The organism is Rhodococcus sp. ARC_M6 (genome assembly GCF_022810305.1).
GTDB lineage: Bacteria > Actinomycetota > Actinomycetes > Mycobacteriales > Mycobacteriaceae > Rhodococcus_F.
Genome location: NZ_JALGQH010000020.1, coordinates 1 through 111,757, shown reverse-complemented (window position 1 = coordinate 111,757; position 111,757 = coordinate 1). Strand labels below are relative to the sequence as shown.

The window sequence follows — 111,757 nt, the reverse complement described above, 5'->3', positions numbered from 1 at the left end:
ACTTCACCGACAAACGTATCCATCGATTCTCCGACGCGGTTGAGGGTGTGTGCATCCATGTGGGCATGGTCTCGAGAAATCCGTCGAAACTCGAGCGGACACGCCGAGGTAACAAAGTACTACTAGCATCCAGTTAGGTTGGTGAGCAGCAAACCCGCCCTTTAGGGCCAGGTAGTTGATTAACATGACAAAGCCACACTGCCCGGGCAGCAGCGGTTCGCATTCTTTCGATTCGCCTCTGCCGAGTGGACTTCCGGTTCCCACTTGCCTGCGCGACGGCGTGAGCACGTTCGCTTACCGAATCACCGAACCGGGCACAGTCCTCCGAAATCAACACGGTCGTCGCAACCCCTCATGTGAGAATGTCGCGACCACCGTGTTAACCACAATTCACACTGTGGGGCCTTCATCGTTCTCGTCCGACTAGTTCTGAGTCCGACTAATCAAGTTCGGAAATCGCGACCAGTCCGCCGAGATACTCAGCATCCGAATACGCCTTGGCGAGAAGGATTCCGAGCTCACTGAGCGCTTCGTGGTCGCCGCCGTATGCAACAAACATCCCGGCTTCGGGATCGGTGCTGAATCGGCCTTCCAGATTCGGCGCATCGCGTCCGACCACTGCGTGAGCCACCGAAGCCCAATCGTATCCACCCCCCTCGAACCCTTCAACTTGCTCGAATACAGCTGCGACTCTGCCGAAGTGCTGGTCCGTGAGCATCAGTGACCATTTTCCCGGTGACGTCTCGAAAAGCTGCAGAGGTTCGATCGAAGGCGATGTCATGCGTGCATTGAATCAGATCCGACTGACAGTGTGTTTCGATTGCCCACGGATTGAGCGAATGCACCGGCGAAGAGGGAGAGTCGTTCTCGGGTATAGGTTTCCGGATCATTGACAGTCAACCCGCCCGAGCGTTGCCACGAAAGCAACGTGGGGTGATGCGCTCAAACTCGCCCCACCTACCGCGCCGCGATCTGCCTCGCAGCGACCCTGACCTGGATCAACTCTTCTGCTTGATCGCGGAGCCACGTGGGTGATGCGTCAAGGTACGCCTCACCATCAGGTGCCACTACCGATATCCAGTCGGGGCCATGCACATATGAGATCACCTGACCGACCTCACCCCCAGGACCCGGGTTCGTCGCGACCATGTGCGTTTTCAGCACGGCAGAAGTCGATCACCCGTCGAGACGAACCGACGGTTCGAGACCCAGACAGCGATGATGGAGCCGAGCTGGCGATTGTCGACGACATGCTCTACGAGTTGCCTTCCCCACGATTCCAGTCGGCAGACGCGCTTGCGCCGGAACTACGCCAGTGAGCGTGCCGCCCGCAGCCCGGCATGCAGACGGCAGTCGGGAGCCAACCCGGCTCCTCAGCCCTCACGCCTCGCCACCTCAGTCAGTTGGTCGAAAGTTCGCACGAGGACCTCGCGTCGTTGCACCTTGTAGTCAGGCTTAGGTTCCAATCCATCGATCGCCCCGTCCCACACGGCCAGGAACCGGTCTTTCCATCCGACGATGGTCTCCGGGTCGGGCAGGCTGACCCCGACATAGCGCTGCTGCGCGATCAAGTGGAGCAACTCCAGGTTGCACGGCACTGCAACGCCCCAGTACTCGTCCGGCTCGATATCGACCAGGTCGCCGGACATAGCCGTGGTGACCTCGTCGACGAGCCTGCCGGTCAGGTCCGAAAGATGATCGGCGGCGGTGTCGTCGTCGAAGTTGCCGCTGCCCCAGGTCCCCATGGTGTCCATTCCCTCCCGCGTCCGATTCTGGCGATATTAAACCAGACGACCCCGACGTTCGGCTGATCTGCAGGCTCGGCCCGGAGCGAATCGAACAGGTCGTCACCTCGGTGTCGGGGCGTCGACCTCTAGCCTTCCGATTACACCGGACGCGGCGCACACGATCACAGACCGAACCGTCTACGACGCGGCGAAGCGATCCGACTTGGCCGAACAGGCATCCTGCCTGCAGGACCTCGTACATGCGAGTGTGCGCGACGCTTGCAGGGGTGCCGGCAAAGCTGCGTCCACACGTGCGGACCGGCGCCTTTGCGTGGGCTGACTGCAGAAGTGGATCCCACGGCAGAAATCACAGTTCAGCCAGCGAGACCTTTGCTGCCACGAACTCTTCTCGATCCCGTACGTGAAGCCCGGCGGGTGCTCGGCGGGTACTCGGGCGGTGTGTCCCCACCAAGGGAAGGCCGTGGCTGGTCCGCGGGCGGGCCTCAACTCTCCCAGCTGAGACTTCTCACCGTCCGATCCGGCATGAACGTGACTGTCAAAACTTGGTCCGACTCGAACGGCGGAAGGATGAAGTCGATCCAGCAGGCCACTTGGTTTGAATCATCACGCATCACGACGAACTCGGGCGGAGCGAACTGTGTGATGAGTTGCTTTGCGCTGATCTTGCCGGTACCGAACTTCTGCAGGAAAGAGCCCCGATCGGGGCGGGGAAGTTCCTCGGTGTGGAACTCGACCAAGGGAAGTGCGTGGCCACCATTGGCGATATCGCTCTCGAGAGCTCCCCTACCGGTTTGAAGTAGTTCAGGGAACGCATCCAGAACACCACTGACCCGGCCAAGAAGGGTGTCGTCTGCGCTGGCATTTTCGAAGATATGCACCCAAACCTGCACAGGACCATGATCGGTGTGGAAGGTGACATCACCTGCATACCCCTCGAAAGTGTCGAACGTAAGCTTTCCAGCCCGTCGCGTGGTGATAGTCGTTTCCATGCCCCACTACCCCATCGATTTCGGACAGGTGCAGCCTTTGATTCGCGAAGCACCGATCCGGACCACGACACGTTCGTCCGCGACTGAACGCGGGGCAAACGGGTCGTGCCGATCACCCTCAGCGCTACGGACCACGGCCTGGCAGTGCGGTGAATTCACACCAGACGATCTCAGACGGTTTGCGGCGCCCCGGCCCGAACTGCTGAGCCTCACACCGACGATCTAGCCCGATTCGTAGTCGGCGAGGCCTGGTGCCGTCGGACGTGCTCGCCTGGAGTTTGCGTGGCGGGTATGGCCGCCCGCGACCCGCCGATAACTCGACCGCTGATCCGAAAATCGGGGTGAGGTTCGCCGGCACGGTGATCGACAGGGTCAACGAAGCGCGGGGAAGATCCCTCCTGTCGGCAGTGTGGGCAGCGAATCGACTCGGGCAAGCGGACACATCATTGCGTCACCATCGGCCAGACGGAGACAGCGCGGCGTTCAAAACGCGTTGAGAACAACGACGTCGTGCTGCTCGATCTCATCGCAACGGTCACAGGAATCGCAGTCGGCGACAACGTCTGCTGCGCAACAGATCTCAAATCCGGTGGCACGACGTTACTGATCACCTTGTTCGCCGCCCACTCCCCGCAGTTGCTCTACGTTCCGGGAAGGATCGTGCATCACGCCGCGGCCACCTATCGTGGAGACGGTAAAATCGACACGAAAGACGTCCCGGACATCACTGATCGAGCGGCGGCTGCGACGTGCTGATCGGATGCAACACCGAAGAATTCCGCTTCTTTCCACCCGATCACCGCGCCGAAATGCGCACCCGATTTCAGGTGTGCGGTCAGGTCGCCGAGCCATTCCCGGCGCCATGAATTCCGGTCCAAGAATTCCCCTTTGCACCCGAAACCCGCTACATCCCAACAACTTTACAGTGCCTGCCGCCGCCCAGTACGTTCCGTTTCCATTCGCGGAGAATGGAAAGAATTCGTGCTCAAGCATGTCTCTCGACGCACACCGAGATCAGTTCGACCCGATCGACCGAGAAATATCGACACATTCGACACCTCGCACTGCACCCACCCGCTGCAGCTTCCCCTTGTCAATGATCCCGGATGACCTATCTACATTGAATCCTGTTCTGTAGCAACGAAACTACGGTACGCACACCGGACGTTCCCGCACAGCCACGAACACTAGGACCATCACCAAGACCATGTCCCAACCGAGCAGAGCCATTTCAGATGGCAAGTGCCAGATTTTCCAGGACAACCCAAGACAATGACCATAATTGGAACTGGCTCGCATTTTTGCAGGTCAAGCCCGATTCGATCTGTAGCGCGGGCAGGATCTTCATCTGCGATTTCTGCTCCACACTGGTTGAGGTTTGTTATCGTGGCACACATGGTCGCATCTGATTGCGGAGTGCCACAGCCGGGCCTGAGTGTCGGTCCCACCAGCGAGTTCAGTCTGTTCTTTCGCCTCAAACCGGGCCAGGGGCCGTCATTGCGTGCCGCCCTCGTCGACCTGCAAGAAACGCCTGGGTACCGCCCCGGTGACTACGGGATGGCGGTCCAGACAATCCACGAGGCGCGGTTCGTCATGTTCGACGACGACACGCGTCTCGCGTTCGTGACCAGCTTCGATGGCCCGTGGGACGCCTACATGGAGGACTTCTTCACCTCCGGGCCCGCTTTCACCGATCCCGGGTCGATCTTCCTGGACGGCAAGAACGTGCTCAGTATCGTCGTCGAGATCGACACCAGCTTCTTGTGGGGTCGGGATCTCGTGGGCGCCGTCGCCGAGACCCTCACACGGGGAACGTTCAACGTCAGGATCGAACGGGTGGGCCGCCCCGAGGTGAAGAACATGATGCTCGCCCCGAAAGAGTTCGACCCCGTGAACCGGGATCTGGAGATCCGCGACCTGTACAACATGGAGGACGCGTTCCACCTCGGCGACTCTTACCAAGGCGCCTACCGCGCGCGACTGGACGCCAACCTCGCCTTCTGGGATGGCTTGGACGGAAAGGTGGACTGGCCTGCCGAAGCGAACGGCAGCCACCCGCTCACGGACCTGGTCCTCGCCGACTACCTGATCGTCGACGTCACGAAGCCCTACGTCGAGCACGGCACGTTCCTCGAGATCGAGCTCGCCGCGCGGCGAGGCGAGGCTCACCAGACGTGCGGGGGGCGGACGTTGAACGACGACGTGATGGACACGATCTTCACCCAGCTGGTCAACGCCGGCCATGGCCCCACCATCCGCGACGGCGTCGACTCCGCCACCAGACCGGCCACCAGCACCTTCCCCTACCTGGCAACGCCGAACCCGAACCCGCCCGAACCCCCTGAGCACCACTGAGAACTAAGAGCGGATGAGACGGTGGCCGACATGACAGGCGTAACCCTTGAACTCGACGACATCCAGGCCGGCGTGTTGTCCGAACGTCCCTCCCCGTACGTCGGAACCTACCTCCTGCTACGTATCGACGACCGCGCCGACGGCCGTGAGCTCGTCCGACGGCTGCACGGGATCGTCAACCTCGCCGGAGCCGCCGACACCTCACTCACCGTCGCCTTCACGTACCACGGACTGAAAGCCCTCGGGGTACCGCAAGGGTCGCTGGATAGCTTCGCACCGGAGTTCAGGCAGGGGATGGCTGCCCGCGCAGCGGTGTTGGGCGACGTCGGCGAGAGCGCCCCCGACCACTGGGAGAAACCCCTCGGCTCCGCCGATGTGCACGCTGCCGTCCTGGTCCAGCGCGTCACGTGGGTTTGCCCTGCGTGCGTGGGCTCCCACCGGGCACTTGAAGCCGCGTGGGTCATCGGCGAAGAGGAAGTCGTTGTTGCGCTGTGGGTCGCTTCCCAGCTCGGGGTCGTCCTGGTCGGGGGAGAGTGCGAGCGGGGCGCCGCTCTGCCAGCGCCCGACCATCTTGGCGCCGAGGAGGTTCTCCTCTTCACGGCTGGCAGCCTTGGCGTGGAGGTAGGTCCGGTAGGCCGCTACCTTCGTGTGCAGCTTTCGGAACACAACATAGGTGCCGTTGCGGCCCAACACCTCGGGGGTGGGCATCGGCGGCAGCTCGCCCGTCTCGTCGGGATAGCCCAAGACGATCTCGCCGGCGTTGAGTGGTCGCTCACGGGGATTGGTGGGAGGGCGACCCCGCTTCCCTCGACGGAGGGTTGGCCGATCCCGTCCTTGAAGCCGAAGGAGGTTCGGCCCGTAGCGAGCTGGTAGCAGTCCTGACGCCAGATCAGCTGAACGCCCGGAAGCTCGATCTGGGCGCGGCGGGCCTTCTCGGCAGCTGCCTCGAGCTGCTCCTTATCGGATGAGAGAACAGCGACCCACATTGGCACTGTTCGACGTTATATTCCGCCACGTCGAGGGATACGACGGGCTTCCCGATCTGGCCGCCCTGCGCGCCTTTATCCTCGACGCCGAGCAGTCGGCAGTCGCATACGCCCGGAACTACGGCGGCACCGTCAAAGAAATTCGGAAGGCTCAGCGCGTGAACAACGCCTTTCAACAGGTGCTCGACCACCCCCAGGCCGCAGAGATCCTCCAGCACCCGGCGCTAAAGCCGCTGATGGACGAGGCCGGCGACTAACCGCTTCAGAGACGGGAACCCCATGTCGGACCACATCTCGGGGCCGCGCGCCCTGTCCAATCCGATCGCGGACATCACGGACGTGTACGCATTCCCGAGCCCCGAGAAGTCGGGTTGTCTCGTGCTTGTCTTGAATACCATGCCGATGGCCAAGCCCTCCGACTTGTTCTCCGATGGTCTGCTGTACCGCTTCCGGTTGCGGCCACTCCATCCGCCGAGTCCGAACGATGCCGGGTGGGGGTTCGTCCCCGGGGAAGAGGAGATCGTTGTGGATTGTGTCTTCGCCACCCCGGACGCCGGCGCCGGGCAGCAGCAGGGCACCTGCGTCAGTCCGTCGGGAGAACCGATCCCCTTCCTCGTCAACGATTCGGAGGGCGGCTCTGGCCCGTGGCGTGCGAGTCTTCGCTGGCACACGCTGGGATCCGTTCATCATGGATGCCCGCGCCGCCTTGGCGACGATCGCGACCCGGGAGCCAGCCGCAGGCGAGTTCTCATGCTGGTGGTGGCCGCCAGAATCGCTACGACTATCCCGACAACTAACTCGGCGCTATGCGGACTCCGAATCTCGGATGTACCTCAGTCAAGGTGGGGGCAGATGCGCCGTCTCGGGCCGGCGAACGATGTTCGTGAGACACCGAGTATCAACGAAAGCATCGAGCCGAGGGCTGCAACGACAGCGCTGGATCCTCTCCTCCGTAGGTCGTGTAGGCGCAGCAGCCGGGCACCGCGTGCGGTCCGGCGACGCCCCCGCTGGACGAGTGGGAAGGACCCGCCCTCCGGCGAGTGACAACCGGAGAGCGGGTCAGGCGCGGCGGAATCTGCCCACAGATTCGCCGCAGCAAGCCTTAGGTGCCCAGCAGACTGACTGTGTAAACCCGTTGCACGACAGAAGCCCCCAACCTTTCGAGGCTGAGACATTTGCCGCTTCCAGGAAAAGGTAGGCCAACCGGTACGTTCTATGCTCGCAGATGCCCCGGGTGGCCTAACATTCTGGCGACGAACGCACGCGGCGAGTTCGCGCAACCACTGTCGAAAACCTACACCGGAACTCTGGCACCGCTTTCGCGGTGAACTCCTCCCAGCGCCAACCGGGCGGTGATTGTCATCAGCCCGAGTACCGCGAACAGCACTCCGGCCCAAACCAATTGACGCGTTCCCAGGTGTCCGAGAAACCATCCGCCGACCATCGTCCCCACCGTGATCCCCAGATTGGAGAACGAGATGAACAAGCTGTTGCCGAATTCAGGTGCATCTACGGCATCCCTTCCCATCCAACTCTGCGAGACGACCAGCCCGCCCGAATGCACCACTCCCCAGATCAACACACCGACAATCATCGGGACGGAGTGCGGACCCACGAGATAAATCAGCACGTACACCACGACGTACAGAACCGGAAAAGCTACAACCGTTCGTACAACGCTCTTCCCGAGCATCGCTCCGAACACGAAGTTCCCGAAGATCATCACAACACCGAAAGCCAAGAGCATCGCGCTGATCCACGATCCACTCATCCCCGTCACGTCACCGAGATACTCGGCGAAATAGCCGTACACCGAGAACATGGCAGAAAAGACGAACATAACCGAAATAACCGTCAACCACACTCGCGGCCGTCGTAGGATCCCGACCTGCGCACCGTACGACATCTGTTGCGTCACAGGCGACGAGGGCAGGAGTGCCATGATTCCCACGAACGCGAGAACGTTGATTCCGGCACCGAAGACAAACGCCGTCGACACCGAGAAGTTCTCGGCCAGATACGACGTCAACGGCACACCGAAGGCGAATCCGACTGTGACACCGGCAAACACCTTCGTCGTCGCAGCGGCGGCCTTCTCCGGCGGCACCGAACGAACCGCACTCGCAAGTGCGACCGCGAAGAAGACCGGATGCGCGACGGCGGGAATGATCCGGAAAGCGAACATCACCTCGAAACTCGATGTCGTCGCGTAAACCAGATTGGATACCGCGAACACCGCAATCGCCACCAGCAGAACGGTTTTTCTGTTGATTCCCGATGCGACGAGCGTCATGAACGGACCCGTCACTGCCACGACAAGTGCGAATACACCAACCAACCATCCCGCAGCGGATGTGCTGATGCCGAACTTCTCGGAGATCTGGGGCAGAACACCGATGATCCCCATCTCGGTCGTGATGATTCCGAAGACGCCCAATGCCAGGACCGGAATCAACAATTTCGACTTCACGACAATTTCCTCCCACCGTGCCACACCGGGCACTTCAAAGATAAATATCTAGATATGTAGATATGTTTGCTCCAAAACTTGTCAACACAAAGACCGCCGACGGAAACGAACTGTCACAGTTCGTCGCGAACAAATTTCCGAAACTCGTCGATCACGGCTTCGTTCCGCCGGTAGTACGTCCACTTCCCGACACGGTCGGACTCAAGCAGGCCCACGTCCTTCATGGCCTGCAGATACCCAGAGATCACCGACTGCGCAAGGCCGGATCGAGCCTGGATATCACCGACGCAGACGCCGATATGGAAGCCGAGATCCTGCTGGGTGTACGAATCCTCGTCGAAGTACTTCGCTGGATACTTCAGCCACTCCATGATCTGCAGGCGGGTGGGGTTGGACAGCGCTTTGAAGATCGCTAATGCATCCATTGACCACATCTCCTCGCCACTGATCGGAACGAATCTACTTTCATAGATATGACTGACGAAGTCAAGCCTGAAAGGTGCACTGAGGGATGTGCATCACGCGACAGGCAATGAAGTGGGCTACGACACTTGCACTTCGGCAAACCTACGAGAAAAAAGTCGTGGCCCTTCGCCGGCGCCGGGGAAGACCGGCCTCGGTCGTGCACGATGCGCGTGTGCCGGTCGACCAAGGCCGCCGCCGACCGCCGACTGCAGTAGCACTGGGATACCACGTCGCCTGACCGGGGATTGGATGAGATCGCCTGGTCGCCAAGTAAGCCAACGCGATTGACAGGCGATTACGGAGACGCCGACACCTCGAGGGACACGACGCGCAGCAGTGCACGGAGATCACTCTCGATCCGTCGAAACAGTTGGTATACAACGCTGAATCCAGCGATCCCGCCCAGACACAACGCACGGACGGTTGCGTTGAGTTCCTCTCCGGCACCCGAACCGACAAAACTTAGCCCCGCGATTCCCACCAGAGGAACCGACGCCGCCACCGCGAGGTACCGTGTACTGCTCCGACCCAGCGATCGAATATCGCGTCCGTCGTCGCTTCGTAACTCGCCGTGCGACAACAAGATCGGATACAGACAGCGAACCGAGTAGTAAGTCAGGATGAAGAACGGATACGCGACTGCGACGGCGCCGCAGACGGCCAGCGACGACATCAGGTGCACGTAGGCGCGCTGCGGAATACCCCCGGCAGCAATCTGCAGTGCTACTGGATATGCGATGCCGGCCAGGACCCACAGACCGAAAGCGATCACCACCGCACGGTGGCCGACATTCAGCGTCGCGGTACGCGCCTTGTTCAAGACCTCCGCGCTGTACGTCTGCCCGTTACGCAGTCCGTGAGGCACGGGTGAGCGCGAGCCAGCACCAATACAGAATCGCTGCGGCGCCGAGAGAGAACGCAGCCACCCCGATGACCACATGAACCTGCTCGAGGTGCTGCTGAGCCTCCGGCGAGAGCCCCGAGATGATCAGCATCTTGTTGTAGTAGTAGTTGTAGCCCGCCGCTAGGAGGTTCGGAATTCCGATCGCGGCCAGACGGATCGGCAGCGCCCACTTCCACAATGTGGAACGTGGGCTCCCTTCCGGTTGGTCGACCAGATTGCGGGCAGATCGGTCCAGACATAGAGCGAACTGACGGGCTAGCTTTCGTCCACCCGACCACCTTCTATCTCTCTCGGGAGACAGCGACTTCACCAGAACTCGACGCAGCGCCGGCGGACAGTCATCAGGTAACCGGGCCTCGGGATCAACTCCGCGGCGGCGGGCCTCAAGTGCCTTCTGGGGCGACGGCGGATTCTCCCCGGTTCCGTCGTCCGTGAAAGACCGTCGCGCGTTCACGTTGCACCATTCGGTCTACACCCCGATCAAGGCGCTCGGGTTGTCGGCGCAGCCAGCGGTTCGTGTGATCAAGAAAGTCTCCGACGCGTACACCACTCGGACAGCGAACCTCAAAGCCGGAAACTACGGCCGACCCGGAACGAAACGATATGCGAGCGTCGCTGATACAGCAGTTCGCTTCCGATCGCTGGCGGCGCAACCGTTCGACGATCGGTGCTTGTCCTGGCAACTGGACTCGTCGACCGTCTCCATCTGGACGACATCGGGCCGAATGAGGGGTGTGCGGTTCGTGTGCGCGCCGTGGCAACACGAACTCCTTGCGGACCGCAAAGGTGAGAGCGATTTGGTGTTCCGCGACGGCTCGTTCTACCTGTATGCCACCGTCGATCAACCGGCACCGGCACCTATTGTGCCGGCGGAGGATCCGGCGGCGGGCTGGCTGGGCGTGGATTTGGGGATCGTCAACCTGGCGGTCACCACGGATGATGATCCGAAGGCTCTCGATGTTCGGTGGTCCGGTGGTGCCGTCACCGTGCGCCGTAAGAAGAACCAGGTGATGCGGACCGCGCTGCAGAAGGTGGGGACGAAGTCCGCGAAGCGGAAGTTGAAGACTCGGCGACGGAAGGAACAACGGTTCGCCACCGACATCAACCATCAGTTGTCGAAAACAATTGTTGCTCAGGCGCAACGCACCGACCGGGGTATCGCGATAGAGGATCTGTCGGGCATCCGTGATCGGGTACGGCTGGCCAAGAAACAACGAGCACAGGTGCATAGCTGGGCCTACGCCCAGTTGCGGGACTTCGTCACCTACAAAGCGGAGAGGGCGGGAGTCCCTGTGCAGGTGATCAACCCGCGCAACACCTCCCGCACCTGCTCACAGTGCGGATACTGCGATGAAAAGAATCGCCGCAGTCAAGCTAGGTTCGAGTGCCGGGAATGTGGGTGGACCGCGCATGCGGATCACAATGCTGCCCGCAACATCGCCGCGCTCGGGCATGAAAAGTATTGGGCCGCTCAATCAACCGTGCCTATCGCAGCCACCGCTCTAGCATCCAGTTAGGTTGGTGAGCAGCAAACCTGGTCCTTTAGGGCCGGGTAGTTGATCTCTCCCTTCCTCGCCAAAGTTTGATCGATGGCATCGAGAAGAAGTTGTCCGGATCGCTGCGCCGGCGGTGTCAGGCGGACAAGTTTGACCACATCGAGCAGGGTCCCACCTGGCACGTATTCCATGAACAGGACTCGCAGTGCGCGTTCCTCGAGCAGTCGTTGATCGAAGACGCGAACGATGTTGGGATGGTCTAGTTGGGCGAGAGTCTGCGGTTCGACTCCGACGTTGCGCGAGATCTTCAACGCAACCCATCGCTGCATCGAGAGTTGCCGAGCGAGGAACACTCGGGCGAACGCGCCGTGCCCACGTTCCAACACCAATTCGAAATCGTCCAAGTGCTGCCCGATCTCGAATTCGCCGAAACCCGAGAGTCCCAACATCATGACGTCTTCCCGACCAGCCAACGAATCACGGTCGAACATCTGCTCGAAACTCTCTGCCTGCAAAGGGAACTCGGTGAGATACTCGGCCGCCACGACGTCCTCGCCGCTCTGCTTCCGTAGCCGGAACTCCTCGTACAGGAGCTCGGCCGGTAGTGGCACTTCAAGCAATTCCGGATACTCGGCGCAATATTCCGTGAGTCGTTTCGGGCGATCACTTTTCAGCCAGCGGTATTCCATATCGATACCGACCAGTTCGATCAGCGCGGCCAGGCGAATCTTGGCGGGGTCGGGCAAATAGTCGCTCAGGTCGGACGGAGTTCGTCCGGCCTCCCAGTCCCCGACCAGCCGACTCAGTCCGTCGGATCCGTTGAGCCCGTCAGTATCGACAAGTCCCGAACTCACCGCTGTCGGTGTGGACAGACGCAACTCGGTGACGGTGCCCCGTTCGGTCACCGGCCCGCTCCGGACTGTCGCGTCACCGGCCTGCGCACCACGTTCATTCATGACACTTCTGTTCCGCACCTCGAGCACGATGAATCGAGATAACTCACTTCAGCGTAACCCCGGCTGTACCGTGACCCCAGCGAATCTATTCGGCGTGATCCGGCAGATTCGTGCCGATGCGAACGAGTTCTTCGCGATCTTTGATCTTGATCCGATCACGCCCGTGCCTCACACCGAGGTCACCTTCGGCAGCATCGATGCGAAGCCGTCCTTGTAGAGATTGGGACCGGCCTATCCCCCAAGGATCTACGTTCTTCGGGGCGCTAGTTCGTCATCGCGCCGATGGCCCCGGTGAAGTAGGGAACCAGCCAGATCGCCCAGACGACCAGGCTGAACTTGTGGAACTTCGCCTTCTCGGCGGGGCGATCCCGGAGCAGGACAATGACAGCCCACACCAGGTGAATGGCCATAAGCGCGATGGCTATTGCCCCGGTGACGATCATGATGTTGTTGAAGGTGGACGTTCCGGTATCCGGCGACTCATCGGAGATTCGGCTCATCAATACAGTCCCGGTTGCGTCGCAAATCAGGCCGAGCGCGAATGCACCGGCATGCCACCACTTCAGGGTCTTCTGGATACGTTCAGACCACACACCGATCGAGTAGAAAACCAGGGCAAACGTAATGACGATGATCGCTGCGGCCAACATGCCCTGAGATTAACTCGGGGCGATCTGCAATGCGCGGATGCACTCGGGCATGCGTGTCGAATGGGACAAATCCCCTCCGACAAAAAAGTCAACGCTGGACTAGAGCGCATGAAGGTTGTTCACCGCGCCCTAGTCCAGCATCGAATTCTCTACTGCTACAGATTGATTACGTCGCCCACGAAGATGCTGTCGGGGTGATCGATCTGCGGGTTCATTGCCCAAACTTCCTGCCAAGTGAGCCCTCGTGATGCACCGAGGTCGAACAACGTGTCGCCGGCTGAAACAACGACCGCTTCGCCCGACACAACAGTCTCCGCCTCCGGAATGCTCTCCACCGGTGACGCCTCAGTCGGACCAGGCTCAAAAACGGGAGCGATTTCAGCTGCTACTGCAGGCTCAGGTGCAACTGCAGTTTCAGGTGCAACTGCAGTTTCAGGTGCGGATTCAGGTATTACTGCAGGTGCAGGCTCAGACACTGCTTCAGGCTCAGGTACCACTGCAGGTGCGGGTTCAACCGCTGCCACAGGTTCAGGTGCTGCCACAGGTTCAGGTGCAACGACACTACTCGAACCGGTGTTGCATGCGCCGACCGATTTCAGGAAGGACATGGGATCGACCGCCCCGGAACCGTGAATGCGGAGATGCAAATGTGGTCCGGTAGAGCTGCCGGTGTTACCCGTGGCCCCGATCTGCGCGCCGACCTCCACGTGCTGCCCCACATTGACCCAGGTTTCGGAGAGGTGACCCATCTGGATCTGCTCGCCTGAATCCGCTTCCAGCTGGATGTAGGTTCCGTATCCGCCGGGATCGTTCGGTCCGGCAACAGAAATTGTTCCTGAGGTCGGCGCATTGAGCACGGTGCCAACATTAACGGCGAAGTCAACGCCATCATGTCCTCCGTGGTAGCCCTGCGACAGTGATCCCTCAACAGGCCACTCCCAGCTGCAACTCTCTGACCAGCCTTGTGCGGCGGCCGTACCAGCGTTCACTACTACGCCGGCGCCTACGAGAGAACCCAATCCTGCAGTGACTGCGATGAATCGTTTCGTGTTGGAAGCCTTGCTATTGCTGTGTTTACTCATGTTTCCTTGACTGATTTGACCGGGGCAGTTGCAGTCTTGATCACGCTGACACAACTGAGTACGTGCTCCGCCTCATGGGCGTACAGCACGGGACCCCGTGGGATGAACAGTGAGAACGCGCCGTCGCAACGACGGCTCTCGCGTGCCACTGACACTTGGATATCTGCGATTTCCGACGCACAGCCCGAATCAATTACGGGCGGGTGCCTACCGGGTTGTCTGGAACGACGGGTTGGAACATGCAGATCCTTGCGTTGCGAATGGCAAATTACCTACACACCATCTCGCGGCGCGACCCCTGCACGCGACGGCCGAATTACCCGAAAACATACCTAGATCGGATTCCCGCCCGACCGGTCGATATCAAACTTGCGGCATCCGCGACTATTGCGGTGGACGTAGTTCACCAAGTTGCCCGGTGAGGGCTGCCAATCCCACTCCGAGCAGGCCGACGGCCATGAACCCGCAGATCAGTGCCAGCACACTGACGATCAGAAACTGAGCAACTATCCCACGCGCCCGTGTTGTGCCGAGCGGACCCAACTCGCCTTTGCAGAATCCCTGGGCCGGCGCCGAATACTCCACTATCCGAGCGGGCCCGGGAGCAATGACGTCGGTGCAACGTCCGATAGTCGATTTCAGCGATCTCGACCTTCGTTCATTGACATAGACATCAATCGACAGATGCTGTGCGTCCGGAATCGTCAGACGATGCTCGCCCCAGGGAAGAACTTCGGTTTTGCCGTTGATCGTGACTATCGGATGATGCGATGTGCCCCACAAGAGCGCAATCTTCGACCGCTTCAAAACAATCAGGACGGTCCCGGGAACTGCTCCAACCAGTGGATGCGACTCGGTCTTGCGCACGTCAGCGTTCCGTTCTGTTCTCGGGTGGTCTCGACTGGGAGGATCGGAGCCTCAACCATATCGGTGACACACGTCGGGTCGGCAACTCCCACAATAGGGAATTACCGACCCGAGTTGTCACTACCGACTACAGATACTGACCCGTGTTCGACTCCGTGTCGATTGCGCGGCTGGCACTCGCGTTCTTGCCGGTGACGAGGGTACGGATGTAAACGATCCGCTCCCCCTTCTTACCTGAAATGCGTGCCCAGTCATCAGGATTGGTGGTGTTGGGCAAATCCTCATTCTCGGCGAACTCGTCGACAATCGAATCGAAGAGATGCTGAACCCGCAACCCGGGTGCACCGGTGTCGAGGACCGACTTGATTGCGTACTTCTTGGCACGGTCGACGATGTTCTGGATCATGGCACCCGAGTTGAAGTCCTTGAAGAAAAGGACTTCCTTGTCACCGTTGGCGTAGGTGACTTCGAGGAACCGATTCTCCTCACTCTCCGCATACATCCGATCGACGACGCGCACGATCATTGCCTTGAGGCAGGCGGTACGGTCGCCGCCGAACTCCGCGAGGTCGTCGGCGTTGATCGGCAATTTGTCCACCAGGTACTTCGAGAAAATATCCTGAGCGGATTCGGCGTCGGGACGCTCGATCTTGATCTTCACGTCGAGTCGGCCCGGACGCAGGATGGCAGGGTCGATCATGTCTTCGCGGTTGGACGCACCGATCACGATGACATTCTCGAGACCTTCGACGCCGTCGATCTCACTGAGCAACTGCGGAACGACCGTCGTCTCCACGTCAGACGAAACACCCGAACCGCGGGTCCGGAAGATCGAGTCCATCTCGTCGAAGAACACGATGACGGGGGTACCTTCGGAAGCCTTCTCGCGCGCACGCTGAAAGATCATCCGAATGTGACGCTCGGTTTCACCGACGAACTTGTTGAGAAGTTCCGGTCCCTTGATGTTCAGGAAGTAGGACTTGGCGTCCTTGCTATCTTGTCCGCGGGCTTCGGCGATCTTCTTGGCCAACGAGTTGGCAACCGCCTTCGCGATGAGCGTCTTTCCACAACCGGGCGGTCCGTAGAGCAGAACGCCCTTCGGCGGCCGGAGCGAATACTCGTGGAACAGATCCTTGTGCAGGAAGGGCAATTCGACGGCGTCGCGAATCTGCTCGATCTGACGGCCGAGACCGCCGATGTCGTCGTAGTGAACGTCCGGAACTTCTTCGAGAACCAGGTCCTCGACCTCCGCCTTGGGGATGCGTTCGAAGGCATACCCGGCCTTGGAGTCGACAAGGAGAGAGTCTCCGGGTCGGAGTTTGCGGGTCGGAGAATCCGCGTCGTAGGCGATGATGTCGGCCTGGGGATCTGCGAAGACAGCGGCCAGCGGCGCCGCGAGCCACACGATCCGCTCCTCGTCCGCGTGTCCGACGACCAGTGCGCGCAGGCCGTCATCGAGCACCTCACGCAACGTGCTGATCTCACCGACCTGCTCGTACGTTCCGGCCTCGACGATGGTGAGCGCCTCGTTGAGTCGCACCGTCTGCCCGAGGGAGAGGGTTTCGGTGTCGATGTTCGGTGAGCACGTCAGTCGCATCTTGCGGCCGGAGGTGAACACGTCGACAGTTTTATCCTCGTGAACCGCGAGGAGCACTCCGTAGCCGCTGGGCGGCTGCCCAAGTCTGTCGACTTCTTCGCGCAGCGCGATGAGCTGCTGGCGGGCTTCTTTGAGTGTGTCCATCAACTTGCCGTTACGGATGGCGAGCGAGTCAAGTTTCGACTCCAACTCCCGCACCTGCTCCGGCGACTGTGCAAGCTGACGGCGCAGAACCTGAAGTTCCACTCGTAACGCGTGAAGCTCTTCTGCTGCCGCAACCGAATCCGGGTTCTCTGTCGAGCTCATGTGCGTCTCCTCCCAGTGCGATGCATCAACGCTACCGGCATCAGGGCCCAAGTGTCGCCAGACACGGTGTGGGAGTGAGATTTCACTGCCGCACATTTGTCCCGGTTGCCAGTACTGACCCTCAAGTAGGTCATGTTAGCCTTGCCTACAAGATGGAGACAGCGCCTGTCTCTACTACAACGAAAGGTCACGCTGTGATCATCCGCAAGACTCTTGTCAGTGCTTGTGCCGTCGCCGCAGTTCTCGCCCTCGGCGCCTGTGGCTCCGACGACTCGAAGGACACGGCCGCTGCCACTTCGACTGCTGTAGCTGCCGCCACGTCCGCGAAGTCGACGTCCGCATCGACTGCTGCCGCACCGACCGCCGACGAGCTGAACGCCGCACTGATCACGCTCATCGATCCGGCCAAGCCGATCGCCGAGAAGACCGCACTCGTTGTCGACGGCTCCGCACGCCAGGCCAACATCGAGACCATGGGCACGGCACTTGGCGCCAACCCCGCGTACAAGATCACGTTCACCGTCGAGAACGTCAAGGTCGACGGTGAAACTGCAACTGCTGACGTCGCTATTGTCAGCCCGCACGGCACCATGCCCGGCACGCCGTGGACGTGGGAGCTCGAAGACGGTTCCTGGAAGCTCGCCGATACCTCGGCTTGCACGCTGTTCGAAATGGGTCGCGCGCCCTGCGCATAAGGCTTTGAAACAAAAAGAACGGCGATCCGGAATCTCGGATCGCCGTTCTTTTGTTCTGTCAGTGACTATTTGGCTGCTGCGGTGTTGGAACCCTTGCCGGCGCGACGCTGCGGCTTGGGGGTCACAGTTCCCTCGGCGAGACGACGCGCACTGATCAGGAACGCGGTATGCCCCTGCATGCGGTGCTCGGGTCGCACGGCCAAGCCGACCACATGCCAACCGCGGACGATGGACTCCCACGAGCGCGGTTCCGTCCAGCATTCCTGCTCACGCATTGCCTCGACGACCTTCGACAGCTGAGTCACGGTCGCCACATAGACGATCAGCACGCCGCCGGGAACCAACGCATTCGCCACGGCCGGCAGAACGTCCCACGGTGCAAGCATGTCGAGAACAACTCGATCGACCTTGCCGCCGTGGTTATCCGGATCGAAGTCCGCGAGATCCGCGATGGTCAGTTCCCAGTTCGGGGGACGCTCACCGAAGAATGTCTCGACATTGCGAACCGCGTGTTCGGCGTGATCGTCGCGGACCTCGTAGGACATCACCTTGCCCTCGGGTCCGACTGCACGAAGCAACGAACATGTCAGGGCGCCGGAACCGGCACCAGCTTCGAGCACACGAGCGCCCGGGAAGACGTCGCCCTCATGGACGATCTGAGCCGCGTCCTTCGGGTAGATCACCTGAGCGCCGCGGGGCATCGACAGCACGTAGTCGACGAGCAGTGGGCGCAATGCCAGATAGGGGGTGCCGTTGACCGACTTGACGACGCTACCCTCGTCGGCACCGATCAAGTCGTTGTGCACGATTCCACCCTTATGGGTGTGGTACTCACGGTTGGCCTCGAGCACGATCGTGTAGTGACGACCCTTGCCGTCCGTCAACTGGACGCGGTCGCCGACACGGAACGGTCCGGACGGACGCTTCCCGGGTGCGGTGAGCTCAGGCTCAGCCGACTCAACGACCTCGAGGTCAGTTGCAATTTCAGATGTTTCAGAGACATCTGTTTCAGGGACATCTGTTTCAGGGACATCGGCGACAGCGGACTGCGCAACCTCATCCACTTCGGTTGTGATTTCTTCCGGTTGCAGCTCGTTCGCCATGCGTGAGTAATCCCTGTTCGTTTGTTCCGGCGTCCTCGCCACCGGCTCCGACGGAGTTGTCGGACCAGTCCTCTAGCCTGCCAGGTGTGAGCTCTGCAGAACCGCCAGCCCCCTCCCAAACGGGTGCAACGTCACAGGAGCGCCCGCGCAGCCGGCCAGCACTGTCACCTTCGCGTGCGGGTGACTACAAACAATGCCCGTTGCTCTACCGGTTCCGGGCCGTCGACCGAATACCCGAAGCTCCTACCCGCGCGCAGGTCAGAGGCACTGTTGTTCACGTTGCCCTCGAAGCACTCTTCGGGCTACCCACGAGCGACCGTGTTCCGGAGCGCGCAGCCGAGCTGGTCAGGCCGGCATGGGAGCGCGTGAGCACCGAATCTCCCGAGGTAGCGGAGTTGATTTCCGCCGACGATCTTGACGACTTTCTCGCCGAGGCGAGCAAGCTCGTCCAGACGTACTACACACTCGAAGATCCGACGCGATTCGACGCCGAAGCCTGCGAGGTCTACGTAGAAACCGAACTCGACAACGGTGTACCGCTGCGCGGATTTGTCGACCGCATCGACGTTGCACCCACCGGAGAAGTGCGGGTGGTCGACTACAAGACCGGCAAAGCGCCCCGTGAGTTCACCGAGTCCAAAGCACTGTTCCAAATGAAGTTCTATGCGCTGGTTCTACTACGTACCCGCGGAATCGTCCCGGCTCAATTGCGCTTGATCTACCTCGCCTCGGGATCGATTCTCACGTATGCGCCCGATCACGACGAACTGATTCGGTTCGAACGCACATTGTCCGCGATCTGGAAGGCGATCCTGGCGGCAGGTGCGAGCGGAGACTTCCGACCCAAGCCTGGCAAACTGTGCGATTGGTGCGATCACAAGGCCCTGTGTCCAGCATTTGGCGGCACCCCACCGCCGTACCCGGGTTGGCCCGATCTACTGAGCGCCGAAGTTGTTGCTGCAAAGGAGAATACGTAGATGATCGACAGTTCGTACTACCGCTTTCTGGGCACTACCGAGGAAGGCTACGAGCGGTTTGCGAGCACGCCGGCCACGGTGAGCCTCTGGGGCCCCACCCTTCAGCACGGCGCTCCCCCGTCGGCACTGTTGGTACGCGCCCTCGAGCGTTGCGGTGCCCGCGAAGGAACCCGCCTGACCCGCGTTGTCGTTGAGATTCTCGGACCGATCCCGATCGCCGATATCGAGGTTCGCTCGTGGATCGAACGTCCCGGTCGCAGAATCGAATTGATCGTTGCCGAACTGTGGGCGACTGCACCCGACGGATCGTCACGCGCAGTGGCGCGAGGGACCGCGTGGCGAATGGAAACCGCCGACACAACTGAGGTCGTTCACGTCGTGGACCCTGCTCTGGAACCCCGCGAGGGCGGAAAATCCGTCGATCTCAGCGGCATGTGGAAGGGTGGCTACCTGGACACTCTCGACTGGTCCTGGATCACCGAAATCGGTTGCGAGGGAGCAGGAAAGGTCTGGGCCAAGCCTAAGCCCGCCCTCGTTGACGGCGAGGAGTTGACGGCACTCGAACGCCTCTTCGTCATCGCCGACATCTCCAACGGCGTCGGCGCCAAACTCAATCCTGAGCATTGGACGTTCCTTAACACCGATCTGACCGTGCATATTTTCCGGGTACCGGAAGGTGAATGGATCGGAGTTTCCGCAGAAACAACTACCGGGCCGGACGGCGTCGGTATGTGCGCCGGAGTGCTCTACGACGAGCAGGGCGCCGTCGGCCGCATCGCCCAGACATTGCAGATTCGCGCCCGTTCCTGAGATAAGGAACGGGCGCGAATACGCGTGCAGTGATCGATCAGAAAGCGCGTACCGAGCGAATGTTCGACGCGAGGATGGCCCTGGCACCGAGTTCGGCCAGGGCATCCATCACCTGATTGTGATCCTTGATGGCGACCATGGCGCGTACCGCGACCCAGTCCGGATCGGCCAACGGCGAGAGCGTCGGCGATTCCATGCCCGGCGTCATCTTGATGGCTTCGTCGAGGATGCTGCGCGGGCAGTCGTAATCGATCATCAGGTTCTGCTGCGCGAATACGATTCCGCGGACACGCTCGATCAGCAAGTTGCGTGCAGCGTCGTCCTGCGGCGAACCGGTGCGCTCGATCAGGACACCTTCCGAATCGCACAGCGAATCACCGAAGGCGACCAGGTTGTGCTGACGGAGCGTGCGACCGGAACCGACGACGTCGGCGATGGCGTCGGCGACACCGAGCTGGATGGAGATCTCGACGGCACCGTCGAGGCGGATAACCGTCGCCTCGATGCCGCGAGCCGCGAGGTCCTGACGAACGAGGTTCGGGTAGGACGTGGCGATGCGTAGGCCAGCCAGATCTTCGACAGTCCAGTCCTTGCCGGCGGGAGCGGCGTAGCGGAACGACGAACGGCCGAAGCCGAGTGACAGTCGCTCGGAAACCTGAGCACCCGAGTCGCCGGCCAGATCGCGACCGGTAATACCCAGATCGAGTTCACCCGATCCGACGTAGATGGCAATGTCCTTGGGACGCAAGAAGAAGAACTCGACCTGATTAGCCGGATCGAGAACCGTCAGGTCACGCGAATCGGTGCGACGACGGTAGCCGGCTTCGCTGAGGATTTCGGCGGCAGACTCGGACAGCGAGCCTTTGTTGGGAACTGCGACGCGCAACATCAGTGAACGTCCTTTCGGAAGGTGATGGGTCAGACGTGGGAAATGTGAACTCGGAACCGTCGGGTCAGATCCGATTCACAGATGTCGGTACACGTCTTCGAGGGTCAGCCCGCGGCCGACCATCAACACCTGCGTCCAGTACAAAAGCTGGGAAATTTCTTCGGCTAGCTGCTCATCGCTCTGGTACTCCGCAGCGATCCACACTTCACCGGCTTCCTCGATGACCTTTTTGCCCTGTGCGTGAACACCAGCATCGAGGGCGGCGACAGTGCCGGACCCCTCGGGACGGGTGGCAGCACGCTCGGTCAACTCGGCGAACAAGGATTCGAAGGTCTTCACAGGTAGCCATTCTTTCACGAGAGGGGAACTGGTTTTCACAGGGCCACGCACGAGTCCGTCACAAGCCCCTGTCGAGCGCGCGGGAGCTGACAAACCGGCGTGTGTGCCCGGTGATCGGGTCCGGGTACTCCAGCGCCCGAGCCAGGAGCCGCAGAGGCGTAGTGAAATCACCCGGTGCCGACGGGCGGTAATGCGGGTAGTAGTTGTCGCCGACGATGGGGACCCCGAGCGAGTTCAAATGCAGCCGAAGCTGGTGGGTGCGCCCGGTCCGTGGGAACAACCGGTATCGGCCAAACATCGCATCGGCGGAATCGGTGACGGTGGAGACCAATTCGATGTGGGTCTCACTGTTCGGTTCACCCTCGACCTCGGTAGCCGTCATCTCGCCGTGCACCTTGTTGATCCGGCTGCGGACCGTCCGGGGAAATGTCAGCCCCGGATCAAAACCGGCGATCGCTTCGTATTCCTTGACAATTCGCTGCTCGGCAAACAACTCCTGGTACGGCCGACGCAGATCTGGCGTCACCGTGAACACGATGACTCCGGCGGTCATGCGGTCGAGCCGATGGACCGGGGCAAGGTCGGGTAGGTCGAGATCACGTCGCAACCGCACGACCGCACTTTCCACGATGTGCGCCCCACGCGGAATGGTTGCCAGGAAATGCGGCTTGTCGATCACCAGAATCTGCTCGTCGCGGTGCAGGATCTCGATCTCGTGCGGCACCGGAATCTCGGGTGCCGGCTCGCGGTAGAAGTACACGAATCGCGTGGGCTGATACCGAGTGTCCGACGAGACGGTTCGGCCGTGCTCGTCTACTACGCCGCCGGTGTCGACAAGGTCGGTCCACAGCGCCCGTTCGTCCGGAAACTCACCGATGAGGTACTCCAGAACTGTGCGCGCCTCGGATTCCCGGGGCATCCGCAGCCGATCCGGCCCGAGTCCGTTTCGGATCGGCAGCGGCGCTTTGGGCACTTCTCAGACCTGTTCGAGGTCGGGTGAGCAACCCTCGCACAGCAATTCGAGGGTGCGTCCGTCGCCGTCGATTCTGTTGCGGAATCGAGGCGTCGGTGTTCCACAATCAACACACACGCTGATAGTTTTTGCCTCCGACGAGAATTCGATGTTCATACGCTTGTCGAAGACGTACAACGAACCGTCCCACAAGCCCTTATCTCCGAATGTCTCGCCGTAACGGACGATCCCTCCGGCAAGCTGGTACACCTCGCCGAATCCACGTGAACGCATCATCGATGAGAGCACCTCGCAGCGCACTCCCCCCGTGCAGTACGTGACAACGGCTTTCCCCTTGAGGTGGTCGTACTTGCCGCTGTCGAGTTCATCGACAAAATCCCGCGTGGTCGTCACGTCCGGAACTACGGCGTCGCGGAAACGGCCGATCTCGGCTTCGAACGCGTTGCGACCGTCGAAGAACACGACGTCGTCGCCGCGACTGTCGACGAGTTCGTGAAGTTCCTTCGGCGCCAGATGAACTCCGCCGCCGACAACACCATTCACGTCGACCTCGAGTTCGTCGGGCGCGCCGAACGTCACGATCTCACTGCGCACCTTGACGGACAGCCGCGGAAAATCATTGCCGAGACCGTCCGACCACTTGATGTCGGCCATCTTGAAGGGCGCGTAACTGCGGGTGCCTTTCACGTACCGCTTGACGCCTTCGATGTCCCCACCAACCGTGGCGTTGATCCCGTGCTTCGAGATCAGGATTCGTCCGGTCAGATTGTTGGACTCGGCCAAGCTGTGCTGCCACAGCTTGATCGCCTCCGGATCAGCCAATGGCGTGAACTGGTAGAACAGAACAATTTTCGGAATAGACACCAGTTACACCAACCTAACGCGACACAGACGAGTGAACGTCGTGAAGATCATGAACAGACAAACCCGCCAACGACTCTCGGAACACCCGGCCCGGCCCGGTAGCCACATCGACCTCACACGGAACTACCAACACTGCGCATCCCGCCGCAGTCGCCGACGCCGTTCCGGTCGGTGAATCCTCGATGGCCAAACATTGCGCCGGTTCGAGCCCGAGAAGGTGAGCGCCCCGCAGATACGGATCGGGAGCGGGCTTGCCCGCCGGTACCTCGTCGCCGCACACGGAATGGTCGAAGAATTCACGGCCGAGCATCCCGAGCGCGCGTTCCACCAGTACCCGCTCGGTGTTGGTCACCAGTGCCGACCGAAGACCGCCATCCCGAACGGTTGCGAGAGCCTCCTGCGCACCGGGCCGCCACGTCACGCCGTCCTCGAAGAGATCGCCGACGCGGGTGTACATCCAGTCCTTCGCCTCGGCAACAGCCTCCGGATGCTGCTCGAGGTCGAGCGAATCGAAGAGCGTCGCCAACGCGAACGGGCTGGATGCGCCGATGACAGCAACGCGAGTCGCCTCCGTCATCGGCCCACCCAGACGCAGCGACAACTCACGAAGAGCGATGTCCCACAGCTTCTCCGAATCGAGCAGGGTGCCGTCCATATCCCACAGGACACCACCGAGCGTCGATCCGGGAACCTCGGTCAACACATCAGACATTGAAGTACTTGGCTTCCGGGTGGTGCAGGACAAATGCGTCCGTGGACTGCTCCGGGTGCAGCTGCAGTTCCTCGGACAGTTTGACGCCGATCCGCTCGGGTTCGAGTAGGGCAACCATCTTTGCCCGATCCTCGAGTTCCGGGCACGCACCGTAACCGAACGAGTAACGTGCGCCGCGGTATTCGAGGTCGAAGAAGCCGGCTACGTCCGTCGGATCCTGCTCGGCAACAGTATGCCCACCGGGCAGTACCAGTTCTTCACGAACACGTCGATGCCAGTACTCGGCCAGTGACTCGGTGAGCTGAACACCGATGCCGTGAACTTCGAGGTAATCGCGGTACGAGTTGGAGGCAAACAGTTCGTTGGCGAAGTCTGCGATCGGCTGACCCATCGTCACCAACTGGAACGGCAGGACGTCCACCTGACCCGTTGCTTCCGCATCCTTGCGCGAGCGCACGAAGTCCGCGATGCACAAGAAACGGTCCCGGTGCTGACGCGGGTACGTGAACCGGAATCGTTCCGGCGCATCCGGCCTCGGTTCGGTGAGCACGATGACGTCGTCGCCTTCGGACACTGCCGGGAAGTAGCCGTACACCACGGCCGCATGCGCAAGAATGCCCTCGGCTGTCAAACGGTCAAGCCAGTAGCGCAGGCGCGGCTTGCCTTCGGTCTCGACCAGCTGTTCGTACGTCGGGCCGTCGCCCTTACGCTGACCGCGAAGTCCCCACTGCCCCAGGAACAATGCACGTTCGTCGAGCAAGCCGGCGTACTCGGATAGTGCGACGCCCTTGACGATGCGACTGCCCCAGAAAGGCGGAGTCGGGACCGCGACGTCGGCGGCAACGTCGGAGCGTTCCGGCACAACGACCGGAACCTCCTCGGCCTTACGCTTTTCCGCAATCCGCTTGGAACGCTCGTGGCGGGCCTTGCGCTCAGCTGCCTTCTCACGCGCCGCAATTGCCTCGGGGCTGTCCGGGGCCGGGCCGCCGCCGCGCTTGGCCGTCATGATCTGATCCATCAGATTCAGACCCTCGAACGCGTCACGGGCGTAGTTGACCTCGCCGTCGTAGACCTCTTGAAGATCGTTCTCGACGTACGAGCGAGTCAGCGCGGCGCCGCCGAGCATGACCGGGAACTGCTCCGAAACTCCGCGAGCGTTCAGTTCCTTGAGGTTGTCCTTCATGACGACTGTCGACTTCACGAGCAGACCGGACATACCGATGACGTCCGCCTTGTGCTCGATAGCAGCATCCAGAATGGTCGCGATGGGCTGCTTGATGCCGAGGTTCACGACGTCGTATCCGTTGTTGCTCAGGATGATGTCGACGAGGTTCTTGCCGATGTCGTGGACGTCGCCCTTGACCGTCGCGATCACGAGACGGCCCTTGCCGTCGTCGTCGGTGGCTTCCATGTGCGGTTCGAGGAACGCCACAGCAGCCTTCATGACCTCAGCGGACTGAAGCACGAACGGCAACTGCATCTGACCGGAACCGAACAGCTCGCCGACGGTCTTCATGCCGGAAAGCAGTGTCTCGTTGATGATTTCGATCGGCGACTTTTCCTTCATCGCCTCGAGGAGATCGTCGCTCAGGCCATTACGCTCACCGTCGACGATGCGAGATTCCAGACGCTTGAACAGCGGAAGGCCCGCAAGTTCCTGCGCGCGAGATTCGCGAGCCGACGCAGCCGAGACGCCCTCGAAGAGAGCCATCAGCTTCTGCAGCGGGTCGTAGCCTTCGCGGCGACGGTCGTAAACCAAGTCGAGTGCCGTCTCGCGGTGCTCGTCCGGAATGCGAGCCATCGGCAGGATCTTGGACGCGTGAACGATCGCCGTATCCAGACCGGCTTCGGTGCATTCGTGCAGGAACACCGAGTTCAGAACCTGACGAGCCGCCGGGTTCAGACCGAACGAGATGTTGGAGATACCGAGAGTGAAATGCAGTTCGGGGTACAGGGCCTTGAGCTGACGGATGGCTTCGATGGTCTCGATGCCGTCGCGGCGCACCTCTTCCTGGCCCGTGGAAATCGGGAAGGTCAAAGCGTCGACGATGATGTCGGACTCGGCAAGACCCCAGTTGCCCTTGATGTCTTCGATCAGGCGCGTCGCGATTGCGACCTTGGTCTCGGCGGTACGCGCCTGGCCCTCTTCGTCGATGGTCAGAGCAACAACGGCAGCACCGTGCTCCTTGACCAGCTGCATGATCTTGTGGAACCGCGACTCGGGGCCGGCGCCGTCCTCGTAGTTGACGGAGTTGACCGCGCAACGTCCACCGAGGTGTTCGAGACCGGCCTGCAGGACAGCAGGTTCGGTGGAGTCGAGCATGATCGGCAGCGTCGACGCCGTCGCCAAGCGGCTGGCCAGTGCTGACATGTCGGCGGCACCGTCGCGGCCAACGTAGTCGACGTTGAGGTCGAGCATGTGTGCGCCGTCGCGGGTCTGATCCTTCGCGATATCGAGGCACTTCTGGTAGTCCTCGGAAAGCATCGCGTCGCGGAATGCCTTGGAGCCGTTGGAGTTCGTGCGCTCACCGATCATCAGGATGCTGGCGTCCTGCTCGAACGGAACAGCCGAGTACAGCGACGACGTGCTGGCTTCGTGAATCGGAGTGCGCTGCGCCTTCTCGACCTTACGGACGGCCTCGGCGACTGCGCTGATGTGCTCGGGAGTCGTTCCACAGCAACCGCCGACCAGACCGAGACCGAATTCGGAGACAAAACCGCTCAAGGCTTCGGCCAACTCGTCGGCACCCAACGGGTACTCGGCGCCATTGGGGCCGAGCTGCGGCAATCCGGCGTTGGGCATGACCGACACCGGCAAGGTCGAGTACTTGGACAGGTGACGCAGATGCTCGCTCATCTCCGCCGGACCGGTCGCGCAGTTGAGGCCGATCATGTCGATACCGAGTGGCTCGAGCGCGGTCAGCGCTGCACCGATCTCACTACCGAGAAGCATGGTTCCGGTGGTCTCGACCGTCACATGCGTGATGATCGGCAGACGCAGGCCCAACTGTTCCATCGCTCGCTGACTGCCGATTATCGCAGCCTTCACCTGAAGGAGGTCCTGGCAGGTCTCGACCAGAATGGCGTCGGCGCCGCCGTCGATCATGCCGAGGGCAGCCTCGGTGTACGCGTCACGCAACACCGCGAAAGGCGCATGGCCGAGACTGGGCAGTTTGGTTCCCGGCCCCATCGAGCCGAGAACGAAGCGGGCCATGCCGTCACGGCCCGGTCCCATCTCGTCAGCGACCTCACGAGCAAGAGCGGTGCCCTTCAGAGAGAGTTCACGAATTCGATGCGAAATATCGTAGTCGGCGAGGTTGGGCAGGTTGCAACCGAAAGTGTTTGTCTCGACAGCATCAGCACCGGCGGCAAAGTACGCGCGGTGGATGTCTTTGAGCACGTCGGGGCGGGTGTCGTTGAGGATCTCATTGCACCCCTCGAGTCCGAGAAAATCATCTAGTGTGAGATCCGCGGCCTGCAACATGGTGCCCATCGCTCCGTCGCCGATGACAACGCGCTGTTTCAACGCATCAAGCAGGGCAGAGTTAAATGAGGCAGACATGCCGTCCAGAGTAGTGGGCGTACCGACAGGCTCTGGCCGTAGGCTAGGTGGGTGAGTCCAAGTGAGTTCCCCGTCACTCCCGACGGCCCGGTCGATTTCGACGATTCCGCGGCCTTCGAGAGTCCTGATCGCCCTGAGGGCGACATCCCCGTGCTGCGTGATCCCATTCTTGTTGCGGCATTCGAAGGCTGGAACGACGCCGGTGACGCCGCCAGTGGGGCCGTCGAGCACCTCGAACTGATCTGGGATGCCCAACCGTTGGCAGAGCTCGATTCCGAGGATTACTACGACTACCAGGTGAACCGCCCGATCGTGCGTCAGATTGACGGCGTCACCCGCGAAATCGTTTGGCCTGCTACACGTTTGTCGGTGTGCTCACCTCCCGGCAGCCAGAGCGACATCGTTCTGCTTCACGGCATCGAACCGAACATGCGTTGGCGAAGCTTCTGCGAGGACCTGCTCGAACTGATCGACCAGCTCAACGTCAAGACGGTCGTCATCCTCGGCGCGCTCCTCGCTGACACGCCACACACTCGGCCGGTTCCGGTCACCGGAACGGCCTACAGCAGCGAATCCGCAGCGCGATTCAACCTCGAACAAACCCGATACGAAGGCCCGACCGGAATCACCGGAGTGCTCCAGGACGAGTGCGTCCGCGCAGGTGTACCGGCCATTTCATTCTGGGCAGCGGTGCCGCACTACGTATCTCAGCCGCCCAACCCCAAAGCTACGGTGGCATTGTTGCAGCGCGTCGAGGACGTTCTCGACATCGAGGTCCCCCTCGGCGGGCTACCGGCCCAGTCCGAGGATTGGGAAGAGGCGGTCAATGAAATGACCTCCGACGACGAGGAAATCGGCGAGTACGTCCGCACTCTCGAAGAGCGCGGCGACGCCGAAACCGACATCACGGAAGCTATCGCAAAAATCGACGGCGACGCTATCGCCGCCGAATTCGAGCGGTACCTGCGTCGGCGGGGCCCCGGCAGCTTCGGACTGTGAGCAAGAACACCACTGATGACAACGCGAACAATCCCCGGTCGCTCCGCCTTCGTCTGCAACTGATCGCGCTGTACGCCGGCGGGTTTCTCGGTCCGTTCGGCGGCGGCGTCGTCGTATCCACGCTCCCCGAGATCGGCGACGATCTCGGGGTCGGACCGTCCGCGGCCGCGTCGTCGCTCACTGCGTATCTGTTGCCGTTTGCCGCACTGATGTTGGTGTCGGGAACGCTTGGTTCCCGTTGGGGCAAGGTTCGGACCGTCCGCATCGCCTACGGGGTGTACGTCATCGCATCCGTGGCGTGCTTCCTCGCCCCGACGCTCGAAATCTTCCTCGCGGCCCGAGTTCTACAGGGCTCCGCAAATGCGTTCACCACTCCCCTGCTGCTTGCATCCTTGGCGGCCGCCACACCGCAAGCGCGCCTCGGTCGTGCACTCGGGGCCTTCGGCGCCTTTCAGGCCGCCGGTCAATCCTCAGCACCGCTGATCGGCGGCCTGGCCGCCGAATTCGATTGGCGCTTGGCATTTCTCATTATCGCGGTCGTTGCCGGCTTACTCGGAGCCATCGGGTTACCGACCGCCGACAAGGCAACCCCCACAACCCCCGCACGGCTACGTGACGCTCTCCGCCCCGAAGTTCTCCGCATCGGTATCGCCGCCCTACTGGGCTGGGGCGCACTCGGCGGTCTGAGCTTCCTGATCGCCTTCCGCTTCGAGGACGAGTTCGCACTCACACCTACCGTCAGAGGTCTCCTTCTGACGCTCTTCGGTCTGGCAGGCATCCTGTGCGCTCGGCCGATCGGAATATTGATCGACCGCATCGGCGCCCGATCTTCGGTGCTCATCGGTGCGATCGGCGGTGCGGTCCTCGTGACCATCGTCGGGTTGGCCACCGTCATCCCGGCGATCGCGATCGCCTGGTTTGTTGCCGGTATCGCAAGTCAGTTCGTACTCGTCGGAGTCAATGCGGCAGTACTGGGGTCACAAGGCCCCAACCGAGGCGGCGCCGTGTCGGTCGTCCAAGCCATGCGCTTCGGCGGCGCGGCGTTGGCGCCCATCGCCTTGACCCCCGTCTACGACGTGTCACCCGTCGCAAGCTTTTTGATTCCCGCCGCACTCCTTGCGCTGGTAACTCCCCTGGTGATGCCAAAACCACGCTCGAAGGCGGATTGAGACCCGGACCTCGGTGCGGGCTCGAAAATTTTGAGTTGCAGGTCGTGAGTTGTGTGAATTGGCGAGGATGGATGGTTGATGCCCGACGGTGAACCAAGATTCGGAAAATTTGGGGTTTCCGTCAACGACAGATATTGATATCATTGGAACATGAACGAAGCTGAGTCGGAACCGGAACGCCCCATCGACATTTTTCGTCGATCCGTCGAGATCATCGAAGAAAACTTGCCCGCCACCTGGTCTTTGTCGACGAAGCGCTCCCCCGACCTCTCCGAAGCGCCCCTTCGCCTCGATCTCCGCTCCCCGGACGGTTCAGTCGCCAAGTTCGGGGTCTACGCCGCGCATGGGGTTCTGAGTAGCGACGTTCCCGGAATCGCCGACCGCTTCCCTGCCGGGCAGTCCGGCTTCGTCTGCGCCAAATACCTGTCCGAGCCCGTGCGCCGCCAACTCGACGCCCACGCCCTCTCCTATGCCGATGCCACCGGAAACGTCTCGCTGACGGCTGACCGTCCCGCAGTGTGGGTGCGTGGTCGGGGCGCCGACGCAGATCCGTGGCGCGGCCCCGGACGTCCGTCAGGCCAGCTCAGCGGCGATCCGTCGGCTCGCGTCGTCCGAGCACTGGCCGATTTCGCTCCACCGTTGGCGATCACCGCCCTGGTGCGCTTGGCCGGCGCGTCGACCGGCGCAACATATCGAGTTGCGCAGACGCTGGCCGACCGTGAATTGGTGACCAGACTCCCCCGCGGCGGAATCGCTGACGTCAACTGGCCGAAAATGCTGCGTGCGTGGGCTCAGGAATCGGTAGCCAAAGCTCCCACACCGCACGGCTTTCATGCCCCCGACGGCCTCGAGGCTCTCTTCGGCCAACTACGCCAACTCAGCGGACACATCTACGCCGGCACCGCGTCGGTCGCCGCCGCACCCTTCGCGCGATACGCGCCCACACAGCGCGCGCATTTTCACGCGGACAACGTCGACCAATTTGCCGACGCTCTGGGCCTGCGACGCGTCGAGAGCGGCGCCGACGTCTGGGTCACCGCTCCGCTCTCTCCATCGGTATTCGACAGAATCCTCACAAGAGACGGCATCCGAATCGTCGCGCCGAGCCAGGCGTACGCCGACCTTCTCGCGGGACCGGATGCCAACGAAGAGGCTGCCGACTATCTGTTGTCCTGGATGATTGCCAACGAATCGCAGTGGCGACGCGCCGCCTCCCCTGCTGCGGACAGACCGTAGGAAAATTCGCGGGGCACTCTCGCCTACCCTGTCATGGTGAACGAAACGCCTACTCGTGATGCAACAGCGTCGACACGTGCACCGGCGTACGCCGATACAAACCGATTGAAACTGTTTTCGTTCACGGTCGCGGAGAAGCGGGCGGAGTACCTCTGGGTGCTTCGAGCTTTCGACCACGCGCGTGCCAATTACACCGTCCTGCTCCATTCGGGGACTGTGGCGCAGATTCTCGAGAAGATCGGCGGCGGCGATCCCGCCGCGCAGTTGTCGTCGGCCGAGGTCGCTCCGCTGTTGGATCAGCTGCACGTGTGGGAAATCCTCGAACGAAGCTACGACGGCACCCGCGCCGCGTCGCTGGCCGAGTACCGCAACCGGCATTTCGTTTACCAGTTCGGCCAGGCCGGCTACCAGGTGTATCGATCCGTCGAAGATGTCCTGGCTGCCCGCCTCGACAATTCGTCGCTCTCACGATTGGCGCTGGCGGATCTGCTCGCCGACATGTCGGAATTGGCCGAGGCCAATCGGACGTCGGACGGCGATCTCATCTTCCGCAAATTGAAGCGCCTGGACTCGACGCTGTCCGACATGGCCGATCGCGCCGCACACTTCTATCTGACGCTCGGCGATCTTGTCCGAACCACCGAAGTCACGCCGCAGGCGTTCTTGAGTCACAAGGACGCGCTGTTGACGCACATGCGCGAATTCAGCTCTGACCTTGCGCGTTATGCACCCAAGCTCAAAGAAGCGATCGAGCATGTCGAGTCGACCGGTGTCGATCGGATGATCCGCCTCGCGGCGGCCAGTGACGAGCGCGTATTTGTTCCGATGACCGAACGCGAAGACGACTGGATGGCTCGTTGGCGCGGTTTGACCGCGTGGTTCGTATCCGCCGAGTCCGGGATCAGTGAGTCGGAGCGTCTGCGCGAAGGGACGATGAGCGCCATCGCCGCAGTTCTCGCGTTGTTGCGTCGGGTAACGGAAACCCGCAAAGGTGGGGTCAGTCGTGAAAGCCAGTTGCGGCATCTCGCGGGTTGGTTTGCTGCCACGCCGTCGGAGGATGCGGCTCACGCACTCTTCCAGGCTGTGTTCGATCTCGGTCGCCCCCGGCACCTGTCGATGGTGCATCCGGATGCCGACATCATCTCGCACAACCGTTCCTGGTGGGACGCGCCGCCGGTCGAGATTGCGCGCACTCTCGCCGAAACGGGCCGTCCGCCGTCACCGGGCCTGCCCGGCAAGGTCGCGCGCAACGACGGTAGTATCCGTCGACTCCGCGAAGAGCAGCTGGCTACCCAGCGAACCCGCAGTGCCGCAGCACAATCGCTGGCATCGAACGGCGTCTACGAACGTGAACTCAACGAGCAGGAGACCGAAGTTTTGCTGAGTCTGCTCAACGCAGCACTGACGGCCCGCGTCCCCGTTGTCGGCCGAGTAAAGAGTTCCACCGGCAGCGAGAACGGGGTGAAGCTGACGCTGAGCCCCTCCGATGGTTCCACGACCATCAAGACTGCCCGCGGACGCATGCACCTCGACGGTATCGAGGTCAGTGTCCGATGAGAGCTCGCGAGATCACCCCCCTGGCCCTCGATTCATACCAGCGCGCGGCGCGAATCATCCTGTCCAATCACTTGGTCACCACGTCGTATCCGGATCGCGCCGCATTGCCACTCTTGCGTCGGTGGGCCACCGAACTGCGTGACGACCTCCTGGAACTATTCGGCTACCGCCTCGAAGTCACGGAGACGACGGCCCGGTTGTTCACGGTCTCGGATCGGCTCAACCCTTCGGCGCCCGCTCGCACCGCGACCGAGCGCACGTTCGACCGCACGCGGTACTCGTACCTGGCGCTGTGCCTGGCTGCTCTAGGCCGCGCCGGCAACCAGATCACGTTGTCCGAGTTGGCAGATCACGTTGCCGCCGATGCCGCTCAGGTGGACGGCGTAGAATTGTCCACCGATCGGGCGTCGGACCGAGACGCGTTTGTCGACGCGGTCGGGTGGCTCGGCGTTCGCGGCGCCATTGCTCTCGCCGACGGCGACGCCAATGGCTGGGCTTCCAATCCCGAAGCGGGAGAGGCTCTTTACGACATCGACCGATCCGTCGTCGTCGCGCTGTTCCGCCCACCTCGCGCCCTGCAACACCTGCATTCCATTCGAGGTCTTCTCGCCGCCGAGACATCCACGGCATCCGAAGAAGACGGAGTTCCCTTGGACGCCAAGGAGATCGGGCGACGGGTGCGTCGGGCGCTCGTCGAACGTCCCGTCGTACTGGCCGGCGAACTCGACGAACATGAACTGATCGCGCTTGCCCAGCCCAAAACCGCTGTGGAAGTGGAACTGCTGACCGGGCTGATCGCCGAACGTCGGGCCGAAGGTATCGCGATGATCGATCCCACCGGACGTTTGTCGGACGTACGCTTTCCCAGCACAGGCACCATCGCTCAGGTCGCGCTGCTGCTGGCCGGAGAAATTTCCGATCGAATTCTCGACGTCGACGCCCCGGACCTCGCAAAGCTTGCGATCCCCCACGAGTCCGATGAGTACCTGATCGAACAACTCGATGCCGCGATCCCCGAGGCCGGAATCTTCGAAGACCTCGCCGACGAAGTAATTCCCACAGTCGGACCCGCGCCGGAACCCGTGAATCCTCCGGAACCGGTGACGTACCCGTTGATCCAGGATGACTGGCTCACCGACAAGATCGCCGAGTTGGTCGACCGGTTCGGCCGAACATTCGCCGCGCAGTGGCAAGCCGACCACAAGGGACTGCGCACGCAGTCGCTCGGTCTGCTGCAACGATTGCGACTGACCCACGCCGTTCCCGGCGGAGTGCTGGTCCTCCCCGTCCTGGCACGCTATCGCGACGTAGTGGTCAGTGTCCGCGAGCGCGATCCTCTGATCGATTTCGCGGTCGACAACTCAGCACCAGATACAGCTACCGAATTTTCCGGCACGACAGAAGAACCAGAGGTAGAGAACGCATGAACAGCGCCCGCTTCCGACCTACTCGGGCCGGCATCATCAACCTCTGGGACTACCGCGACCAGGAATTCTCCTTCGCCGACGGCCGTCTCGTTCTGCGGGGACCCAACGGTTCCGGCAAGACCAAGGCACTCGAGGTTCTGTTCCCGTTCGTTTTCGACGGTCGTATCGAACCGCGTCGTCTCAATCCGTTTGCCGGCGAAGAGCGCACCATGAAGTCCAACCTGCTCTACCGCGGGCAGGACAGCGCGCACTCGTACGTGTGGATGGAATTCTGCCGCGGGTCGATGGAAGAGCCCGAAGCCGTCACCGTCGGCATCGGCATGCGCGCAACCCGTACCAACGACAAGGTCACTCGTTGGTACTTCGTTGCCGACGGCCGGGTAGGCGTCGACTTCTCGTTGATCGGCAACGACGATCGCCCGCTCACGAAGAAGCAGTTGGCCGAACAGCTCGGCAGTGACGCGATCACGGACCGTCCCCTCGACTACCGCACTGCAATCGATGCGCGCATGTTCGGACTCGGTGTGCAGCGCTATGACCAGCTCATCAACCTGATCCTGACGCTGCGTCGCCCGCAGCTCGCGAAAAACCTTGATCCGAAGGGACTTTCGCAGGCACTGACCGACGGTCTGCGCCCCCTCGACGATCAGTTGGTTCTCGAAGCCGCTCGTTCGTTCAGTGACATGGAAGAGGTCGGCCGCGCACTCGAAGGACTTGCCGCCGCCGATCAGGCCGCACAGAGTTTCATCGGCGTCTACACCAAATACCTCCGTCAGCAGTCGCGTGGCGAAATCGAGCAGGTGGGAGCCCGCCTCGCTGCGGTTGCCAAAGGTGTTGCCGCCATGGATCAATCATCCGTGGCTCAGATGCGCAGTCGTGAGGCACGGGCCGGCGCCGAGGAGCGGTTCAACGCGGCCGAGCAAGCTCTCGACCACGCGCGCGCCAATGTCGAAGCGCTGCAACGCTCCAGCGCCTACGAAGGCAAGCAACAACTCGATGATCTGGCGCAGGCCGTCTCGACGCTGAAATTGTCCACGGAGCAGCAGGCAGACAAGTCGCGCAAGGCGCAGGCAACTCTGGCGCAGCGCGGCGACGAAGCCGAGAAGGCCCTCGCATCCGTACGTCGCGGCGCTGAGGCACTCTCACGCGCCGAGGACGAACTGCAAGCCGCAGCGGAAGATGCAGGCATCGTCTGGACTCCCCTGCCGGACGGTTCGCGGACCGATCAGATCACCACCGCGGTGCGGGGTCATGCCGAAGAACGCGACGGTGACGTTCGCGTCGTACGCGCCGCTCTCGCAACCGTCGAGAAGGCTGCCACCGAGCGGACACGTGCCGAGAACTCGTCGCGCCGCGGTCAGGAACTGCTCGAATCCGCCAAAGCCGCTGTGCTCGAAGGCGAAGCAGCAGTGGAACTTGCGCGCAGCGAATGCGCCGCCGGCCTCCGCTCCTGGTGGACGCAGCATTCCGTGCTACTCGAAGCCGTCGGCGCTGGTACCTCCCTGTTCGACGCTCTCGACGCAGCACTGGCCGAGGTGGGAGACGAGGACGCCCCGACGTTGGCCGCCGTACTTGCCGAAAACATCGAGGCCGGAACCGAAACGCTGCGGGAGCGTCGACGCGAAGCGGAAGCAGAAATCGCGGCTTCGAAGGCTGCCGTCACGACCCTGAAAACCGAACGCAAAGCAGTCTCGGCGGAACACGACGATGCTCCACCCACGTTCCACGCACGCACCGACAGCCGAAAAGAATTGCCCGGCGCACCGTTCTGGCGCCTCGTGCGCTTCACTGATTCCGTCTCGCCCGAGGTCGCTACCGGAATCGAATCCGCGCTGCAGGCAGCCAACGTGCTGGACGGCTGGGTCAGCCCCGACGACAAGTTCCCCGAATTTGTCAGTGAACAGTTCCTCACCGCACTTGCGGTGAAGGCACGCCCCAAGGGCCGCACACTCGCCGACGTACTCGAAGTTGAAGGCAATGCCGAGGTTTCCGACGCGCAGGTCCAGGCAATTCTCGAGTCCATCAGCCTGGTCGAATCCGCCGACGAGGCCGCGGCGTCCGTCGCAATCGGAGTCGACGGCCGGTTCTGGCAGGGCGTAGTTCGCGGACGCCACGTCAAATCCGACGCAGAGTACATCGGCACCACGGCGCGAGCGCGTCGTCGCGCCGCGCGGATCACCGAGATCGACGCAGCCCTCGACGAGTTGGCTGCCGCCGTCGACGCTGCCAAGGCACTGGTCACACAGACCAACCAGCAGTTGTCTCAGATCACCCTGGCGGCAAAAGAACTCCCCAAAACCGGGTCCATCCTGCGGGCACTCAAATCCGTCGCGGAATCGGCCGGCGCCTTGCGCTCTCGGTCGGACGCCACCGAAACCGCGCAACGTGAACTCGACACGGCTATTGCCGATCTGGCCGCCAAGGAGAAGCAACTCCGGGCGACAGCGGTGGCGCATCGAACTCCGCACCTTGCCCGCGAGCTGGATTCCTTGGCAGCGGCAATTCGCCACTTCGAAAAGCAGGGCGAGTTGGCATTGCGATGCCGACGCGAACATGCCAAAGAGGTGGAACTCGAACGCGAATCGAGTGATCGTCTCGACGAATCACGCGCCAATGCCGAAGAATTCGCCGAGGAAGCCGCAATCGCGGAAGAGAGTCTGCTCGGGCAGGTTCAACGTCTCGAGACACTGCGCGACACACTCGGTTCCAGTGCCGAGCAGATCGACCTCGACCTCGCCAAGGCACGGGCGAAGATCGAGGAGTGCAAGGTCGAACAGCGCACAGCACGCAAGGCCTACGACGCAGCGGTTCTCCAGATCGGTACCGCCGAAGGCGCTTACAACACAGCCGTCGAAACCCTGCGCCACACACTGACCGAAACACGCAGCGACGCAGAACGACTCGCGCCTTATGCTCGAGCTGACCTGCTGGATCTCTTAGGGATCACGGAACACCTGAGTTGGCCGGCCAGTTCAGCCGCCTGGATGAGCCCCGATCAACTGGTCTATCGAATCCAGAACGAGGACCGTACCGACGACGCCACCCACCCGCCGGTCCTGCCCGAAGACGTGGACAAGCTGTACCGGGCTCTCGATGCAGCCACGTCGGCTGTCCGCGTCACGGACGGCGCTCGCAAGGCCACCCGCACTGCCCTGACGTCGGCATTGCAGGAATTCGATGCCCAACTCGCCGCCGCGGGACAGGATTACCGACTCCAGTGGGATGCACCCGACGGACTCACCGTCGTACGCGTTCAGGACGAGCAGGGATACTCGTCCATCGGCGAGTTCGCGACCCGAATCCACGATGCCCGCGGAGACCAGGAGCAACTGCTCACGGAATCCGAGCGTCGCATTCTCGAAGACGCGCTGCTTACCGGATTGGCGCAGCAGATCCACGAGCGCACCGTCGATGCTCGCATCCTGATCGCTCGAATGGGCACCGAGATGCGTGAGCGTCACATGTCCTCCGGCAATACCATCGGTGTCCACTGGGTTCTCGCCGACAACCTCGACGACAGCTCCCGCGCCATCTCCAAACTTCTGGATCGGGATGCGTCGGCGCTGGGGGTCGACGAATTGGCGACGCTCCGAGCACATTTCGCGACGCAAATCCGCACGGCCCGCGCTGCCCATCCCGAGCGGTCCTACCCGGAGATCCTCTCCTCCGCCCTCGACTACCGGCAGTGGCGGTTCTTCTCCTTCACACTTATCAGCGGTGAAGGAAAGGAAGACCGCCTTACCGTCGCGCGGCACAGCGCGCTATCCGGTGGCGAACAGTCGGTGTCACTGCACCTTCCGCTATTTGCCGCTGCGCACGTCATGCTCGATTCGGCAGATCCGCATGCACCGCGACTACTTGCCCTCGACGAGGCATTCGCCGGCGTCGACGACAACGGCCGGAGCGAACTGCTGGGATTGAGCGTCCAATTCGATTTGGACCTCTTCATGACTGGCTACGACCTGTGGATCACCTACGCCGACGTACCAGGTTGCGCGCATTACGATCTGGCACATTCGACATCCGAGCAGGCTGTCAGTGCGGCGCTGCTGGTCTGGTCGAACGGTGAGCTACTGGCCGAGCACGACGGAACGGATCTGGCACGCGCACTCGGTTCTCCGCTGCGGCGACGCGTCCCGGCACCGGCCGAGGGTGCGCTCGACTACGCCGAGAACGCACTGTGATGTTCCGATGACCGTCACGATTGAGAATTAGGGCCGAGACCCGGTGGGCAAGAAACCGTTCAAGACAAAACAGTTTCCCGCCGGGTCGTCCCGTCTCTGCTGCCACTGCCTGGATTTCGATGTCGCGCTCAGCTTCTCGACCAACCGAGCACGCGGTTGACCGGTCGGTCGAGGCTCGCTACCGTCGAGGTATGCGCCGAGAAGTGACCTCACGCGACCGCATCATCGGTTCGGTGACCGATATCGTCGTGGGCCTCGCGGACGTACTCCCTCGGCATCTCGTCGAATCGCTCGCCCCATGACGACCACCGTCGACTTCCATTTCGATCCTCTGTGCCCATTCGCCTACCAAACCTCGATCTGGATGCGCGATGTACGTGATCAACTCCGACTGACGGTGAACTGGCGCTTCTTCAGCCTGGAGGAGATCAACCGACGCGAAGGCAAAAAGCATGCGTGGGAACGCGATTGGTCCTACGGCTGGTCTCTGATGCGTATCGGCGTGGCACTGCGCCGCCGAGACATGGTCTTGCTCGACGACTGGTACGCGGCGGTCGGTGCCGAACTACATGAGCGCGGCGGGACCCCGCATCTACCCGAGACCGCGCGCCGACTCCTCGAGGGGCTCGGCGTCGAGGACACACTGTTCGACCAGGCCCTGGCGGATCCGACCACCCACGACGAGATCCGGGCCGATCACCAGCGGGTCGTCGACGCAGGCGGGTTCGGTGTTCCGACATTGTTCTTCCCCGGAGAGCAGTGCCTGTTCGGCCCGGTACTCGTCGATCCGCCCACCGGAGCGGAGGCATTGACACTGTGGCAAGTCGTGAGCGGAATGGCCGCGCTGCCGCACGTCTACGAATTGCAACGCCCCAAAACCAGCGCCGATGCCACCTTGATCGGGGAAAGCCTGCGGCCCTACTTGCGGGGACGAGACTGGGTCAGTATCAATCGCGGCCAAGTCATCGAACTCGACCAACTCGTCGAGCACGACGGGAAATAACCGACCACAACCACCTCCGACTGCACAGTGAATCGCTGTGCTGCGCCTGAGCGCCACGCGTCGTTGCAATTCCCAAATCCTCGACGATCGACCGATTGTGCGGAATCACACCGAAAGTACGCGATTCGGAATTCTCTCGTTTTGAGCGTGTTGCACCGAATGGTTCTTCTCTCCGACGAAAGGTTGTGCGATGACAAAGCTGTTGTTTGCCGTCACCTCTGCAGATCACTGGACACTGAACGACGGGACGGCTCATCCGACCGGATACTGGGCCGAGGAGCTGGTCGAGTCTCATCGAGTGTTCGTCGACGCCGGTTACGACATCGTGATCGCAACACCTGGAGGCAAGGTCCCTACTGTGGATGAGGGAAGTCTTGCGCCCGAGGTCAATGGCGGGCAAGCGGGTGCTGACCGAATGCGCAAGTACATCTCCGACCTGCAGCCAGCCCTCGACTCTCCGGAGGTCTTGGAAGGTGTAGACGCCGAGGACTACGACTTGGTCTTTGTTCCCGGTGGGCATGGGCCGATGGAGGATCTTGCGGTGTCCACATCTTTCGGCGAGCTATTGGTGGAGTTCTTGGACGCCGGAAAGGTTGTCTCCGCTGTCTGCCATGCGGGAGCAGCGCTGCTGCCCGCCCGCAAATCCGATGGAAGTTGGTTGTTCGACGGCTATCAGCTGACCTCGTTCACCAATGAAGAGGAGACACAGGCGGGTTTGGCGGACAAGGCTCCCTGGCTGCTCGAAACTCGACTGCGCGAGCAGGGTGGCAAGTTCGCGAATGCCGAAGCGTGGTCGCCCTACATCGTGGTGGATCGGAAGCTGTACACCGGCCAGAATCCCGCGTCATCCAAGCCGCTCGCGGAGCGAATCGTCGCCGACCTGGCCTGAAACGGTCGAGGTTGAGCGTTGACTGACACATCGGGAATACCCGTGCACCAGAGGACCTACCGTGCCGGCTGTTGCCGCCGCGGTAGGTCCAGGCGGCAGTTCGCCGACGTCCACACTCGAGGTCAGTTGACAACAGAACAACAAAGTTGAGTTGACCGAACTGTCAGGTATGACCGAAGAATCATCTTGGCACTTTCCAGCAAATCCTTCTCCTCACATCAGCAAATGTGAGTTCAGGCCAAAAAACGGCACAAAAAAGGGGTGCGACACAAGTCGCACCCCTTCCAGACTGAGAAATCAGCGGACGGAAACTCCCAACAGAGCGTCTACCGCGTCTGCGAACTTGGCCGGAGCCTGCGTATCGGAGCCGTCGCCTTCGATGGCGCGACGAGCCCACCCATCCAGTGCGTCCAATGCTTTGGGAGTGTCGAGATCGTCGGCGAGATGCTGGCGCAAGCGGGCAACCGTATCGGTGACGGGCTGAGCCGAGGTGAGTGCCGCAGCGTCGCGCCACAGCTTCAGGCGCGCCTGCGCATCGGTCAGAACCTGATCCGTCCAGGCCCGATCCTGGCGGTAGTGCCCGGACAGCAGGCCGAGGCGAATTGCTGCCGGATCGACCCCGCTGCCGCGCAACTTGGACACGAAGACCAGGTTTCCGCGACTCTTCGACATCTTTTCACCGTCCAAACCGATCATGCCGGTGTGGACGTAGTGGCGGGCGAAACGTCGATCACCCGTGGCGCATTCGGCGTGAGCGGCTGAAAACTCGTGGTGCGGGAAGATCAGATCGCTTCCACCGCCCTGAACGTCGAAGCCGGACCCGATGCGGTTGAGTGCGATTGCGGCACACTCGATGTGCCAACCAGGTCGGCCTGGACCGAACGGTGACGGCCAGGAGGGCTCTCCCGGTCGCACGGCGCGCCACACCAACGCGTCGAGAGGATTACGTTTGCCGACTCGGTCCGGATCGCCGCCGCGCTCGGCGAAGAACTTCTCCATCGTGGCGCGGTCGTAGCCGGATTCGTAACCGAATTGCTCGGTTGCATCGGCACGGAAGTACACGTCCGGGAACTCTGCATCGTCAACGACGTAAGCGGCCCCGGCCGCTACGAACTTCTCCACCAACTCGACTACTTCGTTGATCGATTCGACAGCACCGATGTAGTCCCGGGGTGGAAGGACTCTCAGTGCTTCCATGTCCTCACGGAAGAGCGCCGTCTCACGCATTCCGAGAACTATCCAGTCCTCGCCGTCGCGGTTTGCTCGCTCGAAGAGCGGATCGTCCACGTCAGTCACGTTCTGGACATAGTGGACATCGTGACCGGCATCGCGCCACAGGCGATTCACAAGGTCGAACGTGAGATAGGTGGCCGCGTGGCCAAGGTGAGTGGCGTCGTACGGGGTGATTCCGCAGACGTACATTGTTGCCGTCTTCCCCGGGGCGACGGGGCGAACCTGACGGTCGGCTGTGTCGTACAGCCGCAATGGCGGCCCCTGGCCGGGAACGGACGGGAGTGCTGTATCGGACCAAGACTGCATGCTGCCGAGCCTAGTGGAGACTCGTCGAGCGCTCGGAAGGTGCTGGCTGATCGGGTGTCGGTTCGGGCATCGACGCTAGCTTGCTCGGCCACCAGATCTTCTGACCGATGTCGTAGGTCAGCGCCGGGACCAGCAAGGATCGAACGATCAAGGCATCGAGGAGCACACCGAACGCCACGATGAATGCGAGTTGTGCGAGGAATAACAGTGGAATCACGGCCAACGCCGAGAATGTTGCTGCCAGAACAACTCCGGCGGAGGTAATCACTCCACCGGTCACCGTCAGGCCACGCAGCGTACCGGCCCTGGTCCCGATTTGGAGGGCTTCCTCGCGGACTCGGGTCATCAGAAAGATGTTGTAGTCAATACCTAGTGCTACCAAGAACACGAAAGCGAACAGTGGGACCACCGGGTCGGCCCCGGGGAAGCCGAAGATGTGATCGAACACGAGTGACGAAATTCCCAGTGTCGCAGCAAACGAGAGCACCACTGTCCCCATCAACAACAACGGTGCCAGCAATGACCGGAGTAGAAGCGCGAGGATCACGAAGACAACAAAAATAACCACGGGAATGATCACGGTGCGGTCGCGCGTGGATGTGGTTTTGGTATCCAGATCGGTAGCGGTGACACCGCCCACCAGGGCGTCGGCGCCTTCGACACCGTGAACTGAATCACGAAGTCGCACAATCGTGTTTTCAGCCTCGATGGAGTCAGCCGCATCTGTCAACGTGGCCTCCAGGGAGACTCGGCCGTCGACAACGAGAGGCACTCCCGCCTTCTGAACGACGGAGACATCGCTCACGCCGTCAACGCGACTTGCGGACAAAGCCTCGTCCAGGGAATCCGCGTTGGCGATGACGATCGCCGGTGAACCCGAGCCGGCATCGAAGTGGTCTCCGAGAATCTCCTGGCCCGCAACAGAATCGACGTCGAGTAGAAAAACGTCCGACGACGCCACTCCGTTGGCTTTGAACTGGGGCATCATCAGCGCAAAGATAACCAACACCAGTGTCGACGAAACCCAGAAGCGTCGCGGATGCCGCCCGATACGAGCCGCCAGTGCAGCCCAGAATCGGTGATCCTTCGCCTCGTCGTGGTGTGCGGCATCGACATCGAACTTCGGCATGGTCGGCCAGTACGCTGACCGACCGAAAAGCACCAGAACCGCGGGCAGGAAAGTCATCGACGCGAGGAACGACGCAGCGATGCCGATTGCCGCGACGGGTCCGAGGCCGCGATTGGAGTTCAGATCCGAGAGGAGCAGGCACAGAACGCCGGCGATGACCGTGCCCGCGGACGCTGCGACGGGTTCCAGCGTGGCACGCCACGCGACCCACATCGCGGCGTATTTGTCTTTCTCGATCCGCAGTTCCTCGCGATACCGCGAGACCAACAGCAACGCGTAGTCCGTCGCGGCTCCGAAGACGAGAATGAAGAGGATGCCTTGACTCTGACCGTTGAGAGCGATCACATCGGCATCGGCCAGCAGATAGACGAGCAAGCTGGACAACCCGAGAGCGAAGATCGCCGAGAAGATGACAACGAACGGCAGGATCGGGCTGCGATACACCACGATCAGAATCAGAATCACGACCGAACCGGCAACCAGCAGAAGGAGACCGTCGATGCCGGCAAAAGCGGCTGAGAGGTCGGCGACCTGACCGGCCGGTCCGGTCACGAACACCGTCAACCCGTCCGGCGCAGATTCCAGTGCGGCACGCAGGTCCTTGACCGATGTCTTGACCTCGACAGTGCTGTCGATCGGGAGGAACAGCTGTAGTGCCTGCCCGTCAGCAGACGGTATCGCGGGCGAACTCGCATCACCGAACCCTTCGGTGCCCACGAAGTCGTCGACTGTTGCCGTCAAGAAGGCGGAATCACCGGGCTCGATGCCGCCTTCTCTCTCGGCGACGATGATCGCCGGCACGAAGCGTGTGTCGGTGAAACCTTCCTGAAGTTTCGCCACTTCGGTCGCTTCGGCCGAAGCCGGAAGGAACGACGTATTGTCGTTCTGCTGCACCGTGCTGAGCTTTCCGGCAAATGGTCCGCCGAAGCCTCCAATAGCCAACCAGCCGATTACCAGCAGGGCTGGCACAATCCATCTCAGGCGACGACGCGTATTGACTGTTGTGCTCACTGTGTCTCCAGAGCTCGGCAGATTGACGGGTGCGACTCCTATTTTGTTCAGCGAGCTGAACAATAGCAAGTGGAAGGGCAAGAAGTGAGTGACGACGGGTTGGAAACCTGGCCGACAGGCCGACTACTGTCGACCGCCGCTCGGCTGCTGGAACACTCGTGGGAAAAGGTCTTGCGCAGTCAGGACATGACGCATGCCGGACTCATCGTGTTGCACTCCATTGCGCAAGCGCCGATGTCTCAGCGAGACATCGCCAAGAAGTCACGCGTCACCGACCAGACGATGAGTCGCACCATCGATCGACTCGAGCGGGCCGGCTTCGTCACTCGCGGCACCGACCCACGGGACGAACGCCGTCGACTGATCACGGTCACCGAATCCGGACTGATCACGTATCAACGCCTGCTCGTTCTCGAGAAGGAGGACGCGGCACTGACGGTCGGCGTCGGAGATGTCAGCGCGTTACGTGAGCAACTGTTGCGCCTCGTCCGGTCACCGGCACTAAATCCGCACTCGACCGACGGCTAAAGGCCGGCAGCTAGAACGGCGGCCACGGAATTGTGCGATGTCCGTTCGGGACCGGCATGACGGCCATCTCGACCATATTTCGTGCCCGTCCCGCAAGTGCGGCGATTTCGGAATCGGTGATCAGGTCGGACAGTTCGTCACCGAAACTGCCGTCGACAGAAGCGGCAAAGTCAGCAACGTCCGCGAGCAACGGGCCTGGCACCGTACGCCCGGCCCAGCCCCACAACACGGTTCGCAACTTGTTGTCCGTGTGCAGGCAGATGCCGTGATCGACTCCGTAGACGGAACCGTCGACGCCCTCGAGTGCGTGACCGCCCTTGCGGTCCGCATTGTTGATCAGCACGTCGAGAACCGCCATCCGTTGAAGGCGCGGATCGTCAGCATGAATGAGCGAGACAGGCTCCCCTTCGGAATCGAACGCTTGAAGAACCTCGAACCATCCCGGCGGGACATTGCCCGGACTGCACAGATCGACGATCTCGGGTTCGTTGCTCCCATCCGAAACACGATCGACCGTGTCCACCCAGCGCTGGACCATTCCCGGACCGAAAGGACCGTCCCGCAACACAGTTCGCGGAATCACGCCCCACCCCAACGTTTCCGACACTCGATACGACGCGACCTCTCGGCCCGCCAGGGTGCCGTCGGGGAAATCCCACAGCGGACGCTCACCGCGAACCGGCTTGTACACGACCCTCATCGATTGCTCGCCGAGAATCGAGTCGCAGACCAGGGTCGCGTTACTCGCTGTCGTGATCTGCCCGATGACCGTCAGGTCACCGCCCAGTAAGACGTCGGGTTCAGTCACGTCGGACACTGTCTCAGTCCTCGTCGGAATCTGCGTCGTCGATCGCGAATCCGAAGGACTCACCGCGACGATAGCCGTTGGTGCGGATACAGATATGACCCTCGGGAGCCAAAGGTTCACCGCACAGCGGACACGGTGCCCGGCCGGCTGCGATCACACGCTCCGAACGTAGCGAGAACTCACGCGCCTGCTCCGGGGTCAGGAACACGCGCACCGCGTCGGGACCGTCGTCGGAATCATCGAGAACTACCGACTCGTCGAACTCGGTTTCACTGACCGCGAGAAGTTCCACTACGACGGCGCCGGCGTCGGCATCCCAGCCCAATCCCATCGTGCCGACTCGAAATTCGGCGTCGAGAGGAGTGACGAGTGGGCTGAGGTCGGTGATATCGCCGGCTGCAGGCGGAACGTCCGTGCCGAAACGTCGGTGCACTTCCTCGAGAAGCAAACCCATGCGGTCGGCAAGGACCTGCACTTGTTGTTTCTCGAGCAACACGCTCACCACGCGTGCATCATGCACAGCTTGGAGATAGAACGACCTGTCACCGGGCTCGCCCACAGTCCCTGCGACAAAACGATCAGGGGTGCGAAATACGTGAATCGCGCGCGACATTGCACCTCCTCGAATTCGAGAACATCCCTGGATACCCATTATCTGTCACAGTTCACACCCCAACCTCTCCGCCGGGGACGGCCTCCGGCGCGGGAGCGGAACCATTGGTCGACGCTCGTGCACCGGCGATCGCTGCCAACGCATCTCCGGTGTCGTTGACCCGAAGAATGAAGGGCAGAGTTGCGGTGTACCGGATCACGCTCATGGACGCTGGTTCCGCGACAATCCGCTGAAACGAGTCGAGATGCATTGCATAGGCGTCCGCAAGCACGGATTTGATGACATCACCATGAGTACAGGCAATCCAGACGACATCATGGCCGTGTTTTTCGGCGAGTCGCGCGTCGTGCTCGCGAATAGCGGCAACCGCTCGCGCCTGAACCTGAGCCAGTCCTTCACCACCGGGAAACACTGCACCGGACGCGTGTCGCTGCACCACTTTCCAGAGCGGCTCGTCGAGCAGTTCCTTCAGGGGCCGCCCGGTCCATTGGCCGTAATCCACTTCGATCAGGCGGTCCTCGACAACCGGGGTAAGTCCGCGGTCCGCAGCAATGGGCTCGACGGTCTGCTCGCACCGCAGTAGCGGTGAGCGAACAATTTCCGCGATATCGAGACCGGCCAATCGATCCACGACGCCGGCCGCTTGCTTCCGTCCGTGATCGTCGAGTTCCACACCCGGCGCTCGGCCGGCCAGAGTATGGGCAGTGTTGGACGTCGACCGCCCGTGCCGCAGAAGGACAACTGTCATGCCACAACCCTAATGGGGCAGCGCTCCTGCGGGTGGACCGTCGACGTCCAAACGGTCGCTATGTCGCTGAAACAACCCCTGTGGCCAGCAAGGCAAGGACGAGTACGCCGAGAGCGATTCTGTATCCGACGAACCAGTACATCGAATGATTCACCACAAACTTGAGCAACCAGGCGATGGCTGCATAGCCGACGCCAAACGCAATGACCGTGGCGACGAGCAACTGCGGTCCGCTGGCGTTCAGTCCGTCACCGGCAGGCTCGAAGGCGTCGGGAAGGCTGAACAGACCGGATGCGAGAACCGCCGGAATTGCCAGCAGGAACGAATAGCGCGCAGCAGCCTCACGTGTCAGTCCGAGGAACAAACCGGCACTGATGGTTCCGCCGGAACGCGACACACCGGGAATGAGTGCGAGCGCCTGCGCCGAACCCATGATGATTCCGTCGCGCATGGTGAGGCTTTCGATGGGACGCGTCTTACGTCCGTAGTACTCCGCAGCCGCGATCACGAGGGCGAACACGATGAGCATCGTGGCGATCAGCCACAAATTGCGTGCGCCCGTACGGATCTGATCCTTGAAAAGGAACCCGAGAATGCCCACCGGAATGGTGCCGATGATGACGTACCACCCCATCCGGTAGTCGAGGTCGCCGCGATGTTCGGCGTTGAACAATCCTCGGAACCAGGCGGTGATAATCCTCACGATGTCGCGAGCAAAATAGATCAGAACGGCAAGTTCTGTACCGAGCTGGGTCACCGCCGTGAACGACGCTCCCGCATCACTTCCGAAGAATATTTCGGAGACGATCCTCAGATGTCCGGACGACGAAACAGGCAGGAACTCGGTTAATCCCTGCACGAGCCCCAGGACCATGGCCTGTAGCCATGTCATCGCCTCGCCCATCAGAGGTCAGCCTGCAATGATTCGATCTGGGCCGATTCGAATGGGATTACTACACAACGGTTTCGTGTGTCGGGTTCACTTTTCACGGGCGTCACGCTACCGGTGCGCTGTTGGGCACGCCGAGTCCGGCACGCGGATGCCCGAATACCCCGACTTAGGTCACGCGCGCACTAGTCTGCACGTGGTGACAACTCTCGGGTACGACACACGCGTACCCGAATCAGGCGCGGGAGATGCAGGGCGGCTATGAAGCACAGATCAGTCGGAACGAGCGGACTTCGAGTCTCGCGACTTGGACTCGGCACACTGACCTGGGGGCGCGATACCGACGGCGATGAAGCGGCGGCTCAGATCCTGGCTTTCGCGGAGGCCGGCGGAACGTTGGTGGACACTTCGCCCGCGTACGGCGACGGCGCGGCGCAACGGATTCTGGCCGAACTTCTCAACGACGTCGTCCCCCGCGACGAGCTGATCATCAGTTCCAGCGCCGGGATCGATCCCAAGCCGATCGGAACGGATCGGGTCGACTGCTCACGACGCGGATTACTGCGCCAGTTGGACGCCACCCTCCGCGAACTCGGCACCGACTATCTGGATATGTGGCAGGTCGCGACCTGGGACCCAATGACCCCGGTCTACGAAGTCGCGGCAACCCTCGACTACGCCGTCTCGAGCGGCAAGGTTCGCTACGTCGGTGTGCGCGGGTACCTCGGATGGCAGTTGGCTACAGCCGTCGGGTCATGTGGCGCAACAACTCTCACCGCAACTCAGGCCGAGTATTCCTTGCTCGCACGCGGAGTCGAAGAAGAATTGTTCGCAGCGGCTTCGCATCACGGCGTCGGTGTCTTCGCCGCTGTTCCGCTTGCCGGCGGCGTCCTGACCGGGAAGTACCGCGACGGCATTCCCGTCGATTCACGAGGTGCCGACGACACGCATTCGCGCCACGTGCAGAGCTACCTCACGGATTCGTCGGTGCGCGTGGTCGATGCGGTCGTTACAGCGGCCGACGGATTGGGTACCTCACCTTTGGCCGTGGCACTTGCCTGGGCCCGGGATCGACCCGGGGTTGCCAGCGCTGTGGTCGGCACACGTGATCTCGCTCAGCTCACCGGAGTGCTGGTTGCCGAGGAATTGGAATTGCCGAAAGCGATTGCCGCGGCATTGGACGATGTGAGCGCGTAACTCTCGATCTGGCTGAACCGAATACCCGGACAGACGACCAGCAGAGGACAGGCTAACCTAGTGAGCAACGCACGTCCGTAGCCCACAGGAGAATCCATGACAACGCTTGACGTAGACCACAGTTCCGCCAATGCACCAGCATTCTCCGAGCGCCTCAAAGCGGAAACCGATGCCGCTCACCGCGAGACGGAGCAGTCCGGATTCGTCGGAGCGCTCCTCGGCGGCAAACTGACGCAGGCCGCGTTGGCAGCACTACTCGGCCAGACGTACCTCGTTTACACAAGCCTCGAAGAAGCCGGCCGCACCCATGCTGATAACGCACTGGTCAGCCCCTTCCTCTCCGACGATCTCCTGCGCGTTGCCGCACTCGAAGCCGATCTGGAATTCCTGATCGGCGAGAACTGGCGTGAGGGTCTCGAAGCAATGCCGGCCACCGAACGCTACGTAGCGCGCCTGCAGGAAGTTGGCGTCGACTGGCCGGCCGGCTTCGTCGCTCACCATTACCTGCGCTACATGGGCGACCTCTCCGGCGGACAGATCATCCGCCGGATGCTCGAGCGCGCCTACGGCCTCCAAACCGACGGCCTCCGTTTCTACACCTTCGACGGCATTCCCAAGCCCAAGCCGTTCAAGGACGCCTACCGCGCCAACCTCGATGCCCTCGACATCACAGCTGAGGAACAGCAGAAGTTCATCGACGAGGTCAATATCGCGTACCGCCTCAACGGCGACCTGTTTTCCGACCTCGAGGGCAACATCGAGAGCTACCTCGTCAAATGAGTAAGCGTTGGACCGCGGCAGCATTGGTCGTGATCGCCGGGTTCGGTCTCGTCGCGTGCGGATCGAACGAGCAGCCCGGTTCGACACATCAAGCACGAACCGCCGTACTCGAAGATTCCAGCCCGACACCGGTATCGGAAAACCCCGTCGCAAGCTTGCCGACCACGGTCACAGGCTTCGACGGGGTTCCGGTCACGATCACCGACAACAGTCGGATCATCGCGGCTGACCGGTACGGAACGTACGCCGCGACCACCGTCGCGCTCGGACTCGGCGACAACCTGGTCGGCCGAGACACCTCCGCCAAGTTCCCGGCTGTAGCCGACGTCCCCGTCGTCACGGTGGGTGGACAATCACTCAGCGCGGAAGCGATCCTCAATCTCAACCCGACGGTCATTCTCACCGATACGAGCATCGGACCGCAGAGCGTGCAGGACCAACTGCGCGCAGCGGGAATTCCGGTCGTGTTCTTAGACCCCACCCGAACCCTCGAAGGTGTCCCGAGCCAGATTCAAGCCGTCGCCGACGCACTCGGAGTGCCCGAGCAAGGCAAGGCGCTGGTCGATCGAACCGAAAGCGAGATCGCGACTGCCCGCGATCTGGTGCCCGATAACGCCGAACAACTGAAGATCGCGTTCCTCTATCTTCGCGGGACCGCCATCACGATGATCGGCGGCGACGGTTCCGGAGCCGATTCACTCATCGAAGCACTCGGCGCCGTCGACGCGGGAACAGCCTCCGGAATCACGTCGAATTTTGTCGCGATAACCAGCGAGGCACTCATCGCGGCCGCTCCCGACGCGTTTCTACTGATGACGGACGGACTCGCCTCCATCGGCGGGATCGACGGCCTCGAGAAGATTCCCGGAATCGCACAGACACCAGCGGGCAAGAATCAGCGCGTCGTCGACATGGAAGACGGCGTCATCCTCAGCTTCGGTCCGAACACCGGCCGCGTCATGCAGGTGTTGGCCGAAGCCATCTACGGACCTGCAGATTCGTGAGTACCGAGACAGAAGAACACGTTGGGGCTGCTGACCCGTCGGCAACCCCCGCAGCGTCGCGCTCGCGGGTGAGCATAGTTCTCATAAGCCTTTCCGTTGCTTTGGTGATTGTCGCGCTGCTCTCGGCCTGCATCGGACAAGTTCCTACCTCGGCACTCGAGGTTCTGGGCAGCATCATGCATCGAATCGGCCTCGATATCGGCCCCTTGCCGGCCCACCCGAGCGGTGAGGTCACGCTCTGGGAAGTGCGCTTTCCCCGGGTAGTTCTCGCCATCTGTGTCGGCGCGGCACTGGGTTGTTCAGGCGCATTGCTCCAGGGAGTGTTTTCCAACCCCCTGGCCGAACCCGGAGTGATCGGCGTATCCGCCGGAGCGGCTGTCGGCGCGAGCGCCGTCATCGTCGTCGGCGGAACCTTTGTCGCCGGTTGGACCGTCGCCGCCGCCGCATTTGTCGCCGGTCTGATCACGACCGCCGCGGTGTATCTCCTTGCCCGGCACGAAGGCCGAACCGAAGTAGTCACGCTCATTCTGACCGGTGTGGCCGTCAATGCGTTTGCCGGCGGGCTGATCGCTTTCTTCACATTCATCGCCAGCCCTTCGGCTCGTGATCAGATTGTCTTCTGGCAACTCGGCAGCCTCAACGGCGCAACGTGGAGCTCGGTGATGGTCGTAGCGCCGATGGCCGTCATCGGCATCGCCGCAACCATGATGATCGCGCCCCGGCTCGACCTACTCGCTCTCGGCGAACATGCGGCGCGGCACTTGGGCGTCAATGTCGAACGGCTGCGCCAAGTGGCAGTCCTGATCGTCGCCTTGCTGGTGTCGGCCAGCGTCGCGTTCACCGGCATCATCATGTTCGTCGGACTGGTAGTTCCCCATCTGATGCGCATCGTGGTCGGCCCCGGGCATCGCGCCTTGATCCCGGCCAGTGCCCTCGGCGGCGGCCTGGTTCTGCTACTCGCAGACCTGGGATCACGGTCCCTGGTCGCCAATGCCGACCTCCCGCTCGGAATGCTGACCGCACTCGTCGGTGGACCCTTCTTCTTCTGGTTGTTGCGCCGCACCCGTGCAAGGCAAGGTGGTTGGGCATGAGCAGCATCGCACGCAACTGGCGTGAACTGTTCGGACGCACTCCCGTCGAACCGCAGAGCCCCCTCGTCGGGGACACCACACTGCGAGCACTCGACATCACCGTCGAACGCGGTGGGCGGAAAATCCTCGACAACGTCAGCGTCGACGTACGCGTCGGCGAGGTGCTTGTTCTCGTAGGTCCGAACGGCGCGGGAAAGTCGACTCTTCTCGCCGCCCTCTCCGGTGACCAACCGGTAGTCAGTGGACGCGTCGAGGTCGAAGGAACCGATCTCCTATCGTGGTCCGCGATCGACATGGCACGTCGGCGTGCAGTACTCCCCCAGAAACACACCATCGGCTTCTCGTTCACCGCCCACCAGGTCGTCACGATGGGTCGCGCCCCCTGGGCCGGGACCGCACGTGAGGATCGTGACGGTGACGCCGTTGTCGACGCCATGAAAACGTGTGATGTCGAAGCGTTCGCGCAGCGTCCGTTTGCAGCTCTGTCAGGCGGCGAGCAGGCCCGCGTAGCACTTGCACGTGTACTCGCACAGGAAACGTCGACGGTACTGCTCGACGAACCGACCGCCGCTCTCGACCTCGGTCACCAAGAAGCAGTCATGTCAGTCGCGAGGGCCCGGGCCGCCGAGGGCGGCGCTGTGGTGGTCGTTCTCCACGATCTGGCTTTGGCCGCGGCCTATGCAGACCGGATCGTTGTCCTCGAGGACGGCCGCATCGCCGCCGACGGACCTCCGGAGTCGGTTTTGCACGAGGAACTACTCACTCGGGTTTACGGTTATCCGGTCGAAGTTTTCGAGCACCCGAAGACCGGGGCGACCTTGGTCGTTCCGCGTCGCGACTTCACACCCGCAGCAAGTCGGTCAGGGTCCGGTGTCAGCGAACGGAATCGATGATCGCACCGAGTCGATCAAGTACTGCGCGTAGCGTCGTAACTCCCTCACTCCCCGACGGCTGTGATGAATCTGTCTCAGCCGAGGCGACTGCGTCGCGGACCACAGCAGAAATGCTCCGAACGTCCGTTAAGTCGATGTCCCGGACCGACCGCTCCGCAGTCGCAATCACGTCGTCCGGGCTTGGGACACTTCGCTCGCAATAGTCCCGATACACCTCGACGTACAGGATGCTTTTGCGCACGCGGAATGCAAATGTCCTACCCGCTGACCTGCCGAAACCATGCGCGTGTGCACCCACGGAGACATCTTCGATCTCGAAATTGCCGCGCTCGTAGTCGCCACAATCCTCTCCGGATCCGGAGGGTTCGACAGGAATCACGATGAGCTCCTCAGAGATTGCGTGTCAGCCACAATCGTTGTTCGTACGGTATCGCGGCGGTGCACCGGGCGGAATGGTCTGCCGTAGTCCAATGCGGTGAAAACCGTTGTGCGTCGATCAGGGATGATCGAGAGCAGACGTAGAGCGTCAGCAGTCATTTCGAGATATCAAGTGAAGACAAGTTTTGAAAAGAAAACGAGGAACCGACACATGACTCGCCTTGGGATCCGCACCACCACAGCAGCGATGGGAGCGGCTCTTCTGCTTGTCACTGGATGTTCTTCCGGTGAGGGTGGCGACAAACTCCAAACTATCGACCCGGCTACCGCGGTAGTTTCGCCGGCCACCACAACTTCTCTCGACGGCGTCGTTCGTCCGTACACCGGCCGAATCGATTCCATCACATTCGATCCGGTCACGCGCAACACTCTCGTCGTGACGCAGGATCCACGTTCGGTTCGGATCGTTCCGGCCGATTCGCTGAAGTCTGCGGATACAGCGGTAGCCGGCCGAGATATCAGCCTCGACGGAGACGTCCGCGACGTATCGATCGCCTCGGACGGAAAAGCCTTGCTGTCCATGGACGGCAAGGTCGTGACGCTGAATCTGGTCACTGGCGAGCAGAGCATTACCCCCTCCCCGGGAGTGGCCAACTCGGCAGTCGAACTTGCCGATGGCCGCATCGCAATCGGAACAGACGATGGTTCAATTCACATTGTCGACCCGAAGACCGATCAGTCACAAACGATTTCAGGTTTTGCATCGGTCGACGAACTTGCGGTGACGGGCGAGAATCTCAGCGCGCTCGATCACCAGCAAACCTCACTGACAGCAATCAACTTGGACGAAGACCGTCTCGGTGCCGCCTTGAGGGCCGGCGAAGGCGCAACACATCTCGCGACGGACCATTTCGGTCGCATCCTCGTCACCGATACCACCGGAGACGAACTTCTGGTCTTCACAGCTGATCCGCTCCTGATGCGCCAGCGCTTCCCCGTCGGTGACTCGCCGTACGCAGTGGCCTACGACGAGGGCGCAGACCGGGTGTGGGTGACTCTGACAGGCACCAACGAAGTTGTCGGCCTGGACCTCTCCTCGGGCATCCCCGTCGAAACCGCCCGGTTCCGCACCGTACGTCAGCCCAACTCGCTCGCAGTCGATTCCAGCACCGGCACCCTGATCGTCGGGTCCGCAACCGGGGACGGACTCCAGAGCATTCCCACGCGGATCAGCTGATGGCGCAGCGGCAGAGGCCTTCCTCGGCACAGACTCCCTGGGACACATCCGACGACGTGTTCGACTATCTGCCGCTGCACCTTCCGCCACATGTCTCGCGAATAACCGCGTCGATGCGCCTGTCGATCTCCGCGGAGTTCGGTGGCTGGGAGCTTTCCCAGGTGCGTCTGTATCCGGACGGCACCCGACGTGTTCTGCTCAAACGTAAGAAAACACCGCTACATGTGGAAAATCCGGACGGCATCATCCACTGATTCGCCCACCTCGACGTTCACACCACGAAGTTCACACCGAAGAAAAGCAGGAGAATTGTGTACCAGCTGCTGTTGAGCCTGATGTTCCGCGTTCCCCCGGAGCGCATCCATCATCTGGCGTTTGCCGCCATGCGTCTGGTGACGAGATTTGCGCCGATCCGATGGCTCGTCGCGAAGGTCCTCGTGGTCGACGATCCGGTCCTTCGGAGCCAGGCTTTCGGGCTGACGTTTCCCGCTCCGCTCGGATTGGCGGCCGGCTTCGACAAGGACGCCACCGGAGTCGACGCGTGGGGTCCGCTCGGATTCGGATTCGCAGAAATCGGAACCGTCACGGCGCAGGCGCAGCCCGGCAATCCAGCTCCACGACTGTTCCGTCTGCCCGCTGATCGCGCTCTGATCAACCGGATGGGTTTCAACAATCACGGTGCCGGACATGCGGCGAACTTCTTGCGCCAGCGCCGCGTCACCGTACCGATCGGCGCCAACATCGGGAAGACCAAGATCGTCGACGCCGCCGACGCGCCTGCCGATTACACGGCCAGTGCACAACTGCTCGGCCCCCTGGCCGACTTCATGGTGGTCAACGTCAGCTCCCCCAACACTCCCGGACTCCGCGATCTGCAGGCGGTCGAATCACTGCGCCCGCTACTTCAGGCAGTCCTCGACACCGTTCATGTTCCGGTTCTCGTGAAGATTGCTCCGGACCTGTCCGACGACGACGTCGACGCTGTCGCGGATCTGGCCGTCGAGCTCGGATTGGCCGGCATTGTGGCCACCAACACCACGATTCGTCGCGACGGATTGAAGACGCCCGACGCCGAGGTCGCGGCGATCGGTGCGGGCGGACTGTCCGGGGCGCCCGTTGCGGATCGCTCACTCGAGGTGCTTCGCCGGTTGTACGGTCGTGTCGGCAACAAACTGACCATCATCTCTGTCGGCGGTATCGAAACAGCCGATCAGGCCTGGGAGCGCATTCTGGCCGGCGCAACCCTGGTTCAGGGCTACACCGGCTTCATCTACGGCGGACCGTTCTGGGCTCGCAGCATTCACAAGGGCATCGCCAAGAAGGTGCGGGCTGCCGGATTCTCCTCGATCAGCCAAGCCGTGGGCGCCGAGAACCCGCGCTAGCCACTAAGCGCCTCAACGGCAGCGGCCGGTTTCCTTCATCACGAAGGAAACCGGCCGCTGCCGTTGGTCTGGCCTTACTTGACCTCGAACGTACCTGTCAGCGTTGCGCGTGCGATCGCGTGATGGAACACGTTGAACCCCAGGAACGCGGGTGACGAGTCGGCGGTAACGCCGTCGAGCTTGTCTACATCCAGTGCATGAACGGCCACGATGTATCGATGCGGTCCGTGTCCGGGAGGCGGGCCGGCACCGATGTAGCCGAAGCCTCCGCCGTCGTGGCGGAGAGTCACCGTGCCCTCAGGCAGAGCCGAACTGTCCGCAGCGCCCGCGCCGGCCGGAAGTTCAGTGACAGAAGCGGGGATGTTCGCCACTTCCCAGTGCCAGAATCCCGACGCGGTGGGGGCATCAGGATCCAACACTGTGACAACAAAGCTCTTGGTCTCGGCGGGGAATCCCGACCAGGAGAGCTGCGGCGAGATGTCCTCACCGCCGGGAACACCGAAGGCACCGCTGGCCTGAGCGAGTTTCAGCGGTTGACCCGCCGTGATGTCGTCGCTGGTCAGCTCGAAGCTCGGCAACTTCGGCAATGGTTCGTACGGATCGTAAGCCATGCGAAATCCTTTCGTGTGACTGATGTTCAAGGCTGCTGCGTGTTCAGGAATTGAGCAAGAAATTTTCCAGAACACGTGTTCCGAACAGTACGGCGTCCACCGGCACCCTCTCGTCGACGCCATGGAACAACGCACTGAAATCGAGTTCGGGCGGCAACTGCAACGGCGCGAAGCCGAAGCACCGAATACCCAGTTTCGCAAACGCTTTCGCGTCGGTCCCGCCCGAGAGCATGTACGGAACGGTGCGCGCATCGGGGTCGTGAGCGAGGATCGCGTTGTTCATCGCATCGACCAGATGGCCGTCGAATGTTGTTTCGTACGAGTCGAGTTTGGTGATCCACTCGCGGGTCACGTCGGGGCCGATCAATTGGTCGACGGTGCGCTCGAACTCGGCTTGGCGTCCGGGAAGCACACGGCAGTCGAAGACGGCTTCCGCAGTCTGCGGAATGACGTTTGCCTTGTATCCGGCCTTGAGCATCGTGGGATTGGCGGTGTCCCGGAATGTCGCGCCGATGATGTTGGCAATAGTGCCCAGCTTGGCCAAGGTTCCGTCGATATCAGGCGACGTCGGATCGAAATCGAGGCCCGTCTCTTCACCCACCGCGGTGAGGAATTCCGCGACCGAATCTGAAATCACGATCGGGAACTGATGGGCACTCAACCTCGCGACTGCCCCCGCCAAGGTCGCCACGGCATTGTCGTCGTGAAGGAAGGAACCATGTCCGGCCCGGCCTTTGGCCGTCAGCCTCATCCAGCCGAGGCCCTTCTCCGCCGTCTCCACCAGATACAGACGGCGATCGGTTCCGTCCGGACGCGGAACGGTCAACGAGAATCCGCCCACTTCGCCGACAGCCTCGGTCACACCGTCGAACAAATCCGGTCGGTGCTCGACCAGCCACTGGCATCCGTATTTGCCGCCCGCTTCTTCGTCGGCGACAAATGCGAACACCAGGTCACGCGGCGGAACAGTTCCCTCGGCCTTGAACTGGCGGGCGAGCGCCAGGATCATCCCGACCATGTCTTTCATATCGACAGCGCCGCGACCCCAGATGTATCCGTCCTGAACGGCCCCGGAGAAGGGGTGGACACTCCAGTCGGCCGGCTCAGCCGGAACTACGTCGAGGTGTCCGTGCAGCATCAGGGCACCGCGTCCGGAATCTTTACCCTTCAAACGCGCGAACACATTTCCGCGGCCAGGAGCACCCGACTCGACATATTCGGTCTCGTACCCGACCTCTTGCAGCTGCGCACCAACCCACTCCGCGCACGCACGTTCACCTTTGGTCGTTTCGAGTTCTCCGGTGTTGGACGTGTCGAAACGAATCAGAGAGCTGACAAGATCGACGACTTCTGCTTGTGAACGGCTGGGACCTGAATCTTTCGGAGATGAAGACATATCACTTTCCTACCATCGAATCACCCGAGATGGCAGACTGAAATCGTTCTCACCTGGCGATTTGGGACTACCCGTGGGATCGGATACTCTTTCCCAGCACCGAGAAATCGGGGCCGAGTCCGAGTGGCGGAATGGCAGACGCGCTAGCTTGAGGTGCTAGTGTCCTATTAACGGACGTGGGGGTTCAAGTCCCCCCTCGGACACTCGAAATACATAAAGAAAATGACCCCAGCCGAACAGGCTGGGGTCATTTTTGATGTGTGCTACACCGTGAGTTGCGCTGAAATCAGGTGCGCCTGATGTTGGAGTTGCTGTCGAAGCTTGCTTTCATGACTGGATTCGACGCCGAGTCGCTTCGGGTCGAACCGAGAGAGTGGCCCGCTCAGAGTCAATGCGCACAGAACCTGGCCGGTCGGCCGGATGACTGGAACCGCAAGCGCTGCAACACCCAGTTCCATCTCGGCCAGATTCTGGCTGAAACCATTGACGCGTGCGAGCCGCAATTGGATCTCGAGTTCCTCCAGTGAGCTGATACCGAACTGCGTTATCGGCGGCGGCAGACCATCGCCGTATCGTGCGGCCAACTCCGTCTCACTCAGGTAGGACAGGAGCACCTTTCCGGCGGCAGTGGCGTGAGCCGGCATCAACCCACCGATCCTGCTGGTAACCCGCATGATCTGTTCGGACTCGACAGCAGCCACGAACTTGATCGAAATGTTCTGCAGTACGGCCAATTGAATGGTCTCCCCCGTCAAATTTCGCAGGGCCTCCATGTGCGGCAGGGCCACGTCGACACAGTGCGCCACAGCCGCAGCATTCCTCGTCCCCGACATTGCCGGCCCAAGTCGGTACTTCCGTCCCCCGGGACTCTTCATCACATAGGTCGCTTCGAGCAGAGTTGCCGCCAGGCGATGTGCCGTGGAAGTCGCACAATCCAGCGCCTGAGCGATCTCGGTAATGCCCAGTTCCTCGTGATCCTGCAACGCATCGAGTACTCGCAGTGCTTGTCTCACCGAACTCAGAGTGTCGCTCATTTCCCCTCCAATGTCGCATAATTTCCCGCATACAGGAATCTAACACTAAGCCATTCCTATAAAAGGAATTTGATGCTAACTTCTTGAACATGCACATCGAGACGGAGATCACTATTTCTGGTCATTGAAATCCGGCGACAAAGGTATGGAATCAGACAAATGGCAAGAATTGGAATTATCGGCAGCGGTGGCATCGCACGCAGCATCGCTTCGTACATCGCTTCCAGTGACATACATAGCCTGTCTTTCGTCCAAGGTCGAGAGTTGGACGAAACAGAATTTGTCACCGCCACACAAATCACCGATCAGATGCTGCACGAAACCGACATCGTGATCGAAGCTGCGCATCCCGACGCCGTCGCAAAGTTCAGCGAACAGGTACTGCTGACGTGCGACCTCATGATCCTCTCGTGCGCTGCACTCGTCGACGACTCTCTCCGCGACCGGCTGACAAAACTCTCCGCTGACTGCGGTACCAGCCTGATCGTCCCGCACGGCGCCTTGGCCGGCGTCGAGAGTTACCTGTCCTCTCCCGGCAAATGGGCCTCGGCAACAATCGAATTCGTCAAGTCTCCGTTCAGCCTGGAACCGGTTCCAGCTGATACAAGCGAGCGGCTGGTCATCTACGACGGACCGGTGCGGGGCATCGCTGCCCTGTATCCACGCAACGTCAACGCAATGGTGACGTTCGCGCTCGCCACCGTCGGACTCGATGAATGCCGCGCCCGACTCATCAGCGATCCTGCAGCAGTGCTCGGACAGCTCAGCACCAAGGCAATCGGCCTCGACGGATCCTGCCTCGAGGTTTTCAAACAGCAGCCCATGAACGGTGTATCCGGAACTGAAATGGCCAGTTCCGTACTGAGCAGCCTTCAATCCGCTATCGAGAAACGATCGGGACTGATCTTCGGGTAACGACGAGCACCCGTGCCAGCAACCCAACGTCGCGAACCGCACCCGGCACTACACATCGGGAGCGGACCTGACATCAACTACCTTGTCCAGCAAAGAAACCGAGGTTTGCATTGTGAACAGCACTGAAACGCAAGCTCCAACTGCGCCGTCGCTCAAGCGGCTGGCAATCGCATCGTGCGCCGGAACAGCGATCGAGTACTACGATTTCCTCGCGTATGCAATCGCTGCAGCCACCGTCTTCAACGTCGTATTCTTTCCCACGGCAGATCCGCTGACAGGAACACTTCTCGCCCTGGCCACTTTCGGCACGGGCTTCATCGTCCGTCCGTTAGGCGGAATCGTGATCGGCCACTTCGGTGACCGCTTGGGTCGCAAGAAGATGCTGGTCCTGACCCTCCTCATGATGGGGGCCGGAACCGTACTCATCGGACTACTGCCGACGTACGCGCAGATCGGAATCTGGGCCCCGATCCTCCTGATCGTCCTTCGCTTGATTCAGGGGTTTGCCGCCGGTGGCGAGTTCGCCGGTGCTGCACTGATCGCCATCGAACACGCTCCGCCAGGACGGAAAGGCTTCTACGGTAGCTGGACAATCTTGGGCGTGTCCGCAGGCGCGCTTCTCGCCACCGGCGCCTTTGCGCTTCTCGGACGCCTGGACAGCGACCAGTTCTTGAGTTGGGGTTGGCGACTGCCTTTCCTTGCCAGCATCCTGATCGGGGCTGTCGGTCTCTTGGTTCGATTCGGCATCGAGGAAACCCCCGAATTCCTGGAAGAACAGGAAGCCGAAAAGAAGACCGAAAAGCCCAAGAAACTCCCGTTCCTCCAGGTCATTCGTGATCACCCGCGGGCGATCATTCTCTCAGCGGGCACCTTGATCGGTTACTCGACATTCGTCTACGTCGTGTTCACCTTCCTCCTCACCTACGGAACCAAGGAAGTAGGACTCTCACGAAGCCTGCTGCTGAACGCGTCGATGGTGGGTCTCGCAATCCAGATCATCTGCATTCCGGCCTGGGCGGCACTGTCTGATCGGATCGGCCGCAAACCAGTCATGCTCATTGGCGGCCTATCCCTACTGTTCTTCTCCTTCGCTCTGTTCCCGCTGATCCGCACCGAGAACACCACCGTCATATTCCTGACACTCATCCTCGGATACAACGGGGCAGCGGCAATCCACGCACCGATGGCCGCATTCTTCGCCGAACTCTTCGGAACCGGCGTCCGCTACAGCGGAATCTCGTTGGGCTATCAAATCGGCAACGTCCTCGGCGGCGGACTTGCCCCGGTCGTCGCGACTGCGCTCTTCGCTATGAACAAGAGCACTGTGCCCGTGTCGCTATACCTCGCTGCCGCAGCAGTTGTCAGCCTCGTGTGCCTCCTCAGCCTGCCCAACACCGGGCGCCGCAAGGACGAACTTGCCGCAGTAGCAGCGGAAACCGAAGCCGCAGCACTGGTCAAGTAGGACCGGATCACACGATTCCCAGTCTCCCAACACCCGCGCTAGGCATGCGATTTGGGAGACTGGGCAGGCATCGGATACTCTTTCCCTGCACCGCGAAATCGGTGCCGAGTCCGAGTGGCGGAATGGCAGACGCGCTAGCTTGAGGTGCTAGTGTCCTATTAACGGACGTGGGGGTTCAAGTCCCCCCTCGGACACTCTGTGTTGAGACAGACAGGAAAAGCTCCGGTTCATTGAACCGGAGCTTTTCTCGTAAGATGGCAACGTTCCCACACCGGGGAGCAGTCCGCGCGAGCGGCGATCGAGATGGAACAGAAGTTCAAGTGGATACAGATACACGGCAGTCCGACGTAATAGTTTCAGAATCTGCCTTGGCAGAACTGACCGGACTCGACCCCGCAGAACTCGCGATCTGTTTGAAGGTTCTGCGCGAAGCCGCCGAACTCGACGACGAACATCCAGACTCCGTCACGATGCAGCGTGCCGTCGGCCATCTGTTCAAGCGACTCAAGAAGAAGCGTCGACTGGCCTCCCGCGCGGCCGTCAACGAAGCCGACCGTGAGGTCGTCGCTGCTACGGCAACCGGTTCACCCGACCGCATCGACGACGAGACCGCCGGCATCGCGATCAAGTCCAACACTGCCGGTTCCATCGCAGGCACCCTCATCAAGGCGCGCCCCTGCTACATCTGCAAGCAGCGCTACACACAGGTCGACGCCTTCTATCACCAGTTGTGCCCGGACTGCGCCTTGATGAGCCGCAGCAAGCGCGACGCCAGTACCGATCTGACGGGACGCCGCGCGCTCCTTACCGGTGGCCGCGCCAAGATCGGCATGTACATCGCTCTGCGTCTGCTGCGCGACGGCGCTCATCTGACCATCACCACGCGCTTCCCGAACGACGCGATTCGCCGGTTCAAGGCGATGGAAGACAGCGCCGACTGGATTCACCGTCTGCGCATCGTCGGCATCGATCTCCGCGATCCGGCGCAGGTAGTAGCGCTCGCGGATTCCGTTGCGGCACAAGGCCCTCTCGACATCTTGATCAACAATGCAGCCCAGACCGTACGTCGGTCCCCCGGCGCTTACGGCGCTTTGGTCGACGCCGAGGCCAGTGCGCTTCCCGCGGGCGAACTCCCGGACGTCGTCACGTTCGGTAAGACCAGCGACGCCCACCCGGCTGCGCTGGCCGGTTCACTCTCGGACGTTGCTGCCCTCACAACCGGCAATCTTTCGGCCGACGCCGTCAGCTCGCTTGCCCTGGTCGCAAAGTCCGCTTCACCCGATCGCATCGAACAGGGAATCGCTATCGACGCCGGCGGACTCCTCCCCGACCTCGCGCACAGCAACAGCTGGGTTCAGACCGTCGAAGAGGTCGACCCGATCGAGCTTCTCGAAGTCCAACTCTGCAATTCGGTTGCCCCGTTCATCCTCGTCTCGCGCCTGCGTCCGTCGATGGCCGCATCCGATGCGCGTCGCAAGTACGTCGTGAACGTCTCCGCAATGGAAGGCCAGTTCAGCCGCGCGTACAAGGGGCCTGGCCACCCTCACACCAACATGGCCAAGGCCGCACTGAACATGCTGACCCGCACCAGTTCCAAGGAAATGCTCGAAGACGGCATCCTCATGACTGCCGTCGACACCGGGTGGATCACCGACGAACGGCCGCATTTCACCAAGATGCGTCTGGCTGACGAAGGCTTCCATGCACCCCTCGACCTGGTCGACGGTGCAGCCCGCGTGTACGACCCCATCGTCCAGGGCGAACTGGGCGTCGACATCCACGGCTGCTTCCTCAAGGACTACAAGCCCTCACCGTGGTGAGGTGACCACCGAGCGTCCACCGTGGTGAGGTGACCACCGAGGTGACTGCACCCACCTCGTCGCCTGGATGTGGCAATTTCGACACTGCCGCAGCGCCGTGTCGAGTCCCGCATTCCGGCAGCCGAACGCAATTGCAGGCGATAATGGTCTACGACCCTGCCATCGACTGGGCACCGGCAATCAATTCGGAGGAACCATGGCGATCGCTGTCGTACACAAGGACAGCCCGGAGGGCCGGGCTGCCATCGTCGCCGGCGCACGCGAGTCCGTGAATCGACGCGAACAACTTCTGGTTCTGCATGTCATCGACGACATCAATCTCGCAGAAACCGACGAAGACAACGCGGCATTGCGCGGAGAGGTCCAATCAGCGCTTGACGCCGGCGGATTCTCCGAGACACCGTGGGAACTACGTACGACGGAGCATGACGGTGACCCGGTCACTGCGTTGGTCCAGCTGACCGAGTCCACCGGTGCGGGGCTCTTGATCGTCGGAACGCGTCGTATGTCCCCCATTGGCAAGTTTCTCTTGGAACGGCCGCTCCAGCGACTCCTCCTCGAAGTCGAGGTACCGATCCTCGTCGTCAAAGACCCCCTACCCGAAGAGTGAGCTCCATCACATCGGATCGGAGTGCTCGTTTGTAGGCTGGTGCCATGTCTGAACCTGAGCTCGACATCATCGTCTACGGAGCCAGCGGCTTCGTCGGAAAACTCCTGGCCGAGTATCTGGTGAAAAATTCGCCGGCCGGCATCAAGATCGGTCTCGGTGGTCGCTCGATCGAAAAGCTGGCTGCCGTCCGGGCGACGCTCGGTGCCGCTGCAACTGAACTCCCCCTGGTCATTGCCGACGCCGACGACCCGACCGCGCTGAAGGTTCTTGCGACGCGAACCCGCGTCGTTGCCACGACCGTGGGTCCGTACGCAAAGTACGGACATGCACTGGCTCACGCCTGCGCTGCTGCCGGCACCGACTACGTCGATCTCACCGGCGAGGTCCTCTTTCATCGGGACAGCATCGACGCCAATCATGACCTTGCGGTGTCCACCGGTGCCCGCATCGTCCACTCGTGTGGATTCGATTCCATCCCTTCGGATCTCGGCGTTCACGTCCTGCACAAGTTGGTCCAGGCCGATGATGCCGGCGAGATGACCGACACCACGTTGGTCGTGACCTCACTGCGGGGTGGCATCAGCGGCGGCACCATCGATTCACTCCGCAATCAGATCGACGTGTCGAAAGATGATGCGCGCCTGAGGAAATTGGCCGCGTCGCCGTACTCGCTGAGCCCTGACCGCGAGCGTGAGCCGGATCTCGGGCGCCAGAGCGACGTGACGGTCGTCGACGGCCGGAAGATCAGCCCCTCGTTGAAGGGGTGGAAGGCGCCGTTCTTCATGGCGTCCTACAACACCCGCGTCGTCCGGCGCAGCAATGCGCTTCGGGATTGGTCCTACGGCAAGAAATTCAAGTACAGCGAGGTGATGAGCGTCGGATCTTCCGTCATCTCACCAGTGGTTGCCGGCGGCGTGGCGCTCGGACTCGGCGCTCTGATTGCCGGGCTGGCGCTTCCCCCGACGCGATTCCTCCTCGACAAGGTGCTCCCCGCGCCCGGCGAAGGTCCGAGCGAGGACGCGCAGAAGAAGGGGCATTTCACGCTCGACGTCTTCACCGTCACCACCACCGGAGCCCGGTACCGATCACGCGTCCGCGCGCAAGGCGACCCCGGATACAGCGCAACGGCAGTGATGCTCGGTGAATCAGCGTTGAGCCTGGCAGTCGACAGTGCTGAATTACCCGCCGGCACATCACTACCCGACGCCGCCGGCGTTCTGACCCCGGCCACGGCGTTGGGAGATGTCCTGGTCGAGCGACTGCGTAGCGCAGGTTTCGAAGTATCGGCCAAGAAACTCTGACCGGACAACTTCGATGCCTGCGTCCGCTGCGACTCGGGATATAGTTCTCGGCAGTAATGCTCGGCGAATCAGTGCCGAGTGCTGCTGTCAACAACACAGAATTGCCCCGAAAACGCAGCATTACCCAACGCTGCGGACGTCCTCACCCCGGCCACAGCCGGGGAGATGTCCTGGTCGAACGTTTGTGTCGTGCAGATTTCGAGGTCTTCGCGGGCCGAGTGTGATGATCCATCGAGGCTCTGTGCCCCCGCGAAATACTCACGAGTAACATTGATTGCGGTTCATGGCACCCGTCGCGGTGCTCCGATTTCGGAAAAGTGAGGCTATTCATGACTGAGCGCGTTCAGGTCGGCAGTCTGCAGGTTGCGAAGGTTCTCTACGACTTCGTTGTCGAAGAGGTACTTCCCGGCACCGGTGTAAACGCCGAGACGTTCTGGGCCGGCGCCGACAAGGTCATCACCGAGCTCGCCCCGAAGAACCGTGCGCTGCTTGCCAAGCGTGACGATCTGCAGGCGAAGATCGATCAGTGGCACCGCGACCACTCCGGTGCTCCCCTCGACGCCGCCGCCTACAAGGCTTTCCTCCAGGAAATCGGCTACCTCCTGCCGACCCCGGCACCGTTCTCGGTCACCACAGCAAATGTGGATACCGAAATCACGTCGACGGCCGGCCCGCAGTTGGTTGTCCCGATTCTCAACGCGCGCTTCGCACTCAACGCGTCCAACGCCCGTTGGGGTTCGTTGTACGACGCGTTGTACGGCACCAATGCCATCTCCGAGGAGAACGGCGCCGAAAAGGGTTCGGGCTACAACAAGGTTCGCGGCGACAAGGTCATCGCGTGGGCTCGTGAATTCCTCGACGCTGCAGCACCTCTCGCGTCGGGCTCGCACGCCGATTCCACGAAGTACCTGATCGACGGCGGCGAACTGAAGGTCACTCTCGCCGACGGCACGGTCACGACATTGGCTCAGCCGGAGAAGCTTGTCGGCTACCTCGGTGAGAAGGACGCACCTACCAGCGTTCTCCTCCTCAACAATGGTTTGCACGCCGAGATCCAGATCGACGCGACTTCCCCGATCGGCAGCACGGACGCAGCCGGCGTCAAGGACGTCGTACTCGAGTCTGCTGTCACCACGATCATGGACTTCGAGGATTCGGTCGCCGCTGTCGACGCCGACGACAAGGTTGTCGGTTACCGCAACTGGTTGGGCCTCAACCGCGGTGATCTGTCCGAGGAGATCAAGAAGGGCGCCAAGTCCTTCACCCGCACCCTCAACGGTGACCGTAAGTACACGGCCGTCGACGGCAGCGAACTCAGCCTGCATGGCCGTTCACTCCTGTTCGTCCGCAACGTCGGACACCTCATGACCAACCCCGCAATCCTCGACGCCGAAGGCAACGAGGTCCCCGAAGGCATCCTCGACGCCCTGATCACCAGCGCCTGCGCTGTTCACGGCCTGACGATCAGCGACGCCAACGGCCCGCACGACAACAGTCGCACGGGCTCGATCTACATCGTCAAGCCCAAGCAGCACGGTCCCGAGGAAGTTGCCTTCACCACCGAACTGTTCGGTCGTGTCGAGCAGGTCCTCGGCTTGCCCGAGAACACGCTCAAGGTCGGCATCATGGACGAAGAGCGTCGTACGACAGTCAACCTCGCTGCCTGCATCAAGGAAGCCAGCGACCGTGTTGTGTTCATCAACACCGGCTTCCTCGACCGCACCGGCGACGAGATCCACACCTCCATGGAAGCCGGCGCGATGGTGCGCAAGGGCGAAATGAAGAAGCAGAAGTGGATCGGCGCCTACGAGGACTGGAACGTCGATACCGGCTTGGCCTGTGGCCTGCAGGGCAAGGCTCAAATCGGCAAGGGCATGTGGGCCATGACCGAACTGATGGCCGACATGCTCGAGCAGAAGATCGGCCATCCCAAGGCCGGAGCCAACACCGCGTGGGTTCCCTCACCCACCGGCGCAACCCTGCATGCGACGCACTACCACCGCGTCGACGTCTTCGCTGTTCAGGACGAGTTGAAGGGCAAGCCTCGCGCCACCGTCGACGACATCCTGACCATCCCGCTCGCACCCAGCACCGACTGGTCGGACGCGGAGAAGAAGGAAGAACTCGACAACAACTGCCAGTCCATCCTCGGCTACGTCGTCCGCTGGATCGACGCCGGCGTCGGCTGCTCCAAGGTTCCCGACATCCACGATGTCGCACTCATGGAGGACCGCGCGACCCTGCGCATCTCGAGCCAGTTGCTCGCCAACTGGTTGCGTCACGGCATCGTCAGTGAGACGGACGTCGTGTCTGCACTCGAGCGCATGGCGCCGGTCGTCGACCGTCAGAACGACGGCGACGCCGAATACCGCAACATGGCACCGGATTTCGGTTCCAACATTGCATTCCAGGCAGCCAAGGAACTAATCCTCGAGGGCGCAAAGCAGCCCAGCGGGTACACAGAGCCGATCCTGCACCGTCGTCGCCGCGAGTACAAGGCCGCCAACGCCTGATAGCTCACGACGCATTCCGAACGGCCTCGACACCGAAGTGGTGTCGAGGCCGTTCGCGTTTGATCATCACTAGACTGGCCTGAACACAATCTTCGAGCTACCGAGGCGGGCAACGTACGTGGGCGAACATCGCGGCGGTTCAAGCGCCAGAGGTATCAGCAAGGGTCCGATCTTCGTGGTCGCACTGATTGTGCTGATCGTGGCGGGTTTTTTCGGGTGGAAAGCGCTCGGCAGTCGCATCGCCGATCAGGGCGAGCAGGCCGCGGGGACGTGCGTCGAGGGTGGCAAGACACTCGATGTCACCGCCGATCCGTCCATTGCCCCGCAGATCGAAGAGTTGGGAAAGCGGTACACCCAGACCTCTCCCGTGGTTCGCGACCATTGCATCACCGTTGCCGTACACGGTGCGCCGACGCCTGCTGTCGGTGCTGCGCTCGCAGCAGGTGCTCAATCGACCTGGGATGACGCGGCCCTCGGACCCCGCCCCGGCCTGTGGGTCGCCCAGAGTTCGTTCGATACAGCTCCACTGGCCGGACAGTCGGTAATGAACGGCGAGCCGCGATCACTCGCAATGTCGCCACTCGTGCTGGCGGTCAGTCCTGATACGGCTGCCGCCTTGAAATCCACCGGGGCTTCCTGGAAATCGCTGCCGTCCGATCTGACAATGGCACTTCCCGTCGGCAGTACCGAAACCGTCATGGCAACACAAGCCGTCGCCGCGGACGTATCCGGAGCCGGAGCAGGTCCGGTCACCACTGAGCAGGCTCGCTCCAGCCAGGTAACCTCCGCGTTGACCACCCTTGCGCTTCGCTTCCAGACTCTGCCGAACCCGCCGGCCACCACCGCCGACGCACTGGCTGCCTTGTCCAGCGGAGCGCTGGATACTGTCAAAGCTGTTCCCACAACAGAACAGTCGATCGCACAATCCGCGAACCCCGCTATGACGGCGTACTCCCCGATCGGTTCTACGCCCGTCGCCGACTACCCGGCCGTCGTTGTTGCCGGCGCCGGTATCGACGAGACGTCCTCGCGCGCGGCAGCCCAATTCTCGGAGTACATGCGTGAGTCCGAGTCGTCGAAGATCTTCGTGGACTCCGGCTTTCGAGTGGAAGGTCACAGCGACCCCAATCTGGGAGCGCTGCCGCTGACGCGAATCGCATCCACACTGGTGCCGGCCTCCGCAGAGACCGCAGCGGTTCTCGGCAATGTGGTGGCCAATCCGGTCTCGGTGCGCAGTGCAAGCATCGTGATGGACACGTCGACTCCGATGGGCGTCGATGACGGCGGTCGATCGCGTCTGGCCAATATCGTCACGGCACTCGAAGCTCAACTCGGCCGCAGTCCCGACGCGTCGGACGTCGGACTGGCCGCGTTCAACACCACTGAGCGAATGCTGGTTCCGGGCGCTCCCCTGTCCGCACCCGCTCATCGCGGCGCGCTCACTGCTGCCTTGAACGGGTTACGCGCCGAAGGAAAGTCCGCCAAATATCCGGCACTGTCAGCGGCGTACAAGGCGGCGGTAGACGGGTACGACTCAGGTCGTACCAACTCGGTTCTCCTCGTCACCTCGAGTTCCACGGACGAATCCACGATGACCCGAGCCGAATTGCTCAGCGCAATAGCTGCGGCGGGCAACCCTGCTCGCCCGGTTCATGTGGACATTCTGGTTGTCGGTGCCGGCAATGACATCTCTACTCTCCAAGACGTATCGGACCGGACCGGTGGAACGTTGATTCGCGTGGATTCGACCGCCGACCCCGCATTGCCCGCCGCTGTCGCGAAACTGCTGTCCTGATGGCACGTCTCGCTGTATTTGCAGTAGTACTTACCCTCTTGACCTGGTTCCTGCACCGCAGGCTTGTCCGCGCCACCGGGATGTCGACGCGCTGGGCTCGCATCACCGATGCATTGTTGGTGCTGTTGGGTGTGCTGACGCTTATCGGGATGGGCAGCGGCGAGATTTTCCCGACGTCGTGGGCACGCCCGGTCGGATTTCTCGGCTGGGTCTGGTTGGCGTCGTGGCTTTATCTGATCCCGGGATTACTGATTATCGGACTGATCACCGGGATCAACCGCCTGGTGCGCCGACGCGGCGGTCAACCCACCGCGGTAGATCCGGCCAAGCGTCGTACCTTGCAGTTGGCCACGACAACAGTCGCTCTCGCTGCTTTCGGAACCGCTGGATACGGAGTGCTCGAGGCGTCTAATCCCCGGGTCACGCGTGTGCGCGTGCCGCTCGCTCGTCTACCGGAAGCTTTCGACGGTTATCGGATCGCCCTGATCACGGACCTGCATGTCGGCCCGGCGCGTGGAGTTGATTTCACTCGCAAGGTCGTCGACTTGGTGAACTCACAGGATGCGGACCTGATCGCGATCGCCGGTGATCTGGTGGACGGAACCGTAGCCAAGGTCGCTCCGGACCTGGCGCCCCTCGCCGATCTTCGTGCGCCGGATGGAGTTTTCGGTGTCAGTGGCAATCACGAGTTCTACGCCGACGACGGCGGAAAGTGGCTCGACGTGTGGGACAGTCTGGGAGTCACCACACTTCGTAACAGTCGATCTTCGATCGAGCGCGGAGGCACCTCCATCGATATCGTCGGAATTCACGACTACACGTCGCCCGAACCGTACGAGCCGAACCTCGGCAAAGCCCTGGAGGGCCGCAACCCCGAAATATTTGCCCTGCTCCTGGCGCACGAACCGCGTCAAGCGATTGAAGCATCCGAGCTGGGTATCGACCTACAACTGTCCGGCCACACCCATGACGGGCAGATGTGGCCGCTGCGTTACCTAGTTCCGCTGCAACAACCTTCGGTGCACGGCCTGGACAAGATCGGTAATACCGTTCTGTACACGACCCGCGGTGCCGGAGCGTGGGGACCACCGGTGCGGGTGGGTGCACCGCCGGAGATCACCGTTCTCGAACTGATTCGCGAACCGTGACCTCCAGCGGCGGGTGAGAAACTAGTTACCCGCGAACGCTTCGATCGGCGGGCATGAGCAGACCAGGTTGCGGTCGCCATGAGCACCGTCGATACGACGCACTGCCGGCCATACCTTGGGCCGAGCCTTGCCACGCGGGAACACTGCGATCTCACGCGAGTAGGGGTGATCCCACTCGGCTGCAATGCTTCCGGCGGTGTGCGGCGCACCGCGCAGCGGGTTGTCCTCAACGGTCCATTCGCCGGCTGCGACGCGATCAATCTCGCCGCGAATGGCAATCATCGCTTCGCAGAACTCGTCGATTTCTTCGAGGTTTTCGCTCTCGGTGGGCTCGACCATGAGGGTGCCGACCACGGGGAAGCTCATGGTCGGGGCATGGAAACCGTAGTCGGCCAGACGCTTTGCGACGTCGTCGACGGTAACTCCGGTGTCCTTGGTCAGACCGCGCAGGTCGAGGATGCACTCGTGCGCGACCATGCCGTTTTCTCCGGTGTAGAGCACCGGGAAGTACTCGTCGAGACGACGAGCGATGTAGTTGGCGGACGCGATAGCTGTCAGGCTCGCGCGGCGCAAGCCCTGTGCTCCCATCATTCGGATGTAAGTCCAGGTGATGGGCAGGATGGATGCGCTGCCGTACGGCGCGGCGGAGATTGTTCCCCGGCCGCCCAGTTCAGGCGCCATCGGATGTCCGGGCATGAACGGTGCGAGGTGTGAGCGAACGCCGATGGGTCCGACGCCGGGGCCACCGCCACCGTGCGGGATGCAGAAAGTCTTGTGCAGGTTCAGGTGGCTGACGTCGCCCCCGAAACGACCCGGACGAGCAAGGCCGACAAGAGCATTGAGGTTCGCGCCGTCGACGTATACCTGTCCGCCGGCATCGTGCACTGCGGCGCAGATGTCGGAGATCTCGTGCTCGTACACGCCATGGGTGGACGGGTACGTGATCATGATCGCGGCAAGACGCTCGGCGTGATCGGCAATCTTGGCACGCAGATCGTCGACGTCGACGTCACCGTTGGGACGGCACGCGACAACCTCGACGCGCATTCCGGCCATGACGGCGGAAGCGGCGTTGGTGCCGTGGGCGCTGGACGGGATCAGGCAGGTGTCGCGGTGATCGTCGCCGCGGCTGAGGTGGTAGTTGCGGATTGCGAGCAGACCCGCGTACTCCCCCTGGCTGCCGGCGTTAGGCTGCAGGCTCACGTTGTCGTAGCCGGTGACCGCAACCAGCCAGTCTTCGAGGTCCTTGATGATCTTGAGCAGTCCGGGTGCGTCGGAGGTGGGCGCAAACGGGTGAATGGCATTGAATGCGGGCCAGGTGATTGATTCCATCTCGGCGGTCGCGTTGAGCTTCATGGTGCAGGATCCGAGTGGGATCATGCTGCGGTCGAGCGCAATATCCTTGTCGGACAACGCACGCAGGTAGCGGAGCATTGCTGTTTCCGTACGGTAACGGGTGAATGCCTCATGCTGCAGGTAGTCCGACGTACGCTCCTGAGCGACCGGAACAGAGTTACCTTCGGCGTCGATGGCGACAACAGCGTCGTCGATTCCGAATGCGTCGAGGACTGCGAGTACGTGATCTGCCGTGGTTGCTTCGTCGCAGGAGATTCCGACATGGTCGGCGTCCACCAGTCGCAGATTGATACCGGATTCCTTGGCAGCAGCAACGACATCGGCGGCCTTGCCCGGGACCTGCGCCAGAACGGTGTCGAAGAACGAATCGTGAACGACGGTCACGCCGCCCTCACGCAGGCCGGTGGCCAGTGCATTCGCCTGCGCAGCGACGCGCAACGCAATCGCCTTGAGGCCCTCGGCGCCGTGGTAGCTCGCGTACATCGCCGCGAGGATGGCGAGGAGCACCTGGGCGGTACAGATGTTGGACGTCGCCTTTTCGCGACGGATGTGCTGTTCACGAGTCTGCAGCGCGAGGCGGTATGCCTTGTCTCCGTCGGCGTCGATGGAGACACCGACCAAACGGCCGGGCAGCTGACGTGCATGCTTTGCGTGCACGGCCAGGTAGCCGGCGTGCGGTCCGCCGTAACCCATGGGAACACCGAAACGCTGGGTCGTGCCGAAGCACGCGTCCGCGCCGAGTTCACCGGGCGAGGTAATCAACGTCATCGCAAGAAGATCAGCGCCGACGGCAACCAGCGCGCCGCGCTCGTGAGCCTCGGCGATGATCGCGGTGTAATCGACGACGCGGCCCGATGCACCCGGGATCTGAGCGATAATTCCGAAGAACTCACCTTCGGGCAGGCCCTGGGTGAGGTCGGCGGAGACGATCTCGATGCCGAGCGGCTCGGCGCGCGTCTCGATGACAGCCAACGTCTGCGGGTAGATGTCGGTGTCGACAACAAATCGGGGCGACTTGCTGCGGTTCGCGCGACGAAGCAACGTCATTGCTTCAGCTGCTGCGGTGGCCTCGTCGAGCATCGACGAGTTTGCGAGTTCCATGCCCGACAGGTCGGACACCATCGTCTGGAAGTTGAGGAGGGCTTCGAGGCGGCCCTGGCTGATCTCGGGCTGATACGGCGTGTACGCGGTGTACCAGGCCGGGTTCTCGATGATGTTGCGCAGCAACACCGGCGGGGTGAGAGTGTCGAAGTAGCCGAGACCGATCATCGAGGTGGCCACGGTGTTCTGAGCGGCGAGGGCCGTCAGCTCTGCCAGGGCTTCGTGCTCACCGACGGGAAGCGGAAGCGCATCGAGCCCATCGGCAATTCCGCCGGGGGCGGCGTCGAGGATGACAGCGGGAACGGCCTTGGTAGCGAGATCGTCGAGAGAATCGACCCCGATCAGTTCAAGGATGCGCGCGAGTTCCGCGGCGTTCGGACCGACATGGCGGTCGGCAAAAATACGGCTTGCAGCGTCGATCACGACAACTCCCAGACAGATCGGAGGATCAGGACACACACCTCTAGGTGCGTTCCTCCCCCTCTGTCGCATGCTCGATAGACCGAGCGCCTGAGAGATTCGGTAGAGACCCTCCGGTACCGGGGATCACAGCCTTTCCCCGTCGGCGGGTGGGTTATCCCACCGCTTTCCAGAGGCGTCGGAGCCCGTACGGTCCTTTGTGCCTGAGAGATTGACGGGGAGGTATTGCTCCTTCGGCGCCCAAGCAGTGTTCACAGCCAAAACTGTGAGGCAATACCCGAGGCTCTCCCGTACGCCGGCGACGCGAGGCCTAGTCTAGTTGACTGATCGACCTCGAGTGACCGTGATCTTGTCCGAATCGGTGTGACGATGGTTATCCCGTCTTGCGGGACACCCGATTCGCACGTCGCGAGGCCAATTCATCTTCGGGGTTTGGGTCGCTTTCACCGCCATCGGCGCGCTCAGCCGGGAAATCTGCGATGGTTCCGGTGAGTTCGCGCATCGCACCGCTGACCGCGATACCGAATACGCCCTGCCCGCCTTGAAGTAGATCGACAACCTCTTCGGGCGACGTGCATTCGTAAACGCTCGTGCCATCCGAGAAAAGAGTGATGTTGGCGAGGTCGCGAACCCCACGGTTGCGAAGGTGATCAACTGCGACGCGAATATTCTGCAGAGAAATTCCGGTATCGAGTAAACGCTTGACGATTTTCAGGACCAGAATGTCCTTGAATGAATACAAACGTTGGCTGCCGGATCCTGCGGCACCGCGGATCGACGGGACGACCAACGAGGTACGTGCCCAGTAGTCGAGTTGACGGTAGGTAATGCCGGCGATCTGGCAGGCGATCGGAACACGGTATCCGACCAGGTCGTCAGGAATGGAGTCGTCCGGAAAGAGTCCGGGTTGCAGTTCTTCGGAAGTCAGACCGACACTGCCGGTGATACCTGCATTGCCTACGCTCGACTGTTCTTCCACTGCCGTCTCCTTCTCGCTGCGCCATCATGTAACCGAGCCGCTCGATGAACAGCTCCGCCGTCAACCGAAGAAGAAATTCTGGGATACCAGAAATCTTGGTCAACCGATCCCGAACAGTGAATTCGAGGCACGTAATTCCATGAGTGGACTTACCCAGAGTACGCCCGAGTGAGCGCCTCGACCAGCCTCGACATGCAAGGCGAGAAGATCTTCACCGCCCGCTACGCTAAGACCCGGTCGAACTACGGTCAATGCAACACGCCGTACCGAGACTAAAGCTCTACTTGAGACTTTCGGACTAATGCCAGCTAACGGTCGTTTCGACTATCCGTCAGTGGCTTTGAAGTCGTCCGGAGAAATTGTGTCCAGGAATTCCTTGAACTTCTCCACCTCGTCCTCGCGCTCGTCCGGAATAATCAGGCCAGCCTCGGCGAGAACGGCCTCCGACGCAAAGATCGGCACCCCGATCCGAAGTGCCAACGCAATCGAATCCGACGGACGCGCCGACACCGTGGTCTGCTCGTCGAAAACCAGATCAGCGTAGAACGTCCCTTCCTGCAGGTCCACGATGCGGACTTCCTGCAGGCTCCGGCCGAAGGACTCGATCAGTATCTTGATCAGATCATGTGTGAGAGGCCGAGCCGGCTCGACGCCCTGCTGCTCCAGAACGATCGCCGTGGCTTCCGTCTGCCCGATCCAGATCGGCAGATACCGATCGCCGTCGGATTCACGAAGCAACAAAACCGGTTGATTCTGGGGCTGCTCGACACGAACTCCGATCACACGCATTTCGCCCATCGAGCTTGCCTCCAACCTGATGTGACCCTGACGGCCGAATTCACGGCCGTACTGAGATTCTATTCGGATTCTATTCGCGTCGAGCGAGATGATCGAGAACTCAGCGATCAAGGCTTCCGCGGACCGCTGATTTGACCAAGCATGTATGCAATGTCAACGACAACGCCGCGAGTTCCCGCACCATTTCCTCGGCTCGATCACGAGCACCAGCGTCGCGCCCCTTGGCGACCGGGCCCGCAATCTGAGTCACCAACCCGGCTTCGCGATCTGCAGCCAACTTGAACGCGCGCAAATGCCGCACTTCCAAACCATATTCAGCCATTGCCTTGGCCGTCCGAGCCAAAGTGACCGCATCTTCGTCGAAGAAACCGGCGGCCCCCGGCACGATCAGCCCGGTGCGAATCAGCTCAGTCAAGAAGCGGTCCTCAACGTCGGCGCGGGCCAGCAAATCCGCCCGCCCCACACGCACTTCGCGGTCGACCCGGAATACCTCGGGTGACACTTCCCCGGGAGCGATCGACAGGACCCGCGGACGTCGAGGCGCAGAAGTCTCTGCACTGACCGTCGCGGCGCCACTGTCGATCGCCTCGAGTTGTTCCTTGATCACTTTCAGCGGCAGGTACTGATCGCGTTGAGCGGTCAGTACATAGCGGAGACGCTCGCAGTCCTCGACGGAGAACCTGCGGTATCCCGACGGCGTCCGTTGGGGGCTGATCAAGCCCTCGGACTCGAGGAAACGAATCTTCGAAATCGTCACGTCGGGAAAATCTGGACGCAACCGATCCAGCACGGAACCGATAGACATTCCGGGCTGGCTCTGCTGCCGCAAGGCCGTCATTAGCTACCCGCACCTGCTGACGTCTCGCCCACCTGCGAACCACCGGCACGCGGGCCGGTGAGGAAGACCAGACGGAACTTTCCGATCTGGACCTCGTCGCCGTTGGCCAATACAGCCGAATCGACGGGCTCACGGTTGACGTACGTACCGTTGAGGCTGCCGACGTCGACAACGTGGAACTCAGCATCTTCCTGGCGGAACTCCGCATGGCGACGGCTGACAGTCACGTCGTCGAGGAAGATGTCGCTGTCAGGATGGCGACCCGCAGAGGTGGTCGGCTGATCCAGCAGGAAACGCGAACCGGCGTTGGGTCCTCGTTTGACTACGAGCAATGCGGCGCCGGTCGGTAGACCTTCGACACCCGATACCGGCTGCTCGGCGGCCGGTGCTGCTGAGGAGTTGTCGAGCTCATTGAGGAAATCTGCGCGGAATACCGATGTGGTCTCCGCCGGAGACTCCCCGTAGCCCGCGTCGTTACCGTTCTCGCTCACTGTTTCTCCTCCTCGATCAATCATCCAGATCAGAAATCACTGGACTACGCAGTGCACTTGTTTTGACGAGCATCTTTCACAGTCACACTCAGATACGGCCTTGCACCCCGACTTGGCACATGCGTACCTAACGACCGTACCCTGCGCGGACCGTTGTGTGCAGCGAGACTGGCCGCGACACAACGGACCGGCATTTCCGTCCTAGCTGGACGTGAGTTCTGTGTATCCGGCAGCGTCCATCGTCTCCGAAAGTGCGCTGTCCAAGGCGGCTTCGTCGGCGACCTCGAGATCGACCAACCAGCCGTTGCTGTATGGGTCGGTGTTGACCAGTTCCGGCTGACCATCCAATTCACCGTTGGCTGCAAGCACTTTCGCGGTGAACGGCGCGAAGATGTCGGAAACGCTCTTGGTGGATTCGACCTCGCCGAGTGATTCACCAGCGGTGACTGCTTCGCCTTCAGCGGGAAGCTGGACGAACACCACGTCTCCGAGCTGTGACTGAGCGAAGTCGGTGATGCCAACTCGAACAGAGGTCGGGCCGGTTCGCTTCACCCACTCGTGTTCCGCGGTGTAACGCAGATCTGTAGGCGTATCGAGCTCACTCACAGTGGCTTCCTTTCACATGCCGTCCGAAATTCCGGACGCAAAAATTCAATTTCCAGGTTGAGCGTATTGGCGCGGATTCAATTGTCGCAAGGCGGAGATCGTGACCTGCTGCGATTGCTCGAGCGAGAAACTTCCTCCATTGCGTGAAACGTTGTCGAACACTCCACCGGGAATGTTCAGCGCCGCTGCCAAAGTCGGCGGATCGCCGATCGCGCTCACAGTGTACGGCGCTGAGATCTTCACGGAGTCCAACTCGAGTGCCCCGCCTCGTCCGGCAACCCACGAGTTGACACCGATCCGGATCGGTTCGCCTGTAGCCCCGGCAATCTGAATGGCCTCGGCCCCGGCGGCGCGGAGTTCCTGGATCAAATCGAGCATGACCTCGGATCCGACTCCGCCGGCCGGGTCCGTCAACGTCATCGTTACGCCGGGACCGGTTGCGGGCGCCGTCCCCACCTGGATGGACAACGCCATCAGTCGCGCCTGCGCTTCGGCGAGCGCGGCGTCGGTGCTACCGCTACGTCGTAGCGTCGCCAACGAATCGTCGAGGTCGGATACTTCTTGCCGCAGAGCGGCTTCACGACGGTTGAGGTTGTCGAGGACGACCAGCAGGTCAGCGGGCCTGGCCGAATCGAGCGAGTCGCCCGCAACGGTACTGCGCACTTGCGTCGCAATTGCTATCCCGAGCACACCGAGGAGAACTGCAGCGAGGATCGCGAATACGACATTGGAGCGATGTTTCGATACGGGGCGAAGTTCGTGTCGCCCTTCGTGCGGACCGCCGCCCGTTTCAGCCATGACTCACGCTCCGAACAGACGTCGACGCAATGCCGCTGCGTTGCCGAAGATTCGGATACCGAGAACCACGACGATTGCCGTCGAAAGCTGCGTGCCGACGCCCAACTGATCGCCCAACCAGACGATCAGTGAGGCCACCAGAACATTGAAGACAAACGAGACGACAAACACTTTGGCGTCGAAGATTTCGTCCAGGTAAGCGCGTAATCCGCCGAAGACTGCGTCGAGGGCAGCGACAACGGCGATCGGCAGGTACGGCTGAATCACGTCGGGCACCTGCGGGCTGAAGACGACGCCCAACACGATGCCGATCACAAGCGCTGCGAGTCCGTACAGGGCGGAACCGGCCTTCATCGAACTCCTTCTGTCATTTGGGTTCACTCGGTGGGGTCGCGACACGCACGGGGCGCGGAATCGCGGGCGGAAGGGTCAGCGAATCATTCTCGGCGACAGCAAAACCGACTCCGTACAACTGCGTGAGGCTCGACATCCTGAGATACGCATCGCTGACGACGAACTTTCGTTGCAGACTGCGACTGTCACCGATCGCTCTGACGACGTACGGCGAGAAGACGGGTTGGTTGTCGACCAACATCGCGCCGCCGGCCTGACGGATTGTCACGGCCGGACCGATGCGCACACCGCCAACCGAAACAGCCTCAGCGCCTCCCACCCACAGTGCATTAACCACGGTTTGAAGGTCTCGATCGAGAACTACGGACTTTCCGCCGACGCTCCGCTGCGAGGCATCCGAAAGATTTGGTCGGCTGGCCGGATCGGTAAGCGTGACGGTTATGCCCTCCCCGTGCACAGTTTCGGTTCCCGCCTCGGATTCGACGGCTCGAAGTTGTCCGAGCACCTGGCTTCCGCGGGCATCTCCGACGAGTGCCGACCCTCGGGCGTCGTCGACCGATTCGGTGAGCGAATTACGCGTCGCATCCAAAGCATCGATGTGGTCTTGTGTCTCACGGACCTTGGCGACGAGGTCTGCGCGCAGATCCTCGGTACCCGTTATCTGACGGGCCGCGGAGACTGCGGACACACTGAGAACGAACCCGATGAGAACAGCACCAACGGCCAGCCATGGTCCGGTGCGCGGCATGCCGTTCCGGCTGTGATCATGTTCGCGTTCGAGTGCTGCTGCTTCATAGCCGGGGTCGAGGTGTTCGGTCATCATCGACCGGAGTAGCGACGGCACCGGATTGCGGCGCACATCCTCCCCGGTTCTTTTCATCGGGGCGTGACCTCGTAGGTTCGAGCAACCTCAGCAGCTTTGAGAATGTAGATGACTGCGGTCCACACGTACAGGACGGTTCCCCAGATCAAGAATGCGAAGCCGAACGTGTGAGTGAACGCGGCAATCGCCCAATCGCCCTGCCCGGCCAGAATCAACGGAAGCGCGAACATCAGCAGGAAGGTTGCGGCCTTGCCGAGGTAGACGACTTCCGGAGGCGGGAGCCCACGCCGGCGATAAATCGGCAAGGTGAGGGCCAGAATCAGATCGCGGCCGATCAGGATTGCGGCAACCCACCAGGGAATGAAATCGCGCGCCACAAAAGTGACCAGGGTGGTGACGACGTACAGACGATCGACCAGAGGGTCCAGCACAGCGCCCAACCGGGATGTCTGATTGAGAATGCGCGCCAGCTTGCCGTCGAGCCAATCCGTGAATCCGCTGAGCATCAGCAGAGCCAAGGCCCAGCCGTCGGAGTGCGTCACCAGAAGCAGATAGGCGAACAGCGGGAGCGCCAGTAGTCGCACCATGCTGAGGATGTTGGGAACTGTCAGAACTCGGTCCGTCATGACAAGTTCTTGTTCACCTGATTTCACTGCACACACCTCGCGTAGTCCGTCACTCCGTGGTGCAAGCCTTCCACAGGGAGCGCGACATTCTGATCACGGTCTCCTGTGCGCAGAGTTCGCGCGTGTCGAGGACGTTACCGCCACGCGAAGACGGGTTGTTCGAGGTCGTCGATCCGGGTATGCCGCCCACTCAAAACCTCACGAAGCTGGTAGACGACGGCCCCGGTCGGCGCATGAACGAGACTGGTTCGAAACGGCCACTGCACCACGGGGTTCGGCGACTCTTCGATCGATACGAAACGCGGTTCCACATCGAGTTCCGCCGAGGTGACGGCATACAGCGATGCAACCTCGTCCGGGTTGGGAACGAGTTGATCGAAATCGACACCCGACCAGACGACAAATGGCCGGATCACAAACCCTGATCGAGTGACGTAATCATCGAGTCGTCCGATGATGTCCGCCGGAGTCGTCGTCAGCCCGAGTTCTTCGGACAGTTCCCGCACTGCGCCCTCTTCGGGTGTCTCACCGGGGTCGACGCTGCCGCCGGGCAGTGCAAACTGACCGGGGTGTGCGCGCATCTTGCTGGGACGTTTGGTCAGGGGAAAGACCGAGGTTCCGTCGGCGTCGCGCATCAACGCAAAGACAACGGAAGCCAACCGGCGGCCATCGGGATCGACGGACTTCGGTTCGAACGTCGCGAAGGCCGATTCGACGTGAGTCCGATCAAGTAAATCTGCGTTCACCATTTCTCGACATTAGCGTGGAGCGCAAGAAACTCGGGTGCAGCCCGACCCATTTGATCGTTTTGCCAGATTATCGAAGCGGCCTACTGTCATGCTGATTCGACGGCACTACCCATCAGCGCGTAAGGAAACCGCATCGTGAAGGCATGGTTCGTGGAATCCGTCGTCGATACCGGCCGACTACCGCTGTTTTTCCTGCTGGTCTCGTTTCTGCTGGCCTTTCTGTTCATCAGATTCAGCGTCCGCATGATCCGCGCCGAAGTTTCGTGGTGGCCGGGCAACGTCACGCCCGGCGGAATGCACATCCATCACATGGTTTTCGGCCTGATCATGATGCTCGTATCCGGATTTGCGTTCATCGCACTGGCCGATTATCAGACTCCAGTGGCAAATTGTGTCCTGGCGTCGGTGTTCGGAATCGGAAGTGCACTCGTTCTCGACGAATACGCCCTGGTACTTCATCTTCGCGACGTCTACTGGGCAGAAGAAGGTCGTTCATCGATCGATGCGGTGTTCGTTGCGATCGCCATCGTGCTTCTATTCCTGTTCGGAGTCCATCCGATCGGATTTGCCGGCGATTTCAATCCGTACGAGCAAGATCGCAGTATCGGGACCCTCATCGGGATCATCATTTCAATCCTGATTGCACTGGCGATCGCGATGATCACGCTACTCAAAGGCAAACTGTGGACCGGGCTGATCGGATTGTTCTTCCCACCACTACTCATCGTCGGCGCAATCCGCCTCAGCCGACCAGGTGCGCCGTGGGCTCGGTCGCGATACCGCGACAAGCCGACGAAGATGAGTCGTGCCGTAGCCCGCGAACAACGTATTCGGGAACCATTGATCCGGGCAAAGATTCGGTTCCAGGAAAGTGTGTCGGGAAGTTTCGGACTACCGGAAGCCAACCCAGTCAAGCTCGACGCACTCAAGCCTGAACTCTCCCTGGCCTTGCCGCTCCAGCCGCCGATCGTGACCCCTAAATGGCGAATTTCCGACGCACTGCGGTGGCGTCGCACCCGCCGACGCCTTCGCACCGTCCCCGTCTGGCGACTGCCCGTCCTACTGGTGGTCGCGGCGTTCTTTCTGGCGGACACGCTCATCGACGTCGACAGCACGTTGTTCGACGGATTCGGTGCGGATTCCAATGAGTACGCCGTGGATCCAGGCGCCACCGCGACGCTACTCAGTGTCATCGCCGGCGGAATGATCACCCTCACCGGTCTCGTGTTCACCGCGATCACCCTTGCCATGCAATTCGGGGCATCGCAGATTTCAGTCCGGGTGGTCCCGCTACTGGCTCAGCAGCGAGTGATGCGCTGGTCGATCGGAATGTTCCTCGCGACGTTTGTCTACTCGATTATCGTCGCTCTCGATCTGGCACTTAACACGCAACATTCCGCTCCCCAGATTTCTACGTACACAGCACTGTTTCTCGCGATTGTCAGCGCAATACTCTTCATCGCACTTGTTGCCAAAGTCGGCTCGATCCTCAATTCGAGTCAACTTCTCCGGTGGATCGCGTCGGAAGGGCGACGAGCAATCGTTCGCGCCTACCCGCTCTACAACGAATTCTCCACTGAGGCCACTTCCGGTCCCGCTCTTCAGGCAGCCGACGTCCTGCTACCCGTCGACGAATCACGCGAACTATTGGTGATCCGATTGCGACATCTCTCGCCCGACGGACGCGTGCTGCTGGCAATCAACCTGCCGCGACTGCAACGGCTTTCCTCCATCTGGGGCGTCAGCATCGAGGTCGTTCCCGGTATCGGCGAGTTCGTTGCCCAGAACGCTCCGATCTTCGAAGTTCGGGGAAACTCGTCGAGCGTCCGTCCCGAATCACTCACGTCCTGTCTGCTCTTCGGTGACACACACAGCCCAATGGCCGGCCCGGCCGCGGCCATCCAGTCCATCGTCGATATCTCCTTGAAGGCCCTGTCCCCTGCTATCAACGACCCGGGCCGAGCGGTCCAAGCCCTGGATTACATCGAGGACCTACTCGTTATCCTTGCGCCCCGGGTGCACGGCGACACCGCGACGTCCACGTTGTCGCGGATCCGCGGGCAGCAGCGAACCTGGACCGACTACGTGTCTATCGCGACCGACGAGATTCGGCACTTCAGTACCAACTCCGCGCAGGTGCAACGACGCCTACGTGCCGTCTTCACCACCTTGATCGCGGCTTGTCCCCCCGATCAGCACGCACCACTACTGGAACGCCTCGACGCGATGGACCAGCAGTTGACCCGGGAGTGGACGGGCGACCTCGACATTCGCCTGGCCGGTGCCGCCGATCCCCAAGGCCTCGGTTCGGAGGCCGGTTCCAGCGGCCGAGTTCATCCCCTGATCGTCGGCCGGCCGGACGCCCGGTAGTTCACAGCGTTGCGTTGGCGTCCTGGACCCGGAGATCACGGGCCAGGTTGTCTCGCTTCTCGAGCACCAACCGGCGCAACGACGCCGGCGCATCGTCGTTTGTCGCGAGCCACTGATCGACCGCGCCCAGATCTCCGGCAGCCGGGAACAAACCGTTGACCAGTCGCCGGGCTATCTCGATACTGCGCTCGGACCACCACGCCAGCAACGACGCAAAATAGTCGGTTGCATAGCCCTCGGTCAGCGTCCCGTCGGCGCCGGCCCGGAAGCCGCCGATCATTGCGTCGAGGTAATCGTTCGAGAGTGTTCGGTCAGTTGTTGCGGCCGTCCACACTTTTGCCTTCGTGTCCGCCGTCGGTAGAGATGCGAGAGCGCGAGCATGCGCAATTTTTCCGGCCGAGGTGCCATCACGTTCCAATTCCTGATCGAGATCATCGGGATCGGCAAAACCGTTGGCAGCCAATGCAATCCACAACGCCCAGCGGAGATCAGGATCGAGGGCCAACCCGACCGGACCCGGGCTCTCGCCGAGCAGTATCGATCGAAGCGCTTCGGCGTACGTGTCGTCGATCGCGGCCGCGGCCGCGCACGCACGGGCCCAGGCCAGCTGACGGCCGGATTCCGGCTCGCTCTCGAACATTGCCTTCCAGGTGGTCGCCAACCAACCCGCCGCAGCCGGCGGGCGAAGGTGCTCCGGAACGTAGTGAACAATCGCGTACTGCGCGTCGGTCAGTACGGCGCTGAGCATCGCGAGGTCGGACTCTGCGGGGCCGAACCGTTCCACCATCGCCAAGTAGCGGAACACCGACAGTTCACCGTCCCGTACCGAGTTCCACAACGATGACCACACAACCCCGCGTGCCAGAGGATCGACAATCCGATCGAGCGAATTGTCGACGGTCTCGAGCGACGCGGCATCGAGTCGAACCTTGGCGTACGTCAGGTCGTCGTCGTTGAGCAGGATCAACCGGCCGGCCGGGAGATCGATCGGTGTCCGCGCGGCCGCGATATCGACCTCGACCCGGGCTGTGCGGACCAAGTCGCCAGTCTCGTTGTAGTCGTAAACACCGACTGCCAGTCGGTGTGGCCGCGGATCGGTCTGCACCAACTCGCCGCCTTCCAAGGTCAACATGGACACACCGGCGGTCTGCAACCACGCACGCGCCCAATCTCGCATGTCGCGGCCGGAGGTCGCGCTCAACGCGTCGAGGAAATCGACCAGTCGAGTGTTCCCGAATGCGTGCGTCCGGAAGTACCGTCGCGCTGCCTCGAAGAATGCGTCGCGGCCGACAAACGCCACCAACTGTTTGAGGACGCTGGCGCCCTTGGCGTAGGTAATGCCGTCGAAATTCAGTTTTGCGGCCTCGAGGTCAACGATGTCGGCGACGATGGGATGAGTAGTTGGCAGCTGATCCTGCAGGTAAGCCCAGGCTTTCCGCTTGATCGTGAAGGCCACCCACGCATCAGTGAATCTTGTGGCCTCGACGCTGACCAGTGCCCCCATGAAATCTGCGAACGACTCCTTGAGCCACAGGTCGTCCCACCACACCATCGTCACGAGGTCGCCGAACCACATGTGCGCCATCTCGTGCAGGATCGTGTTCGCACGGCTCTGGTACTGCGCATCCGTGGCTTTTCCCCGGAATACGTAGGCCTCGGTGAATGTGACGAGTCCTGGATTCTCCATTGCCCCGAGGTTGTATTCGGGAACAAAAATTTGGTCGTACTTGCCGAACGGGTACGGGTAGTCGAAAGCCTCGGCATAAAAATCGAGACCTTGCCGGGTCACCTCGAAAACGTCGTCGGCGTCGAGGTACTCGGCCAGCGAAGCCCGGCACAGCACAGCCAGATCGACGGTGAGATCGCCACGAGACCACTGCGAAGTCACTCGATGGTAGGGACCGGCAGCGATCGCCGTGATGTACGTCGAAATCGGCAGTGTCGGAGCAAATTTCACAGTCTTGCTGCCGGTGTCAGACAAATCTGTTTGCACCGGAGCCTGGTTCGACAACACTTCCCAGGAGTTCGGCGCCGTCACCACAAAAGTGAACGGCGCCTTCATGTCCGGCTGCTCGAAGCAGGCAAACACACGACGTGCATCCGCCGGTTCGTACTGCGTGTACAGGTACGTCTGCCCGTCGGCGTCGTCGACAAATCGGTGTAAACCCTCGCCGGAACGGCTGTACTCGGCAAGGGCACTAACCCGAATGACACTCGAGCCCGATATACCGCTGAGCCTGATCCGGGCGCCGTCGTACTCGAACGGAATCCGACGACCGTTCAACTCCACGGATTCAACTGCAGCACCGATGAAATCAAGCCACGTCGAGTCTGTTGTCGATTGCATTTCGAGTGTGGTCACCGACCTGAAGGTTGCCACAGCCGCATCCGTCGCGGACCGAAGATCCAACTCCACTCGATACCCGGTCACCGATACAGCAGATGATCGTCCGGCAACTTCGCTTCGACTCAAATTCGCGGTGCTCACCCACTTGATCCTGCCAGGCCGCACCGCGTTGGTCGCCTAGCCGGTGAAAGCGCCCTGCCAGACAGTGTCGAACGGGGTGTGAGCAGACACGCGAGCTTCGATACCGGCGGTGACGAACTTCTTCGCGAGCGCAACAGCCTCATCCACGTCGACGCCCTTTGCCAACTCCGCCGTGACAGCGGCAGCAAGGGTGCAACCGGCACCCGAGACGCGCTCCTGGCCGACCTTGGGAGCAGAAAGAATGGTCACATCCGTACCGTCGAACAGCACGTCGACGGCGTCGTCTCCGGCCAATTCGACGCCGCCCTTGGCGAGAACGTACTTCGGTCCCAGATCGTGAATGCGACGAGCAGCTTCGATCAGTTCCTCGACGCTGGAGATGCTGTCCATACCGGCGAGCGTGCGTGCCTCGAAGAGGTTGGGCGTGACGACCGTCGCGAGCGGGAGGATCGAATCGCGAAGTGCTGTATCGGTATCGAGCGCTGCGCCGGGCTCCTGACCCTTGCAGATCAGAACCGGATCAAGAACGACGTGGCGCCAGGACTGTCGACGAAGTCCCTCGGCGACAACCTCGATGGTGGCCGGAGTGCCCAGCATGCCGATCTTCACGACCTCGAGATCGTGCGCCGCGGTTGCCGCTTCGATCTGGTCTGCAATGACCTCGGGTGCGATGGGGACAAACCGATGGCCCCAATTGTTCTTGGGATCGAAGGACACGATGCACGTCGTCGTCGCGATGCCGTAGACGCCGCGGGCCTGGAAAGTCTTGAGGTCTACCTGTAGGCCGGCACCACCGGTGGATTCGGATCCAGCGATGACGTAGGCAAGGTCAACCACGGTACTAACTCCTCTTAGGGCTTCGACATCATCCACGGATACCCGCGAATGCCGGAGGTGAGTTTATCAATATTGACCGTGCAGCTTTTCCGCGACTACTCGCCCGGTCCACGGGGCTCGTTCTGGGACTGCTCGACCACCCAGGCAGCGATCTGCGCGCGCGAAGTGAAACCAAGTTTTGTGAGGACGTGCTCCACATGGCCCTGCGCGGTGCGTAGCGAGATCACCAATTTGGCCGCGATCTGTTTGTTGGTGAGACCCTGAGCGACGAGGTCCGCAACCTCACGCTCACGCTTGGTCAAGTCCCCTGACTGACCAGCCGTGCGAGTCGGGTCCGGGGATTGCCGGCCGAGCGCATACGCGACTGCCCCATCCATACCCATGAGCCGTCCCTGTCTGCGGGCCGCCCCGAATGCCCTCTCGCCGAGGGTTTGCCGCGTCAACGCTTCGCATTCCTCCTGGTACGGCTGCAGAGTGGGGAATACGATCGTGACGCTGCCTACGGAGTGCCCCAACTCTTCCGCGGCGCCTATCAGTACGGCGGCACGCCGCGAATTCCCCTCTGCCGCAGCAATCCACGCCAACACCTCCAGGCACGCCGCGCAGGTGAGCGGATCATTGACCTGCTCGGTGAGCTGTAGCGCCTGCTCGAGCAGCCCAACGGCTCTCCCCTGGTCACCCTGTCGCCACATCGCAACGCTCATGGCCCACAGCGTGTAGGAGTGATACACCGATTCCCCGTGAGATTCGGTGATTGCGAGCGCCTTTTCGTAACAGCCAATCGACCGCTGCGATTCGCCGAGCAGTTCGTAGACCAACCCGAGTATCTGCAATACGCTCACTTCACGTGTGAGATCACCACGTGCGTCGAACACCTCCAGAGCGTTTTCCAAGCGGGAGACTGCGCGCGGTAGATCGTCCCGATACAGCGCCAGCATGCCGTCGGCATGGTCGACCAGTGCTTGGGCAAGGGGGTCGGTGAGCTGAGCAGCAAGCGCGCGTCCCTCCTCCATCAGGGCAGTCGCTGCCAGTAGGTCGCCCTGCACTGCTGCCAACAGACTGTCCGCGTGGATCGCTCGAATGCGTCCCGATGTCGGCTTTCCGGCATCGCGGGCGAGGAAACTGTCGAGCCAATGTCGGCTCTCGCTGTACAGACCGCGGGTCAGCGAGAAGGGATACAGCGCGGTAGCCATCTGCAGGCCGGCCTGGACGCCCGATTCATCGGCGGAGAGGCCGTATTCCAGCGCTTCCCGCATATTCGGCAGCTCCCGATCGAGACGATCAATCCACTCGAGTTGCCTCGGGCTGATCCATCCGGCTTCCGCGTCAAGCGCCAACTGCCGGTACCAGTCCAGGTGTCGACCGCGGAACACCTCATACTCACCGGCCTGCTGGATTTTCTCCCGTCCGTAATCGCGAAGTGTCTCGAGCAATCGGAAGTGGACCGCGGTGTCGAACTCCTCTCGGATCAGGATCGATTTGTCCACCAGTGAGCTCAGCGAGTCCAGCAGGCCCTCCTGCGCCGCGTCGACGCCGCAGACCTCCTCCGCCGCATCGAGTTCGAAACTTCCCGCGAACACAGCCAGCCTGCCCCACAGCTGCTGTTCTTCGGCAGTACACAGGTCGTAGCTCCAGTCGATACTCCATCGCAGGGTCTGCTGCCGGGTGGGCGCAGCCCGGCTACCTCGGGTCAGAAGCGCATAGCGATCGTCGAGCCGCTCCAAGATCTGTTCGGGCGACATAGCCCGCAACCTCGCCGCCGCCAACTCGATCGCCAGTGGCAGCCCGTCCAGCCGCTGGCAAATCCGGGTGACCACAGCCCTGTTCTCTTCGGTGAGTTCGAATCCCGGCACCGCGGCAGCGGCCCGTTCGACGAACAACGTCACCGCGTCGTATCGGGGCAACACACGGAGCGATGGCTCTTGGTCAGGATCGGGGACCGCCAACGGAGACACCCGCAGTACGGATTCCCCGCCAATCCCGAGAGGCTCGCGCGTGGTCGTCAGGATTTTCAACTGTGGGCACGCTCGCAGCAGCGCTTCGACTAGACCGGCTACCGCATCAACGACCTGCTCACAGTTGTCGAGGACCAGCAATAACGTTCGAGTGGCCAGAAACTCCACCACAATGTCCTGCAACGGCCGTGCCGACTGGTCGCGCACTCCGAGTGCGGCCGCCACCGCGACCACCACAAGCGGCTCTTCGTGCAGCTCGCCCAACTCGACCAGCCATACGCCGTCGGCAAAGTCCCTCTGCGCCTTCGCCGCAACCTGCAACGCGAGACGTGTCTTGCCAACACCACCGATTCCGGTCAAGGTGACCAGACGAGACACCGACAACAAGTTCTTCGCCTCGGCCAGCTCAGCACGCCGGCCAACGAAGCTGGTCAGCTCCAGCGGCAAGTTTCTCTCGACTCCCTGACCGGACGGTGAGGTAGGCGGACTCCATCTTCGCGACGGTGGTTGTGGATCCTGCCGTTCAACTTCGTGTTCGGCGCGCAGCGCCATCTCATCGACGGGGAACCCGTGGCGGAACTGAAGTTGCCGCAGGTCCTCGCCCAGCGCCGACGCAGATTGTCGGTCGGCTGGGTCTCGGGACATTGCCTTCTCCACGACCCCACATACGTCGTCGGGAAAGCCGTTCTCCCGCAAGTCGGGCACCTGTTGTGCGGTGATCCGCAAAAATTGGGCCACAACCTGCTCGCCGCTGCGGCGCTCGAATGCCGCGTGACCGGTGAGCACGCTGAACAAGGTGGCTCCGAGCCCGTAGACATCTGAGGCCGTACTCGGCGGCTCACCGCCGAGTACCTCCGGCGCAGTGAAGGCAGGCGAACCCGTGACCGTTCCGGTCGCAGTCTTGAAACCGTCTGCGATGTGCGCGATCCCGAAATCTGTCAGAGCCGGTTCACCGTAGTCGGTAAGCAGAATGTTTGCCGGTTTGACGTCGCGATGCAGAATGCCGAGCAAGTGCGCCGTCTCGAGCGCGCCTGCCATCTTCACCCCGAGCCGGAGTACTTCCTCCACGGAGAACGGCCCCTGCCGGCGGATCCGGGCATCGACTGAGCCGTGCGACTGGTACGGCATCACCAGGTAGGGGCGCCCGGTGTCGGTGACACCGACTTCCAAAACGCCCACGATGTTCGGGTGGCCGGTCAAGCGCCCCATTGCCCGCTGTTCCCGGAAAAAACGTGCCCGGTTTTCCTCGTCCAAGTCAGCGGTCAGTACCTTCACCGCCACTGTGCGGTCAAGCCCGAGCTGGGTGCAGCGGTAGACAACACCGAAACCACCGCGCCCGATCTCCCGCGCGTCGTCGAATCCCGCCGCTCCCAGCTCATCCACGATGAATGGAAGCAGATCGCGACGCGTGTGGAGTTGATCGTCTTCGACCATGAGCTACTTCGATTCTGCAGAATCGCTGGCGACGCACCATTGCGCTACTTCTCGATAATGTTCCCTTCGCGCATGGCCGTCAACGCAGTGCGGTGCCGAGCCCGGTGATACCGATCGTTCCCTTTTTGCACCTGTGCAACTGGACTGAGCGAGTGTGAGTCTGCGCGGTGACGTATTGATCCAGAGAGAAGAGATAGGTACCCGCGCAGGTACTTCGACCGATGTGTGCAACTCCCCTGAGTGCGACGGTCAAGGAGTACCTACACAGACCGATCGGATGTGGTTGCGATGACGACCCTCAAAGATCAATTGGATAACTGTCAGTACCTGCTGGCGCGAGCCCGGCTTGCCGGTGATGACGATGCAGTCCGGCGATTCTCCGAGTACCGAGAACTGTTGGTCAAGCAGGCCGCCAGCATGAAAACTCATCTTCGCCTGGTATAGGTCCGGCTACCGGGCTGATCCGTCCGAGCCCCACGATCACATCGGGTGCCGCACCTTGAACTTCGACAACGCGTCGAACTGCTCGCCGATTCTCTCGGCGAACTGAGTCGGCGAGAGATAGTGCACGGACTTACGCATGACGCCGGCGGCCGACGAGGCAGGTATCGCGGTTGCCCAGGCAATGTGGCACTGCGGGACATCGCTAGCTCCAATGCGACGCAATCTCCTGCGGCCACTTTCCGCGACTCTGAAAGTACTGAGTCGCGTCGGGTTCCTCGGCATATTCCATGAGATTCCCAACTTGTTGGGCGAGTACCGTCCGCACTTGGGACGGCCGTGCAAAGAAGAACTCGCGCCGTAAGTTGGCATGATTGAGTCGCCTCGTTGTAAATGAAGCATGTAGCGCTGCTTCAAGACTGACCGCATCGTCGGAAAAATACAAGGCATGTACATCAAACGGGAATGGCACTGACGCGCTGCCAAGCTCTTTGACCCGGTCCATCGGTTCAAGTCTTCGAGTCATCCCGATCTTGACAACATTCGGGCCGAACGCGCCCTGGTTGCTGATGACATAGACATAACCTGCACGAATGTTTGCTCGTCGATAGTCGTTTTGCTCAATTGCAGACTCAACCTGAGCCAACTTCTCTCGAATCCGACCTGCCTCATGGTCATTCCGGTCACCCAGAGAGTCGAGAACGTTTTGGTAGTGGGACCGTTCTTTGGCGAGTTTCTCTCTCTGCGCGGCCAACTCCTGCTCGACTTTGCGTTCCTCACGCAGTCGTTCACGTTCCTCACGTTGAGCAAGCTTCTCTTCTTGCACCTTCATCAAATAGTCTGCTGTCAGCTCTAACTCTGCGACACGCAGGCCGTGATAATCCTCGGCAACGTGCATTTCCATCATGGTGCCGAGTTTGGCGATGGCCGCGGATGCCTTCTGCAGTCGACTCACTGCAGTCGTGAGATTGCCAGCTTTCATCGTCCGCACACAGTTCTCGGCCTCAGCGTTGTATGCGCGGAGCATCAACTTCGATAGATCTGCTGTCATCTTTCGGCCCTTGGCCAAAGAGTTGTTGAAGCTGAACATGTCCGCGGCAATGATTGCCGAACCCGACGTGATTGATGCCTTTACCTGGTCCCGAATCTCTCCTAGCCGTTCCCTATACTGTTCTGCGTTCTGCAAAGGGTGTTGGTAGGTATAGATGCCCACTTCCTGCAGCACCAAACGGTCATCTGTTTCGACAACTCCATCTGGTGTCACCAACATGCGAGTTGCCACCGCAATGCTTGCAGCCGTAGCGTCGCGGATTGCACTATCACGTTCCCTGGTTACTTCGGCGAGACTATCAAGCAGGGAGTTAAGCTCGCGCTCCTTGGCTACCAGAGCCGTACGCAACGCCCGGATCGTCACATTCGGATCATTCACAACCGCTACCAGCTGACCTTCGACCGAGAATCGGCATCAGCCTCGCACCCCGAATGCATTGCCAACTGGAACAAGGTCGTACGGGTTCTTCGACACACCGGCCCTCAAGTGATCAAGGGTTGCGCGGGCCTCTACACGGGAAAGATCAAGACAAGAAAAACTCTCCCGATCGGTGGCTAGCTGCACCAAGGGGACAAAGGTGTCCAGTCCGGTCCCCGAATCAACGGTGCTCACCCCGACTGTCATCGACAGAGTCGACACAACCGCGTCCCGATCAGCCTCGAATATCTCATGCGCAGTGCGGATCGCGACCTGTGATACTGCAGCGGCATAGCGATCCTTACGGGCCTTCACCGGCAGTTGAGTACTTGAAATCGTGTCACTGGACTTGACGTATTTGAACGCTTTCTCTGACGGCAACGCTTCTGGGTGCGGCACGATCACCATCAAGGTCAACTCTCGTTCGACCCCATTGAACTGAAAATCATGTTCCACCTCGAAGCAGTCCGGATATACCGAATTGCCGAGCACTATCGATACGTACTCTTCTAACGCATCCGGCTTTCGGTCTTGCAAACCCATCATAAGTTTTTCGAGACGAACATTCGCGGCAAAAACCTCGGTACGGCGGTGAACGCACTCAGCTTCGTAGGTCGCCTGCGCGGCTACCAGGTTCTGCATACGACGCGCTTCCATGTCTCGATGCGCCACCTCGCTACGGTGCTGCGCCTCATTGCGTTGCGCCACTGCATATTCCCAGCCCTGTCTCTGCTGCCAATGCGCCGTCTGGGCATCCGCAATCGCTGCGGCGTGTCGCTTCCTCCCGCCCAGCATGGAGCTGAGCCCCACGGGTGCCGGAGGCTCGATGTACACCGGTTCGGGGGGGAACGGCAGCAAATCCTGAATCGGAGTTACTGCCGTCAGATCCGGCCGGTCGAACGGCGGATGTTCGAGCTTCTGGCGGAGCAATTCGAGATCGACATAATCGTCAACATCGAGTGTGGCGGCGAGAATGCCATCGATCGACTCGAGCTTTTCAGCTAACTCTGCATTGAGGAGTTCGACCTCCGCCAGTCGTGCTTCGTGGTGGAGACGCGCCTGTTCTTTCGCGTTGTAGGCCGACATCGCCGCGGTGTGACGCGCGTCAGCAGTGCGTGCACGTTCCCACTCCCGACGGGATCGATCCGCCTCGCGCACCGCACGAGCGTGCGCTTGAGCCGAAGCCCGTTCCTGCTGACGTTGACGTTGCTCGTTCAGTCGAGCCTGATATTGCATCTCAGCAAAGAATCCGCGCCGCTTGGCCATCTTCCACTCCCCTTGATCCCCGAACCCCTATTTGGTCACACCCTAACGCGCTACGCCGACAAAACAGACCACGTGGAAGATTTTGGCACCGCGCTAAGCGAGAATAGCTAGAGAGTGCGTTCGCCTCGAACTATTAACCACACTGTTCCTCCGCAGCAGCTACCCTGCCAGAGCTTTTATCGGCGTAGTACGAAACTGTTCCGCCACGCAGCGCGATGGACGCATCATCGGCAAGTACGCATTGCCGTTCGAGATCAAGTTCGGTGAACTCCTCTTGTGTCAGCGCTTCACCGTACGTGCACGGGCCCAGGTTGGCTCGATCCTTCGGGTTCACGAATTGCACGTAGTATGGGCGCCCCACGGCCTCAAAGCGGTGACAAAATGCAGCTGGCATCCGTCCCCCACGGAGCAGTAGTCGGCGTTCCCTGCGATCCTCGACCGAGTAGCCTCTGTCGACACCGCCGACATCGCTACTTCTGACGAAACTCGCGCGGCAACGTCGACGGTTTCGACTCCGCTATCTCGATTCGAGGCGCACGACGCCACAAATAAGATTACTGGGATTGCTAGAACTGCATCGGTACGCCGCATTAAACAATCAAACCAGACCATTCAGTCCAGTAATTGGCTAAACGACATCACCGACTGTTGAAAGCATCCGCTGCGGATCGAGGCACTCCATCTGACTGACGCTAAGTCGATCTCGTTTAACGGCCACGCTAGTAGACCAACTACCTTCCGGCCTGAAAGTTTTTGGCAGCCCGGTCCCCGAGAAGTGATGCGTGCACCAACATCCCCGTCACTACGACGAACACGATTATCGAGAACAGCGCGGATGCCGGAGCGCCGAATCCCCACCACAACCCGATGACCAGCTGTATCGCTAACCCAGCCAACGCCATTCGCGATGTACGTCGCAGCGCAGGCGCCGCAGTCCGGTGCGCCAACTGCCACGCCGCAGGACTCGACATCGTTGCGCGCGTCCGAATCCCCACCAACTCGTTCGGGGTGTCACCGACAATCCGTTGCACCAGGACCACTGCGACGACCAGCAACGCTGTCCCACCCGACAGAGAAACGGTAAGCCCGAGCAGATCTTGCGAATTCATACCCCACATGCCCTCCAATCTTGGCACACGCACTAACTCACCGATGACGCACAAACAAGAAGAACCCGGTGAGAAATTCTCACCGGGTTCTTCTTTGGTCGGGCTGACAGGATTTGAACCTGCGACCACTTGACCCCCAGTCAAGTGCGCTACCAAGCTGCGCCACAGCCCGTCCCGCGCCCTTGTTTCGGGCGCTTGGAAAGATTACATCAGAGACGGGCTGAAGTACCAATCGGCTGGTCAGGGCCGTTTTAGTACCTTTTTGGCGGCAAACTAGCGGTTCTTGCGGTCGCGCTTCTCTCGAACTCGCACGGAAACACGAATCGGACTTCCGTCGAAGTTGAACTCTTCACGCAGACGACGCTCGAGGAACCGGCGGTAGCCGGCTTCGAGGAAGCCTGTGGTGAAGAGAACGAAGGTCGGCGGACGCGAGCTTGCCTGCGTCGCAAACATGATGCGGGGCAAACGACCGCCACGCATCGGCGGCGGGGTGGCCGCCACAACTTCCTTGAGCCAGGTGTTCAAGCGACCCGTCGGGATGCGCTTGTCCCACGACTCCAGAGCCGTGTCGAGAGCCGGCACGAGCTTCTGTACAGCGCGACCCGTGCGGGCCGAGATGTTGACTCGTGAAGCCCAGGGAACACGAACCAGGTCGCGGTCGATTTCCTTGTCCAACATGAGTCGACGGTCTTCGTCGACGAGGTCCCACTTGTTGAACGCAATCACCAAAGCGCGACCGGTGTCGGCCACCATGCTCAGGACGCGCAGGTCCTGCTCGGTGAGCGGCTCGTGTGCGTCGATCAGCAGGATCGCGACCTCAGCGGCCTCGATCGCACTCTTTGTACGCAGCGACGCGTAGAACTCGGCACCGCTGGCATGGCTGACGCGCTTGCGCAGACCAGCCGTGTCAACGAAACGCCAAGGGCGTCCGCCCAATTCGACGATCGAGTCGACGGGGTCAACAGTGGTGCCGGCAACATCGTGCACAACGGAACGCTCGTCACCGGACAGCTTGTTGAGCAAGCTGGACTTTCCGACGTTCGGCTTTCCGACTAGTGCAACACGGCGGGGGCCGCCGCCGGGGATACCTTCACGCGGGGTTTCCGGCAGCTTTGCCAAAACCTCGTCGAGGAGATCTCCGGTACCGCGGCCGTGCGTCGCACTCACGGAGTACGGCTGACCGAGGCCCAAGGACCACAGTGCTGCCACCTCGGACTCGGTGCGTCCGTCGTCCACCTTGTTGGCGACGAGGATGACCGGAGTCTTGGAGCGACGCAGCACGCGCGCTACAGCCTCGTCCGTGGCGGTAGCGCCGACAACAGCGTCGACGACCAGAAGGATCGCGTCGGCCGTCGACATGGCCAACTCGGCCTGACGAGCCACAGCCTGCTGAAGGCCCTTCGCGTCGGGCTCCCATCCACCCGTGTCCTGGACGAGGAAGCGTCGACCGCTCCAGTTCGCCTCGTACGAAACACGGTCACGGGTGACGCCGGGAACATCCTCGACTACCGCTTCGCGGCGGCCGATGATGCGGTTGACGAGTGTCGACTTACCGACGTTCGGTCGTCCCACCACAGCGAGTGTGGGGACGGCGACATACGCCTCGCCTTCAGCGTCTGCTTCGAGATCGAGGTAGTCCCACTCGGACTCCTCGTTCCACACGCCGTCGCCGGCAAATTCGGTTACCAGATCGTCGCTCACTGCACTGCTCCAGTTCTGTCGCTGACCACCAGCACCAGCCTGGCGATCACATCCTCTATGCCCAATTCGCTGGTATCCACCAGTACGGAATCCTCGGCAGGGCGCAACGGCGACACTGCCCGAGTCGAATCGAGATGGTCACGGCGTTGCACGTCGGCTAACACCGCTTCGTAATTGTCTTCACGGCCGTGGCCGATGTTCTGCGCATTGCGCCGTGCCGCACGAGTTTCCGCGGATGCCGTCAGGAAGATCTTGACGTCGGCATCCGGAAGTACGACGGTTCCGATGTCTCGACCCTCGACGACGATGCGATCCGCACTCGACGCCAACTCACGCTGAGTTGCGACGAGCAAGTCCCGAACCTCCGACACTGCGGACACTGCGGACACAGCCTTGGTCACCGCGTCGCCGCGTATCTCTTCACTGACATCCGCGCCGTCGAGCAAAACCTGCTCGCTGGACGGGTCGGTACCGATAGACCAAGGCAACGACGCCACAGCAGCGGTGATCGCTGCGGAATCCGTCAGATCGATTCCGCTGCGAAGAACGTGCAGGGTCGCGATCCGGTAGATGGCTCCGGTGTCGAGGTAGCGGGCGCCCAGCTTCTGCGCCAACGCACGGGAGACACTGGACTTGCCTGTTCCGGACGGTCCGTCCATTGCGACAACCAGTGGCACCGATTGGTCGGTCACAGGCCGACCGCCTCGTACAGCCCACCGACCTCGCTACGACCGAGGACGCGCTGCGTTCCCGGACGCTGATCGCCAAGGGAGACAACTCCGACGTTGGTACGAACCAGACGGACCACGGGGTGGCCGACGGAATCGAGGAGACGACGGACGATGTGCTTGCGGCCTTCGTGCAGAACAAGCTTGACGAGGGTCTTGCCCTCGTTGATCTCGAGGACGGTAACCAAGTCGACCTTGGCCGGACCGTCATCGAGGGTGACACCCTCACGTAGCTGCTTGGCGGTGCTGCGCTCGAGCACGCCGTGAACCGTCGCGAGGTACGTCTTCGGGACCTCGAACGACGGGTGCATCAGGCGGTGAGCCAGATCGCCGTCGTTGGTGAGGAGAAGCAAGCCTTCGGTATCCGCATCGAGACGTCCGACGTGGAAGAGACGCTGACCCGACTGGACGCGCTCGGAGACGATGTCACCGACGCACGGGCGACCGAGGTCGTCGGACATGGTGCACTGCCATCCACGCGGCTTGTTCATTGCCAAGTAGACGAGGTCCTTCTGGACGACGACGCGAACACCGTCGACGCGAACAACCGCGTTCTCGGGGTCGACGCGCAGACCCTGCTCACGAACGATGCGACCGTCGACCTCGACACGGCCCTGGTCGATCAGCTCTTCGGCTGCACGACGCGAAGCGACACCGGCCTGAGCCAGCACCTTCTGCAAGCGGACGCCATCACCCTTGGGCGGGCCGTCCTGCTGCCCGACCTCGGCGTGCTGATGACGAGCAGGCTTTGCGTTGGATACCAACGGGTTCTGGGTGACTGCGCGCTGCGGCTTTTCAGACTTCACCTTGCCGTGCTTGTTGACTGCCGGCGGCGTCGGCGCTGCCGGACGCTTGCGCGGAGGTCCGTCGAACTTGGATCCGCGCGGCGCATTCGACCAGGCACCGCCACGAGGAGCCGCGGGACGCTGCTCTTCACGGGGAGCGTTGCGATCGTCCGGGCGCGTTCCGTACGGTGCGCGACGAACGTCGACGTGGGGAGTGCGACGGTCATCGGCACGAGGAGTGCGACGGTCGTCAGAGCGCGGCGTGTTGGAGCGACCGCCACGGGGGGCTTCGCTACGAGCTCCGCGAGGCGCATCAAAGCGACCACGGGGAGCTTCACTGCGTGCGTTGTACGAATTGTCGCGTCCACCACGGGGTGCATCAGAGCGTGCGCCACGGGGAGCATCTGAACGTCCTCCACGAGGAGCGTCAGAGCGCGCTCCGCGGGGAGCGTCACCACGTGATCCGTAGGTGTTTTCGCTACGTCCACCACGAGGGGCTTCGCTGCGTGCACCGTACGAATTGTCGCCACGGGCTCCGCGGGGAGCATCATTGCGCGATCCGTAGGTGTTTTCGCTACGTCCACCACGAGGGGCTTCGCTGCGTGCACCGCGCGGTGCGTCATTGCGCGATCCGTAGGAATTGTCGCTGCGAGCTCCGCGGGGAGCTTCACTGCGTCCACCACGAGGGGCGTCGCTGCGTGCGCCGTACGAATTGTCGCCACGGGCTCCACGGGGAGCTTCGCTACGACCACCACGTGGGGCGTCGTTGCGGCCACCACGCGAGTCGCGGGAGTTGTTACGGTCCGGTGTGCCATCTCGGCGAGCGGGATTGTTCACTTTTTTCCTGTCAGTTTTTCTTTGTTTCCCGAGCATCGTCGGGTCTTTCTTCTGCGCTGACGGCCGACGCGGGGATGCCCGGTCAGTCGTCGACTTCGGTGTCCACTACGTCGGTGGCCACTTCCGTCTTGTTCATTCTCGCAAATCGCGGATCGGATTCCAGGCTTTCGCTGATGTCGTCGATCGATTCGACATCGGGCAAGAGCGGTGCCAACTCCGGAAGCTCGCTCAGCGAAGCCAGTCCGAGCCGTTCGAGGAACAGTTCGGTGGTGGAGTACCGTGTCGCGTTGGTGTCCGGGTCAGGCCCGGCTTCCGCGATCAGTCCGCGGGCGAGGAGTGTGCGTACCACCCCGTCCACGTTGACGCCTCGTACCGCACTGATCCGCGCACGAGTCAACGGTTGACGGTATGCGACTATCGCCAAAGTTTCCAATGCTGCGCGCGTCAATTTGGTGCGGGTGCCGTCCAATAGCAGCATTTCCACGTACGGAGCAAACTCTTGCCGGGTGTACAGACGCCAGCCGTCGCCGGCGTATCGCAGGTCCATTCCGCTGCCTCGCGTGGTCAGCGCAGCCGACATCAGCTTGAGACGTTCTTCGACGCGAGCCGGATTTGTGCCGGTCACCGAGGCCAGTTGAGATACTTCCGCCGGCGAATCGACGACCAGGAGTAGTGACTCCAATACTGCGTCGAGACGGTTGTCGTCCAGGTCGAAATCCGGCGAAGACACCTCCTCCGTGCTGGGGGCCTCGTTTGTAGCATCTAGCTGGGAAGACGTCACATCTTCCGGTTCGGTACTCATCCGTAATCCTCTTCTGTAACCGGTGCGATATCGTCGTCGCCGGTCCATGTCACCCGGAGTTGCCCCAGCGCTTCGGGCTGGTCGAAAACGATGACTTTCCGTCGATACAACTCGAGTAGCGCCAGAAAGCGCGCGACGATTTCGACGGTGGCATCACAATCGTCAACCAAGTCGGAGAACGGCGTCCACTCCCCTGCCCCGCGCTCGCGAAGAAGTTCGAGTATTCGATCGGCCTGTTCTGGTATCGAGATATTGGACACATGGAGGTGCTCGAGGCCCACAGTGGGCACCGGACGAGGCGTGAACACTGTCGCAGCGATCTCCGCAAAGCGCTGCGGATTCACCCCCAGCAACACTTCCGGCAGCAATGACGTGAACTGATCTTCGACGGATACCGACCGCGGATAGCGCCTCAGCGCGGCGTCCTCGAGCTCCCCGAACAGAGCGGCCATTTGCTTGTAGGCCCGATATTGAAGCAACCGCGCAAACAGCAAATCCCGCGCTTCCAGCAGTGCCAGATCCTCGGAATCCTCAACCTCGCCGGCGGGCAGGAGTCGAGCGGCTTTCAGATCGAGAAGCGTCGCTGCGACGACAAGAAACTCGGTGGTCTCGTCCAGACCCATCGCGCTCCCCAGTTTTCTGGTGTACGCGATGAAATCGTCAGTAACCGTGTGCAGCGCAACCTCGGTGAGGTCGAGTTGACGTTGGTTGATCAGGTTCAACAGTAGATCGAACGGCCCTTCGAAATTTCGAAGTGTTACGCGAAACTCTGAAACAGCGGCCGAATCTTCTTGCGGTGTAATCAGTTTCACTTACGACCAGACCGGTGGATCACTTCACGAGCCAATGCTCGATATGCCTCTGCCCCAGCCGATTTGGGCGCCCAGGTGGTAATCGGTTCGCCCGCCACACTGGTTTCGGGAAACCGCACCGTTCGGTTGATGACCGTGTCGTAGACAACATCGCCGAATACCTCGACGACGCGGGCCATCACCTCGCGGGCATGCAGCGTTCGCGAATCGAACATCGTGACGACAATGCCGGCCAATTCGAGCTTGGAGTTGAGCCGATCGTGCACCTTTTCCACGGTGTCGTTGAGCAACGCCAGGCCGCGCAAACTGAAGTACTCGCATTCCATCGGAATGATGACGGAATCGGCGCAGGCCAGCGCGTTGACCGTCAACAAACCGAGTGACGGTTGGCAATCGATGAGGACGTAGTCGTAGCGATCCAGAATTGGGTGCAAGACGCGTCCCAGAGTCTGCTCGCGCCCCACCTCGGTGACAAGTTGGATCTCTGCAGCGGACAAGTCGATATTGCTCGGCAGCAGGTCCAGTCCGTCGATTCTGGTGCGCATCAGTACGTCGTCGATGGGGACACGCGGTTCGACCAGAAGATTGTGGACAGTAAGTTCGAGATCGTGGTGCTGAACTCCCAGACCGGCGGACAACGCTCCCTGCGGATCGAGGTCCACCAACAACACTCGACGCCCGTATTCGGCCAGCGCAGCACCCAAATTGATGGTGGACGTCGTCTTGCCGACGCCACCCTTCTGGTTGCACATCGCGATGATCATCCCGGGACCGTGGTGCGCCAACGGCGTCGGCATCGGTACGTCACGTACCGGACGGCCGGTGGGACCTAGTTCTGGCTCTAATTCTCCGGAAGGGACGTGGGAGGGCATAGTGACATGCGGCGGCGCGGACTCCGCCGCTGATGGCTGCGATGTCGACACGGTCCGATGCTCCCCTGTTCTTTCGGTGGTTGCTCTCGGCGCCGCAACCCCTGAAAAACCCTTCAGGGACCACTCGCGCGCTTTGAACGCTACCGCTTCCACGCCCGATTTCTCTCACAGACACGCATTGTTCACACGCGCCTATCGCGCACGTGGATGTGCCTGGGCCCACACTTCTCGCAGCGCAGTGACCGTGACCAGGGTGTAAATCTGCGTCGTGGTCACGGATGCGTGACCGAGAAGTTCCTGTACGACGCGAACATCTGCTCCGCCGTCGAGGAGGTGGGTGGCAAATGAGTGCCGCATGGTGTGCGGCGAGACGTCGGCCTTGATTCCGGCGGAGAGAGCCGCGTCGTGGAGAATCTGCCACGCGCTTTGACGGGACAATCGTCCGCCACGGGCATTGAGGAAGAGCGCCGGCAATCCCCGCGTCGCCAGAGCGGGTCGCCCTCGGACCAGATAGGCGTCGACGGCTTCGATCGCGGGCCGACCGATAGGGACTACCCGTTGCTTTCCGCCCTTGCCCTTCAGGAGCACTGAACGGGACTCGGTGTCGATGTCGTCGACGTCGAGGTCGACGGCTTCGGTGATGCGTGCGCCCGTCGAGTACAGCAGTTCCAACAGCGCCCGATCTCGCAGGTCACGTGGGCCGTCGCCGGCAGCGCCACCACCGGAAGCCTCGAGCAGTGCGATGACGTCGTCGAGTGAGAGTGCCTTGGGCAGTTTGCGTCCCGGAGTCGGTGGTTTCACGGATCTGGCAACGTCGACGTCGACCAGACCTTCTGCGGCACAGAACTTATGGAAACCGCGAACCGCGATCAAGGTGCGTGCGGCAGAACTCGACGCCAAGGGGACAACGCCGGATTCCTTGTCGCCCCGGCGCAATGACGTCACAAATTCCGTGACATCGGCTTCACCGACTCGCGAGACCTCATCGATGTCGAGTGCGTTGAGATATTCGACGTACCGGTACAGATCGCGCCGATACGAGAGAAGTGTGTTGCGAGCAGATCCTCGCTCGACGGCTAGATGGTCGAGAAACGAATCCACCTGTCGGGCAAGCACATCAGGCCCGGGCCTTGCGTTCCCCGAATGCTGTCGGACGATCCGGCCACGGTGCATCGGCAGCCCGCAAAGCCGTGCCCGAAGAGCGCGCCGCAACGAGGGCGAGGATGCCCGCTACTGCCGTGGCATTCACCAGATCACCGCGTAGCGCCATGTCGACGGCCTCCGACAACGGCACGCGGGCAATTTGCAGGTCGGCTTCTTCATGTTCCGGATCTTCGCGGTCGACGTCGTGCAGGCCCTCGGCGAGGAATACCCGAACGGCTTCGTCGGTGAATCCCGGTGAGAGTGCAACGTCGACGAGCACCGACCAGCGATCCGCGCCCAGTCCGGTCTCTTCGCCCAACTCACGTGCGGCCGCGTCCACCGGATTCTCACCGGGTGCATCCAGCAGACCAGCCGGGATTTCCCACAGCCGATGGCCGAGAGGATGTCGGTACTGGTGGATCAGAACAAGGTTGTCGTCGGCGTCGACAGCAACTACTGCTACCGCGCCGTGATGTTCCACGACTTCCCGATCGGCACGATGATTACCCGGCATCATCACGGAGTCCACCCGGAGCGCAATGATCGCCCCCGAGTAGATCGTGGTGGAGTCGAGGGTCTCGAATTCGTGCCGACCGGGATCGCTCATGTGTGGTTAGACCTTTTCTGCGGTCTCGGCTGCGTCGAGCGCCGTTTCCGTCGCCGCGGTGTCGATGGACTTTTCACCGTGAACGTCGACCGGAAGACGCTCTTCGAGCTTGTACTTCAACGCTGCTTCGATAAATGCCGCGAAGAGAGGATGCGGACGCGTCGGGCGGCTCTTGAGCTCCGGGTGCGCCTGCGTGGCAACGAAGAACGGATGCAGATCGCGCGGGTACTCGACGAACTCGACCAGGTGTCCGTCCGGTGACGTGCCGCTGAACTTCAAGCCGGACTTGGCAATACGATCACGGTAGGTGTTGTTGACCTCGAAGCGGTGACGGTGACGCTCGGACACGTCCTCCGTTCCGTAGGCCTGGGCCGCAACCGAACCCTTGGTCAGCACAGCCGGGTAGGCACCGAGACGCATGGTGCCACCGAGGTCTGCCTCGCCCGCGATGACGTCTTCCTGATCAGCCATGGTGGAGATGACGGGATGCTTGGTGTCGGGCTCGAACTCGGCCGAGTTGGCATCGGTGAGACCAACGCTGCGCGCGGCTTCGATGACAACACACTGCAGACCCAGGCAGATTCCGAGCAGCGGGAGCTTCCGTGCACGGGAGTAGCTGATCGCGCCGAGCTTGCCCTCGATACCGCGGATGCCGAAGCCGCCGGGGATCAGAATGGCATCGACGTCGCCGAGCGCCGCCTGCGCACCAGCTTCGGTCTCACACGCATCGGAGGGAACCCAGGAGATTTCCACCTTGGAACGGTGTGCGAAGCCACCGGCGCGCAATGCCTCGGTGACCGACAGGTACGCATCCGGCAGGTCGACGTACTTGCCGACCAATGCAACGCGAACGGTCTCGCGCGGCTGGTGGACACGATCGAGGAGGTCACCCCAGACGGTCCAGTCGACGTCACGGAACGGGAGTCCGAGCTGGCGAACGACATACGCGTCCAAGCCCTCACGATGGAGAACCTTCGGAATGTCGTAGATCGACGGGGCGTCGGGAGTGGAAATGCAGGCGTCGACGTCGACGTCGCACATCAGGGCGATCTTGTTCTTGAGGCCCTGCGGGACGTCGCGATCGCAACGGAGGATCAGCGCGTCGGGCTGAATACCGATGCTGCGCAACGACGCGACCGAGTGCTGCGTCGGCTTGGTCTTGAGTTCTCCGGAGGGGCCGAGGAACGGCACGAGGGAGACGTGGAGGAAGAAGACGTTGTCGCGTCCGACATCGTGGCGGACCTGGCGGGCTGCCTCGAGGAAGGGCTGCGACTCGATGTCGCCGACGGTTCCACCGATTTCGGTGATGACGACGTCGGGGCGGTGTCCCTGAAGATCCGGGCCGCTCATCGCGAGGATACGACGCTTGATCTCGTCGGTGATGTGCGGGATGACCTGGACGGTGTCGCCCAGGTATTCGCCGCGGCGTTCCTTGGCGATAACCGTCGAATACACCTGGCCGGTGGTGACATTGGCCTGACCGGAGAGGTCACGATCGAGGAACCGCTCGTAGTGCCCGACATCCAGATCTGTTTCGGATCCGTCTTCGGTGACGAAGACCTCGCCGTGCTGGAAGGGGTTCATGGTGCCCGGATCCACATTGAGATAGGGATCGAGCTTCTGCATGGTCACGCGCATCCCTCGCGCGGTCAACAACTGTCCCAGACTCGAGGCGGTCAAACCTTTGCCGAGCGAGGAAGCAACACCTCCACTGACGAAGATGTGCTTGGTGGCGGTACGCGGGTTAGTGCGTGACTGTGGCAAAAGAGACTCCCGTGACGACTGTGCAGGGCTTGATCTGATGAAGCATGTTGGGGCCTGCCGACCCACGGGATTTCACGGTAACACCAATCGGGTGTCGACGCCTCCCGCGCGCCGACTTTCGCCCCGCGATGTGACCGGCGTATCAGCTCGTGGGTGCTCCGACGGTAATTGCAGCGGCTCCCGGGCCCGTTCCGTACCGCCCGGCTCCGCCGTTCAACTGCTCTTGCAATGCCAGCGAGGTCGTGATCTTGCCTGACTCGCGGTCGACATTGTCGATGGTCGTCAGACCGGCTGAGAGCGCCGCATCGGCACGTACGACGGCAACCGGACCATTGCCGTCTGCCGAGCCTGGTCGACCCGCCAAAACCGTCCCTGCGCCGCGTCCGTCCAAAGCGCCGGCAAAGCGTGCGACGACGGCCCCGCGGTTTCCGGAAGTTGTGGCGTCGTCCGCCTTGTTGTCCCCAGTGAGAACCACCGCGAGTTGCGCGGGCTTGACTGCGCCGTCGTACGCGATGAATCCGGCGCTACGCAAAGTGTCCAACGCCAGGTTCAGCTCATCCGGAGTGCTTTGCGGTTCACTCGTGGTCCCGTTCAGCAAGAGCACGGATCCGAGTAGGTCTCCCGCCAGACTGCCCTGGTCGACAGCGCCGGTCTTCAGGGTGATGCCCGCAGGAATTACGTTGTTGACGACGGTACGCAGACGGTCACCGCCGCTGGCGTCCACAAACGACTCGGTGAGCGAGACGCGTCCGGTCACCGCTCCACCGGAGGCGGTTATCAAGCGGGTGACACCATCCAAGTCGCCGGGATCGGTATCGGGCGCGGTCACGATGACGACGGTGCGACCCGCCAGAGAATCACGGACGACGCGTCCGCCGACTGCGGCGTCGAAGCCGTCGGCGGAGTTGAGTTGTTCCGCAAGACCGTTCTTCTGGTCGTTGAGATTTTCGATCTCGTTCTGCAGGTCCGCCTTGTCGTCGCGCAGACCGGAAAGCAACCCACTGGACAACATCCCCGAACCGAGAACCACGCCGATTGCGAGAGCCAGGAAAATTGCCGCTATGGAAATAGCATGTTGACGCATCGAAATCACTTGAAGAGCCCCTGAACCCACAGCGCGAAGCTGTTCCATGTTGCGATTGCCCAGTCGAGAACTTCACTACCGGCATTGGATACGACCAGCGCGACGATAACCGCGACCAGTGCGGCGAGGACCAGCAGAGCGATCGCTCCGCCGGACACCCGACTTCGATACAGCGTTGCGACGGCCTTGGCGTCGACGAGTTTCGGCCCGACCTTCAGTCTGGTCATGAACGCCGACGGATTACTTTCCCGGCGGGCACGATCGAAGAATTCGTCGAGCGAGACAACATTGCCGACCGTGACGATCAACGAAGCCCCGTGATGATCGGCGAGCAACAGCGCCAGATCGGTCGGCGAGCCCGTCGCCGGGAACGTCATGGCACCGATACCCAGATCCTGGATGCGCGAAAGGCCGGCGGCGTGACCGTCCTGATCGGCCGGGAGTACCACCTCGGCTCCGGACTTGAGGGTGGCGCTGGTGATCTCTTCCGGGTCGCCCACGATCAGGTCGGGGCGGTATCCGGCTTGGCTCAGTACATCGGCACCTGCGCCGACACCGATCAGAATCGGCGAGTACTCCTTGATGAACGGCTTGAGGTTCTTCAAATCCTGTTCGTGATCGGGTCCGTCGGACACCACCACGACGTGGCGGTCCTTGAGCTCGATGTCGACATCGGGTACACCGATGCCGTCGATGAGAAGCGGGCTCTCGGTTCGGATGAACTCGATTGTGTTGCCGGAGAATGCCTCGAGGTGATCCACCAAACCGGTCTTTGCTTCGATCATCCGGTCCGAGATCTCGGCTTCGGACTGCTCTTCGCCCTTGACCAGTGACTTCGAACCGTTGAAAACCTCGCCCTCGTGCAGGCGGATCTTGCTGCCGTCCTTGATGTTCTTGAAGACTTCGCTGTCCGGCGCGTCGATCAGAACGATGCCGTTGGCGACCATCACCTCGGGACCGAGGTTCGGGTACCTACCGGAGATGGACGGCGACGCGTTGACGACGGCCAGAACTCCGGCTTTCACCAGAGCGTCGGCGGTACGACGGTCGATGTCGAGTTCGTCCAGAACGACGATATCCCCGGGACCGACACGGCGTAAAAGCTTGGCCGTATTCCGGTCGACCCTGGCGATGCCGCTGATCCCAGGCAACGACTCGGTGTTACGGGAGAGCAATGCGGGCATCTTCATGGCTTCGATGATGAACCCGAAGTCACCGTGATCGGTGGAGGCGCGCCGAATCAATTACCACATCGGTCGCATACCACACCACTAATCCATCAATCTGTGACGCGTGCCGCACTTGCTATCTCCAGCAATTCCTCGGCGTGCGCTCGGCCGGTTTCAGTGTCGTCCAAACCGGCCAACATTCGAGCTAGTTCGACGACCCGCTCACTGTCCGACAGTGTACGAACGCCGCTACTCACGACCCCACCCTTGTCGTCGACCTTGTCGACCACCAGGTGAGTGTCTGCGAAGGCCGCAACCTGAGGAAGGTGCGTCACCACGATTACCTGGTGTGTCCGAGCAAGCTTGGCCAGTCGTCGACCGATCTCGACGGCCGCGCGCCCGCCGACGCCGGCGTCCACCTCGTCGAACACCATGGTCGCTCCGGTATCGCTACCGGCCAGCACAACTTCGAGCGCCAACATCACGCGTGAGAGTTCACCGCCGGAGGCGCTCTTGCTGATCGGCAGTGACGGAGCGCCGCTGTGTGCGGACAACCGGAACTCGACCTCGTCCACACCGCCGGAACCGGCATGCAGTTCCACTCCCCCGACATTGAGCGGAGCAGAATCCTGCGCGCCGGCAACCTGCTGACGGACGCTCACTTCCAAACCGGCCCGACCCATCGCCAGTCCTGCCAGTTCCGCGCTGACGGATTTCGACAGCTTTGCTGCCGACTTCACGCGCGCCGCGCTGAGTTTGGCGGCCGCGTCAGCCGTCAGAGCAGCGGTTTCCTCGACCTGCTTGCTCAGCAGCCCCAAAGCGTCCGACGACACATCGAGCTTGGACAGGCGTGCGCGAGCGGTATCGGCCCATTCGAGAACACCGTCGACATCAGCGGCATATTTCCGTGTCAGGGTCTTGAGTTCGGATTGCCTCGAAAGTAGTGAATCCAAGGCACCCGGATCAGCGGGCAATCCGGCGAGGTAGGAATTGAGATCGCCGGCCACATCGGTGACGACGGCAATCGCATCGGCCAACCGCGCAGCCAAACCGTCCAAATCTGTATCGGTCACGGACTCGATCCGTGCCCGGGCCTCGGACATCAAGTCGAGAGCCGGTGACACACGAACCTCACCACTCGACAAATCATCACTACCGGCCAGTGCCGCGTGCGCTTCCTCCGCGGCCGACCGTAGCGAATCCAAATCGCTGAGCCGACGAACCTCGGCGACGATCGAGGCATCTTCGCCGGGTTCCGGTGCTACACCGTCGATTTCGTTGAGCGCAAAGGTCAGCTGATCTGCCTCTTGCGCAAGTTCGCGGGCCTTCGACGTCCGCTCGATCAGTTCCGATCGAGCGTCGAGCCACTCACGACGATGCTTCCGATAACGCGTCAGGAGAGTGCCGATTGTCTTGTCGCCGAAACGATCCAACGCATTGCGCTGCTGGTCGGGACGCAGCAAACGCAACTGGTCGTTCTGACCGTGCACCGTCAGCAAGGGGTCGGTGAACTCCGACAACACACCGGCCGGAACACTACGACCGCCGAGGTGAGCACGCGATCGACCGTCACTGCCTACGGTTCGAACGGCGATAATGCTGCCGTCCTCGTCACGCTCGGCTCCGGAAGATTCGAGGATTCGCACGATCTCGCGTTCAGTCGCCGGCGACACGTCGGTGACAAATCGTCCCTCGACTACTGCGCGGGACGCACCAAGCCGCACACGGCCGGCATCGGCGCGAGCGCCGCTGAGCAGGTGCAGGCTGGTCACGACCATAGTCTTACCTGCGCCGGTTTCACCGGTCAGGACTGTCAAACCCTCGTGAAACTGGGCCGACGCTTCGGAAATAACTCCCAGGCTGTCGATTCGAATCTCTGCGAGCACTGTTTAAGGCTTCCTTCCTCGCCAACCGGTGACCGGAAGTTCGAACTTTCGAACCATCCGATCCGCGAAAGGCGCAGAGTCGAGGCGTACCCACTTGACCGGTTGTGCACCACGAACAACCTCGACACGGCCACCGGCTGGAAGTTCCAATGTGCGCCGGCCGTCGAGAAATACGAGACCTTCATGACTGCCGGCAACGGTTTCCACTGCGATCAGCGATTCCGGGCTGGTGACCAACGGACGGGCGAACAACGCGTGTGCATTGCTCGGAACAACAAGCAGCGCTTCGAGTTCCGGCCACACGACGGGCCCGCCGGCCGAAAACGCATAGGCCGTCGAACCGGTCGGTGTGGATACGAGAACTCCGTCGCAACCGAACGCGGACACCGGCCGACCGTCGACTTCGAGAACAACTTCGAGAACACCGAGCCGCGAGCGGTTTTCGATACTGGCCTCGTTCAGAGCCCAACCGCGATCGATGATCTCGTCATCAACACGGATCACGACATCCAAAGTCATCCGGGGTTCGACGCGGTACTCCTTGCGCACTACCTGCGCGAGTGCTTCGTCAAGATGTTCGGCCTCGGTTTCCGCAAGGAATCCGATTCGACCCAAGTTGATGCCGAGAACGGGAATCGACGCTTCCTGCGCCAATTCCGCTGCACGCAAAAATGTTCCGTCGCCGCCGAGCACGAGCACCAATTCGCAGCCAACTGCCGCGTTCGGGCCCGGATGAACAACTGTGACATCGAGGTCCGGTGCCGAGAAACCCTCGGGCGCATTCATCGCCTCGATGCGCGAACTGTCTGCTTCGTCGACCAGAACACGCAGACCGATTCCGGCGCGCTCGAAAATCTTTCCGACGCGTCGGGCAGTTTCAGCGATCTCCCGTCGACCGGGATGCGCCACCAACAAAATCTGACGCGGTTCGCCCCCAGAAGCTGCGGTCACTGCGGCCCTTCCTCTACAGCCTTGCGGATCAGATCCTCGACCGACGGCGAGCCTTCTACCAGCTCCTCGGGAGCGTTCTCTTTACGCAGCCAGAGGAAGTACTCGACATTTCCGGACGGTCCCGGCAGCGGACTCGCAACAACACCGAGTGTCCTCAACCCGACCTTGGCCGCGGCTTCGGATACTTCGAGCACCGTCGAGATTCGAAGCTCCGGGTCACGTACGACGCCACCGGCGCCGACGCGGTCCTTGCCGACCTCGAATTGTGGCTTCACCATCGGCACCAGATCGGCTCCGTCGGCCGTGCACGCGACAAACGCCGGTAATACAAGTTTGAGAGAGATGAACGAGAGGTCCGCAACCACCAGGTCGACTGGGCCGCCGATGGTCTCGGCATCGATAGCGCGCACATTGGTGCGGTCAATGACATGTACTCGTTCGTCGGACTGCAAGCGCCACACCAACTGTCCGTAGCCGACGTCGACCGCCACAATCTCTTTGGCGCCACGCGTCAACAAAACGTCGGTGAACCCGCCGGTGGATGCACCGGCATCCAGGCAACGACGACCGGCCACACTGAGTCCGGATTCACCGAAAGCATCGAGGGCGCCGATCAGTTTGTGGGCACCGCGAGAAGCCCAGGAAACTTCCTGCTCCACCTCGATCACTCGGAGCGGTGTTCCAGCTTCGATAGCGGTGGCCGGCTTGGTTGCGACTGCCCCCGAGATCAGGACTCGATTGGCTGCGATCAACTCTTGTGCGTGATCGCGGGAACGCGCCAGTCCGCGACGGACCAGTTCGGCGTCCACCCGTGCTCTACGTGCCATGTCAGACCCTGTCCACAGAAGCGAGTGCTTGGACCAGCACTTCGTGTGCTTGTTCCAATATGTGCGCCTTGTGTGGAATCACGCCTGCTCCGTGCTGATCGTTCGGACCCTGTTCGATATCGCCGAGACGCGCGAGTAGAGAATCGACGTCGGAACGAATCGTGTCCGGGTCGACGGTGCGCGGTGGCCCGGGCACAGGAGATTCTGCGCTGCTATTTCCGGGTTGAGGTATCGGCGTGCTCATCGCGGACAACGCTAGTGCATGACTGTTGGTTGCGCATACATCGATACCCCCGCGAGTCGAACACACAATCGAGGGTTATAGCTGCCACGAATCTACGACGCGTTGAACTTCTGCGTCGGCGGCTTCGATGGTCGCGAAGGACGGATGCGCCCAGGCAACCGGAGACAGTGCTCGTAGCAGTGACATCTCGTCACCCACCATCGGGCCATCCACACACAGCGCCGTGCCACGCACGGATATGGCCCACTTGGAATCGGTACCGACTAACGATTCGACGGCCGGCTGGTTCAACGAATCCAACGTTGCGGAAATGTAGGTGGGGCGCTGGAGGGCCGGAGCGCGCAAGACATCAGCTGCGGTACTGACACCGGTCAGAACCAACAGCGAATCCAGCGAAACTGCTTGCGCGCCTTCGATATCGGTATCAAGACGATCGCCGACGACCAACGGTTTTTCGCAGCCGCTTCGGCGCAGCGCATCATTCATCAACGGTGCTGCGGGCTTTCCCGCCACCAGTGGTTCTTGACGAGTTGCAGCACGCAAGGCGGCAACCATCGAGCCGTTTCCGAGAACGAGTCCGCGCTCGGTCGGGAGCGTGGTGTCGAGGTTCGCAGCAACCCATAGGGCTCCGCCACGAATCGCGAGGCATGCTTCCGCCAGGATCGACCAGTCAGTTGTCGTCGAATGGCCCTGCACGACGGCGACGGGCGAATCGGCAAAAGCTCGAACGGGACGCAAACCGACCGCAGTGATCTCGTCGGCCAATGCTTCCGTACCGACAATCAGAACAGCCGATCCGGGAGCGACCCGTTCGACTACCAGGCGTGCCGCAGTCTGAGAACTGGTGACGACGCGGTCCTCAACAGAATCGAAGCCGAGTTCCGTCAGATGCGCCGAGACGTCCGCCGGTGATCGACTTGCATTGTTCGTCACGTAATACAGGGCTTGCGATCCCTGGCCCAGAGCACTCTGGGTACCAGGAATCGCATGAGCACCCGCATAGAGTGTCCCGTCGAGATCCAGCAGAAGTACGTCGTATTGGCTACGAAGCACTGTCACTGATCTTCTCCGGACAGCTCCGCAACCCGCTCTTCCGCGTCAGTATCGTCTTCGAGGTCTGCAGCAGCTGCATTGAGGAACCACTTCAGACCGTCTTCGATACGGCCGGCCGCAACAAGTGCGTCGGCATAGGCGTAGAACAGCCGGGCTGCCGCCAATCCGGTACGCGATGCGTCCAGATCGGCTGTCTGCAAGGTAACGACAGCCTGATCGAACTGACCGAGATCCATTCGAGCACCCGCCACGACAATCCGAAGCTCCGACGCCTCGTCGCCTGACAGCTGCGCAGCTTCGTCACTGCGACCGAGTTCGATCGCCCGCTCGGGACGACCCAATCCACGTTCACAGTCAGCCATCACGGCGATCAGACCCGGGCCACCAGCCATACGGCGGGCAGCACGAAGTTCGGACAAAGCCTCGGCCCACTCACCGGCATGGTAAGCGGTGATGCCGGCGGCTTCACGAACAACTGCGATTCGACCGGCGCGCTGACGGGCAGCACGCGCGTGAAGTAGCGCAAGTTCTGGATCGTCGTCGACCAATTTGCCGGCCATGACGAGGTGGCGCGCAACAGTGTTGGCGTTGTCCTTGTCCAAGCTCAGCAGGTCCCGACGAACAGCCGGGTCCAATTCGGTCGGCTCTACATCATCGGGTAGATCTGGTTCGTCAGGACGCGCTGCCTGACGTGAATTCCGGTCGCCTTCGCGTCCACGAGGGGCGAATCCACCCTCGCCGCCGCGACGCTGTCCGCCGGACCTATCTCCTCCGTTGCCGCCGCGGCGGTCGCCGCCACCGCTGCTTCGGGGACCTCGCCCGTCGTTGTCACGACGGGGGCCACCTGATTGAGGCGCTCCTCCCCCACGGAAGGACCGACGCTCGTCGCCATTCTCCGACACAGTCATTCCTTTCATACAACGCACGAAAGGGGACCCAGTATGTTGGGTCCCCTTTCGGTTAACGGGTGTTCGGCGGTGTCCTACTCTCCCACACCCTGTCGAGTGCAGTACCATCGGCGCTGAAGGGCTTAGCTTCCGGGTTCGGAATGGGACCGGGCGTTTCCCCTTCGCTATGACCGCCGTAACTCTATG

At 61.5% G+C, this 111,757-nt stretch carries 99 protein-coding genes, 3 tRNA genes, 1 rRNA gene, 4 pseudogenes and 1 riboswitch; of the genes and pseudogenes, 39 read left to right on the top strand and 68 right to left on the bottom strand.

Annotation, left to right across the window (positions count from 1 at the left end):
* Positions 1 to 439: 439 nt before the first annotated feature.
* From MTX36_RS19915 to MTX36_RS19905, 3 genes are all read right to left on the bottom strand, one after another.
* Positions 440 to 781: an Imm51 family immunity protein gene (locus MTX36_RS19915; protein WP_243621399.1), complete on the bottom strand. Its 342-nt coding sequence runs from the start codon at positions 779 to 781 to the stop codon at positions 440 to 442.
* A gap of 592 nt (positions 782 to 1,373) precedes the next feature.
* Positions 1,374 to 1,754, bottom strand: coding sequence for a DUF4259 domain-containing protein (locus tag MTX36_RS19910; protein WP_243621398.1), 381 nt, complete (start codon positions 1,752 to 1,754; stop codon positions 1,374 to 1,376).
* 476 nt (positions 1,755 to 2,230) lie between these two features.
* A complete protein-coding gene (locus MTX36_RS19905) occupies positions 2,231 to 2,737 on the bottom strand; it encodes a DUF2004 domain-containing protein (RefSeq protein WP_243621397.1) in 507 nt (168 codons plus the stop codon).
* 420 nt (positions 2,738 to 3,157) lie between these two features.
* Here MTX36_RS19905 and MTX36_RS19900 point away from each other — a divergent pair, with 420 nt between their 5' ends.
* From MTX36_RS19900 to MTX36_RS30585, 5 genes and pseudogenes are all read left to right on the top strand, one after another.
* Positions 3,158 to 3,493, top strand: coding sequence for a transposase (locus MTX36_RS19900; RefSeq protein WP_308198238.1), 336 nt, complete (start codon positions 3,158 to 3,160; stop codon positions 3,491 to 3,493).
* Positions 3,494 to 4,132: 639 nt separating this feature from the next.
* A complete protein-coding gene (locus tag MTX36_RS19895; RefSeq protein ID WP_243621396.1) occupies positions 4,133 to 5,092 on the top strand; it encodes a DUF4331 family protein in 960 nt (319 codons plus the stop codon).
* Between the two features lie 30 nt (positions 5,093 to 5,122).
* Entirely contained in the window at positions 5,123 to 5,965 is an 843-nt protein-coding gene (locus MTX36_RS19890) for a hypothetical protein (protein ID WP_243621395.1), read from the top strand.
* Positions 5,966 to 6,056: 91 nt separating this feature from the next.
* Complete coding sequence (locus tag MTX36_RS19885; protein WP_243621394.1) at positions 6,057 to 6,335, top strand: hypothetical protein; 279 nt, start codon at positions 6,057 to 6,059, stop codon at positions 6,333 to 6,335.
* A gap of 22 nt (positions 6,336 to 6,357) precedes the next feature.
* Positions 6,358 to 6,525, top strand: a pseudogene (locus tag MTX36_RS30585) (DUF4331 family protein); the annotation flags it as partial.
* A 299-nt stretch (positions 6,526 to 6,824) separates the two neighbouring features.
* Here MTX36_RS30585 and MTX36_RS30580 read toward each other — a convergent pair.
* The 4 genes and pseudogenes from MTX36_RS30580 to MTX36_RS30280 all read right to left on the bottom strand — a co-directional run.
* Positions 6,825 to 7,013 (bottom strand): annotated as a pseudogene (locus MTX36_RS30580) (amino acid permease); the annotation flags it as partial.
* A 359-nt stretch (positions 7,014 to 7,372) separates the two neighbouring features.
* Positions 7,373 to 8,548: an MFS transporter gene (locus tag MTX36_RS19875; RefSeq protein WP_243621392.1), complete on the bottom strand. Its 1,176-nt coding sequence runs from the start codon at positions 8,546 to 8,548 to the stop codon at positions 7,373 to 7,375.
* Between the two features lie 113 nt (positions 8,549 to 8,661).
* Entirely contained in the window at positions 8,662 to 8,973 is a 312-nt protein-coding gene (locus tag MTX36_RS19870) for a helix-turn-helix transcriptional regulator (RefSeq protein WP_243621391.1), read from the bottom strand.
* Between the two features lie 335 nt (positions 8,974 to 9,308).
* Positions 9,309 to 10,359, bottom strand: a pseudogene (locus tag MTX36_RS30280) (serine/threonine protein kinase); the annotation flags it as partial.
* On the opposite strand from MTX36_RS30280, the gene MTX36_RS19855 reads away from it, so the two are divergent.
* The gene (locus MTX36_RS19855) at positions 10,349 to 11,434 is read left to right on the top strand and encodes an RNA-guided endonuclease TnpB family protein (RefSeq protein WP_243621388.1); all 1,086 of its coding nucleotides are present in this window, start codon (positions 10,349 to 10,351) and stop codon (positions 11,432 to 11,434) included. The pseudogene MTX36_RS30280 and the gene MTX36_RS19855 overlap by 11 nt on opposite strands.
* 41 nt (positions 11,435 to 11,475) lie before the next feature.
* On the opposite strand, the pseudogene MTX36_RS19850 reads toward MTX36_RS19855, so the two are convergent.
* Positions 11,476 to 12,369: pseudogene (locus MTX36_RS19850) on the bottom strand (serine/threonine protein kinase); the annotation flags it as partial.
* A 94-nt stretch (positions 12,370 to 12,463) separates the two neighbouring features.
* On the opposite strand from MTX36_RS19850, the gene MTX36_RS29925 reads away from it, so the two are divergent.
* Positions 12,464 to 12,586: a hypothetical protein gene (locus tag MTX36_RS29925; RefSeq protein WP_279394806.1), complete on the top strand. Its 123-nt coding sequence runs from the start codon at positions 12,464 to 12,466 to the stop codon at positions 12,584 to 12,586.
* Between the two features lie 46 nt (positions 12,587 to 12,632).
* Here MTX36_RS29925 and MTX36_RS19845 read toward each other — a convergent pair whose 3' ends face one another.
* The 5 genes from MTX36_RS19845 to arc form a co-directional block, all read right to left on the bottom strand.
* Complete coding sequence (locus MTX36_RS19845) at positions 12,633 to 13,019, bottom strand: HsmA family protein (protein ID WP_243621386.1); 387 nt, start codon at positions 13,017 to 13,019, stop codon at positions 12,633 to 12,635.
* Between the two features lie 155 nt (positions 13,020 to 13,174).
* A complete protein-coding gene (locus MTX36_RS19840; RefSeq protein WP_243621385.1) occupies positions 13,175 to 14,101 on the bottom strand; it encodes a M23 family metallopeptidase in 927 nt (308 codons plus the stop codon).
* A complete protein-coding gene (locus tag MTX36_RS19835; RefSeq protein ID WP_243621384.1) occupies positions 14,098 to 14,250 on the bottom strand; it encodes a hypothetical protein in 153 nt (50 codons plus the stop codon). Before MTX36_RS19835 ends, MTX36_RS19840 begins: the two co-directional genes overlap by 4 nt.
* Positions 14,251 to 14,485: 235 nt before the next feature.
* Positions 14,486 to 14,968, bottom strand: coding sequence for a hypothetical protein (locus tag MTX36_RS19830; protein WP_243621383.1), 483 nt, complete (start codon positions 14,966 to 14,968; stop codon positions 14,486 to 14,488).
* A 127-nt stretch (positions 14,969 to 15,095) separates the two neighbouring features.
* The gene (gene arc / locus MTX36_RS19825) at positions 15,096 to 16,871 is read right to left on the bottom strand and encodes a proteasome ATPase (protein ID WP_243621382.1); all 1,776 of its coding nucleotides are present in this window, start codon (positions 16,869 to 16,871) and stop codon (positions 15,096 to 15,098) included.
* Between the two features lie 194 nt (positions 16,872 to 17,065).
* On the opposite strand from arc, the gene MTX36_RS19820 reads away from it, so the two are divergent.
* Positions 17,066 to 17,566, top strand: coding sequence for a hypothetical protein (locus tag MTX36_RS19820; RefSeq protein WP_243621381.1), 501 nt, complete (start codon positions 17,066 to 17,068; stop codon positions 17,564 to 17,566).
* 65 nt (positions 17,567 to 17,631) lie between these two features.
* Here the strand turns inward: MTX36_RS19820 and MTX36_RS19815 are convergent, their stop codons facing one another.
* Positions 17,632 to 18,669, bottom strand: a complete 1,038-nt coding sequence (locus MTX36_RS19815) for a tRNA (adenine-N1)-methyltransferase (RefSeq protein ID WP_243621380.1) — start codon at positions 18,667 to 18,669, stop codon at positions 17,632 to 17,634.
* Positions 18,670 to 18,755: 86 nt separating this feature from the next.
* Between MTX36_RS19815 and MTX36_RS19810 the strand changes: the two genes are divergently transcribed.
* Complete coding sequence (locus MTX36_RS19810; protein ID WP_243621379.1) at positions 18,756 to 19,646, top strand: RecB family exonuclease; 891 nt, start codon at positions 18,756 to 18,758, stop codon at positions 19,644 to 19,646.
* A complete protein-coding gene (locus tag MTX36_RS19805) occupies positions 19,647 to 20,456 on the top strand; it encodes a thioesterase family protein (RefSeq protein WP_243621378.1) in 810 nt (269 codons plus the stop codon).
* Positions 20,457 to 20,493: 37 nt separating this feature from the next.
* Here the strand turns inward: MTX36_RS19805 and hisG are convergent, their stop codons facing one another.
* The 6 genes from hisG to metH form a co-directional block, all read right to left on the bottom strand.
* Positions 20,494 to 21,345, bottom strand: a complete 852-nt coding sequence (gene hisG, locus MTX36_RS19800; RefSeq protein ID WP_169635571.1) for an ATP phosphoribosyltransferase — start codon at positions 21,343 to 21,345, stop codon at positions 20,494 to 20,496.
* 75 nt (positions 21,346 to 21,420) lie between these two features.
* Positions 21,421 to 21,684 carry a phosphoribosyl-ATP diphosphatase gene (locus MTX36_RS19795; protein ID WP_003944933.1) on the bottom strand — a complete coding sequence of 88 codons (264 nt, stop codon included), beginning with the start codon at positions 21,682 to 21,684 and terminating at the stop codon, positions 21,421 to 21,423.
* A gap of 58 nt (positions 21,685 to 21,742) precedes the next feature.
* Positions 21,743 to 22,603 (bottom strand): pseudouridine synthase, encoded by an 861-nt coding sequence (locus MTX36_RS19790; RefSeq protein ID WP_279394823.1) that lies wholly within the window; start codon positions 22,601 to 22,603, stop codon positions 21,743 to 21,745.
* A gap of 57 nt (positions 22,604 to 22,660) precedes the next feature.
* Entirely contained in the window at positions 22,661 to 23,521 is an 861-nt protein-coding gene (locus MTX36_RS19785) for a rhodanese-related sulfurtransferase (RefSeq protein ID WP_243621376.1), read from the bottom strand.
* Between the two features lie 13 nt (positions 23,522 to 23,534).
* Complete coding sequence (locus MTX36_RS19780) at positions 23,535 to 24,233, bottom strand: HAD family phosphatase (protein ID WP_243621375.1); 699 nt, start codon at positions 24,231 to 24,233, stop codon at positions 23,535 to 23,537.
* Positions 24,226 to 27,795, bottom strand: a complete 3,570-nt coding sequence (metH, locus tag MTX36_RS19775; protein ID WP_243621374.1) for a methionine synthase — start codon at positions 27,793 to 27,795, stop codon at positions 24,226 to 24,228. Before metH ends, MTX36_RS19780 begins: the two co-directional genes overlap by 8 nt.
* 51 nt (positions 27,796 to 27,846) lie before the next feature.
* Between metH and MTX36_RS19770 the strand changes: the two genes are divergently transcribed.
* The 8 genes from MTX36_RS19770 (at position 27,847) to MTX36_RS19735 (ending at position 40,259) form a co-directional block, all read left to right on the top strand.
* On the top strand, positions 27,847 to 28,794 hold the full coding sequence (locus MTX36_RS19770) for a PAC2 family protein (RefSeq protein ID WP_374230507.1): 948 nt from the start codon (positions 27,847 to 27,849) through the stop codon (positions 28,792 to 28,794).
* Positions 28,791 to 29,963 (top strand): MFS transporter, encoded by a 1,173-nt coding sequence (locus MTX36_RS19765; RefSeq protein ID WP_243621373.1) that lies wholly within the window; start codon positions 28,791 to 28,793, stop codon positions 29,961 to 29,963. Before MTX36_RS19770 ends, MTX36_RS19765 begins: the two co-directional genes overlap by 4 nt.
* Positions 29,964 to 30,113: 150 nt before the next feature.
* Complete coding sequence (locus MTX36_RS19760) at positions 30,114 to 31,199, top strand: hypothetical protein (protein ID WP_243621372.1); 1,086 nt, start codon at positions 30,114 to 30,116, stop codon at positions 31,197 to 31,199.
* Positions 31,200 to 31,304: 105 nt separating this feature from the next.
* Entirely contained in the window at positions 31,305 to 32,756 is a 1,452-nt protein-coding gene (locus tag MTX36_RS19755) for a TIGR02677 family protein (protein WP_243621405.1), read from the top strand.
* Entirely contained in the window at positions 32,753 to 34,183 is a 1,431-nt protein-coding gene (locus tag MTX36_RS19750; RefSeq protein ID WP_243621371.1) for a DUF2398 family protein, read from the top strand. Before MTX36_RS19755 ends, MTX36_RS19750 begins: the two co-directional genes overlap by 4 nt.
* Positions 34,180 to 38,367 carry a TIGR02680 family protein gene (locus MTX36_RS19745; protein ID WP_243621370.1) on the top strand — a complete coding sequence of 1,396 codons (4,188 nt, stop codon included), beginning with the start codon at positions 34,180 to 34,182 and terminating at the stop codon, positions 38,365 to 38,367. The genes MTX36_RS19750 and MTX36_RS19745 overlap by 4 nt, the downstream gene beginning before the upstream one ends.
* A 298-nt stretch (positions 38,368 to 38,665) precedes the next feature.
* Complete coding sequence (locus MTX36_RS19740; protein ID WP_243621369.1) at positions 38,666 to 39,370, top strand: DsbA family protein; 705 nt, start codon at positions 38,666 to 38,668, stop codon at positions 39,368 to 39,370.
* A 190-nt stretch (positions 39,371 to 39,560) separates the two neighbouring features.
* Complete coding sequence (locus MTX36_RS19735; RefSeq protein WP_243621368.1) at positions 39,561 to 40,259, top strand: type 1 glutamine amidotransferase domain-containing protein; 699 nt, start codon at positions 39,561 to 39,563, stop codon at positions 40,257 to 40,259.
* Between the two features lie 297 nt (positions 40,260 to 40,556).
* Here the strand turns inward: MTX36_RS19735 and mshC are convergent, their stop codons facing one another.
* Both mshC and MTX36_RS19725 read right to left on the bottom strand, forming a co-directional pair.
* The gene (gene mshC / locus MTX36_RS19730) at positions 40,557 to 41,798 is read right to left on the bottom strand and encodes a cysteine--1-D-myo-inosityl 2-amino-2-deoxy-alpha-D-glucopyranoside ligase (RefSeq protein ID WP_243621367.1); all 1,242 of its coding nucleotides are present in this window, start codon (positions 41,796 to 41,798) and stop codon (positions 40,557 to 40,559) included.
* Between the two features lie 10 nt (positions 41,799 to 41,808).
* Entirely contained in the window at positions 41,809 to 43,938 is a 2,130-nt protein-coding gene (locus tag MTX36_RS19725) for an MMPL family transporter (RefSeq protein WP_243621366.1), read from the bottom strand.
* Between the two features lie 84 nt (positions 43,939 to 44,022).
* Between MTX36_RS19725 and MTX36_RS19720 the strand changes: the two genes are divergently transcribed.
* Positions 44,023 to 44,466 carry a MarR family winged helix-turn-helix transcriptional regulator gene (locus MTX36_RS19720; protein WP_243621365.1) on the top strand — a complete coding sequence of 148 codons (444 nt, stop codon included), beginning with the start codon at positions 44,023 to 44,025 and terminating at the stop codon, positions 44,464 to 44,466.
* Between the two features lie 10 nt (positions 44,467 to 44,476).
* Here the strand turns inward: MTX36_RS19720 and MTX36_RS19715 are convergent, their stop codons facing one another.
* The 4 genes from MTX36_RS19715 to MTX36_RS19700 are packed head-to-tail and all read right to left on the bottom strand — an operon-like array spanning position 44,477 to position 47,539.
* On the bottom strand, positions 44,477 to 45,274 hold the full coding sequence (locus MTX36_RS19715) for an SCO1664 family protein (RefSeq protein WP_374230506.1): 798 nt from the start codon (positions 45,272 to 45,274) through the stop codon (positions 44,477 to 44,479).
* A 13-nt stretch (positions 45,275 to 45,287) separates the two neighbouring features.
* Positions 45,288 to 45,887, bottom strand: a complete 600-nt coding sequence (locus MTX36_RS19710; RefSeq protein ID WP_094273352.1) for a DUF3090 domain-containing protein — start codon at positions 45,885 to 45,887, stop codon at positions 45,288 to 45,290.
* A gap of 52 nt (positions 45,888 to 45,939) precedes the next feature.
* Positions 45,940 to 46,635 (bottom strand): histidine phosphatase family protein, encoded by a 696-nt coding sequence (locus MTX36_RS19705; protein WP_243621363.1) that lies wholly within the window; start codon positions 46,633 to 46,635, stop codon positions 45,940 to 45,942.
* A gap of 58 nt (positions 46,636 to 46,693) precedes the next feature.
* Positions 46,694 to 47,539, bottom strand: coding sequence for an undecaprenyl-diphosphate phosphatase (locus MTX36_RS19700; RefSeq protein ID WP_243621362.1), 846 nt, complete (start codon positions 47,537 to 47,539; stop codon positions 46,694 to 46,696).
* Between the two features lie 246 nt (positions 47,540 to 47,785).
* On the opposite strand from MTX36_RS19700, the gene MTX36_RS19695 reads away from it, so the two are divergent.
* The 5 genes from MTX36_RS19695 (at position 47,786) to MTX36_RS19675 (ending at position 52,489) form a co-directional block, all read left to right on the top strand.
* Entirely contained in the window at positions 47,786 to 48,721 is a 936-nt protein-coding gene (locus MTX36_RS19695; RefSeq protein WP_243621361.1) for an aldo/keto reductase, read from the top strand.
* 96 nt (positions 48,722 to 48,817) lie between these two features.
* On the top strand, positions 48,818 to 49,501 hold the full coding sequence (locus tag MTX36_RS19690) for a heme oxygenase (biliverdin-producing) (RefSeq protein ID WP_243621360.1): 684 nt from the start codon (positions 48,818 to 48,820) through the stop codon (positions 49,499 to 49,501).
* The gene (locus tag MTX36_RS19685) at positions 49,498 to 50,505 is read left to right on the top strand and encodes a hemin ABC transporter substrate-binding protein (protein ID WP_243621359.1); all 1,008 of its coding nucleotides are present in this window, start codon (positions 49,498 to 49,500) and stop codon (positions 50,503 to 50,505) included. Before MTX36_RS19690 ends, MTX36_RS19685 begins: the two co-directional genes overlap by 4 nt.
* A complete protein-coding gene (locus MTX36_RS19680; protein WP_374230505.1) occupies positions 50,502 to 51,596 on the top strand; it encodes a FecCD family ABC transporter permease in 1,095 nt (364 codons plus the stop codon). Before MTX36_RS19685 ends, MTX36_RS19680 begins: the two co-directional genes overlap by 4 nt.
* Positions 51,593 to 52,489, top strand: coding sequence for a heme ABC transporter ATP-binding protein (locus tag MTX36_RS19675; RefSeq protein ID WP_243621358.1), 897 nt, complete (start codon positions 51,593 to 51,595; stop codon positions 52,487 to 52,489). The genes MTX36_RS19680 and MTX36_RS19675 overlap by 4 nt, the downstream gene beginning before the upstream one ends.
* On the opposite strand, the gene MTX36_RS19670 is transcribed toward MTX36_RS19675, so the two are convergent.
* Positions 52,470 to 52,868 (bottom strand): hypothetical protein, encoded by a 399-nt coding sequence (locus MTX36_RS19670; RefSeq protein ID WP_243621357.1) that lies wholly within the window; start codon positions 52,866 to 52,868, stop codon positions 52,470 to 52,472. The genes MTX36_RS19675 and MTX36_RS19670 overlap by 20 nt on opposite strands.
* 210 nt (positions 52,869 to 53,078) lie before the next feature.
* Between MTX36_RS19670 and MTX36_RS19665 the strand changes: the two genes are divergently transcribed.
* Genes MTX36_RS19665 through MTX36_RS19655 form a run of 3 tightly spaced genes read left to right on the top strand, consistent with a single transcriptional unit; the run spans position 53,079 to position 55,486 of the window.
* Positions 53,079 to 54,104 carry a WD40 repeat domain-containing protein gene (locus MTX36_RS19665; RefSeq protein WP_243621356.1) on the top strand — a complete coding sequence of 342 codons (1,026 nt, stop codon included), beginning with the start codon at positions 53,079 to 53,081 and terminating at the stop codon, positions 54,102 to 54,104.
* A complete protein-coding gene (locus MTX36_RS19660) occupies positions 54,104 to 54,358 on the top strand; it encodes a DUF5703 family protein (protein ID WP_243621355.1) in 255 nt (84 codons plus the stop codon). The genes MTX36_RS19665 and MTX36_RS19660 overlap by 1 nt, the downstream gene beginning before the upstream one ends.
* 57 nt (positions 54,359 to 54,415) lie before the next feature.
* Positions 54,416 to 55,486 (top strand): quinone-dependent dihydroorotate dehydrogenase, encoded by a 1,071-nt coding sequence (locus MTX36_RS19655; protein WP_243621354.1) that lies wholly within the window; start codon positions 54,416 to 54,418, stop codon positions 55,484 to 55,486.
* A gap of 74 nt (positions 55,487 to 55,560) precedes the next feature.
* Here MTX36_RS19655 and MTX36_RS19650 read toward each other — a convergent pair whose 3' ends face one another.
* Positions 55,561 to 56,097: a YbhB/YbcL family Raf kinase inhibitor-like protein gene (locus MTX36_RS19650; RefSeq protein WP_243621353.1), complete on the bottom strand. Its 537-nt coding sequence runs from the start codon at positions 56,095 to 56,097 to the stop codon at positions 55,561 to 55,563.
* A 43-nt stretch (positions 56,098 to 56,140) separates the two neighbouring features.
* Positions 56,141 to 57,493, bottom strand: a complete 1,353-nt coding sequence (locus MTX36_RS19645) for a M20/M25/M40 family metallo-hydrolase (protein WP_243621352.1) — start codon at positions 57,491 to 57,493, stop codon at positions 56,141 to 56,143.
* 117 nt (positions 57,494 to 57,610) lie between these two features.
* On the opposite strand from MTX36_RS19645, the gene MTX36_RS19640 reads away from it, so the two are divergent.
* Positions 57,611 to 57,696 (top strand) — tRNA-Leu (locus tag MTX36_RS19640).
* A 60-nt stretch (positions 57,697 to 57,756) separates the two neighbouring features.
* On the opposite strand, the gene MTX36_RS19635 is transcribed toward MTX36_RS19640, so the two are convergent.
* Positions 57,757 to 58,527, bottom strand: coding sequence for an IclR family transcriptional regulator (locus MTX36_RS19635; RefSeq protein WP_243621351.1), 771 nt, complete (start codon positions 58,525 to 58,527; stop codon positions 57,757 to 57,759).
* 159 nt (positions 58,528 to 58,686) lie between these two features.
* Between MTX36_RS19635 and MTX36_RS19630 the strand changes: the two genes are divergently transcribed.
* The 9 genes from MTX36_RS19630 (at position 58,687) to MTX36_RS19590 (ending at position 70,091) form a co-directional block, all read left to right on the top strand.
* The gene (locus MTX36_RS19630; protein WP_243621350.1) at positions 58,687 to 59,442 is read left to right on the top strand and encodes an aspartate dehydrogenase domain-containing protein; all 756 of its coding nucleotides are present in this window, start codon (positions 58,687 to 58,689) and stop codon (positions 59,440 to 59,442) included.
* 112 nt (positions 59,443 to 59,554) lie between these two features.
* On the top strand, positions 59,555 to 60,904 hold the full coding sequence (locus MTX36_RS19625; protein WP_243621349.1) for an MFS transporter: 1,350 nt from the start codon (positions 59,555 to 59,557) through the stop codon (positions 60,902 to 60,904).
* 108 nt (positions 60,905 to 61,012) lie between these two features.
* Positions 61,013 to 61,098 (top strand) — tRNA-Leu (locus MTX36_RS19620).
* Positions 61,099 to 61,272: 174 nt separating this feature from the next.
* A complete protein-coding gene (locus MTX36_RS19615; RefSeq protein WP_243621403.1) occupies positions 61,273 to 62,724 on the top strand; it encodes an SDR family NAD(P)-dependent oxidoreductase in 1,452 nt (483 codons plus the stop codon).
* A gap of 196 nt (positions 62,725 to 62,920) precedes the next feature.
* Positions 62,921 to 63,334: a universal stress protein gene (locus MTX36_RS19610; RefSeq protein WP_243621348.1), complete on the top strand. Its 414-nt coding sequence runs from the start codon at positions 62,921 to 62,923 to the stop codon at positions 63,332 to 63,334.
* 44 nt (positions 63,335 to 63,378) lie between these two features.
* Positions 63,379 to 64,635 (top strand): trans-acting enoyl reductase family protein, encoded by a 1,257-nt coding sequence (locus tag MTX36_RS19605; protein WP_243621347.1) that lies wholly within the window; start codon positions 63,379 to 63,381, stop codon positions 64,633 to 64,635.
* Between the two features lie 329 nt (positions 64,636 to 64,964).
* Positions 64,965 to 67,148: a malate synthase G gene (locus MTX36_RS19600; RefSeq protein WP_243621346.1), complete on the top strand. Its 2,184-nt coding sequence runs from the start codon at positions 64,965 to 64,967 to the stop codon at positions 67,146 to 67,148.
* 118 nt (positions 67,149 to 67,266) lie between these two features.
* Complete coding sequence (locus MTX36_RS19595; RefSeq protein WP_243621345.1) at positions 67,267 to 68,943, top strand: substrate-binding domain-containing protein; 1,677 nt, start codon at positions 67,267 to 67,269, stop codon at positions 68,941 to 68,943.
* Entirely contained in the window at positions 68,943 to 70,091 is a 1,149-nt protein-coding gene (locus tag MTX36_RS19590; protein ID WP_243621344.1) for a metallophosphoesterase, read from the top strand. Before MTX36_RS19595 ends, MTX36_RS19590 begins: the two co-directional genes overlap by 1 nt.
* A 21-nt stretch (positions 70,092 to 70,112) precedes the next feature.
* Here MTX36_RS19590 and gcvP read toward each other — a convergent pair whose 3' ends face one another.
* The 11 genes from gcvP to MTX36_RS19535 all read right to left on the bottom strand — a co-directional run bounded on the left by gcvP (position 70,113) and on the right by MTX36_RS19535 (position 80,030).
* On the bottom strand, positions 70,113 to 72,971 hold the full coding sequence (gene gcvP / locus MTX36_RS19585; protein ID WP_243621343.1) for an aminomethyl-transferring glycine dehydrogenase: 2,859 nt from the start codon (positions 72,969 to 72,971) through the stop codon (positions 70,113 to 70,115).
* Positions 72,972 to 73,148: 177 nt separating this feature from the next.
* A riboswitch (glycine riboswitch) is annotated at positions 73,149 to 73,269 on the bottom strand.
* Positions 73,270 to 73,341: 72 nt separating this feature from the next.
* The gene (locus MTX36_RS19580; RefSeq protein WP_283264238.1) at positions 73,342 to 73,914 is read right to left on the bottom strand and encodes a MerR family transcriptional regulator; all 573 of its coding nucleotides are present in this window, start codon (positions 73,912 to 73,914) and stop codon (positions 73,342 to 73,344) included.
* 357 nt (positions 73,915 to 74,271) lie between these two features.
* Positions 74,272 to 74,745, bottom strand: a complete 474-nt coding sequence (locus MTX36_RS19575; RefSeq protein WP_094275059.1) for a bifunctional nuclease family protein — start codon at positions 74,743 to 74,745, stop codon at positions 74,272 to 74,274.
* A 100-nt stretch (positions 74,746 to 74,845) separates the two neighbouring features.
* Entirely contained in the window at positions 74,846 to 75,583 is a 738-nt protein-coding gene (locus MTX36_RS19570; protein WP_243621342.1) for a MerR family transcriptional regulator, read from the bottom strand.
* Positions 75,583 to 76,074 (bottom strand): glycogen accumulation regulator GarA, encoded by a 492-nt coding sequence (garA, locus tag MTX36_RS19565; protein WP_094273391.1) that lies wholly within the window; start codon positions 76,072 to 76,074, stop codon positions 75,583 to 75,585. Before garA ends, MTX36_RS19570 begins: the two co-directional genes overlap by 1 nt.
* Positions 76,075 to 76,275: 201 nt before the next feature.
* The gene (gene gcvH / locus MTX36_RS19560; RefSeq protein ID WP_243621341.1) at positions 76,276 to 76,680 is read right to left on the bottom strand and encodes a glycine cleavage system protein GcvH; all 405 of its coding nucleotides are present in this window, start codon (positions 76,678 to 76,680) and stop codon (positions 76,276 to 76,278) included.
* Between the two features lie 45 nt (positions 76,681 to 76,725).
* Positions 76,726 to 77,478 carry a DUF881 domain-containing protein gene (locus tag MTX36_RS19555; protein ID WP_243621340.1) on the bottom strand — a complete coding sequence of 251 codons (753 nt, stop codon included), beginning with the start codon at positions 77,476 to 77,478 and terminating at the stop codon, positions 76,726 to 76,728.
* A gap of 3 nt (positions 77,479 to 77,481) precedes the next feature.
* Entirely contained in the window at positions 77,482 to 77,832 is a 351-nt protein-coding gene (locus tag MTX36_RS19550; RefSeq protein ID WP_094273397.1) for a small basic family protein, read from the bottom strand.
* A gap of 13 nt (positions 77,833 to 77,845) precedes the next feature.
* Entirely contained in the window at positions 77,846 to 78,712 is an 867-nt protein-coding gene (locus tag MTX36_RS19545; protein WP_243621339.1) for a DUF881 domain-containing protein, read from the bottom strand.
* Positions 78,709 to 79,281, bottom strand: coding sequence for a CDP-alcohol phosphatidyltransferase family protein (locus MTX36_RS19540; RefSeq protein WP_279394814.1), 573 nt, complete (start codon positions 79,279 to 79,281; stop codon positions 78,709 to 78,711). The genes MTX36_RS19545 and MTX36_RS19540 overlap by 4 nt, the downstream gene beginning before the upstream one ends.
* A gap of 134 nt (positions 79,282 to 79,415) precedes the next feature.
* Positions 79,416 to 80,030, bottom strand: a complete 615-nt coding sequence (locus tag MTX36_RS19535; RefSeq protein WP_243621337.1) for a CoA pyrophosphatase — start codon at positions 80,028 to 80,030, stop codon at positions 79,416 to 79,418.
* A 135-nt stretch (positions 80,031 to 80,165) separates the two neighbouring features.
* On the opposite strand from MTX36_RS19535, the gene MTX36_RS19530 reads away from it, so the two are divergent.
* Positions 80,166 to 82,400 (top strand): DUF2254 domain-containing protein, encoded by a 2,235-nt coding sequence (locus MTX36_RS19530; protein ID WP_243621336.1) that lies wholly within the window; start codon positions 80,166 to 80,168, stop codon positions 82,398 to 82,400.
* 1 nt (position 82,401) lies between these two features.
* On the opposite strand, the gene pepN is transcribed toward MTX36_RS19530, so the two are convergent.
* From pepN to MTX36_RS19515, 3 genes are all read right to left on the bottom strand, one after another.
* Positions 82,402 to 84,888, bottom strand: coding sequence for an aminopeptidase N (pepN, locus tag MTX36_RS19525; RefSeq protein ID WP_243621335.1), 2,487 nt, complete (start codon positions 84,886 to 84,888; stop codon positions 82,402 to 82,404).
* A 36-nt stretch (positions 84,889 to 84,924) separates the two neighbouring features.
* Entirely contained in the window at positions 84,925 to 85,725 is an 801-nt protein-coding gene (gene thiD, locus MTX36_RS19520) for a bifunctional hydroxymethylpyrimidine kinase/phosphomethylpyrimidine kinase (RefSeq protein ID WP_243621334.1), read from the bottom strand.
* 95 nt (positions 85,726 to 85,820) lie between these two features.
* The gene (locus tag MTX36_RS19515) at positions 85,821 to 89,114 is read right to left on the bottom strand and encodes a protein kinase (protein ID WP_243621333.1); all 3,294 of its coding nucleotides are present in this window, start codon (positions 89,112 to 89,114) and stop codon (positions 85,821 to 85,823) included.
* Between the two features lie 288 nt (positions 89,115 to 89,402).
* On the opposite strand from MTX36_RS19515, the gene MTX36_RS19510 reads away from it, so the two are divergent.
* The gene (locus MTX36_RS19510; RefSeq protein WP_243621332.1) at positions 89,403 to 89,558 is read left to right on the top strand and encodes a hypothetical protein; all 156 of its coding nucleotides are present in this window, start codon (positions 89,403 to 89,405) and stop codon (positions 89,556 to 89,558) included.
* 36 nt (positions 89,559 to 89,594) lie between these two features.
* On the opposite strand, the gene MTX36_RS19505 is transcribed toward MTX36_RS19510, so the two are convergent.
* The 24 genes from MTX36_RS19505 to rrf form a co-directional block, all read right to left on the bottom strand.
* Positions 89,595 to 89,780, bottom strand: coding sequence for a hypothetical protein (locus MTX36_RS19505; RefSeq protein WP_243621331.1), 186 nt, complete (start codon positions 89,778 to 89,780; stop codon positions 89,595 to 89,597).
* The gene (locus MTX36_RS19500; protein ID WP_243621330.1) at positions 89,761 to 90,984 is read right to left on the bottom strand and encodes a DUF4041 domain-containing protein; all 1,224 of its coding nucleotides are present in this window, start codon (positions 90,982 to 90,984) and stop codon (positions 89,761 to 89,763) included. Before MTX36_RS19500 ends, MTX36_RS19505 begins: the two co-directional genes overlap by 20 nt.
* Before the next feature lie 36 nt (positions 90,985 to 91,020).
* Positions 91,021 to 92,289, bottom strand: coding sequence for a hypothetical protein (locus MTX36_RS19495; protein WP_243621329.1), 1,269 nt, complete (start codon positions 92,287 to 92,289; stop codon positions 91,021 to 91,023).
* 133 nt (positions 92,290 to 92,422) lie between these two features.
* Positions 92,423 to 92,623, bottom strand: coding sequence for a hypothetical protein (locus tag MTX36_RS19490; protein WP_243621328.1), 201 nt, complete (start codon positions 92,621 to 92,623; stop codon positions 92,423 to 92,425).
* A 397-nt stretch (positions 92,624 to 93,020) separates the two neighbouring features.
* Positions 93,021 to 93,398, bottom strand: coding sequence for an SdpI family protein (locus MTX36_RS19485; protein WP_243621327.1), 378 nt, complete (start codon positions 93,396 to 93,398; stop codon positions 93,021 to 93,023).
* A 95-nt stretch (positions 93,399 to 93,493) separates the two neighbouring features.
* Positions 93,494 to 93,570 (bottom strand) — tRNA-Pro (locus tag MTX36_RS19480).
* Positions 93,571 to 93,671: 101 nt separating this feature from the next.
* The gene (der, locus tag MTX36_RS19475; protein WP_243621326.1) at positions 93,672 to 95,099 is read right to left on the bottom strand and encodes a ribosome biogenesis GTPase Der; all 1,428 of its coding nucleotides are present in this window, start codon (positions 95,097 to 95,099) and stop codon (positions 93,672 to 93,674) included.
* The gene (gene cmk / locus MTX36_RS19470; RefSeq protein WP_243621402.1) at positions 95,096 to 95,758 is read right to left on the bottom strand and encodes a (d)CMP kinase; all 663 of its coding nucleotides are present in this window, start codon (positions 95,756 to 95,758) and stop codon (positions 95,096 to 95,098) included. The genes der and cmk overlap by 4 nt, the downstream gene beginning before the upstream one ends.
* A 29-nt stretch (positions 95,759 to 95,787) precedes the next feature.
* Positions 95,788 to 97,449: a pseudouridine synthase gene (locus MTX36_RS30575; protein WP_374230504.1), complete on the bottom strand. Its 1,662-nt coding sequence runs from the start codon at positions 97,447 to 97,449 to the stop codon at positions 95,788 to 95,790.
* 82 nt (positions 97,450 to 97,531) lie between these two features.
* Entirely contained in the window at positions 97,532 to 98,251 is a 720-nt protein-coding gene (gene scpB / locus MTX36_RS19460; RefSeq protein ID WP_243621325.1) for an SMC-Scp complex subunit ScpB, read from the bottom strand.
* On the bottom strand, positions 98,248 to 99,063 hold the full coding sequence (locus tag MTX36_RS19455) for a ScpA family protein (protein ID WP_243621324.1): 816 nt from the start codon (positions 99,061 to 99,063) through the stop codon (positions 98,248 to 98,250). Before MTX36_RS19455 ends, scpB begins: the two co-directional genes overlap by 4 nt.
* Positions 99,060 to 99,935 carry a ParA family protein gene (locus MTX36_RS19450; RefSeq protein WP_243621401.1) on the bottom strand — a complete coding sequence of 292 codons (876 nt, stop codon included), beginning with the start codon at positions 99,933 to 99,935 and terminating at the stop codon, positions 99,060 to 99,062. Before MTX36_RS19450 ends, MTX36_RS19455 begins: the two co-directional genes overlap by 4 nt.
* Before the next feature lie 192 nt (positions 99,936 to 100,127).
* Positions 100,128 to 101,051, bottom strand: coding sequence for a site-specific tyrosine recombinase XerD (gene xerD, locus MTX36_RS19445; protein WP_243621323.1), 924 nt, complete (start codon positions 101,049 to 101,051; stop codon positions 100,128 to 100,130).
* A gap of 1 nt (position 101,052) precedes the next feature.
* Positions 101,053 to 101,685, bottom strand: a complete 633-nt coding sequence (locus MTX36_RS19440; protein WP_243621322.1) for an NUDIX domain-containing protein — start codon at positions 101,683 to 101,685, stop codon at positions 101,053 to 101,055.
* Positions 101,686 to 101,691: 6 nt separating this feature from the next.
* Positions 101,692 to 103,449, bottom strand: a complete 1,758-nt coding sequence (locus MTX36_RS19435; protein WP_243621321.1) for a CTP synthase — start codon at positions 103,447 to 103,449, stop codon at positions 101,692 to 101,694.
* 142 nt (positions 103,450 to 103,591) lie between these two features.
* Positions 103,592 to 104,542, bottom strand: coding sequence for a copper transporter (locus tag MTX36_RS19430; RefSeq protein WP_243621400.1), 951 nt, complete (start codon positions 104,540 to 104,542; stop codon positions 103,592 to 103,594).
* Entirely contained in the window at positions 104,539 to 105,723 is a 1,185-nt protein-coding gene (gene steA / locus MTX36_RS19425) for a putative cytokinetic ring protein SteA (protein WP_094275060.1), read from the bottom strand. Before steA ends, MTX36_RS19430 begins: the two co-directional genes overlap by 4 nt.
* 89 nt (positions 105,724 to 105,812) lie before the next feature.
* Positions 105,813 to 107,588, bottom strand: coding sequence for a DNA repair protein RecN (recN, locus tag MTX36_RS19420; protein WP_243621320.1), 1,776 nt, complete (start codon positions 107,586 to 107,588; stop codon positions 105,813 to 105,815).
* A gap of 3 nt (positions 107,589 to 107,591) precedes the next feature.
* A complete protein-coding gene (locus MTX36_RS19415) occupies positions 107,592 to 108,539 on the bottom strand; it encodes an NAD kinase (protein WP_243621319.1) in 948 nt (315 codons plus the stop codon).
* Positions 108,536 to 109,366, bottom strand: a complete 831-nt coding sequence (locus MTX36_RS19410) for a TlyA family RNA methyltransferase (RefSeq protein ID WP_243621318.1) — start codon at positions 109,364 to 109,366, stop codon at positions 108,536 to 108,538. The genes MTX36_RS19415 and MTX36_RS19410 overlap by 4 nt, the downstream gene beginning before the upstream one ends.
* 1 nt (position 109,367) lies before the next feature.
* Positions 109,368 to 109,610 carry a hypothetical protein gene (locus tag MTX36_RS19405; protein ID WP_243621317.1) on the bottom strand — a complete coding sequence of 81 codons (243 nt, stop codon included), beginning with the start codon at positions 109,608 to 109,610 and terminating at the stop codon, positions 109,368 to 109,370.
* 75 nt (positions 109,611 to 109,685) lie between these two features.
* Positions 109,686 to 110,669, bottom strand: a complete 984-nt coding sequence (locus tag MTX36_RS19400; protein WP_243621316.1) for an HAD-IIA family hydrolase — start codon at positions 110,667 to 110,669, stop codon at positions 109,686 to 109,688.
* On the bottom strand, positions 110,666 to 111,571 hold the full coding sequence (locus MTX36_RS19395; RefSeq protein WP_094273439.1) for a hypothetical protein: 906 nt from the start codon (positions 111,569 to 111,571) through the stop codon (positions 110,666 to 110,668). The genes MTX36_RS19400 and MTX36_RS19395 overlap by 4 nt, the downstream gene beginning before the upstream one ends.
* Before the next feature lie 61 nt (positions 111,572 to 111,632).
* Positions 111,633 to 111,749 (bottom strand): 5S ribosomal RNA (gene rrf / locus MTX36_RS19390).
* Positions 111,750 to 111,757 lie beyond the last annotated feature (8 nt).

Excerpts from the sequence above, each read along its gene's own strand:
- MTX36_RS19760 (WP_243621372.1), top strand. The coding sequence starts at position 30,114 with ATGAACGAAGCTGAGTCGGAACCGGAACGCCCCATCGACATTTTTCGT.
- MTX36_RS19410 (WP_243621318.1), bottom strand. The coding sequence starts at position 109,366 with ATGGCACGTAGAGCACGGGTGGACGCCGAACTGGTCCGTCGCGGACTG.
- MTX36_RS19605 (WP_243621347.1), top strand. The coding sequence starts at position 63,379 with ATGTCTGAACCTGAGCTCGACATCATCGTCTACGGAGCCAGCGGCTTC.
- MTX36_RS19745 (WP_243621370.1), top strand. The coding sequence starts at position 34,180 with ATGAACAGCGCCCGCTTCCGACCTACTCGGGCCGGCATCATCAACCTC.
- MTX36_RS19485 (WP_243621327.1), bottom strand. The coding sequence starts at position 93,398 with ATGAATTCGCAAGATCTGCTCGGGCTTACCGTTTCTCTGTCGGGTGGG.
- MTX36_RS19610 (WP_243621348.1), top strand. The coding sequence starts at position 62,921 with ATGGCGATCGCTGTCGTACACAAGGACAGCCCGGAGGGCCGGGCTGCC.
- MTX36_RS19885 (WP_243621394.1), top strand. The coding sequence starts at position 6,057 with ATGAGAGAACAGCGACCCACATTGGCACTGTTCGACGTTATATTCCGC.
- MTX36_RS19600 (WP_243621346.1), top strand. The coding sequence starts at position 64,965 with ATGACTGAGCGCGTTCAGGTCGGCAGTCTGCAGGTTGCGAAGGTTCTC.
- MTX36_RS19535 (WP_243621337.1), bottom strand. The coding sequence starts at position 80,030 with ATGGTGAACGCAGATTTACTTGATCGGACTCACGTCGAATCGGCCTTC.
- MTX36_RS19515 (WP_243621333.1), bottom strand. The coding sequence starts at position 89,114 with ATGGTCGAAGACGATCAACTCCACACGCGTCGCGATCTGCTTCCATTC.
- MTX36_RS19750 (WP_243621371.1), top strand. The coding sequence starts at position 32,753 with ATGAGAGCTCGCGAGATCACCCCCCTGGCCCTCGATTCATACCAGCGC.
- MTX36_RS19395 (WP_094273439.1), bottom strand. The coding sequence starts at position 111,571 with ATGACTGTGTCGGAGAATGGCGACGAGCGTCGGTCCTTCCGTGGGGGA.
- arc (WP_243621382.1), bottom strand. The coding sequence starts at position 16,871 with ATGAGCTCGACAGAGAACCCGGATTCGGTTGCGGCAGCAGAAGAGCTT.
- metH (WP_243621374.1), bottom strand. The coding sequence starts at position 27,795 with ATGTCTGCCTCATTTAACTCTGCCCTGCTTGATGCGTTGAAACAGCGC.
- MTX36_RS19915 (WP_243621399.1), bottom strand. The coding sequence starts at position 781 with ATGACATCGCCTTCGATCGAACCTCTGCAGCTTTTCGAGACGTCACCG.
- MTX36_RS19735 (WP_243621368.1), top strand. The coding sequence starts at position 39,561 with ATGACAAAGCTGTTGTTTGCCGTCACCTCTGCAGATCACTGGACACTG.
- MTX36_RS19630 (WP_243621350.1), top strand. The coding sequence starts at position 58,687 with ATGGCAAGAATTGGAATTATCGGCAGCGGTGGCATCGCACGCAGCATC.
- MTX36_RS19690 (WP_243621360.1), top strand. The coding sequence starts at position 48,818 with ATGACAACGCTTGACGTAGACCACAGTTCCGCCAATGCACCAGCATTC.
- hisG (WP_169635571.1), bottom strand. The coding sequence starts at position 21,345 with ATGTTGCGCGTCGCAGTTCCCAACAAAGGCTCGCTGTCCGAGTCTGCC.
- MTX36_RS19780 (WP_243621375.1), bottom strand. The coding sequence starts at position 24,233 with ATGTCTGATGTGTTGACCGAGGTTCCCGGATCGACGCTCGGTGGTGTC.
- MTX36_RS19665 (WP_243621356.1), top strand. The coding sequence starts at position 53,079 with ATGACTCGCCTTGGGATCCGCACCACCACAGCAGCGATGGGAGCGGCT.
- MTX36_RS19710 (WP_094273352.1), bottom strand. The coding sequence starts at position 45,887 with ATGTCGCGCGCGATTCACGTATTTCGCACCCCTGATCGTTTTGTCGCA.
- MTX36_RS19660 (WP_243621355.1), top strand. The coding sequence starts at position 54,104 with ATGGCGCAGCGGCAGAGGCCTTCCTCGGCACAGACTCCCTGGGACACA.
- MTX36_RS19550 (WP_094273397.1), bottom strand. The coding sequence starts at position 77,832 with ATGAAGGCCGGTTCCGCCCTGTACGGACTCGCAGCGCTTGTGATCGGC.
- MTX36_RS19840 (WP_243621385.1), bottom strand. The coding sequence starts at position 14,101 with ATGAGTAAACACAGCAATAGCAAGGCTTCCAACACGAAACGATTCATC.
- MTX36_RS19545 (WP_243621339.1), bottom strand. The coding sequence starts at position 78,712 with ATGAAAAGAACCGGGGAGGATGTGCGCCGCAATCCGGTGCCGTCGCTA.
- MTX36_RS19815 (WP_243621380.1), bottom strand. The coding sequence starts at position 18,669 with ATGGCGAACGAGCTGCAACCGGAAGAAATCACAACCGAAGTGGATGAG.
- MTX36_RS19700 (WP_243621362.1), bottom strand. The coding sequence starts at position 47,539 with ATGGGCGAGGCGATGACATGGCTACAGGCCATGGTCCTGGGGCTCGTG.
- MTX36_RS19555 (WP_243621340.1), bottom strand. The coding sequence starts at position 77,478 with ATGGCTGAAACGGGCGGCGGTCCGCACGAAGGGCGACACGAACTTCGC.
- MTX36_RS19650 (WP_243621353.1), bottom strand. The coding sequence starts at position 56,097 with ATGGCTTACGATCCGTACGAACCATTGCCGAAGTTGCCGAGCTTCGAG.
- MTX36_RS19405 (WP_243621317.1), bottom strand. The coding sequence starts at position 109,610 with ATGAGCACGCCGATACCTCAACCCGGAAATAGCAGCGCAGAATCTCCT.
- mshC (WP_243621367.1), bottom strand. The coding sequence starts at position 41,798 with ATGCAGTCTTGGTCCGATACAGCACTCCCGTCCGTTCCCGGCCAGGGG.
- MTX36_RS19510 (WP_243621332.1), top strand. The coding sequence starts at position 89,403 with ATGACGACCCTCAAAGATCAATTGGATAACTGTCAGTACCTGCTGGCG.
- MTX36_RS19905 (WP_243621397.1), bottom strand. The coding sequence starts at position 2,737 with ATGGAAACGACTATCACCACGCGACGGGCTGGAAAGCTTACGTTCGAC.
- scpB (WP_243621325.1), bottom strand. The coding sequence starts at position 98,251 with ATGAGTACCGAACCGGAAGATGTGACGTCTTCCCAGCTAGATGCTACA.
- MTX36_RS19685 (WP_243621359.1), top strand. The coding sequence starts at position 49,498 with ATGAGTAAGCGTTGGACCGCGGCAGCATTGGTCGTGATCGCCGGGTTC.
- MTX36_RS19790 (WP_279394823.1), bottom strand. The coding sequence starts at position 22,603 with ATGCCCCGGGAATCCGAGGCGCGCACAGTTCTGGAGTACCTCATCGGT.
- MTX36_RS19675 (WP_243621358.1), top strand. The coding sequence starts at position 51,593 with ATGAGCAGCATCGCACGCAACTGGCGTGAACTGTTCGGACGCACTCCC.
- MTX36_RS19440 (WP_243621322.1), bottom strand. The coding sequence starts at position 101,685 with ATGAGCGATCCCGGTCGGCACGAATTCGAGACCCTCGACTCCACCACG.
- steA (WP_094275060.1), bottom strand. The coding sequence starts at position 105,723 with ATGAAGATGCCCGCATTGCTCTCCCGTAACACCGAGTCGTTGCCTGGG.
- MTX36_RS19575 (WP_094275059.1), bottom strand. The coding sequence starts at position 74,745 with ATGGGCGAAATGCGTGTGATCGGAGTTCGTGTCGAGCAGCCCCAGAAT.
- MTX36_RS19895 (WP_243621396.1), top strand. The coding sequence starts at position 4,133 with ATGGTCGCATCTGATTGCGGAGTGCCACAGCCGGGCCTGAGTGTCGGT.
- cmk (WP_243621402.1), bottom strand. The coding sequence starts at position 95,758 with ATGGACGGACCGTCCGGAACAGGCAAGTCCAGTGTCTCCCGTGCGTTG.
- MTX36_RS19845 (WP_243621386.1), bottom strand. The coding sequence starts at position 13,019 with ATGTTGGCCGCAGCGATCATCGTCATTACGTTTGCCCTGGTTTTCTAC.
- MTX36_RS19890 (WP_243621395.1), top strand. The coding sequence starts at position 5,123 with ATGACAGGCGTAACCCTTGAACTCGACGACATCCAGGCCGGCGTGTTG.
- MTX36_RS19495 (WP_243621329.1), bottom strand. The coding sequence starts at position 92,289 with ATGGCCAAGCGGCGCGGATTCTTTGCTGAGATGCAATATCAGGCTCGA.
- MTX36_RS19910 (WP_243621398.1), bottom strand. The coding sequence starts at position 1,754 with ATGGACACCATGGGGACCTGGGGCAGCGGCAACTTCGACGACGACACC.
- MTX36_RS19570 (WP_243621342.1), bottom strand. The coding sequence starts at position 75,583 with ATGACGGCCTTGCGGCAGCAGAGCCAGCCCGGAATGTCTATCGGTTCC.
- MTX36_RS19695 (WP_243621361.1), top strand. The coding sequence starts at position 47,786 with ATGAAGCACAGATCAGTCGGAACGAGCGGACTTCGAGTCTCGCGACTT.
- MTX36_RS19645 (WP_243621352.1), bottom strand. The coding sequence starts at position 57,493 with ATGTCTTCATCTCCGAAAGATTCAGGTCCCAGCCGTTCACAAGCAGAA.
- MTX36_RS19870 (WP_243621391.1), bottom strand. The coding sequence starts at position 8,973 with ATGGATGCATTAGCGATCTTCAAAGCGCTGTCCAACCCCACCCGCCTG.
- MTX36_RS19540 (WP_279394814.1), bottom strand. The coding sequence starts at position 79,281 with ATGACGGACCGAGTTCTGACAGTTCCCAACATCCTCAGCATGGTGCGA.
- MTX36_RS19635 (WP_243621351.1), bottom strand. The coding sequence starts at position 58,527 with ATGAGCGACACTCTGAGTTCGGTGAGACAAGCACTGCGAGTACTCGAT.
- MTX36_RS19590 (WP_243621344.1), top strand. The coding sequence starts at position 68,943 with ATGGCACGTCTCGCTGTATTTGCAGTAGTACTTACCCTCTTGACCTGG.
- MTX36_RS19450 (WP_243621401.1), bottom strand. The coding sequence starts at position 99,935 with ATGCCCTCCCACGTCCCTTCCGGAGAATTAGAGCCAGAACTAGGTCCC.
- MTX36_RS19740 (WP_243621369.1), top strand. The coding sequence starts at position 38,666 with ATGACGACCACCGTCGACTTCCATTTCGATCCTCTGTGCCCATTCGCC.
- MTX36_RS19805 (WP_243621378.1), top strand. The coding sequence starts at position 19,647 with ATGATCGACAGTTCGTACTACCGCTTTCTGGGCACTACCGAGGAAGGC.
- MTX36_RS19705 (WP_243621363.1), bottom strand. The coding sequence starts at position 46,635 with ATGACAGTTGTCCTTCTGCGGCACGGGCGGTCGACGTCCAACACTGCC.